The organism is Microbacterium neimengense (assembly GCF_054782995.1).
In genome coordinates this window covers 1-114055 of record NZ_BAAGRK010000001.1, presented here as the reverse complement: position 1 = coordinate 114055, position 114055 = coordinate 1, and the positions used below count along the sequence as shown (strand labels likewise).

General features: G+C 69.5%; 102 protein-coding genes (1 of these 102 cut by a window edge). 46 read left to right on the top strand and 56 right to left on the bottom strand.

Annotated features, from left to right (window positions below):
* From ACYVJS_RS00510 to ACYVJS_RS00495, 4 genes are all read right to left on the bottom strand, one after another.
* Window positions 1–128 carry the beginning of a hypothetical protein gene (locus ACYVJS_RS00510; protein WP_460736739.1) on the bottom strand. 1159 nt of this gene lie to the left of the window's left edge, so the window shows 128 of its 1287 coding nt (coding positions 1–128); its start codon is at window positions 126–128; the stop codon falls past the left edge of the window.
* A 103-nt stretch (window positions 129–231) separates the two neighbouring features.
* On the bottom strand, window positions 232–1071 hold the full coding sequence (locus ACYVJS_RS00505; protein WP_460736737.1) for a CPBP family intramembrane glutamic endopeptidase: 840 nt from the start codon (window positions 1069–1071) through the stop codon (window positions 232–234).
* Between the two features lies 1 nt (window position 1072).
* Window positions 1073–1801: a tRNA (guanosine(46)-N7)-methyltransferase TrmB gene (gene trmB, locus ACYVJS_RS00500; RefSeq protein WP_460736735.1), complete on the bottom strand. Its 729-nt coding sequence runs from the start codon at window positions 1799–1801 to the stop codon at window positions 1073–1075.
* A 21-nt stretch (window positions 1802–1822) separates the two neighbouring features.
* Window positions 1823–2659 (bottom strand): DUF3097 family protein, encoded by an 837-nt coding sequence (locus tag ACYVJS_RS00495; protein WP_460736733.1) that lies wholly within the window; start codon window positions 2657–2659, stop codon window positions 1823–1825.
* A 123-nt stretch (window positions 2660–2782) separates the two neighbouring features.
* On the opposite strand from ACYVJS_RS00495, the gene ACYVJS_RS00490 reads away from it, so the two are divergent.
* The 5 genes from ACYVJS_RS00490 to ACYVJS_RS00470 all read left to right on the top strand — a co-directional run bounded on the left by ACYVJS_RS00490 (window position 2783) and on the right by ACYVJS_RS00470 (window position 7379).
* Entirely contained in the window at window positions 2783–4777 is a 1995-nt protein-coding gene (locus ACYVJS_RS00490; protein WP_460736731.1) for a TPM domain-containing protein, read from the top strand.
* Between the two features lie 33 nt (window positions 4778–4810).
* Window positions 4811–5605: a PspA/IM30 family protein gene (locus tag ACYVJS_RS00485; RefSeq protein ID WP_460736729.1), complete on the top strand. Its 795-nt coding sequence runs from the start codon at window positions 4811–4813 to the stop codon at window positions 5603–5605.
* Window positions 5606–5657: 52 nt separating this feature from the next.
* Window positions 5658–6476 (top strand): arginase family protein, encoded by an 819-nt coding sequence (locus ACYVJS_RS00480; RefSeq protein WP_460736727.1) that lies wholly within the window; start codon window positions 5658–5660, stop codon window positions 6474–6476.
* On the top strand, window positions 6473–6919 hold the full coding sequence (locus ACYVJS_RS00475; protein WP_460736725.1) for a Fe-S oxidoreductase: 447 nt from the start codon (window positions 6473–6475) through the stop codon (window positions 6917–6919). The genes ACYVJS_RS00480 and ACYVJS_RS00475 overlap by 4 nt, the downstream gene beginning before the upstream one ends.
* A 268-nt stretch (window positions 6920–7187) precedes the next feature.
* A complete protein-coding gene (locus ACYVJS_RS00470; RefSeq protein ID WP_460736723.1) occupies window positions 7188–7379 on the top strand; it encodes a hypothetical protein in 192 nt (63 codons plus the stop codon).
* Between the two features lie 117 nt (window positions 7380–7496).
* Here the strand turns inward: ACYVJS_RS00470 and ACYVJS_RS00465 are convergent, their stop codons facing one another.
* The 3 genes from ACYVJS_RS00465 to ACYVJS_RS00455 are packed head-to-tail and all read right to left on the bottom strand — an operon-like array spanning window position 7497 to window position 9208.
* Window positions 7497–7961, bottom strand: a complete 465-nt coding sequence (locus tag ACYVJS_RS00465; RefSeq protein WP_460736721.1) for an SIP domain-containing protein — start codon at window positions 7959–7961, stop codon at window positions 7497–7499.
* Between the two features lie 54 nt (window positions 7962–8015).
* On the bottom strand, window positions 8016–8735 hold the full coding sequence (locus ACYVJS_RS00460; RefSeq protein ID WP_460736719.1) for a tyrosine-protein phosphatase: 720 nt from the start codon (window positions 8733–8735) through the stop codon (window positions 8016–8018).
* Window positions 8732–9208 (bottom strand): carboxymuconolactone decarboxylase family protein, encoded by a 477-nt coding sequence (locus ACYVJS_RS00455; RefSeq protein WP_460736717.1) that lies wholly within the window; start codon window positions 9206–9208, stop codon window positions 8732–8734. The genes ACYVJS_RS00460 and ACYVJS_RS00455 overlap by 4 nt, the downstream gene beginning before the upstream one ends.
* Window positions 9209–9304: 96 nt before the next feature.
* On the opposite strand from ACYVJS_RS00455, the gene ACYVJS_RS00450 reads away from it, so the two are divergent.
* From ACYVJS_RS00450 to ACYVJS_RS00425, 6 genes are all read left to right on the top strand, one after another.
* Window positions 9305–10231, top strand: coding sequence for an alpha/beta fold hydrolase (locus tag ACYVJS_RS00450; protein WP_460736715.1), 927 nt, complete (start codon window positions 9305–9307; stop codon window positions 10229–10231).
* Window positions 10232–10345: 114 nt separating this feature from the next.
* On the top strand, window positions 10346–11848 hold the full coding sequence (locus ACYVJS_RS00445) for an ABC transporter substrate-binding protein (RefSeq protein ID WP_460736713.1): 1503 nt from the start codon (window positions 10346–10348) through the stop codon (window positions 11846–11848).
* Complete coding sequence (locus tag ACYVJS_RS00440) at window positions 11845–12798, top strand: ABC transporter permease (protein ID WP_460736711.1); 954 nt, start codon at window positions 11845–11847, stop codon at window positions 12796–12798. Before ACYVJS_RS00445 ends, ACYVJS_RS00440 begins: the two co-directional genes overlap by 4 nt.
* Window positions 12795–13688: an ABC transporter permease gene (locus tag ACYVJS_RS00435; RefSeq protein ID WP_460736709.1), complete on the top strand. Its 894-nt coding sequence runs from the start codon at window positions 12795–12797 to the stop codon at window positions 13686–13688. Before ACYVJS_RS00440 ends, ACYVJS_RS00435 begins: the two co-directional genes overlap by 4 nt.
* Window positions 13685–14479, top strand: a complete 795-nt coding sequence (locus ACYVJS_RS00430) for an ABC transporter ATP-binding protein (RefSeq protein WP_460736707.1) — start codon at window positions 13685–13687, stop codon at window positions 14477–14479. The genes ACYVJS_RS00435 and ACYVJS_RS00430 overlap by 4 nt, the downstream gene beginning before the upstream one ends.
* Window positions 14476–15267: an ABC transporter ATP-binding protein gene (locus tag ACYVJS_RS00425; protein ID WP_460736705.1), complete on the top strand. Its 792-nt coding sequence runs from the start codon at window positions 14476–14478 to the stop codon at window positions 15265–15267. Before ACYVJS_RS00430 ends, ACYVJS_RS00425 begins: the two co-directional genes overlap by 4 nt.
* Before the next feature lie 5 nt (window positions 15268–15272).
* Here ACYVJS_RS00425 and ACYVJS_RS00420 read toward each other — a convergent pair whose 3' ends face one another.
* The 3 genes from ACYVJS_RS00420 to ACYVJS_RS00410 are packed head-to-tail and all read right to left on the bottom strand — an operon-like array spanning window position 15273 to window position 17088.
* Complete coding sequence (locus ACYVJS_RS00420; RefSeq protein ID WP_460736703.1) at window positions 15273–15881, bottom strand: GNAT family N-acetyltransferase; 609 nt, start codon at window positions 15879–15881, stop codon at window positions 15273–15275.
* A 10-nt stretch (window positions 15882–15891) separates the two neighbouring features.
* Window positions 15892–16584 carry a uracil-DNA glycosylase gene (locus tag ACYVJS_RS00415; protein ID WP_460736701.1) on the bottom strand — a complete coding sequence of 231 codons (693 nt, stop codon included), beginning with the start codon at window positions 16582–16584 and terminating at the stop codon, window positions 15892–15894.
* A gap of 3 nt (window positions 16585–16587) precedes the next feature.
* On the bottom strand, window positions 16588–17088 hold the full coding sequence (locus tag ACYVJS_RS00410; protein ID WP_460737083.1) for a phosphoribosyltransferase: 501 nt from the start codon (window positions 17086–17088) through the stop codon (window positions 16588–16590).
* A gap of 60 nt (window positions 17089–17148) precedes the next feature.
* On the opposite strand from ACYVJS_RS00410, the gene ACYVJS_RS00405 reads away from it, so the two are divergent.
* On the top strand, window positions 17149–18636 hold the full coding sequence (locus tag ACYVJS_RS00405) for an MFS transporter (RefSeq protein WP_460736699.1): 1488 nt from the start codon (window positions 17149–17151) through the stop codon (window positions 18634–18636).
* A gap of 9 nt (window positions 18637–18645) precedes the next feature.
* Here ACYVJS_RS00405 and ACYVJS_RS00400 read toward each other — a convergent pair whose 3' ends face one another.
* Both ACYVJS_RS00400 and ACYVJS_RS00395 read right to left on the bottom strand, forming a co-directional pair.
* Window positions 18646–19515: a hypothetical protein gene (locus ACYVJS_RS00400; RefSeq protein ID WP_460736697.1), complete on the bottom strand. Its 870-nt coding sequence runs from the start codon at window positions 19513–19515 to the stop codon at window positions 18646–18648.
* Between the two features lie 4 nt (window positions 19516–19519).
* Window positions 19520–20299 carry an SDR family oxidoreductase gene (locus tag ACYVJS_RS00395; protein ID WP_460736695.1) on the bottom strand — a complete coding sequence of 260 codons (780 nt, stop codon included), beginning with the start codon at window positions 20297–20299 and terminating at the stop codon, window positions 19520–19522.
* A gap of 158 nt (window positions 20300–20457) precedes the next feature.
* On the opposite strand from ACYVJS_RS00395, the gene ACYVJS_RS00390 reads away from it, so the two are divergent.
* Both ACYVJS_RS00390 and metX read left to right on the top strand, forming a co-directional pair.
* The gene (locus ACYVJS_RS00390) at window positions 20458–21780 is read left to right on the top strand and encodes a bifunctional o-acetylhomoserine/o-acetylserine sulfhydrylase (protein ID WP_460736693.1); all 1323 of its coding nucleotides are present in this window, start codon (window positions 20458–20460) and stop codon (window positions 21778–21780) included.
* A gap of 113 nt (window positions 21781–21893) precedes the next feature.
* Window positions 21894–23099 carry a homoserine O-acetyltransferase MetX gene (gene metX, locus ACYVJS_RS00385; protein WP_460736691.1) on the top strand — a complete coding sequence of 402 codons (1206 nt, stop codon included), beginning with the start codon at window positions 21894–21896 and terminating at the stop codon, window positions 23097–23099.
* A gap of 9 nt (window positions 23100–23108) precedes the next feature.
* Here metX and ACYVJS_RS00380 read toward each other — a convergent pair whose 3' ends face one another.
* From ACYVJS_RS00380 to ACYVJS_RS00365, 4 genes are all read right to left on the bottom strand, one after another.
* Window positions 23109–24320 carry an MFS transporter gene (locus tag ACYVJS_RS00380; RefSeq protein ID WP_460737081.1) on the bottom strand — a complete coding sequence of 404 codons (1212 nt, stop codon included), beginning with the start codon at window positions 24318–24320 and terminating at the stop codon, window positions 23109–23111.
* A gap of 89 nt (window positions 24321–24409) precedes the next feature.
* Complete coding sequence (locus ACYVJS_RS00375; protein WP_460736689.1) at window positions 24410–24739, bottom strand: thiamine-binding protein; 330 nt, start codon at window positions 24737–24739, stop codon at window positions 24410–24412.
* 13 nt (window positions 24740–24752) lie between these two features.
* The gene (locus ACYVJS_RS00370) at window positions 24753–26021 is read right to left on the bottom strand and encodes a hypothetical protein (RefSeq protein ID WP_460736688.1); all 1269 of its coding nucleotides are present in this window, start codon (window positions 26019–26021) and stop codon (window positions 24753–24755) included.
* A 38-nt stretch (window positions 26022–26059) separates the two neighbouring features.
* On the bottom strand, window positions 26060–26899 hold the full coding sequence (locus ACYVJS_RS00365; RefSeq protein WP_460736686.1) for an NAD(P)H-hydrate dehydratase: 840 nt from the start codon (window positions 26897–26899) through the stop codon (window positions 26060–26062).
* Window positions 26900–26927: 28 nt separating this feature from the next.
* Here ACYVJS_RS00365 and ACYVJS_RS00360 point away from each other — a divergent pair, with 28 nt between their 5' ends.
* Window positions 26928–27992, top strand: a complete 1065-nt coding sequence (locus tag ACYVJS_RS00360; RefSeq protein WP_460736684.1) for an NADH:flavin oxidoreductase/NADH oxidase — start codon at window positions 26928–26930, stop codon at window positions 27990–27992.
* Window positions 27993–27999: 7 nt separating this feature from the next.
* Here ACYVJS_RS00360 and ACYVJS_RS00355 read toward each other — a convergent pair whose 3' ends face one another.
* The 3 genes from ACYVJS_RS00355 to guaB1 all read right to left on the bottom strand — a co-directional run bounded on the left by ACYVJS_RS00355 (window position 28000) and on the right by guaB1 (window position 32008).
* Entirely contained in the window at window positions 28000–29052 is a 1053-nt protein-coding gene (locus ACYVJS_RS00355) for a hemolysin family protein (protein WP_460736682.1), read from the bottom strand.
* Entirely contained in the window at window positions 29049–30380 is a 1332-nt protein-coding gene (locus ACYVJS_RS00350; RefSeq protein ID WP_460736680.1) for a hemolysin family protein, read from the bottom strand. Before ACYVJS_RS00350 ends, ACYVJS_RS00355 begins: the two co-directional genes overlap by 4 nt.
* Before the next feature lie 170 nt (window positions 30381–30550).
* The gene (guaB1, locus tag ACYVJS_RS00345) at window positions 30551–32008 is read right to left on the bottom strand and encodes a GMP reductase (RefSeq protein WP_460736678.1); all 1458 of its coding nucleotides are present in this window, start codon (window positions 32006–32008) and stop codon (window positions 30551–30553) included.
* 157 nt (window positions 32009–32165) lie between these two features.
* On the opposite strand from guaB1, the gene ACYVJS_RS00340 reads away from it, so the two are divergent.
* Entirely contained in the window at window positions 32166–35849 is a 3684-nt protein-coding gene (locus tag ACYVJS_RS00340; RefSeq protein WP_460736676.1) for a multifunctional oxoglutarate decarboxylase/oxoglutarate dehydrogenase thiamine pyrophosphate-binding subunit/dihydrolipoyllysine-residue succinyltransferase subunit, read from the top strand.
* Between the two features lie 60 nt (window positions 35850–35909).
* Here the strand turns inward: ACYVJS_RS00340 and ACYVJS_RS00335 are convergent, their stop codons facing one another.
* The 4 genes from ACYVJS_RS00335 to ACYVJS_RS00320 all read right to left on the bottom strand — a co-directional run bounded on the left by ACYVJS_RS00335 (window position 35910) and on the right by ACYVJS_RS00320 (window position 40612).
* Window positions 35910–37211: an alpha/beta hydrolase gene (locus ACYVJS_RS00335; protein ID WP_460736674.1), complete on the bottom strand. Its 1302-nt coding sequence runs from the start codon at window positions 37209–37211 to the stop codon at window positions 35910–35912.
* Window positions 37208–39697 carry a bifunctional lysylphosphatidylglycerol flippase/synthetase MprF gene (locus ACYVJS_RS00330; protein WP_460736672.1) on the bottom strand — a complete coding sequence of 830 codons (2490 nt, stop codon included), beginning with the start codon at window positions 39695–39697 and terminating at the stop codon, window positions 37208–37210. The genes ACYVJS_RS00335 and ACYVJS_RS00330 overlap by 4 nt, the downstream gene beginning before the upstream one ends.
* Before the next feature lie 76 nt (window positions 39698–39773).
* A complete protein-coding gene (locus ACYVJS_RS00325; protein ID WP_460736670.1) occupies window positions 39774–40019 on the bottom strand; it encodes a zf-HC2 domain-containing protein in 246 nt (81 codons plus the stop codon).
* Entirely contained in the window at window positions 40016–40612 is a 597-nt protein-coding gene (locus ACYVJS_RS00320; protein WP_460736668.1) for a sigma-70 family RNA polymerase sigma factor, read from the bottom strand. The genes ACYVJS_RS00325 and ACYVJS_RS00320 overlap by 4 nt, the downstream gene beginning before the upstream one ends.
* Before the next feature lie 110 nt (window positions 40613–40722).
* Here ACYVJS_RS00320 and aroA point away from each other — a divergent pair, with 110 nt between their 5' ends.
* Genes aroA through bcp form a run of 3 tightly spaced genes read left to right on the top strand, consistent with a single transcriptional unit; the run spans window position 40723 to window position 43579 of the window.
* Window positions 40723–42051: a 3-phosphoshikimate 1-carboxyvinyltransferase gene (aroA, locus tag ACYVJS_RS00315; RefSeq protein WP_460736666.1), complete on the top strand. Its 1329-nt coding sequence runs from the start codon at window positions 40723–40725 to the stop codon at window positions 42049–42051.
* On the top strand, window positions 42048–43091 hold the full coding sequence (gene rsgA / locus ACYVJS_RS00310; protein ID WP_460736664.1) for a ribosome small subunit-dependent GTPase A: 1044 nt from the start codon (window positions 42048–42050) through the stop codon (window positions 43089–43091). Before aroA ends, rsgA begins: the two co-directional genes overlap by 4 nt.
* 17 nt (window positions 43092–43108) lie before the next feature.
* Window positions 43109–43579: a thioredoxin-dependent thiol peroxidase gene (bcp, locus tag ACYVJS_RS00305; protein ID WP_460736662.1), complete on the top strand. Its 471-nt coding sequence runs from the start codon at window positions 43109–43111 to the stop codon at window positions 43577–43579.
* Window positions 43580–43582: 3 nt separating this feature from the next.
* Here bcp and ACYVJS_RS00300 read toward each other — a convergent pair whose 3' ends face one another.
* A complete protein-coding gene (locus ACYVJS_RS00300; RefSeq protein ID WP_460736660.1) occupies window positions 43583–43972 on the bottom strand; it encodes a histidine kinase in 390 nt (129 codons plus the stop codon).
* A 245-nt stretch (window positions 43973–44217) separates the two neighbouring features.
* On the opposite strand from ACYVJS_RS00300, the gene ACYVJS_RS00295 reads away from it, so the two are divergent.
* On the top strand, window positions 44218–44466 hold the full coding sequence (locus tag ACYVJS_RS00295; protein WP_121060093.1) for a WhiB family transcriptional regulator: 249 nt from the start codon (window positions 44218–44220) through the stop codon (window positions 44464–44466).
* A gap of 81 nt (window positions 44467–44547) precedes the next feature.
* Here the strand turns inward: ACYVJS_RS00295 and ACYVJS_RS00290 are convergent, their stop codons facing one another.
* The 3 genes from ACYVJS_RS00290 to ACYVJS_RS00280 are packed head-to-tail and all read right to left on the bottom strand — an operon-like array spanning window position 44548 to window position 47951.
* Window positions 44548–46041, bottom strand: a complete 1494-nt coding sequence (locus ACYVJS_RS00290; RefSeq protein WP_460736657.1) for a sensor histidine kinase — start codon at window positions 46039–46041, stop codon at window positions 44548–44550.
* A gap of 9 nt (window positions 46042–46050) precedes the next feature.
* Complete coding sequence (locus ACYVJS_RS00285) at window positions 46051–47328, bottom strand: AAA family ATPase (protein ID WP_460736655.1); 1278 nt, start codon at window positions 47326–47328, stop codon at window positions 46051–46053.
* Window positions 47325–47951 (bottom strand): SAF domain-containing protein, encoded by a 627-nt coding sequence (locus ACYVJS_RS00280; protein WP_460736653.1) that lies wholly within the window; start codon window positions 47949–47951, stop codon window positions 47325–47327. Before ACYVJS_RS00280 ends, ACYVJS_RS00285 begins: the two co-directional genes overlap by 4 nt.
* A 114-nt stretch (window positions 47952–48065) precedes the next feature.
* Here ACYVJS_RS00280 and ACYVJS_RS00275 point away from each other — a divergent pair, with 114 nt between their 5' ends.
* Window positions 48066–48347, top strand: coding sequence for an excisionase family DNA-binding protein (locus tag ACYVJS_RS00275; RefSeq protein ID WP_243227039.1), 282 nt, complete (start codon window positions 48066–48068; stop codon window positions 48345–48347).
* A 5-nt stretch (window positions 48348–48352) separates the two neighbouring features.
* On the opposite strand, the gene ACYVJS_RS00270 is transcribed toward ACYVJS_RS00275, so the two are convergent.
* Entirely contained in the window at window positions 48353–48949 is a 597-nt protein-coding gene (locus ACYVJS_RS00270) for a hypothetical protein (RefSeq protein WP_460736651.1), read from the bottom strand.
* Between the two features lie 116 nt (window positions 48950–49065).
* Here ACYVJS_RS00270 and ACYVJS_RS00265 point away from each other — a divergent pair, with 116 nt between their 5' ends.
* Complete coding sequence (locus tag ACYVJS_RS00265) at window positions 49066–49500, top strand: Rv3235 family protein (RefSeq protein ID WP_460736649.1); 435 nt, start codon at window positions 49066–49068, stop codon at window positions 49498–49500.
* Between the two features lie 62 nt (window positions 49501–49562).
* On the opposite strand, the gene ACYVJS_RS00260 is transcribed toward ACYVJS_RS00265, so the two are convergent.
* The gene (locus ACYVJS_RS00260; protein WP_460736647.1) at window positions 49563–50789 is read right to left on the bottom strand and encodes a pyridoxal phosphate-dependent aminotransferase; all 1227 of its coding nucleotides are present in this window, start codon (window positions 50787–50789) and stop codon (window positions 49563–49565) included.
* 140 nt (window positions 50790–50929) lie between these two features.
* Here ACYVJS_RS00260 and ACYVJS_RS00255 point away from each other — a divergent pair, with 140 nt between their 5' ends.
* Window positions 50930–51388, top strand: a complete 459-nt coding sequence (locus tag ACYVJS_RS00255) for an Lrp/AsnC family transcriptional regulator (protein ID WP_243227036.1) — start codon at window positions 50930–50932, stop codon at window positions 51386–51388.
* A gap of 40 nt (window positions 51389–51428) precedes the next feature.
* Here ACYVJS_RS00255 and secA read toward each other — a convergent pair whose 3' ends face one another.
* The gene (gene secA, locus ACYVJS_RS00250; protein ID WP_460736644.1) at window positions 51429–54215 is read right to left on the bottom strand and encodes a preprotein translocase subunit SecA; all 2787 of its coding nucleotides are present in this window, start codon (window positions 54213–54215) and stop codon (window positions 51429–51431) included.
* A gap of 222 nt (window positions 54216–54437) precedes the next feature.
* On the opposite strand from secA, the gene ACYVJS_RS00245 reads away from it, so the two are divergent.
* Window positions 54438–55010 carry a PadR family transcriptional regulator gene (locus tag ACYVJS_RS00245; RefSeq protein ID WP_460736642.1) on the top strand — a complete coding sequence of 191 codons (573 nt, stop codon included), beginning with the start codon at window positions 54438–54440 and terminating at the stop codon, window positions 55008–55010.
* Between the two features lie 56 nt (window positions 55011–55066).
* Window positions 55067–56383, top strand: a complete 1317-nt coding sequence (locus ACYVJS_RS00240; RefSeq protein ID WP_460736640.1) for a hypothetical protein — start codon at window positions 55067–55069, stop codon at window positions 56381–56383.
* A gap of 62 nt (window positions 56384–56445) precedes the next feature.
* On the opposite strand, the gene hpf is transcribed toward ACYVJS_RS00240, so the two are convergent.
* The 5 genes from hpf to mtrA all read right to left on the bottom strand — a co-directional run bounded on the left by hpf (window position 56446) and on the right by mtrA (window position 61947).
* Complete coding sequence (gene hpf / locus ACYVJS_RS00235) at window positions 56446–57105, bottom strand: ribosome hibernation-promoting factor, HPF/YfiA family (protein WP_460736638.1); 660 nt, start codon at window positions 57103–57105, stop codon at window positions 56446–56448.
* A gap of 65 nt (window positions 57106–57170) precedes the next feature.
* Window positions 57171–57827: a ComF family protein gene (locus ACYVJS_RS00230; RefSeq protein ID WP_460736636.1), complete on the bottom strand. Its 657-nt coding sequence runs from the start codon at window positions 57825–57827 to the stop codon at window positions 57171–57173.
* A gap of 93 nt (window positions 57828–57920) precedes the next feature.
* Window positions 57921–59585, bottom strand: a complete 1665-nt coding sequence (locus ACYVJS_RS00225) for an LpqB family beta-propeller domain-containing protein (RefSeq protein WP_460736634.1) — start codon at window positions 59583–59585, stop codon at window positions 57921–57923.
* Entirely contained in the window at window positions 59582–61264 is a 1683-nt protein-coding gene (gene mtrB / locus ACYVJS_RS00220) for an MtrAB system histidine kinase MtrB (RefSeq protein WP_460736632.1), read from the bottom strand. Before mtrB ends, ACYVJS_RS00225 begins: the two co-directional genes overlap by 4 nt.
* 2 nt (window positions 61265–61266) lie before the next feature.
* Window positions 61267–61947 carry an MtrAB system response regulator MtrA gene (gene mtrA, locus ACYVJS_RS00215; RefSeq protein WP_344226126.1) on the bottom strand — a complete coding sequence of 227 codons (681 nt, stop codon included), beginning with the start codon at window positions 61945–61947 and terminating at the stop codon, window positions 61267–61269.
* 149 nt (window positions 61948–62096) lie between these two features.
* On the opposite strand from mtrA, the gene ACYVJS_RS00210 reads away from it, so the two are divergent.
* The 5 genes from ACYVJS_RS00210 to ACYVJS_RS00190 are packed head-to-tail and all read left to right on the top strand — an operon-like array spanning window position 62097 to window position 67410.
* Entirely contained in the window at window positions 62097–63377 is a 1281-nt protein-coding gene (locus ACYVJS_RS00210) for a glycerophosphoryl diester phosphodiesterase membrane domain-containing protein (RefSeq protein WP_460736629.1), read from the top strand.
* Complete coding sequence (locus ACYVJS_RS00205) at window positions 63374–64009, top strand: DUF4129 domain-containing protein (protein ID WP_460736628.1); 636 nt, start codon at window positions 63374–63376, stop codon at window positions 64007–64009. The genes ACYVJS_RS00210 and ACYVJS_RS00205 overlap by 4 nt, the downstream gene beginning before the upstream one ends.
* Complete coding sequence (locus tag ACYVJS_RS00200; protein WP_460736627.1) at window positions 64006–65148, top strand: DUF4350 domain-containing protein; 1143 nt, start codon at window positions 64006–64008, stop codon at window positions 65146–65148. Before ACYVJS_RS00205 ends, ACYVJS_RS00200 begins: the two co-directional genes overlap by 4 nt.
* Entirely contained in the window at window positions 65145–66104 is a 960-nt protein-coding gene (locus ACYVJS_RS00195) for an AAA family ATPase (RefSeq protein WP_460736625.1), read from the top strand. Before ACYVJS_RS00200 ends, ACYVJS_RS00195 begins: the two co-directional genes overlap by 4 nt.
* A gap of 1 nt (window position 66105) precedes the next feature.
* On the top strand, window positions 66106–67410 hold the full coding sequence (locus ACYVJS_RS00190) for a DUF58 domain-containing protein (protein WP_460736623.1): 1305 nt from the start codon (window positions 66106–66108) through the stop codon (window positions 67408–67410).
* Between the two features lie 235 nt (window positions 67411–67645).
* On the opposite strand, the gene katG is transcribed toward ACYVJS_RS00190, so the two are convergent.
* The 3 genes from katG to ACYVJS_RS00175 form a co-directional block, all read right to left on the bottom strand.
* Window positions 67646–69889 carry a catalase/peroxidase HPI gene (katG, locus tag ACYVJS_RS00185; protein ID WP_460736621.1) on the bottom strand — a complete coding sequence of 748 codons (2244 nt, stop codon included), beginning with the start codon at window positions 69887–69889 and terminating at the stop codon, window positions 67646–67648.
* Between the two features lie 21 nt (window positions 69890–69910).
* Window positions 69911–70342: a Fur family transcriptional regulator gene (locus ACYVJS_RS00180; protein WP_460736619.1), complete on the bottom strand. Its 432-nt coding sequence runs from the start codon at window positions 70340–70342 to the stop codon at window positions 69911–69913.
* A gap of 83 nt (window positions 70343–70425) precedes the next feature.
* Complete coding sequence (locus ACYVJS_RS00175; RefSeq protein ID WP_460736617.1) at window positions 70426–71421, bottom strand: stage II sporulation protein M; 996 nt, start codon at window positions 71419–71421, stop codon at window positions 70426–70428.
* Window positions 71422–71437: 16 nt separating this feature from the next.
* On the opposite strand from ACYVJS_RS00175, the gene ACYVJS_RS00170 reads away from it, so the two are divergent.
* Window positions 71438–72262: an RDD family protein gene (locus ACYVJS_RS00170; RefSeq protein ID WP_460736615.1), complete on the top strand. Its 825-nt coding sequence runs from the start codon at window positions 71438–71440 to the stop codon at window positions 72260–72262.
* Here ACYVJS_RS00170 and ACYVJS_RS00165 read toward each other — a convergent pair.
* The gene (locus ACYVJS_RS00165) at window positions 72259–72468 is read right to left on the bottom strand and encodes a DUF3499 family protein (RefSeq protein WP_137416377.1); all 210 of its coding nucleotides are present in this window, start codon (window positions 72466–72468) and stop codon (window positions 72259–72261) included. The genes ACYVJS_RS00170 and ACYVJS_RS00165 overlap by 4 nt on opposite strands.
* A 58-nt stretch (window positions 72469–72526) precedes the next feature.
* Here ACYVJS_RS00165 and ACYVJS_RS00160 point away from each other — a divergent pair, with 58 nt between their 5' ends.
* Entirely contained in the window at window positions 72527–72964 is a 438-nt protein-coding gene (locus ACYVJS_RS00160; RefSeq protein ID WP_243227019.1) for a metallopeptidase family protein, read from the top strand.
* Window positions 72965–72970: 6 nt separating this feature from the next.
* Here the strand turns inward: ACYVJS_RS00160 and ACYVJS_RS00155 are convergent, their stop codons facing one another.
* The 4 genes from ACYVJS_RS00155 to manA all read right to left on the bottom strand — a co-directional run bounded on the left by ACYVJS_RS00155 (window position 72971) and on the right by manA (window position 78981).
* The gene (locus ACYVJS_RS00155; RefSeq protein ID WP_460736613.1) at window positions 72971–74380 is read right to left on the bottom strand and encodes a DUF5719 family protein; all 1410 of its coding nucleotides are present in this window, start codon (window positions 74378–74380) and stop codon (window positions 72971–72973) included.
* Complete coding sequence (locus ACYVJS_RS00150; RefSeq protein WP_460736611.1) at window positions 74377–77247, bottom strand: glycosyltransferase family 2 protein; 2871 nt, start codon at window positions 77245–77247, stop codon at window positions 74377–74379. The genes ACYVJS_RS00155 and ACYVJS_RS00150 overlap by 4 nt, the downstream gene beginning before the upstream one ends.
* 74 nt (window positions 77248–77321) lie before the next feature.
* Window positions 77322–77648, bottom strand: coding sequence for a WhiB family transcriptional regulator (locus tag ACYVJS_RS00145; RefSeq protein WP_460736609.1), 327 nt, complete (start codon window positions 77646–77648; stop codon window positions 77322–77324).
* Window positions 77649–77817: 169 nt separating this feature from the next.
* On the bottom strand, window positions 77818–78981 hold the full coding sequence (gene manA / locus ACYVJS_RS00140; protein ID WP_460736607.1) for a mannose-6-phosphate isomerase, class I: 1164 nt from the start codon (window positions 78979–78981) through the stop codon (window positions 77818–77820).
* 41 nt (window positions 78982–79022) lie between these two features.
* On the opposite strand from manA, the gene ACYVJS_RS00135 reads away from it, so the two are divergent.
* Genes ACYVJS_RS00135 through ACYVJS_RS00125 form a run of 3 tightly spaced genes read left to right on the top strand, consistent with a single transcriptional unit; the run spans window position 79023 to window position 82783 of the window.
* Entirely contained in the window at window positions 79023–80432 is a 1410-nt protein-coding gene (locus ACYVJS_RS00135) for an O-antigen ligase family protein (protein ID WP_460736605.1), read from the top strand.
* Window positions 80429–81736, top strand: coding sequence for an O-antigen ligase family protein (locus ACYVJS_RS00130; protein WP_460736603.1), 1308 nt, complete (start codon window positions 80429–80431; stop codon window positions 81734–81736). The genes ACYVJS_RS00135 and ACYVJS_RS00130 overlap by 4 nt, the downstream gene beginning before the upstream one ends.
* Before the next feature lie 45 nt (window positions 81737–81781).
* Window positions 81782–82783: a glycosyltransferase family 2 protein gene (locus ACYVJS_RS00125; RefSeq protein ID WP_460736601.1), complete on the top strand. Its 1002-nt coding sequence runs from the start codon at window positions 81782–81784 to the stop codon at window positions 82781–82783.
* 3 nt (window positions 82784–82786) lie between these two features.
* Here the strand turns inward: ACYVJS_RS00125 and ACYVJS_RS00120 are convergent, their stop codons facing one another.
* Window positions 82787–83302, bottom strand: a complete 516-nt coding sequence (locus ACYVJS_RS00120) for a hypothetical protein (protein ID WP_460736599.1) — start codon at window positions 83300–83302, stop codon at window positions 82787–82789.
* 101 nt (window positions 83303–83403) lie between these two features.
* Here ACYVJS_RS00120 and ACYVJS_RS00115 point away from each other — a divergent pair, with 101 nt between their 5' ends.
* From ACYVJS_RS00115 to ACYVJS_RS00100, 4 genes are all read left to right on the top strand, one after another.
* Window positions 83404–84603 (top strand): nucleotide sugar dehydrogenase, encoded by a 1200-nt coding sequence (locus ACYVJS_RS00115; protein ID WP_460736597.1) that lies wholly within the window; start codon window positions 83404–83406, stop codon window positions 84601–84603.
* Complete coding sequence (locus ACYVJS_RS00110) at window positions 84600–85352, top strand: glycosyltransferase (RefSeq protein ID WP_460736595.1); 753 nt, start codon at window positions 84600–84602, stop codon at window positions 85350–85352. The genes ACYVJS_RS00115 and ACYVJS_RS00110 overlap by 4 nt, the downstream gene beginning before the upstream one ends.
* Window positions 85353–85356: 4 nt before the next feature.
* Window positions 85357–86385, top strand: coding sequence for an NAD-dependent epimerase/dehydratase family protein (locus ACYVJS_RS00105; protein ID WP_460736593.1), 1029 nt, complete (start codon window positions 85357–85359; stop codon window positions 86383–86385).
* Between the two features lie 71 nt (window positions 86386–86456).
* Window positions 86457–86981 carry a GtrA family protein gene (locus ACYVJS_RS00100; RefSeq protein WP_460736591.1) on the top strand — a complete coding sequence of 175 codons (525 nt, stop codon included), beginning with the start codon at window positions 86457–86459 and terminating at the stop codon, window positions 86979–86981.
* Window positions 86982–87009: 28 nt separating this feature from the next.
* Here the strand turns inward: ACYVJS_RS00100 and ACYVJS_RS00095 are convergent, their stop codons facing one another.
* The 3 genes from ACYVJS_RS00095 to ACYVJS_RS00085 form a co-directional block, all read right to left on the bottom strand.
* Entirely contained in the window at window positions 87010–88653 is a 1644-nt protein-coding gene (locus ACYVJS_RS00095; RefSeq protein WP_460736590.1) for a hypothetical protein, read from the bottom strand.
* Window positions 88650–91004 (bottom strand): hypothetical protein, encoded by a 2355-nt coding sequence (locus tag ACYVJS_RS00090; RefSeq protein WP_460736588.1) that lies wholly within the window; start codon window positions 91002–91004, stop codon window positions 88650–88652. Before ACYVJS_RS00090 ends, ACYVJS_RS00095 begins: the two co-directional genes overlap by 4 nt.
* A gap of 115 nt (window positions 91005–91119) precedes the next feature.
* Window positions 91120–92916, bottom strand: a complete 1797-nt coding sequence (locus ACYVJS_RS00085) for a glycosyltransferase family 2 protein (protein ID WP_460736586.1) — start codon at window positions 92914–92916, stop codon at window positions 91120–91122.
* Between the two features lie 149 nt (window positions 92917–93065).
* Here ACYVJS_RS00085 and ACYVJS_RS00080 point away from each other — a divergent pair, with 149 nt between their 5' ends.
* From ACYVJS_RS00080 to ACYVJS_RS00060, 5 genes are all read left to right on the top strand, one after another.
* Complete coding sequence (locus ACYVJS_RS00080) at window positions 93066–95204, top strand: glycosyltransferase (RefSeq protein ID WP_460736584.1); 2139 nt, start codon at window positions 93066–93068, stop codon at window positions 95202–95204.
* A gap of 132 nt (window positions 95205–95336) precedes the next feature.
* Entirely contained in the window at window positions 95337–96353 is a 1017-nt protein-coding gene (locus ACYVJS_RS00075; protein ID WP_460736582.1) for a GDP-mannose 4,6-dehydratase, read from the top strand.
* On the top strand, window positions 96350–97255 hold the full coding sequence (locus ACYVJS_RS00070) for an NAD-dependent epimerase/dehydratase family protein (protein ID WP_460736580.1): 906 nt from the start codon (window positions 96350–96352) through the stop codon (window positions 97253–97255). The genes ACYVJS_RS00075 and ACYVJS_RS00070 overlap by 4 nt, the downstream gene beginning before the upstream one ends.
* Window positions 97256–97306: 51 nt before the next feature.
* A complete protein-coding gene (locus ACYVJS_RS00065) occupies window positions 97307–98224 on the top strand; it encodes an ABC transporter permease (RefSeq protein ID WP_460736579.1) in 918 nt (305 codons plus the stop codon).
* 42 nt (window positions 98225–98266) lie between these two features.
* Window positions 98267–99502, top strand: coding sequence for an ABC transporter ATP-binding protein (locus ACYVJS_RS00060; RefSeq protein WP_460736577.1), 1236 nt, complete (start codon window positions 98267–98269; stop codon window positions 99500–99502).
* On the opposite strand, the gene ACYVJS_RS00055 is transcribed toward ACYVJS_RS00060, so the two are convergent.
* Genes ACYVJS_RS00055 through ACYVJS_RS00030 form a run of 6 tightly spaced genes read right to left on the bottom strand, consistent with a single transcriptional unit; the run spans window position 99487 to window position 106978 of the window.
* On the bottom strand, window positions 99487–100230 hold the full coding sequence (locus ACYVJS_RS00055; protein ID WP_460736575.1) for an ABC transporter ATP-binding protein: 744 nt from the start codon (window positions 100228–100230) through the stop codon (window positions 99487–99489). The two genes, ACYVJS_RS00060 and ACYVJS_RS00055, sit on opposite strands and share 16 nt — an antisense overlap.
* Window positions 100230–101018 carry an ABC transporter permease gene (locus tag ACYVJS_RS00050; RefSeq protein ID WP_460736573.1) on the bottom strand — a complete coding sequence of 263 codons (789 nt, stop codon included), beginning with the start codon at window positions 101016–101018 and terminating at the stop codon, window positions 100230–100232. The genes ACYVJS_RS00055 and ACYVJS_RS00050 overlap by 1 nt, the downstream gene beginning before the upstream one ends.
* A gap of 38 nt (window positions 101019–101056) precedes the next feature.
* Entirely contained in the window at window positions 101057–103075 is a 2019-nt protein-coding gene (locus ACYVJS_RS00045) for a DUF6541 family protein (RefSeq protein ID WP_460736571.1), read from the bottom strand.
* Between the two features lies 1 nt (window position 103076).
* Window positions 103077–104213 (bottom strand): UDP-galactopyranose mutase, encoded by a 1137-nt coding sequence (gene glf / locus ACYVJS_RS00040; RefSeq protein WP_460736568.1) that lies wholly within the window; start codon window positions 104211–104213, stop codon window positions 103077–103079.
* 42 nt (window positions 104214–104255) lie between these two features.
* The gene (locus ACYVJS_RS00035) at window positions 104256–106055 is read right to left on the bottom strand and encodes a glycosyltransferase (RefSeq protein ID WP_460736566.1); all 1800 of its coding nucleotides are present in this window, start codon (window positions 106053–106055) and stop codon (window positions 104256–104258) included.
* Window positions 106052–106978, bottom strand: a complete 927-nt coding sequence (locus tag ACYVJS_RS00030; RefSeq protein WP_460736564.1) for a glycosyltransferase family 2 protein — start codon at window positions 106976–106978, stop codon at window positions 106052–106054. The genes ACYVJS_RS00035 and ACYVJS_RS00030 overlap by 4 nt, the downstream gene beginning before the upstream one ends.
* 54 nt (window positions 106979–107032) lie before the next feature.
* Between ACYVJS_RS00030 and ACYVJS_RS00025 the strand changes: the two genes are divergently transcribed.
* Window positions 107033–109153, top strand: coding sequence for a glycosyltransferase family protein (locus ACYVJS_RS00025; protein ID WP_460736562.1), 2121 nt, complete (start codon window positions 107033–107035; stop codon window positions 109151–109153).
* On the opposite strand, the gene ACYVJS_RS00020 is transcribed toward ACYVJS_RS00025, so the two are convergent.
* The 3 genes from ACYVJS_RS00020 to rfbA are packed head-to-tail and all read right to left on the bottom strand — an operon-like array spanning window position 109150 to window position 113731.
* A complete protein-coding gene (locus ACYVJS_RS00020) occupies window positions 109150–111045 on the bottom strand; it encodes a rhamnan synthesis F family protein (RefSeq protein ID WP_460736560.1) in 1896 nt (631 codons plus the stop codon). The genes ACYVJS_RS00025 and ACYVJS_RS00020 overlap by 4 nt on opposite strands.
* Window positions 111042–112862: a rhamnan synthesis F family protein gene (locus ACYVJS_RS00015; RefSeq protein WP_460736558.1), complete on the bottom strand. Its 1821-nt coding sequence runs from the start codon at window positions 112860–112862 to the stop codon at window positions 111042–111044. The genes ACYVJS_RS00020 and ACYVJS_RS00015 overlap by 4 nt, the downstream gene beginning before the upstream one ends.
* Window positions 112859–113731 (bottom strand): glucose-1-phosphate thymidylyltransferase RfbA, encoded by an 873-nt coding sequence (gene rfbA, locus ACYVJS_RS00010; protein ID WP_460736556.1) that lies wholly within the window; start codon window positions 113729–113731, stop codon window positions 112859–112861. The genes ACYVJS_RS00015 and rfbA overlap by 4 nt, the downstream gene beginning before the upstream one ends.
* 82 nt (window positions 113732–113813) lie before the next feature.
* Here rfbA and ACYVJS_RS00005 point away from each other — a divergent pair.
* Window positions 113814–114055 (top strand): NAD-dependent epimerase/dehydratase family protein (locus tag ACYVJS_RS00005; protein ID WP_460736554.1); only part of this gene is annotated, 242 nt, incomplete at its 3' end.

The window sequence follows — 114055 nt, the reverse complement described above, 5'->3', positions numbered from 1 at the left end:
CCGCGCACGCCGGGGTCGGGTCGGGATACATCGTCGACCCAGCCGTGCACGGCCTTCACTGCGCGGCGCCATCGTGGCGTGCGCGTGCCCTCCGAATCGGCATGCAGTTGCGAACCGGTCACCGTCACGACTTTCCTCTCCCCGCGTGGCGCGAGCGATCCTAGGCGAAGCGGCTATGCCAGCCCCCACAGGATGCTCCCATCTTCGAGCGCGGAGCAAAAGCCCGCGGCCTCAGATGAGGAACACGCCGTCGAGCAGACCCGGATTGTGCGCGTGGACGAGCACCCCGAACACCACCGCGTCGAACAGCAGGTGCACCGTGACGACGTAGGCGAGCGAACGTGTGCGCAAGAAGATGTACCCCTGCAGCAGCGCGAACGGGATCGTGAGGACGGGCCCCCAGGCGCGGTAGCCGAGCTCCCACAGGAACGAGACGAACACGATCGCCTGCACGAGGTTGGCGGTCAGATCCGGCAGATGGCGACGCAGGAGCGCGAAGACGGTGCAGATGAAGAAGAGCTCGTCCCAGATGCCGACCGCCCCGACGCCGACGAACAGGCGGGCGATGAGATCGGGCGTGTCGACGACCGGCCAGTTCTGGTAGACCCCGGAGCTGATGAAGTAGTAGGGCAGGATGAGCCAGCCGAGCACAAGCACCGCCACCAGCCACACCCACTGGAACCGGCTCCATCGCCCGCCCCCGCGCCACGGGAATCGGATCGCGCGGTCGCGGTAGACGAACCGCGACACGAGATAGGGCACCACGACGGCTCCGCCCAGCGCGAGGGTGAATCGCACCATCGCGGCGTTGTCGAGCTCGGCGGCGAGCGGGATGGCGCTGACGATCAGCATCCCGACGGAGATGAGCGACAGATCGCGCAGCAGCGAGACCGCGCGCGGGTGACGGCGATCCGCCCACCACGCCGTGACGAGGCCCGCCGCGAGCAGGGCCCACCCCAGCCAGGGAGTGAGCAACACGAAGAACGCCGGTGCGGCGAGCGCCACCAGCAGCGAGGCCGCGAGCGGCCCTGCCCGCAGCGGAGTCCGGCCGACCGTCTGCGCGGCGGGCACCTCAGCCGGCCGATCGTCGGTAGGCGAGGTCGCGGATCGCGCGCCCCACTCGCGCGCCCTTGCGCTCGAAGGCCGTGATGACGCGACCCTCGAAGCGCGGCGACCAGTCCCCCTCGAACGCACGGTCGAACACCGTCGCCTCGTCGAGCACCGAGCGCATCTGCAGCGCGTAGTCCTCCCAGTCGGTGGCCAGGCGCAGCATCCCGCCGGGGCGGAGCGCACGCGCGAGCGTCGGCACAACGTCCGGCTTCACCAGTCGCCGCTTCGTGTGCTTCTTCTTGTGCCACGGGTCGGGGAAGAAGATCCAGACCTCATCGACCGACCTCGCCGGCAGCAGGTGTTCCAGCACCTCGGGAGCGTTCGCCTCGACGAGGCGCAGGTTGCGAACGCCGGCGCGGTCGGCGTCGAGCATGGTGCGAGCGAGCCCTGCGCGGAAAACCTCCACCGCGAGGAAGTCGGTGTCGGGTCGAGTGGTCGCCGCATGCACGATGGCGTGACCCTGCCCCGAACCGATCTCGACGATCAGCGGGGCCTCCCTGCCCCACACCGCGGCCACCTCGATCTGCGCGTCGGCCGCGACCGAGGTGGCGGCGTTGTTCCGCGGAACCGGGAGCAGCAGGTGAGGGCCGAGCTCGGACCAGGCGCGCTCCTGGGCCTCCGACATCCTCCCGCTGCGGCGCACGAACGAGACGGGGCGATCGCGGAAGACGCCGGATGCGGGATCGGTCATCCCCCCAGGATACGAAGCGCCTCAGGCGGTCACGAAGTCGATGAGTTCCTCGACGCGCCCCAGGAGCGCAGGTTCGAGGTCTCGATAGCTGTGAACGCTCGCGAGGATGCGTTGCCACGCACGGGCGAGATCGGCCTTGTCACGCGCCGGCCAGCCGAGACCCCGGCAGACGCCCGTCTTCCAGTCGATCCCCCTCGGCACCTCCGGCCACGCCGTGATCCCGACCGCGCGCGGTGTGACGCACTGCCACACGTCGATGAACGGGTGACCGACGATCCGCACGTGGGCGCCATGCCGACTGCGCGCGACATCCGCCGCGATCCTCGCCTCTTTCGACCCCGGCACGAGATGGTCGACGAGCACGCCGTAGCGGCGCTCCGCCGTGGGCGGTTCCGCCTCGAGGAGGTCCGAGAGCAGGTCGACACCCTCGAGGTACTCGACGACCACTCCCTCGACGCGCAGGTCGTCTCCCCACACCTTCTCGACGAGCTCGGCGTCGTGCTTGCCCTCGACGAGGATGCGGCTCGGGCGCGCGATGCGTGCCCGCTGGTCGGCGACCGCGAACGACCCCGAGGCGGTGCGCGCGCGCCCGGCGGCGGCCCGGGCGACGGGGGGCGCGACGAGACGGACGGCCTCGCCGTCGATCAGGAAGCCGGGCCCCAGCGAGAACATGCGTCGCCTGCCCGTGCGATCCTCCAGCTGGACGAGTCCGCCTTCGACCGACGTCACCGCGCCGCAGAATCCGTCCTCGGCGACCTCCACCACCGTGTCGCGCTCGGCGGGGACCTCGGCGAGGGTCTTCGCGTTCCGCTCGCGCCAGCCGGCCGCGAGCACATCCGTGGGGTACCGATCATCCATAACGCCGAGCAGCGTAACCAGCCAGAGCATGCACATCCGGCAGCGACCCGCATCCATGGCGTACACAGACTCGCCCTCAATAGACTCGACGAGGGCGGAGTCCGCCCCCGAGGGAGGCCATCGATGCGACCGCGCTGGGCATATGCACTGGTGGCCGCGCTGGCCGCCGTCTTCCTGGTCGCGGCCCCGGCTGCCGCAACGCCGCCGGTGGAGCTCGGCGCGTCGTATGTGAGCGACGAGGCGGGGGTCCTCGGCGACGCCGAGCGCACCCAGGTCGAGGACCGCCTCGAGCGACTCGCCGAGACCGACAACCTGAACCTGTGGGTCGTCTACGTCGACCGTTTCAGCAGCCCGTCTGATGCCAAGGACTGGGCGACCCAGACGGCCGAGCAGGGCGGCCTCGGACCCAACCAGTACCTGCTGGCCATCGCCGTCGACGCGCGTCAGTACTGGATCTCCAGCGACACCTCGGGGCCGCTCAGCGAGAACCAGATCACGACCGTGGATCAGGACTGGGTGTATCCGGCTCTCCGAGACGGTGACTGGGCGGGTGCCGCGATCGCCGCCGCCGACGGCATGTCCGCCGCCCGCAGCGATACCGGCGGCGGAGGCGGCGACTCCGGCGGCGGCATCCCGCCCGGCTCGGAGTCCTCCGGTTCGGGTTCCGGCTCCGGCGGTGCGGGCATCGTCATCATCGTCGTGTCCGTTCTGGCGCTGGCGGCCGTGGGCGCGTACTTCGTCATCCGCGGGGCTCGGCGGCGCGCCGCATCCCGTCCCGCGGAAAGCACCGAGGATCTCGGCAAGCGCGCGGCCGCGGCTCTCGTCGCCACCGACGACGCCCTGCGAGAGGCGGAACAGGAGCACGGGTTCGCCGCCGCACAGTTCGGCGAAGAGGCCACGAGAAGTCTGCGCGACGCTCTGACGACGGCGCGCGCAGAACTGGAGCAGGCCTTCACCGTGCGCCAGAAGCTCGACGACGAGATCCCCGACTCCGACGAGCAGGTGCGCGCCTGGCACGAGCAGACGCTGCAGCTCGTTTCCGCCGCCGACGCACGGGTGCAGGCGCAGCTGGACGCCTTCGCCGACCTCCGACGCATCGAACAGGATCTGGCGGCCACCCGGGAACGGCTCCGCTCGTCGCGGAACGAGGCGACTCGCGCCCTTCAGAACGCCGAGGCGCGTTTCGCCCAGCTCACGGCCACGTACCCTGCCGCGGCATTGAGCACGATCGCCGACAATACGGCGCAGGCGGCGGACAGGCTCGCGCTCGCCGATGGCCAACTCTCTGCCGCGGATGCCGCGGCCGCCGCCGGAGACACGGGCAAAGCCGCCGTAGCCTTGCGTGCCGCCGAGCAGGCCATCGCGCAGGCGCGACAGCTGGCGGATGCGGTCGGCGCGCACGGTGATCGCATCGCCGCCGCCGCAGCGGAGATCCCCGCGCTGCGCGCCGAGCTCGCACGGGACATCGCCGCAGCGGAGCCCCTGCCCGACCCCGACGGGCGGCTCGCCGCTGCCTCCGCGGTCGCCCGCGCACAACTGGACGCAGCAGACGAAGACCCGGTGGCGGCCCTCGCGGCACTGCAGCGGGTCGACGACGAACTCGACGCGCTCCTGCGCTCCGCACGCGACGCGGCGGCCCGCGCCGAGCACGCACGCCAGGTGCTGCCGCCGACCCTCGCGCACGCGCACGCGCAGATCGGCGCCGCCGAGGACTTCATCTCGTCCCGACGCGGTGCGATCGGCGCCACCGCCCGCACCCGCCTCGCCGACGCCCGCGCATCGTTCGCCCTGGCCGAGCAGCAGGCTCAGTCAGCGCCCGAGCAGGCACTGGATGCGGCTTCGCGCGCCGCTCGCCTCGCTGCCGACGCCATCTCCGCCGCACAGTCGGACGTCTCCGCCTTCTCCGGAGGATCCGGCGGCGGGGGCGATCTCGGCGCGATGCTCGGCGGCATCCTGATCGGCTCCGCACTGGGAGGCGGCCGCCGACGCGGCGGAGGTTTCGGGGGCGGCTTCGGCGGCGGTTTCGGCGGAAGCTTCGGCGGCGGGGGCTCCCGCGGCGGCTTCGGCGGGAGCTTCGGCGGCGGGGGCTCCCGCGGCGGCAGCGGCGGCAGATTCTGACGGACTTCACGAACCACGACGAAAGGAAACACGATGGCCAAGCAGTCCATCTTCGGACGCATCTCCACCCTCGTCCGGGCGAACATCAACGCGATGATCGACCAGGCCGAGGACCCGCAGAAGATGCTCGACCAGCTCGTCCGCGACTACACGAACAACATCGCCGACGCGGAAGCCGCGATCGCCGAGACGATCGGCAATCTGCGTCTTCTCGAGCGCGACCACCAGGAGGACGTGCAGGCGGCGGCCGAGTGGGGCAGCAAGGCGCTCGCGGCCAGCCGTCGCGCCGACGAGATGCGCCGCGCCGGCAATACGACCGATGCCGACAAGTTCGACAACCTCGCCAAGATCGCCCTGCAGCGCCAGATCTCCGAAGAGAACGAGGCAAAGGCATCCGCGCCGCAGATCGCTGCGCAGACCGAGGTCGTCGACAAGCTCAAGGACGGCCTCAACGGCATGAAGCAGAAGCTCGAGCAGCTTCGCTCCAAGCGCAGCGAGCTGCTCGCCCGCGCGAAGGTCGCCGAGGCCCAGAACAAGGTGCACGACGCCATCAAGAGCGTCAACGTCCTCGACCCCACGAGCGAACTCGGCCGCTTCGAAGACAAGATCCGTCGCCAGGAGGCACTGGCTGCCGGCAAGGCGGAGCTCGCCGCTTCCAGCCTCGACGCCCAGTTCGAGAGCCTCGAGGACGTCGGTGAGCTGACCGAGGTCGAGGCGCGCCTGGCCGCGCTGAAGGCGGGCGGGTCCGCGCAGGGCGCGCTCGGCGCCGGCGCCGCGAGCGACGAACTGGGCCAGCAGCAGCAGCTGCCCCAGCAGCACCAGCAGTGACAAGACCGAGGGGCCGCGCCGAGCGCGGCCCCTCCCCCATCCGGGAGTCGAGATGACACGGTTCCTCATCACGCCCGTGTGGCAAGGTTCGCCCTCCGCGCGCGCGATGCAGCTCGTGGACGGCGCGGAGGCCATCGCGGGCGATCTGCCGCGCGCCGCATGCACGAACGTGCCGGTCCCGCTCGGTGCGGGAGAGGCGCTCGACACGGGCGTGCACCGCTACAGTGCGCTGCGCCAGGTGCAGCACGATCTGCGTGAGGCGCTCGCCGCGTCCGACGAGCGCGCGCTCACGGTCGGCGGCGACTGCGCCGTCGGCGTCGCCGCCGTCGAGCGTTCGGCCCGCGCCGGGCGGATCGCGGTCGTCTGGGTCGATGCGCATCCGGATCTGCACACGCCGGAGTCCTCTGCCTCTCACGCGTTCGGCGGGATGGCGCTGCGCGCCGTTCTCGGCGACGGTGCGCCCGATCTCGCGCTGCCCCCGGGCACCGTCACGCCCGCCGACGTGGTCCTCGTCGCCGCGCGTGCCGTGGACGACGCCGAGCAGGAGTACATCGACGCGCACGGCATCACTGTGATCGATGCGGCCGCGCTTTCCGATCCCGCCGTGCTCGCGCGGACCGTCCAACAGCTCGGCGTCGACGCGGTGCACGTGCACGTCGATGTCGACGCGCTCGACCCCGCAGAGATGCCCGGCGTGAAGGACTCCGAGCCCTTCGGCGCCTCGCTGGCCGAACTGGTCACGGCTCTGAAGGCGCTGCGCGACGCGGCGCCGCTGGCCGGCGCCTCGCTCGCCGGGTTCGCCCCCGCATCCCCCGCCGCAGCGAGCGATGACATGGGCACGCTGCTGCGACTGGTCGGAGCCCTCGCGTGAGTGCCGCGAGACCGCCCGCCGGCTGGCGGCAGCGGGCCGACCGCGCGGTCGCACGCTCACGCGCCCTGGAGTGCTGGATCCCGTCCTTCCTCCTTGACTCGCCCGTCAGCGCGCTGGGTTATGCCTATGGATGTGCGGTGGGGTGGATCTGGGGAACTCTGTGGAGCCGCGGACGCGTCGAGCGGCACGGCCGTCTGTTCGTGTTCCGAGGGATGCCGTCGTGGGCGTTCCCGCGCGGTGGGGTGTGCGTGGGCCATTGCTTCCTCACCGGCGACGGCCGCATCGACGACCGGCTGATCGCGCACGAGTCCGTGCACGAGCGGCAGTGGCGCCGGTTCGGGATCCTGATGCCGATCCTCTACAGCATCGCCGGGCGCGACCCGCTGCGGAACCGCTTCGAGATCGAAGCCGGTCTCGCCGACGGCAACTACATCCCGCGCTGACCGGCGTTTCGACTCCTCCGCTCGCTCAACGACCCGAGACACGCACCGGTCGTTGAGCGACGAGCGCAGCGAGGAGACGAAACGTCCGCGACGGGCTGTGGATGACCGTTGCGGCCTGTGGGAACAGCATCCGGGCACGACCGTAGGCCTAGCGCTTGCGCATGGCCCACGTATACATGCTCGAGTGCGCCGACGGCTCGCTATAGGTCGGCAGCACGGTAGACCTCGAACGCCGGCTCGCGCAGCATCAGAACGGTACGGGCGCCGCATGCACACGCCGGAGGCTACCCGTGCGCCTCTTCTGGAGTGCGGAGTTCGCACACATCGCGATGAGGCGTTCGGCTGGGAGAAGCGCCGCCAGGGCTGGAGTCATGCGAAGCGCCGCGCCTTCGCCGAAGGCGGGCTGGATGCCGTCGTCGGCTGGAGTGCCCGCTCGCGGCGCAAGGCTGCAGATTCATGAGCGACGAACGTTCCGGTCACCGCGTCTCGACTCGCTCCGCTCACTCAACGACCAGAAGCGACACCGCGTTTCATCTCGCTCCGCTCGCTCAACGAGCGGGCGCGGGAACGGGCGCGGTCAGGCGGTGGCGAGCCCGAAGCGGGCAGGCGTATGGATGCGGGCCGCATCGATCCCGCGGCGCTCCACCAGGTGGTCGAAGATGTCGGCGGTGCCGAGGTATCCGCCGAGCAGAGTCACGCCCGTGCCGCATCCGTCGTCGTCGCACAGCATCTCGTCGGCCCAGGCCACGACCGCCCGGCTGAGCGCCTCACCCGGCGCGCAGGAGCGTCCGGTACCCGGAGCGCCGGAACGGCTGTCGCGGGTCAACCACGTGATCGTCATGCGGGCCGGGACGCGGATCTCGGCGATGTGCGCCGCATCCGGAACCTCGACGAAGACCCGACCGGTCGAACACATCGGCAGCGTCGCGAGCAGCATCTCGAGGTCGTCGAGGGACGACTCGTCAGCGGTCACCAGATGCTGCGCGCGGGCGTGCTTGGACGCACGGCACGCGTTCGCGTTGTGGACGTCGTTCTCGGGCATGATGAGGCGAGTATACGCCCGTCAAGGAAGGTATGCCTCACCTTGGGTGGATCGCTACGCGACGAGGATGCGGCGCAGCTCGATGAGCTCGGCGTCGCCGACGCCCGCGGCGGAGAGGTAGTCGCCGGTCGATCCGTACTGTGCACGCAGCCGGCCCAGCAGAGCCCGCATCACAGGAGCCGGTGACGCCGTGGCGAGCTCCACGGCGTGGCGCGCCTCGGGGTGGGCCGCGCGCAGCCACGCCACCACCTGACGGTTGCGCGCAGCGGGCAAGGATGCGGCGGTGCGCGCGTAGTCGGAAACTACGGCGTCCTCGTCGACACCCGCCGCCGCGAGGATCAGCGCGATCGAGACGCCGGTGCGGTCCTTGCCCACCGTGCAGTGCACGAGGACGGGCTGCTCCTCGACCACTGCCCGAGCGACGGTCGCGAGGGCGGGAGCGGCGTCGTCGATGAGCCGGTCGTACATCTCGATGAGACTCACGTCCTCGACGAAGAAGGATGCCACGGATCCGAGGAACAACGGCACACGCACGGTCTCCGGCGCATCCGCTCCGAGGAAGGTGGGATCGCTGCGCACCTCATCGTCGTCGCGCAGGTCGACGATGCGCCGCAGGCCGAGCCCCGCGATGCGACGGCGGGTGCTTTCGTCGAGACGGGCGAGGTTGCCGGAGCGGAACAGCACGCCGCTGCGGGTCGCCCTCCCGCCCGCAGGCAGCCCGCCGATGTCGCGGAAGTTGACGGCTCCGGCGATGAGACCGCCGGGCTCGCTCATGGTGTCGGCGCGGTGCGCGGCGGCACCGGATACCGCCCGGCGATGGCGAGACGGTTGAACGCGTTGATGGAGACGACGATCCAGCTCACGGCGACGTACTCGGCCTCGGAGAGAACGAACCCCACCCGGTCGTAGACCTCGTCGGAGACCCCCTCCTCATGGATGAAGGTGAGAGACTCCGTGAGCTCCAGCGCCGCACGCTCGCGGTCGGTGAAGACGCCCGACTCTCGCCACGTCGGCAGCTGCGCGACGGTGTCGACGTCGAGACCCGCCTTCATGCCCCGGTCGAGGTGCACCCGCACGCAGTAGGCGCAGCCGTTGAGCTGCGAAGCGTGCAGCTGCACGAGCTCCTTCAGTCGCGGCTCGATGCCGGCCTCCGCTGCGAGCGCGCCCACCTGCTTGGCCATCGCGTCGATCGCCTGATAGACCTCCGGTGCCGCCTTCGACAGGTGCACGCGCCGCTGATCACCCATGCGGCCCACCCTACCCACGCCGGAAGGCCTGCGGCACGGTTCCGGAATGAGACGCGTGCGCGCCCGCTACCAGAGCGCGCACCGTAGCATGCGGGGGTGACCGACGACGCTTTCGACGAGTTCTCCTTCCTGCCCGCCCAGGCCGAGAGCCTCGGACTCACGGGGCCGCTGCCCACGGTCGAGCGGCGAGAACTGACCCTGCCGGACGGCAGGACCCTCTCCGCCCTCCGCTACGGCGACGAGCCCCCGGTCGTGACGTTCCTCCACGGTGCGGGCCTGAATGCGCACACCTGGGACACCACGATCCTCGCGCTGGGGCTGCCCGCGCTCTCCATCGACCTCGCCGGGCACGGCGACTCCTCCTGGCGTGATGACGCGCAGTACGTCGCGCGCACGCTCGCCCAGGATGTGGTGCCCGCTCTCGAGGCCTGGGCCGAGGGCCAGCAGGTGCTGGTGGGGCATTCCCTCGGCGCGCTCACCGCGACCGCGGTGGCAGCGGCGCGCGGCGACCTGGTGCGCAGCCTCGTGCTCATCGACCTCACCCCCGGGGTGGATCCCGCCGCAGGCCCTGCGCAGATGCGCGCGTTCTTCGCGGGCCCCACCGACTGGGCCGACCGGGAGGAGCTCGTCGACCGGGCGCTGTCGTTCGGCCTGGGAGGCTCGCGTGACGCGGCCACCCGGGGCGTGTATCTGAACTCGCGTGTGCGCCCGGACGGGAGAGTGGAGTGGAAGCACCACTTCGCCCGCCTCGCGGCGGCGGCCGCATCCGATACCGGAGCTTCCGCGCCGGACGCCATGCGGGAGCTTCTCGCCGCGAGCGGATGGGACGACCTCGCGGCCGTGCGCCGGCCGATCACGCTCGTGCGCGGCGACGCGGGATACGTCACCGAAGCGGATGCGGACGAGTTCCGCGTGCGCCGCCCGGACGCCGACGTGATCGTCGTGCCCGCACACCACAACGTTCACGAGCAGATCCCGGATCAGCTCGCGGCCCTGCTGCGTCGGATCGTCGAGGCCGGATGACGCAGTCGAATTGTGACGTGACGCAGCCTCCCCCAGTCCCGGCGGCGATCTAGGCTGGTACACCGCACCGCCCCGCCCTCCCTCCATTCCCCGCGTCCGCGGAAAGGACCACCCATGCATCGCCGAACGCCCCTCGCCCTCACAGCGCTCGTGGCCGCCGCCGTTCTCTCCCTCTCCGCCTGCACGGCCTCGACGGCGCCGACGCCGACGGGCTCCCCGGACGCGGACTCCTCCGTCGTCGTGCGGCTCGCGCTCGAACCCACGAACCTCGACATCCGTCAGACCTCGGGCTCCGCGCTGGATCAGATCCTCATCGACAACCTGTACCAGGGTCTCGTCGCACGCACCCCCGAGCAGGAGATCGTGCCGGCGCTGGCCAGCGATTGGACCGTCTCGGACGACCGCCTGACCTACACCTTCACACTGCGGGAGGGCGTCACCTTCCATGACGGTCAGCCGCTGACCCCCGAGGATGTCGTCTTCTCGCTGACGCAGCACCGCGACAACGCGGGATGGGTCGACGCCTCCACCCTCGCGAACGTCACGGGAGTGACGGCCGACGGCCAGAAGATCACGCTGACCCTCTCTCAGCCCGACTCGCAGCTGCTGTGGAACCTCAGCGGCCGCGCCGGCATCATCCTGAAGGAGGGCGACAGCGTCGATTATCAGACGGCGGCCAACGGCACCGGCCCCTTCACGCTCGAGCGCTGGACGCGCGGCGACAACATCACGTTCGCCCGCAACGCCGCTTACTGGGGCACACCCGCCAAGGCGGCGGAGGTCGTCTTCGACTACATCCCGGACAATCAAGCAGCCCTCAACGCCGCCCTCGCCGGCGAGGTCGACGTGGTGACGGGCTTCGATGCGAACCTGAAGACGCAGATCGAGGCGAACGGCGACTTCTCGCTCGTCATCGGCGATTCCACCGACAAGGGCACGCTCGCCTTCAACCAGACCTCCGGCCCGCTCGCGGACAAACGCGTGCGACAGGCCATCCGCCAGGCGATCGATCACGACGCCTTCGTCGAGGCGCTCGGCGCGGGCAAGACGATGTACGGCCCGATCCCGTCCCTCGACCCCGGCTACGAAGACCTCTCGGAGGTCGCCCCGTACGATCCCGACGCCGCCAAGAAGCTCCTCGCTGACGCCGGCGCCTCGGACACGACCCTGACGCTCACCATCCCCTCCTTCTACCCGGCGACGATCTCGCAGCTGCTCGTCTCGGATCTGAACGCCGTCGGCATCACCCTGAAGGTCGACTCGGTGGACTTCCCGACCTGGCTGAACGACGTCTACAAGAACCACGACTACGAGTTGAGCTTCGTGCTCCATACCGAGGCGCGCGATTTCATCAACTGGACGAACCCGCAGTACTACTTCACCTACGACAACCCGCAGGTCACCGAGCTCTACGCGCAAGCGCGCGCAGCCACGACCGATGAAGCGGCGGCGAAGCTTCTCGCTCAGGCGGCACGCATCGTCTCCGACGATGCAGGCGCGGACTGGCTGTACAACGGAGCCAGCGTGGTCGCCGTCGGCACGAACGTGTCGGGCTTCCCCTCGGTCAACGTCAACGAGCGGCTCAACGTGACCGAGCTCGGCAAGAGCGACGGGTGATCCGATACGCGCTGATGCGACTGGCCCTGCTCGCTGCGGGGCTGGTCGTGGCCAGCGTGATCATCTTCTTCACCCTGCGCATCCTGCCGGGCGATGTCGCGCAGCTGATCGGCGGCACGAACTCCACGCCGGCGCAGATCGCCGCCATCCGTGACCGGCTGCATCTGGACGCGCCTCTTGCCATGCAGTACCTCGACTGGATCGGCGGGGTGCTGCGCGGTGATCTCGGTACCTCGCTGCTGACCGGAACGCCGGTGTCCGCGGAGCTCGCCGAGAAGGCGCAGGTCACCCTTCCGCTCGGCGCACTCTCGCTGATCATCGCGCTGCTGTTCGCCGGACCCCTCGGCGTCGTCTCCGCGCTCCGGCGCTCACGGCTGGGCGGCGCCGTGATCGGCGTGGGCGCGCAGACGCTCGCGGCGGTTCCCGTCGTCTGGGCCGGCATGATGCTCGTGGTCGTGTTCGCCGTCTGGTGGGGCGTGCTTCCGGCGCAGGGCTTCCCCCGTGACGGGTGGAGCGATCCGGGGGCGGCGCTTCGTTCGCTCGTGCTGCCCGCGTTGACGATCGGCATCGTGGAGGGCGCGATGCTTCTGAGATTCGTGCGCAGCGCCACACTGCAGGCCATGGGACAGGATTACGTGCGAACCGCCGCCTCGCAGGGCCTCACCCGCACGCGAGCACTCGTCCGGCACGGGCTGCCCAACGTCGGCCTGTCCGTGGTGACGGTACTGGGACTGCAGGTCGCGGGCATCATCGTGGGCGCCGTGGTGATCGAGCAGCTGTTCTCGCTGCCCGGAGTCGGACGGATGCTGGTGCGCGACGTGTCTGCGCGCGACCTGCCGATGGTGCAGGGCGAGTTGCTCGCTCTCACGGCTTTCGTGCTGGTCGTCGGCTTCATCGTCGATCTCGTGCACCGCGTGATCGATCCGCGTCAGAGGGAGTCTGCGGCATGAGTGCACCTCGTCGCTCGTGGTGGCGTCGGCTGCTGTCCGAGCCGGCCGGTGTCACCGGCGTGGTCATCGTCCTCGCCCTGCTGGCGGTCGCCACCCTGGCGACGTTGTGGACCCCGTACGATCCGCAGGCCGCGGATGTGGCCGGCCGCTGGGCGGGGCCGGGCCCAGCGCATCTGCTCGGTACCGACGCGACCGGCCGCGACATCCTGAGCATCCTCATGGCGGGCTCGCGCACGACGGTCGTGGTGGCCGCCGGCGCTGGTGTCATCGCGACGATCGTGGGGCTCTCCCTCGCCACTCTCGGCGCGCTCACCCACCGTTGGGTGCGGGAGTCCGTCGCAGTTCTCGTCGATATGCTCGTCGCCTTCCCGGTGCTCCTGATCGCCATGATGATCTCGGCGGTGTGGGGCGGTTCTCTCGCCGTCGTGATCTGGTCGGTGGGGATCGGCTTCGGCGTGAACATCGCCAGGGTGAGCCGGCCCGAGCTGCGTCGGGTCCTGCACAGCGACTTCGTCGTGGCGGCACGCGCATCGGGCCTCTCCGGATGGCAGAACCTCACCCGGCACCTGCTGCCCAACGTGGCTCCCGTGTTCATCGTGCAGCTGTCCTGGTCGATGGCCGTCGCGGTGCTCGCCGAGGCGGGGCTCAGCTATCTCGGCTTCGGAGCGCCCGTGACGGATCCGTCGTGGGGGGTGCTGCTTTCGCAGCTCCAGCAGTACCTCACCGCCTATCCGCTCTCGGTCCTCTGGCCCGGTCTCGCCATCACCGCCACCGTGCTCGGGTTCAACCTGCTCGGCGACGGACTCCGCGACGCCACCGACCCGACGCTGCGCACCCGCAGCGGGTCGGCCCGCCGTGCGCGCACCCATCTGCCGGAGGTCGTCGCATGAGCCTGGAGGTGACCGACCTCGTCATCGAGATCGACGGCGTCCGCGTGGTCGACGGGCTCAGCTTCCAGGTAGCAGACGGCGAGCGGCTCGGGATCATCGGCGAGTCCGGGTCGGGTAAGTCGCTCACCGCGCTCGCGGTCCTGGGGCTGCTTCCCGAGGGAGCGACGGCGAGCGGCAGCATCCTCCTGAACGGCCACGAGGTGATCGGCGCGCCCGAGCGGGAGCTCGCCCGCATCCGCGGTGACGAGGTGGGCATCGTGTTCCAGGAGCCGCAGAGCGCCCTGAACCCGATCCGTACGGTCGGGCGCCAGATCGCCGAGGCCCCCCGCATCCACCGGGGCCTCGGCCGCGCGGCACGGCGCGACGTCGCCGTCGCCGGCGCCCGGCGCGTGGGACTTCCCGAGCCCGCGCGCATCGTGGACCGCTACCCGCACCAGCTCTCGGGCGGTCAGCGTCAGCGGGTCGCCATCGCGATGGCTCTCGCCCTGGATCCGGGGCTGCTCATCGCGGACGAGCCGACGACCGCCCTCGACGTGACGATCCAGGCGGAGATCCTCGGTCTGCTGCGCGCGCTCGTGACGGATGCGGGGATGTCGCTCGTGTTCATCACGCACGACCTCGCCGTGCTGGCGCAGATCGCGACGCACGCCGTCGTGATGGACGGCGGCCGCATCGTCGAACAGGGGCCGGTGGCGATGCTGCTCACCGCGCCTCGTTCGGAGACGACCCGGGCACTGCTGCGCGACGCGCGGGCGACCCTGTGGCGGCCAGACGAGAAGGAGGAGCGATGACGGCCCTGCTCTCCGGCCGCGGTCTCTCGCGCACCTACCGGGCACCTCGCACCGCGCCTCTCGCGCCGCGAGGGACCACGCACGCGCTCGACGGGGTCGACATCGATGTGCACGAGGGCGAGTCGCTGGGCATCATCGGCGAGTCGGGCTCGGGCAAGTCGACGCTCATCCGCCTCCTCCTCGCTCTCGACACCCCCACCTCCGGCACGGTGAGCTTCGAGGGCCGGAACGTCGACCCGACCGCATCCGCGCGCCGGCTGCACTGGCTCCGGCGGCAGACCGGCATCGTCTTCCAGGACCCGTACGCCTCGCTGGACCCACGGATGCGGGTGGGCCGCATCGTGGGAGAGCCGCTGTGGGCCCTCGGAATCGCAGGCGACCGCGAGAAGCGCGTCGCCGAGGTGTTGGAGGACGTCGATCTCCCGGCGGATGCCGCCGCGCGCTACCCGCACGAGTTCTCGGGCGGACAGCGCCAGCGGATCGCTCTCGCCCGCGCCCTCGTTCACCGCCCGCGCCTGCTCGTCGGCGACGAACCGCTGTCCGCACTCGACGTGACGGTGCGCGCGCAGATCATCCGTCTGATCGACCGTCTGCGCAGCCGCGATGGCCTGAGTCTGCTGATGGTCTCCCACGACATCGGTGTGGTGCAGGCGCTCTGCGACCGCGTCATCGTGCTGAAGGACGGCCGCATGATCGAGGAGGGCCCGACCTCGCGCGTCCTGCAGCATCCGAGCGCCGAGTACACGCAGCGACTGCTGGCCTCTGTCCCGACGCTCCCCGAGGCCTGAGGGCGTCAGCGCGAGAACAGACCGCGCTTCTTCTTGGGCTTGAGCGACTTCTGCAGGTAGACCGTGCCGAGCCAGCGCCCGAACTTGAACCCGACGCGCCCCATGCGCCCCACCTCGGTGAACCCGAGCTTCTCGTGGAGACGAATGGAGCCCTCGGCACCCTTGTCGCTGATGACGGCGACCAGCTCGCGGATGCCCTTGTTCTCGCAGGCCTCGATCAGCGCCGCCAGCAGGGCCGTACCCAGCCCCTTTCCCGAGGCCGCCTGACCGAGGTAGATCGAGTCCTCGACCGTGTAGCGGTAGGCGGACTTACCCGCCCAGGGCTGCACGAGCGCGTATCCCAGGATCTGCCCCGACGGGCTCTCGGCCACGAGGAACGGCAGCTCGAGCTTGCGCAGGTGATCGAACTTCTCCCGCCACTTCGCCAGCGACCACTTCTTCTCGTCGAAGGTCACGACGGAGTTGGTGACGTAGTAGTTGTAGATCTCGCGGATGTCGGGGATGTCGGCCGTCGTCGCCTCACGGATGCGGAACTCGAAGCCGCGCTCGGGAGGAGCCTCGCGACGCAGGTGTCGCGGAAGACGCCGACGGCGCTGGTATTCCTCTTCGAGCATGGCGCCCAGCCTACGCGGGAAGGCGCCAATCGATCCCCGTGGCGCCCTGCTCGATCAACAGCTCGTTGACGCGGGAGAACGGCCGGGATCCGAAGAATCCCCTGCTCGCCGACAGCGGCGACGGATGCGGCGACTGGATGCTCGGCACCCCGCCGAGAATCGGCGTGAGGCCCGCAGCATCCCGCCCCCAGAGCACCGCGACCAGGGGCCCTCCGCGCTCGGCGAGGACGCGGATCGCGTGCTCGGTGACCTTCTCCCATCCCCATCCGCGGTGGGATGCGGGAGCGCCCGGCGCGACGGTCAGCACCCGGTTCAGCAGCATGACGCCCTGCGCGCTCCACGCGGACAGGTCACCGTGGGCCGCCGGCGGGACGCCCAGATCGTCGTTCAGCTCTCGGTAGATGTTGGCGAGGCTGCGCGGGATCGGCCGCACATGCGCGTCGACGGCGAACGAGAGACCGATCGGGTGGCCGGGGGTCGGGTAGGGGTCCTGCCCCACGATGAGCACTTTGACCTCGGCGAGCGGGCGCTGGAACGCACGCAGGACTCGATCTCCCGCAGGCAGGTAGGAGCGTCCGGCAGCCGTCTCCTCGCGCAGCCGCTCCCCCAGCGCGGCGATGTCGCCGGCCACCGGGGCAAGGGCTTCTGCCCAGTCCGCATCCATGAGACCGGCCGCGGCGAGCTCGGGCAGCGTCTTGGCCATCGGTCAGGCGGAGCCGGGAAGGCCCTGGTCCTCTTCGACGACCGAACCCTGCCACGACCAGGGGAAGTCGATCCACAGATCGGTGTTCTTCCAGCTGAAGTCCGGCTGGATGATCGTCGTCGGCTTCGTGTAGATCACGGCCGAGCGCACGTCCGCACCGCGCTCCACGAGCAGGCGCACGGCGAGATCGAGTGTGCGGCCGCTGTCGGCGACGTCGTCGACCAGGAGCACACGACGCCCGTTCAGATACGTCATGTCGAGCTCCGGGGGAAGCAGCTCCGGGGCGTCAAGCACCGTGCCGATGCCCGTGTAGAACTCGACGTTGATCGCGCCGCAGTTCTTCACGCCGAGCCCGTACGCGATCGCTCCGGCCGGGAGCAGACCGCCGCGGGCGATCGCGACGACGACCTCGGGCGCGAAGTCGGCCGCGATCACGTCGCGGGCGATGTCGCGGCTCGCTTCGCCGAACAGGTCCCAGGTCAGAGTTTCGCGTTCGGGCGCCACGGCGCTCTCCTCGTTCGTCACCGTCCCAGCCTAGAGCGCGGCGCGGTGTAGCGTTTCGCCATGACCGGCACCCGCGCGCCCGGTCGATCGGCGCTCGGCATCACGGCGGGCCTGATCGGCTGGTTCATCCTCGTCGAAATCGTCAGCGGCATCCTGCAGGGCTACTACGTGCCCCTGTTCAGCGACATCGTGGTGCACCTGGGCGTCCACGACGCCGACGTCAACTGGTTCGAGGCGGCTCAGCTGCTGCTGTCGGCCCTCGTCGTCCCGGTGATGGCCAAGCTCGGCGACATGTACGGACACAAGCGCATCCTGCTGATCGCCACGATCCTCACGGCCGGGGCCACGTGGTGGATCGCGTTCGCGGGCACCTTCTGGAGCTTCCTCATCGCCTGGGCGCTGCAGGGCTTCTACGTCGTGTGGCTACCGCTCGAGATCGCGCTGATCTTCGAGCGCGGCCGGCGGCAGGGCCGCGGGGTCTCCGCCACCCGCCGAGCTGCAGGTCTTCTCGTGGTAGGGCTCCAGGCGGGCGCCATCATGGGCGCATTGGCAGCCGGGCGTCTCTTCGCCGCCACGGCCGAGAATCTATCTGTGACCCTCATGCTGCCGGCGGTCGCGGTGACGCTGATCGGCGTCGTCATCTGGCTGGGCGTCCCCGAATCCGAGCCCGTCCGCGGACGCCGACTGGATGCGGGCGGCTTCGTGATCCTCGCACTCGCGCTGCTGCTCGTCACCGGCGCCCTGACCTTCCTCCGCATCAACGGCCCCGGGTTCGTCTGGACCTGGCTGCTCCTGGCGGCAGGACTCGCCGCCTTCGTGTGGTTCGTGCGATTCGAACTGCGCCAGGACGACCCCGCCGTCGACATCCGGGTCCTGCGCCGCCCGGAGATGTGGCCGGTTCAGGCCACCGCAGCGCTCGTGGGCATCAGCCTTCTCGGCGCGCAAGGTCCGCTGTCGACCTACGCGGGCACCGACTCCGCGCTCGGCTACGGACTGGGACTCGATGCCACCGGGCGCTCCAACGTGATCGGCGTGTATCTCGTCTCCCTCATCGTCGGCGCCGTGATCTTCTCGATCACCTCCCGCCGGGCGAGCCCCCGCGTCGTGCTCATCGGAGCGGCTCTGCTCGTGGGCGTCGGCTACCTGCTGTTCCTGCCCCTGCATCGGGAGCTCTGGCAGGTGCTCATGAACCTGTCGATCGCGGGCCTCGGCTCGGGCGCGCTCGTGGCCGCACTGCCCGCCGCCGCCGCGGCCGCGGCGCCGCGGGGACAGACCGGCATCGCCTCCGCGCTGACCAACACGACCAAGACGATCGGCGGCACCTTCGCCTCGGCCGTGTTCGGCGTCGTGCTCGCCGTCGGCGCGGGCGCCGTCGCGAGCTCGACCGCCGCGTCTCTGGGCGGCTACATCACCGTGTGGATCGTGTGCGCCGCCGGCGGTTTCGCCGCCGCCGCGGTGCTTCTCGTCGTCCCCAAGGTGGCCTTCGCCGACACCGACACCGAGGCCACGGCCCACGCCGCCGCATCCGGGGGCACGACAGCGCGCTGAGGCCGAGGATCAACCCGCGTCACCGCGACGTTGCGCCTGTTCGATCCCGTCGATGACGAGGGTCGTGGTGCGCAGGATCTCCGACCACTCGGCGGGGTCCGTCGTCACGACGTCGCGCGAGCGGGTCAGCAGCAACGCGTCGTCGATGACCTCGACGTCCCACCCCTTCACCTCTGCCCGGAGGGCCGGGCTGAACAGAAGACTGTCCTCCTCGAGAGGCCCGCGATGTGCGGGCCCGGGTTCGGTGACCAGCACGCGTGCGTCGCCGTGCGCCGGCGGAAGCACGATGCGCGGCAGCGGACGGCCGAGACCGATGCGGATCCAGCCGCCGAACCGGGTGTGGCGGTAGGCGCTCGTGCCCCAGTCCTGCACGAAGTCCGACCACTCGATGAGGCGTCCCTCCGGCGTCGCCCACCGCAGCGCGCGCGTCTGCAGCAGTCGACCCCGATAGCTCCTGGTCGGCAACTCAGCGGGGAAAGGGCCAGGGTGATAGGTGACGCCGTTGTCGGCCGCGAAGCGGGCGAGCGCCCAGTGCTGACGAGGCCACATCCGGCGTCGTCCGGTGCGAACGGCGGCGCGGCTCAGCACCATCAGTGCGAGGCCGAACAGCAGCGCGGCCACCACCGCACCGATGACCTCGCCTGGCGTCGTTCCCTGTCTGCGGGTCAGCAGCGACACCGTTCCGAGAACGGCGGTCAGCGCAGCGAGACCGCTCAGGACTGCTCCGGAAGAGAGGACGACGACGCGGGCGCGGGAGCGCGGAGCACGCACGCGGGGATGCTCCGCGACGAGCGCACGCCAGAAGGCGCGGAGCTCGCGCCGGCCCGGCCTCGCGGTCAGCGCGTCGACGACGAGAACCTGCGCGCCCGCCGCGCCCACGCGCTCAGCCCTCGCGCACGCGCAGCGGCTCGCGGGCGACGAGGTGCTGCGCGGACTGCGCGACCGGTCGCACCGTCACGAGGTCGAGGTTCACGTGGCCGGGCGCGTTGAGCGCGTACGCGATGACGTCAGCCACGTCGTCCGGAGTCAGCGGGTTCTCGACGCCGCGATAGACGGCCTCTGCCGCATCCTGATCGCCGCCGAGGCGGTTCAAGGAGAACTCCTCGGTGTAGACCATCCCCGGGGCCACCTCGCTCACGCGGATCGGCTCGCCGTTGAGCTCGAGCCGCAGCGCCTTGACGAGCATGCTCTCGGCTGCCTTCGCGGCGTTGTACCCGCCGCCGCCCTGGTACGCGACCTGCGCGGCCGTCGAGGTCACGAAGAGCGTGTCGGCGTGGCCGTCGGATGCGGCCGCTCGCCGCAGCTGCGGAAGCAGCAGTGCCACGAGCCGCTGGGTCGACAGCACGTTCGCCTCATACATCCATCGCCAGTCATCGGGATTGCCGTCGGCGACGTCGTCCACACCCCGCGCGCCGCCCGCAACCTGCACGAGAGCGTGCACGGGGCCCGATGCGGCGAGCCAGTCGGCGAGCGCCTGAACATCGGCCTCGACGGTCAGATCGGCCGCGTACGCCACGGCACCGGTGTCGGCCTCGAGGGCGGCGAGCCGCTCGGCGCGACGCGCGACAGCGACCACCTCCCATCCGTCGGCGCACAGGCGCCGTGCGGTCGCCTCGCCGATCCCCGTGCTCGCACCCGTCACCACTGCTCGTCTGTTCGCCATGCACTCACGCTAGGCCCTCGCGGTGAACCGGGTGTTACACAGTCACCCCGCGCCGTTGTTACCCCGCGTTTCTCGGACGTTGTCGCCCGCGCCGCGCCCCTCTAGCCTCGTGATGTTCGCGACAGCCGCCGCGGCACCCGCAGACTTAGGAGTACGTGATGTCCGCACCCGAGAACTGGCTCTTCGAGACCAAGCAGATCCACTCCGGCGCCGCACCGGATCCCACCACCAAGGCGCGCGCGACCCCGATCTACCAGACCACGTCGTACGTGTTCGACAATGCCGACCACGCGGCGAACCTCTTCTCCCTCGCCGAGCCCGGCAACGTCTACACCCGCATCATCAACCCCACGCAGAGCGTGGTCGAGGAGCGCGTCGCCGCGCTCGAGGGAGGCACGGCAGCGCTGCTGGTCGCCTCGGGTCAGGCGGCCGAGACGTTCGCGGTGCTGAACATCGCCGGAGCCGGTGACCACATCGTCTCCTCCAGCTCGATCTACGGCGGCACGTACAACCTCTTCAAGTACACGCTCGCCAAGCTCGGCATCACCACGACCTTCGTCGAGAACCAGGACGACCCCGAGGAATGGCGTCGCGCGGTCCGCCCCAACACCAAGCTCTTCTTCGCCGAGACCGTCGGCAACCCCAAGATCAACGTCCTCGACATCCGCACGGTCTCCGACGTCGCGCACGAGGCCGGCGTGCCGCTGATCGTCGACAACACGATCGCCACCCCGTACCTCATCCGCCCCTTCGAGTTCGGCGCCGACATCGTCGTGCACTCCGCGACGAAGTTCCTCGGCGGACACGGAACGACGATCGGTGGCGTCATCGTCGACGGCGGCCGCTTCCCGTGGTCGCAGCACGTCGACCGCTTCCCGGAGCTCACCGAGCCCGACCCCTCGTACCACGGCCTCAGCTACACGGGTGCGCTCGGTGACGGCGTCGCCTACGTCACGAAAGCCCGCGTGCAGCTGCTGCGCGACCTCGGCGCCGCGATCGCTCCGATCAGCGCGTGGCTGCTGCTGCAGGGCATCGAGACCCTGTCGCTGCGCGTCGAGCGCCACGTGCAGAACGCGCAGGAGATCGCGGAGTGGCTCGAGAACCAGGACGACGTCGCCTCGGTGAACTACTCGGGTCTTCCGACCTCGCCCTGGTACGCCGCGGCCAACCAGTACGCCCCGAAGGGCGTCGGTGCGGTGCTCTCGTTCGAGCTCAAGGGCGGCGTGGGCGCCGGACGCGCCTTCGTCGACAACCTCACCCTGTTCAGCCACCTCGCCAACATCGGCGACGTGCGCTCGCTCGTGATCCACCCCGCTTCCACGACGCACTCGCAGCTCACGCCTGAGCAGCAGCTCACGGCCGGTGTCACGCCGGGCCTGGTCCGCCTGTCGGTCGGCCTCGAGAACGTCGCCGACCTCAAGGCCGACCTCGAGAGCGCGCTCGCCGCCGCCCGCCGCGCTTCGGAGGCCGCGCGCGCCTGAACCGCCTGACACGAACGCCCCGGATGCCGCATCCGGGGCGTTCGTTCGTTCCGGCGCGGCGGCTGTGACGTAACACGGACGCGGAGGCGCGAGGACCCCGGGACAATGGAGGAATGGACTGGCAGACCTCCGAGGACACGGTGCCGAGCGCTCCGGTCACGGAGGCGGACGCCCGGCTCGCCCGCGGCCGACCGCCGGCCAGCGGGGCGTGGCGCGACGGGGACCCCGCCGGAGATCGCCGGTTCGCGGCCTTCCGCGGCTTCCGCACCGAGAACGGGGCCGTGCTCCCGGTCGCACGCCTGGCGTACGAGACGTGGGGCGAGCTCTCTCCCACGGGAGGGAACGCGATCCTCATCCTGCACGCGCTGACCGGTGACAGCCACGTGCGCGGCGAGGCCGGCAGAGCCCACCCCACCGACGGATGGTGGGACGAGATCGTCGGCCCGGGTGCGGCGATCGACACGGACCGCTGGTTCGTCGTCGCCCCCAACATGCTCGGCGGCTGCCAGGGCTCGACCGGGCCCGCCACGATCGCGCCCGACGGCACCGAATGGGGTGCGCGCTTCCCGTACCTGACGATCCGCGATCAGATCGCGGCCCAGGCGCTGCTTGCGGACGAGCTCGGCATCGGCAGCTGGCGTGCCGTCATCGGCGGCTCCATGGGCGGCATGCACGCGCTCGAGTGGGGGGCGAGCTACCCCGAGCGCGTCGAACGCCTGGCGGTGCTCGCCGCTCCCCCATTGACCACGGCCGACCAGATCGCCCTGAACTCGGTGCAGCTCGAGGCCATTCGCATAGACCCGGGCTACGCCGGCGGCGACTACTACGACGCACCCGCCGGCGAGGGCCCCCACCGGGGTCTCGCGCTCGCGCGGCGCATGGCCCTGCTGAACTATCGGAGCCCCACCGAACTGAACCTGCGCTTCCAGCGCTCCTGGCAGTCCGAGGTGAGCCCGCTGGGGCGCGGCGGCCGGTTCGCGGTGGAGTCCTACCTCGACTTCCACGGCAACAAGTTCACGCGCCGCTTCGACGCGAACAGCTACCTCACCCTCGTCGAGGCGATGAACTCGCACGACGTCGGACGCGACCGCGGCGGCGTCGAAGACGCCCTGGGACGCATCACCGCCACCACCCTCGTGCTCGGCATCGACAGCGACCGCCTCTTCCCCGTCGAGGGGCAGCACCGCATCGCGCACGGCATCCGCAACACGCTCGACGGCGACCGCGCGGCCGTCATCACGAGCGACTACGGCCACGACGGCTTCCTCATCGAGACGGATGCGGTGGCCCACCACCTGGGCCGACTGCTCGACGCGTAGGATCCGCCGTCACTCTGCGGACATCGAGGAGTGCGCGTAGACGATCGGAACACCCCGTCGACGTTCGACCCCGTACGCGGTGAACGCGATCGCGAGTCCCGCCGCAGCGAGAGCGGCCCCCACCCAGGGCGGGGCCACGAAGCCCCAGCCCGCGGCGATCACCGCACCGCCGAGGGCGGCACCGAGGCTGTTGCCGATGTTGAGCGCCGAGTGGTTCAGCGCGGCGGCGATCGACTGGTTGTCGCCCGCCACATCCATGAGCCGCGTCTGAATCGCGGGGCTGAGCGCCGACGCGACCGCACCCACGACGAACACCATGATCGCGAGCGCCCAGATCCAGGCGGCGGTCAGGGCGAGAACGGCCAGCGACACCGCCAGCACCGCGAGGCCGAGCAGCAGCGTCCGGCGCAGATTGACGTCGGAGAGGTGCCCGCCCAAGAGGTTGCCGACCGTCATCCCGAGTCCCATGCCGACGAGCACGAGCGGCACGACCGCCTGCGGGGCATCGGCGACCTCAGTCACGAGCGGCGCCACGTAGCTATACACCGCGAAGAAGCCGCCGAAGCCGATCGAGCCGATGCCGAGCGTGAACCACACCTGCGGGATGCGGAAGACGCCCAGCTCCGCGCGGAGCGTGCGCCCCGGCCGTCCCGGCGCGCGCGGCACGAAGAGGGCGATGCAGATCGTGGCGAGCGCGAAGATCGCGGCGACCACGCCGAACGCGACGCGCCATCCGAACTGCTGTCCGAGGTAGGTCCCCGCGGGCACCCCGACGACATTCGCGACCGTGAGCCCCGTCAGCACGAAGGCGACACCCTGTGCGCGCCGGCCGGGACCGAGCACGTCGGCCGCGACGAGCGCCCCGATCCCGAAGTACGCGCCGTGCGGGAGCCCTGCCAGGAAGCGTGAGACCGCGACGAGCTCGAAGTTCGGCGCGATGACGGTGAGGGCGTTGAACACGGTGAGCGCCAGCGCGAGAACCACCATGACACGATGCCGCGGGAACCGAGCGACGAGTCCCGCGATCGTCGGCGCACCGACGACGACGCCGAGCGCGTAGAGGCTGATCAGCCAGCCGGCCTGGGCGATGGCCGCATCCGGGTCCGCCGCCGACTGGCTCGGCAGAAGCGCACCCGCGATGTCGGGCAGCAGGCCCATGACTGTGAACTCGGTCATGCCGATGCCGAAGCTGCCGATGGCGAGAGAGAGGAGCGCCCACATCGCCGCCCCCTTCGTCTGTGTCGAAGAGGTCACCGGGCCATGCTAGTCACGCGAACCGAGGCCGCCGAATCGTTTCGCTGGCCGGACCGTCAGATCGCAGGGGCGTCGCCCGCAGCCGCGTCCTCGATCGCCCGTTCGAGGCGCGCGATCTTGCCGTCCAGCTCACCCGTGTAGCCGGGCCGGATGTCGGCCTTCAGCACGAGCGAGACACGCGAGCCGAAGGGCAGCACGGCGTCGGTGGCCGCCTTCACGACGGCGAACACCTCGTCCCACTCCCCCTCGATCTCGGTGAACATCGAGCCGGTTCGGTGGGGCAGCCCGGAATCGCGCACGACCTTCACGGCTGCGGCGACGGCGTCGTGCACGGAGCCGTCCGCGCGGCCGGTGCCGCTGGGAGCGACGGAGAAAGCGACGAGCATGCCGGTCCTTTCGTCAGCCGGCGAGGACGCCGGGCTTGCGGGCGAAGCTCGAGCGCGTGCGCACCCGAGCGAGCTTGACCACCGCCCAGGCGGCGATCACGACGAGCAGGATGTTGCGGATCGTGATGACCACGACCGGGAACGGCAAGAGCTCGAGCAGATCGAAGTACACCAAGGGGTAGATGATCTGCGTGGCGACACCGATCACGAGCGCCAACAGCGCCGGAGCCCACCACCGACGGCGATCCAGCACCAGCGCGATCACGAGCGGGACGCTCAGCCACACCATGTACTGCGGCGAGCCGACCTTGTTGAGCGAGATGAAGGCCGCCACGAGCGCCAGCGACAGCGCCGGGAAGACGGCGGCGAAGTGCGCGCCCCGCCACACCTTCCAGGCACCCAGGGCGGCGATGGCGAGGACTCCGATCCCCAGCAGCGGCGTCATGACCGCGATGACCGGGTTCACCCCGGGCCCGGAGACGTAGAACGTCAGCAGGTCCGGGTCGTAGTGCACCGCCGATGTGCCTCCGAGCAGTCCGTCCCAGAGGTAGTAGGTACTCACCGGGGCTTCGACCTGCAGTCCGCGCGTGGTCTGCTCACCCACGAAACCGAACGCATAGGAGGCGCCGCCCAGAAGCGCCACCGCCCCCAGGGTGATGGCGCTGACGACGGCTGCGCCCCCGAGGACGGCGATCCGGCGACGCACGGCGATGAGCGCGGCAGCCATGATGGCGGCGGGCCACACCTTGATCCACGTCGCCACGGCGAGCAGGATTGACCCGAGCCATGGCCGGCCGATGAGCCACAGTCCCCCCATGATCGCCAACGGCACCGTCACCGCGTCCAAGCGGTAGAGCGCGACCGGGCCCATCAGCGCGATGAACGCGAGCCAGAACCAGGCCGCCGTGACACGTCCGCGGGAGCGCCCGCGACCCACGAGGACGGCGAACGCCGCGGCATCGACGAGGCCCACCATGATCGCCCACGCCGGCGTGTACGACACCGCCCAGGCGAACAGCCACGTGGCGAGCATCGGCAGCATCGCGAGCTGCGGATAGACCCAGGCGTCGGTGAGCCCGACGAAGCCGTAGTAGGCGCTGACCTCCTGGCCCGTCGCCGTGTCGGTCTGCGGCCACCATCCGCTGTTGAGGTACGCCCCCGACCACGGCTCGTACACCCGATAGACGTCGCCCATGGGTTCGTTGGGCATGACCCATCCGAGAACGGACACCCCGATATGGACGACGAGGAAAGCAATCCACAACAGAGCCCGTCTCGACACGCGCCTCATCCTACGGGGCACGCTGTGAAGCTTCCTGATCAGCGGTGGGAGGCGAGCGTCTCCGCCACTGCCCGCGGCAGGTGGTCTGCGACATCCAACGCAGTGATCGGACCGCCCCGACCTCCCCACCGCGCGGCGGCCAGCGCGCCTGCGCGCCCGTGCAACCAGGCAGCTGCCGCGGCCGCATCCGCGAGGCGTTCCGGGGTGGCATCGCCCGCGGCGACCGCGCCCGCGACGACCGCACCGAGCGCGCCGGCGAGCACGTCCCCCGTACCGGCGGCGGCGAGCCACGCCACGCCGGACCGGATGCGGCGAAGACCGCCGTCGGGATCCGCGACGAGCGTCACGGCGCCCTTCAGCAGCACGATGGCCCCGGTCTCGTGAGCGGTCTGGCGGGCCTCGGCCTCTCTGTCGCCCATCGGCGCGAGCCCGAGGGCCTCACGAAGCCGGGCGAACTCCCGCGCGTGAGGGGTGAGGATCATCGCGGCCGTGGCATCGGGCACCAGATCGAGCGCCCCCGCGTCGACGACGACGGGCTCGCGGCCGGCAAGCACCGCGCGTAGGGCCTCGGTCTCGGCGGGGTCGCGGGACGCGGCATCCGTGCCCGAACCGATCACCCAGGCCTGGACACGGCCGGACGCGGTGACCGTTTCGGGCCTGCGCGCGAGCACCATGTCGGCGGCTCGAGAGGGGCCGATGTAGCGCACCATCCCGCATCCGGTGTGCCACGCGGCGCTCACTCCGAGCACCGCCGCGCCCGGGTAGTCCGCAGAGCCGGTGCGCAGCCCCACCACGCCACGGGAATACTTGTCATCGTCCGCTGTTGGCATGCGAAGGATGCGCGCGGTGAGCACCGCATCCTGTTCGATCGCCGTCATGGCGCCACCCTATCCGCGAAGGAGTACCGTGACCGCGCTGTTCAGCCCCTACACGATTAGAGGCGTCGAGTTCCGCAACCGCCTGTGGGTGGCACCCATGTGCCAGTACAGCGCGCAGGACGGATTCCCCGGCGAGTGGCACCATGTGCACCTGGCCCAGTTCGCGTCCGGCGGCGCGGGGCTGGTCATCAGCGAGGCGACGGCGGTGTCGCCCGAGGGCCGCATCTCACCCGAGGACACGGGGATCTACTCCGACGAGCAGCGAGACGCGTGGACACCCATCGTCGCGGCAATCCACGCCCGAGGCGCGGCCGCCGGCATCCAGCTCGCCCACGCCGGACGCAAGGCATCGACGTACTCACCCTTCTCCGGGCACCGCGGCACCGTGCCGGCCGAGGCCGGCGGGTGGGCGGCCGTCGCCCCTTCGGCGATCGCATTCGAGGGCTATGCCACCCCGCGCGAGCTCACGCTCGACGAGATCGATGCGCTCGTCGCTTCGTTCTCGTCCGCCGCACGCCGCGCCGTGGAGGCGGGCTTCGACGTCCTCGAGGTCCACGCTGCGCACGGCTATCTGCTGCACGAGTTCCTCTCGCCGCTGTCCAACCACCGCACCGACGAGTTCGGCGGTCCGCTCGTCAACCGGGCACGCCTCCTGTTGCGTGTCGTCGCCGCGGTGCGCGAGGCCGCGGGTGAGCTTCCGGTGTTCGTCCGTTTCTCCGGCACCGACTGGGCCGAGGGCGGCTGGGACATCGAGGAGACCGCGCAGGTCGCCGTCTGGGCGGCGGAGGCCGGAGCCGACTTCTTCGACATCTCCTCCGGCGGACTCGTCGCCCACCAGGAGATCACCGTCGGCCCCGGCTACCAGGTGCCGCTGGCCAGGCGTGTGCGCGACGAGGGCCTCGCCGTCAGCGCCGTCGGGCTCATCGAGACCGGCGCGCAGGCGGAGCAGGTGCTGCAGGACGGCGACGCGGACGCGATCATGGCGGCCCGGGAATGGCTCCGCGATCCGCATTTCGCACTCCGCGCCGCCGACGAGCTCGGCGTCGTCGGCCCCTGGCCGCCGCAGTACGAGCGCGCCGCGCGCCACCGCTGAGACCTGCTCAGCGGCCGCGTCGCGTCGCGTCCTGCACCTCGCCGATCAGCTCCTCGATGACGTCTTCCAGGAAGAGGACGGCGGTCGTGTTGCCCTGAGCGTCGCGCACCTGGGCCAGGTGACGGCCCGCCCGGCGCATGGCCGCCAACGCATCCTCGAGGTCGGTCGTCTCCTGCACCTGCACCATGTGGTGGATGCGCTTCGCCGGGATCGGACGATCGACCGAGGGGTCGACGCCGCCCTCGGCCACCCGCAGCACATCCTTCAGGTGCACGTAGCCGACCGGCATCCCCGCGTCGTCGACGATCACGTAGCGCGAGAAGCCGTGTCGGGCGACCGCACGCTCGATCTCGTCCGGGGTTGTCAGCTGCGGCAGCGTCACCAGATCCGCGAGCGGGACGGCGACGTCGCCCGCATCCTTGTCGGTGAACTCGACGACCGCCGACACCGTTCCGGCCGCATCCTCCAGGACGCCCTCGATGCGCGACTGGTTGACGATCGTGGCCACTTCTTCGAGCGTGAAGGTCGAGGCGGCCTCATCCTTCGGCTCCACACGGAACAGGCGCACCACGTGGTTCGCGATCCAGTTCAGCGTCACGATGACGGGGTGGAACACCCGCGACACCCACACGAGCGGCGGCGCCAGCATCAGCACCGCCCGGTCCGGCACGGAGAAGGCCAGGTTCTTCGGCACCATCTCACCGAAGACCACGTGCAGGTACGACACCAGCACGAGCGCCACGACGAAGGCGATGACGTCGACCGCCGCCTCGCCCCAGCCGGTCAGCTCGAGCGGTACGGCCAGCAGGTGGTGGATCGCCGGCTCGGAGACGTTCAGGATCAGCAGTGAGCAGATCGTGATGCCGAGCTGACACGTCGCGAGCATGAGCGTCGCGTGCTCCATCGCCCACAGCGCCGTCTTCGCGGAGCGCGAGCCCCTCTCCGCCAGCGGCTCGATCTGCGAGCGCCGCGCGGAGATCACGGCGAACTCCGCGCCGACGAAGAACGCGTTGAACACCAGCAGCACGACCAGCCAGAGGATTCCCGCCCAGTCGCTCATCGGGTCCGCTCCTGCTCGTCGATGTCCGCATCCTCCGGGACGGGTCTGGGGGTGAAACGCACACGGTCGACGCGGCGACCGTCCATGCGCACGACGGCGAGCGTGCCGTCTTCGATCTCGACCTCGTCGCCGACGGAGGGGATGCGGCCGAGCTCGGCCATGAGGAAGCCGCCGAGCGTGTCGTAGACCTCGCCCTCGGGAACTCGGATGCCGGTGCGATCGAGCACCTCGTCCGGACGCAGCGCCGCAGAAACGGTGAGCGAGTCCACCCCGCGCACGATCTCGGCGCGGCGGCGGTCGTGCTCGTCGAGCACCTCTCCGACGATCTCCTCGACGAGGTCCTCGAGGGTGACGACGCCCGCCGTCCCGCCGTACTCGTCGAGCACGACGGCCATCTGGTAGCCACGGGCGCGAAGCTCCGCGACGAGCTGATCGAGGTGCACGGTCTCGGGCACGCGCAGCGGCTCGGTGGCGAGGGCCGCGGCGGGCACGTCGGTGCGCCGCTCGCGCGGAACACCGACGGCGGCCTTGAGGTGCACGATGCCGACGATGTCGTCCATGGACTCACCGAAGACGGGGAAGCGGCTGTGCCCGGTCTTGCGAGCGAGCTGGATGACGTCGTTCGCCGAGTCGGATGCGGCGACCGCGTGCACACGGGGACGCGGCGTCATCACGTCGTCGGCGGTCAGTCGCGCGAAGGTGAGGCTGCGATCCAGCAGCGACGCCGTGTCCTCCTCCAGCACGCCGGCGCTCGCTGAGCGCCGGACGAGGCTGGACAGTTCCTCGGCGGTGCGCGCTCCCGAGAGCTCTTCCTTCGGCTCGATGCCGATGGAGCGCAGGATGCCGTTCGCGCTGCCGTTGAGCACGGAGACCGCGGGCCGGAACACGGTCGTGAACGCGACCTGGAACGGCATGACGAGCTTGGCCGTCTGCCGCGGGATCGCGAGCGCGAAGTTCTTGGGGACGAGCTCGCCGAGGATCATCGAGAAGACCGTGGCGATGGCGATGCCGATCGTCGCCGCCAGCCCCACCACGATGGCCTCCGGAACTCCCCAGCCGGCCAGCACGGGGCGCAGGAGGTTGGAGATCGCCGGCTCCATCGTGTAACCGGTCAGCAGCGTCGTCAGCGTGATTCCCAGCTGCGCGCTCGACAGATGGGTCGAGGTGATGCGCAGCGCGCTGATGGTCATCGCGAGCCGCGACTCCCCCGCATCCCTGCGCGCTTCGAGGTCTGCGCGGTCCAGGTTCACCAGGGCGAACTCGCTGGCGACGAACAGACCGGTCCCGATCGTGAGCAAGAGCCCCACGCCCAGCATGACGTAATCCATCACACGTCACCTCCCTCGAGGGAGGCTGGTCGGTGGGGCCATCGTCTGCAACTGGGAGGGTCGTCCATCGTGCCGGACAGTCTACGGGAGCCCCGCCCCCGCCGTCCCGTTCCTGTGCACTGCGTCGGCGACGCCCGCCCGGCGCCACGGACCGCCGGGCCGAGACGGGGTCACCAGCTGACGGGAAGGGCCTTGCCCTCTTCGTAGCCGGCGGCCGACTGCAGCCCCACGAGCGCGCGCTCGTGGAACTCGGGCACCGTCGCCGCCCCCGCGTAGGTGAAGGAGGACCGCACGCCCGACGTGATCATGTCGAGCAGATCCTCGAGTCCCGGCCGCAGCGGGTCGAGATAGATCTTCGATGACGAGATCCCCTCGGCGAACAGCTCCTTGCGGGCGAGCTCGTACGCATCCAGCCCGCCGAACCGCGCATGCACCGCCTTCGTCGAGGCCATGCCCCACGACTCTTTGTAGGCCCGTCCCTGCGCGTCCGTGAACAACTCCCCCGGCGCCTCGATCGTCCCGGCGAACCAGGAACCGACCATGACGGATGCGGCACCCGCCGCCAGCGCGAGCGCAACATCGCGCGGGTAGCGGACGCCGCCGTCCGCCCACACGTGCGCGCCGAGCTCGCGCGCCGCCGACGCGGTCTCCAGCACGGCCGAGAACTGCGGACGTCCCACGGCGGTCATCATGCGCGTCGTGCACATCGCGCCAGGACCGACCCCGACCTTGAGGATGGACGCACCCGCGGCGACGAGATCGTGGACGCCGTCCGCGGTGACGATGTTGCCCGCCACGAGAGGAAGACCCAGGCCCAGATCCGCGACCGCGCGCAGGGCGCGGAGCATGCCCTCCTGGTGTCCGTGGGCGGTGTCGAGGACGAGCACATCGACACCGGCGGCCGCCAGGGCGCGTGCCTTGGCGGCGACGTCGCCGTTGATGCCGACGGCCGCGGCGACGATCAGGCGCCCGTCCGCGTCCACCGCCGGACTGTAGAGCGTCGAGCGCAGAGCGCTGCGCCGAGAGAGCGTTCCGACGAGGTGGCCGCGCTCCACCACGCACACCGTCTCCGCATCCGCCGCGACCAGCAGGTCGAACGCCTGCCGCGGGTCGGAGACGTCGTCCGCGTCGATCGCGACGGGTCGCGCGCGCACGAGGTCGCCCAGCGTCGCATCCGGCAGCGCGGTCGCGAGGCGCGTGGCGGGCACGACGCCCACGACGTCGGCGAGGTCGAGGGATGCCGCCGAGGGATCGGCCACGACGATGCCGTACCCCTCCGTCGCGGGCAGGAGCTTGGCGGCGTCCGCCGCGGTCGCCGTCGGAGGCAGCACGATCGGGGTGTCCCAGCGCACCGGCTGACGCTTGACCCACCGGATGGCGGCATCGAGCTCCTGCAGCGGCATGTCCTGCGGGAGCACACCCAGCCCGCCGCGCCGAGCGAGTGTCGCCGCGAGCCGCGCGCCGGTGACGGAGTTCATGTTGGCCGAGACGAGGGGGATGCGCATCGCGGTGCCGTCACGCGGCGAGAGATCCACGTCCAGGCGGCTCGTCACATCCGAGCGCCGAGGCACCAGGAAGACGTCGGAGTAGGTGAGGTCGGTCTCGGGTTGCGCGCCGTAGAACTCCATGTCTGCAGAGCGTACGCCGCCCACACTCCGACGAGGCTGTCAACCGCGACGCGCCGGGAGCGAAGCCTCGGATACTCGACTAGGCTTGGCTGTCGTGCGTGTGGGCCCACGACGGCCCCGCATTGCGGATGAATCTCACGAAAGCGGGCGATCGAGAGTGTCGAGCCAGGTGACGGGCGTCGGAGTATCGAACGAAGGAGAGTTCGGAGCCAATGAATGGCTCGTCGAGGAACTCTACGAACAGTTCCTTGTCGACCGTAACTCGGTCGACAAGTCCTGGTGGCCGGTCCTGGAGGCCTACCACTCGCAGGCCGGATCGGGCGGCGCCGCCAAGGCCGCACCAGCGGCGCCCGCTGCATCCGAGCCTCACCCCGTGACCGCACCGATCCCCGTGATCGGCTCGCAGCCGGTCGCGCGCACGACCGGAAAGCCGGCCAAGCCGCAGCCGATCCCGGCGCAGGCTCCCAAGGCGCAGCCCTCAGACCCTGCGGGCGAGGTGCAGGAGGACGTCGTCACCGCCCTCAAGGGGATGACGAAGACCCTCGCCGCCAACATGGACGAGTCGCTGACGGTGCCCACCGCGACGAGCGTGCGCACGGTGCCTGCGAAGCTGATGATCGACAACCGCATCGTCATCAACAACCACATGGCGCGCACCCGCGGCGGCAAGGTGAGCTTCACGCACCTCATCGGCTGGGCGCTCATCCAGGCCCTGAAGGAATTCCCGAGCCAGAACGTCTTCTACGCCGAGGTCGACGGCAAGCCCTCGGTGGTCGCGCCTGCCCACATCAACCTGGGCATCGCGATCGACCTCCCCAAGCCCGACGGCACGCGCGCGCTCATGGTGCCGAGCATCAAGCGCGCCGAGTCCCTCACGTTCAACGAGTTCCTCGCCTCGTACGAAGACCTCGTCAAGCGCGCTCGCACGAACAAGCTGACGGCGGCGGACTTCCAGGGCACCACCCTGTCGCTGACCAACCCGGGCGGTATCGGCACCGTGCATTCCGTGCCCCGCCTCATGAAGGGTCAGGGCTGCATCATCGGCGCGGGCGCCCTCGAGTACCCCGCCGAGTTCCAGGGTTCGAGCGAGAAGACGCTCGTCGAGCTCGGCATCGGCAAGACCATCACCCTGACGAGCACGTACGACCACCGCGTGATCCAGGGCGCGGGCTCGGGCGAGTTCCTGAAGAAGGTGCACGAGCTGCTGATCGGGCAGCGCGACTTCTACGAGGGGATCTTCGCAGCGCTGCGGATCCCTTACGCCCCCATCCACTGGGGCAGCGACATCAACGTCGACCTGGCGGAGCGCGTCGACAAGGGCGCGCGTGTCCAGGAGCTCATCAACTCGTATCGGGTGCGCGGCCACCTGATGGCCGACATCGATCCGCTCGAGTACGTGCAGCGCACGCACCCCGACCTCGAGATCGAGAGCCACGGACTCACCTTCTGGGACCTCGACCGCGAGTTCGTGGTCGGCGGCTTCGGCGGCAAGCGCCAGATGAAGCTCCGCGACATCCTCGGCGTGCTGCGGGACTCCTACTGCCGCACTCTCGGCATCGAGTACATGCACATCCAGGACCCGGTGCAGCGCAAGTGGTTCCAGGACAACGTCGAGGTGAAGTACCAGAAGCCCGGCCACGACGAGCAGCTGCGCATCCTCTCCAAGCTCAACCAGGCCGAGGCCTTCGAGACGTTCCTGCAGACCAAGTACGTGGGCCAGAAGCGGTTCAGCCTCGAGGGCAGCGAGTCGGTCATCCCGCTGCTCGATGAGATCCTGCAGGGCGCGGCCTCTGCGCGCCTCGACGGCGCGGCCATCGGCATGGCGCACCGCGGCCGCCTGAACGTGCTGACCAACGTCGCCGGCAAGACCTACGGCCAGGTCTTCCGCGAGTTCGAGGGCACGAGCCTCCCCGGCAACAAGCGCGGCTCGGGCGACGTGAAATACCACCTGGGCACCGAGGGCACGTTCCAGTCGGATGCGGGCACGGAGCTTCCCGTGATCCTCGCCGCCAACCCCTCCCACCTCGAGACCGTCGACGGTGTACTCGAGGGCATCGTGCGCGCCAAGCAGGACCGCAAGCCCATCGGCACCTTCGCCTGGCTGCCCATCCTCGTCCATGGCGACGCAGCCTTCGCCGGCCAGGGCGTCGTCGTCGAGACCCTGCAGATGTCACAGCTGCGCGGGTACCGCACCGGCGGCACCGTGCACGTCGTCATCAACAACCAGCTTGGATTCACGACGCTGCCGGTCGATGGACGCACCTCGGTCTACGCGACGGATGTGGCCAAGACCATCCAGGCTCCCATCCTCCATGTGAACGGCGACGACCCGGAGGCCGTCGTGCGCGCGGCCGAGCTCGCCTTCCGGTACCGCCAGGAGTTCCACCGCGACATCGTCATCGATCTCGTCAGCTACCGCCGCCGCGGTCACAACGAGGGCGACGACCCGTCGATGACGCAGCCGCTCATGACGAACCTCGTCGAGGCGAAGCGTTCGGTCCGCCGGCTCTACACGGAGTCGCTCGTCGGTCGCGGCGACATCACCGAGGAGGAGTACGAGCAGGCCAAGCGCGACTTCCAGGACCGCCTCGAGGTGGCCTTCGCGGAGACGCACGAGGCCGAGACCGGCACCCATCCGGTGGTGACCGAGGGCGTCGAGGTCGAGCGGGCCGTGGGCGAACCCGAGACCACCGGCGTGTCGACCGATGTCGTGCAGCTGATCGGCGATGCCTTCGTGAACAAGCCCGGCGGCTTCACGGTGCACGCCAAGCTGCAGCAGCTGCTTGACAAGCGTCACACCATGAGCCGCTCCGGCGGTATCGACTGGGCGTTCGGCGAGCTGCTCGCGTTCGGCTCCCTGCTCGTCGAGGGAACGCCGGTGCGCCTGGCGGGCCAGGACTCCCGCCGCGGCACGTTCGTGCAGCGCCACGCCGTCTTCCACGACCGCAACAACGGTCAGGAGTGGCTGCCACTGACGAATCTCAGCGAGGGCCAGGGACGTTTCTTCGTCTACGACTCGCTGCTCAGCGAGTACGCGGCCGTCGCCTTCGAGTACGGCTACTCGGTGGAGCGCCCGGACGCGCTGGTGCTGTGGGAGGCGCAGTTCGGCGACTTCGCCAACGGCGCCCAGACCGTGATCGACACCTACCTCTCGTCGGCAGACCAGAAGTGGGGCCAGCAGTCGAGCGTCGTGCTGCTGCTCCCGCACGGCTACGAGGGCGCCGGCCCCGACCACTCCTCCGCACGCATCGAGCGCTTCCTGCAGATGTGCGCCCAGGAGAACATGACCGTCGCGCGCCCCTCGACGCCGGCGTCCTACTTCCACCTGCTGCGCCGACAGGCCTACGCTCAGCCGCGCCGCCCGCTCGTCGTGTTCACCCCGAAGGCCATGCTGCGTCTGCGCGACGCCGTCAGCCCCGTCGAGGCGTTCACGCAGGGCAAGTTCGAGCCCGTACTGGACGACGAGCGCGGCATCGAGAGGAACGCCGTCACCCGGGTGCTCCTGCACGCCGGCAAGATCCACTGGGATCTGCGCTCGGAGCTCGACAAGAACCCCGACGACCGTGTCGCCCTGGTCCGTGTCGAGCAGTACTACCCTGCCCCGATCGACGAGCTGAACGCCGTCATCGACAGCTACCCGAACGCGGAGCTCGTGTGGGTCCAGGAGGAGCCCGAGAACCAGGGCGCGTGGCCCTTCATCGCACTCGAGGTCGTCAAGCACCTGCACGACCGTACGATCCGTGTCGTCTCGCGGGCCGCATCCGCCTCACCCGCTGCCGGCTCCGCGAAGATGCACCAGATCGAGCAGGCGGAACTCCTGCGCCGCGCGCTCACGTTCTGAGTCGGATCACGTGAAGGCGGGCCCCGGTGTTCCGGGGCCCGCCTTCGCGTGTGCAGAGCCTCACCCCGTGGCGGGCGCCGCGAGACCGAGACGGGGCGCCAGTGCGCCGATCGCGTAGTCGAGTCCCTTCTGAAGCACGGGCCCTGTGTGTCCCTCCCCCGGAATGGTCTCGGTGAGCACCGCGAACCCGGCCGCGTGCGCACGCGCGGCATTCGCCACCTGTCCCGGGCCGAACTGCCCGTCCTGCTCCCCGTGAGTGAAGACGGCCGCGTGTCCGTCGTACTGGCCGGGGTGTGCGGCGAGCAGAGCAGCCGGGCTGGCGGCGTCGAACGCTGCCCGATTCCCGCCGAAGACGTCCTTGACGGTCTGATCGACGTGTTCCGAGCCGGGGTACTCGTTGCCCGAGATGTCCATGATGTTGCCCCATGTCTGCGGGAACTCGGCGCCATACGTGAGGGCGCATGCTCCCCCATTCGAGTAACCGCCGATGACCCAGTAGGCGGGGTCGTCCACGATGTTCAGGTGCGCCCGCGCATAGGCGGGGACATCGACGTTGAGATACGTGGAGACCTTCCCGTACTTCGTAGAATCCGCGCACGCGGGGTCGACGTTCACCGACCCCAGTTGATCGGCCACGATCGCGATCGGGGCGAGACCGTTGTGCGCGGCCGCGAAGGCGTCCAGGCTCTTGGCCAACGCCGTCGGGTCCGGAGTGCCGGGCTGGCCCATCATGAACACCAACAGCGGAAGACGCGGCGGATTCGGCACGAGGGCCGCAGGCGGCAGGTACAACGCCGCATCTCGCGCCTGGAAGCCGGTGGCAGGGATCCTCTGGTCGCCCGACAGCGCACTCACCCGGCCCGTCGACGGCATACCGGCGGGCGGTGTCCACGTCTGGTAGAGGGTGGCGGCGTCACCCGAATCGGCAGAGGTCCCGGGCAGCGGTGCGCTATCCAACGCCTGTATGCCGAGAATCGCTGCGAGGTTGCCGGTGAGCCCGTACGCGGCGTTCACGCTCAGCCCCATTCCGATCGCACCGGCGATGATCAGCAACCCGGCCACCACCCGACGCCACCACGGCCGGAGGAACAGTCCCGCCGCGCCCGTGGCCGCGGTCGCGACGCCCACCGCGATCCATACGGCGGCATGCACCGGAAGGGGACCCTGGAAGACGTCCCACGCCTCCAGGAGGTGGGCACCGGCGTAGCCGATGACGGCGCCCACCGCCGCGGTGATCAGCAGACGACGGATGCGGCGCGGCGGCACGACGAGCACGACGAGTGCGCACAGGGCGACGAACGACCAGACGACCCATCGCAGCGGACTGTTGATGAGTTCGAGTGTCAGCAGCCACTGGATCATCTGTCTCCTCCTCGAGCACTGCGCAGCAGCGCCAGCACATCACGAACAGTAGCGTCGGGCAGGTAGGCCCGACCGATCGCGGTGCCGATCCGCGGAAGATCGACCGGGTCGCCGTACGCCAGCCAGATCGTGCGATACCGAGGATGGAACTTCCGCTTGAACCGGAAGAGAGAGTCGAAGCCGTACGCGGGCTCGAGGGTCTGAGCCAACCAGCCGAGCACCCCCGAGAGGATCGTCGTGTCGCCGGGCGCGTCGACGTCGGGTTTGACCGCCATAGGAGCGCCCGAAAGACTGAGCTCCCCCACTCCGTCGGCCGTGGCCTGCTGGGCCGCGCGCGCGATCGCGAACTCCATCAGCCCGTTGGGTCCGTCGGCGCGACGCCGCATGAAATCGAGTGTCCACCCGCTCGGCACGCCGTCACGCCAGGAGGGCATCCAGCTCGTCACGACCTGGATGCGGTCGGCGTCGTCGACCGCGAGCAGCAACGCCACTTCCGGGTCAGTGATCTCCTCCAAGGTACCCAGAGTGAACCCCATCTCAGGCAACGCCTTGTCAGCGACCCACTGCTCGTCGATCTCGCGGATCTGCGAACGCTCGGCAGCGCTGAGGTCGGCCCACCGCGTCCAGACCGCCGTCATGCCCTCTCGTTCCGCGCGGGTGACGGGCTGGCGCACCTTCTGCCACTGCTTGCCCTCGAGGGTCACCTCGAAGGCGACCAGCACGGTCTCCTCCCCCACGGAGACGTACTTCCATCCCATGTCGTCGAAGACAGGAAGTGCATCGTCGTGGATGCTGTAGAACGCCGCCGTCCACCCCGACTCTGCGCAGAAGTCGACGAAGCCCCTGATGGCCCGCTCCTGCTCTCCGTGCGGTGCGAGCGGGTCGCCGACCGCCAGGGCGACGTCGCCCACGAGCCGATAGGCGACGGCGCAGGCGCGGTCGGCGCTGTACCAGTACCTCGTGCCGCGCCAGGTCCCGAGGAACGAGAGGGTCCCGCCGCCGCGGCGCAGCAGATCGCGGTACAGGCGCGCGTCCGCATCCTCAGGAGGACGCACGCTCCGATACAGGCGCACGAGAGCGAGCACGACGATCGCCCAGAACACGACGCCCACCCACTGATAGATCCACAGCGCCGCGCCGTGACGCGGGAAGGGCGGCTGTCCGATGCCCTGCAGGAAAGCGGGCGGCACGAACCTGCGCCAGGACTCCACCACGATGTCCGTGAGCGTCGGAGCCACATCGAACGACTGGCGGAGCAGGGTCTCGCTCGCCACGAAGACGGCGCCGCAGGCGAGGAAGGCGATCAGCACCGTCGCCGCGAACGTCCGGGCGGCGTGGCGGGTCGCACGCACCGGGAACCGGTGACGCACCACGATCAGGGTCGAGGCGCTCGCGACGGGCACACCGATGGAGGCGACCGCCCACAGCACGTATTCGAGCCCGGAGCCATCGGCCCAGGGCTCGATGGCCAGCTCGCCGCTGACCAGGGCGTAGAGCGCGAGGACGGCGAGCACGCCCTGGACGCCGACGGCCAGGACCAGGCCCGCCCGGCGTCCGCGTCGAAGGCCGAGCGCTGCGACGATCAGCAGCGCGAGCGGAACGAGGGCGAGGAGCACGGGCCCGACGCCGCGCGTGAGAACGAGCGCGAACTCGTGGTCGCACACCGGGCGGTAACTCACCTCGCACCGATCGACGAGGTGCTCGTCGAAGGCGAGGAATGACGAGGCCACCAGGGAGAACGGGCCTCGCCCGCCGCCTGCGATCACTGCAGCGAGCGGCCCGAGGCCGGTGATCGCGACGAGCACCGCCATGAGCGCGCGCACCTCGCGCGACGAGGATCGATGCCAGTCCAGCCGCGGCCTCCGCCGCGCCATGAGGGAGCCGGCGGCGAGGCCGAGCAGTGCAGCGATCAACCGGTACCAGGAGTCGGCGTCACCCGCGTAGAGCGCGAACATGACGACGGTGGCGAGGGCGACGAGCCTGATGCGCCGCCGCCAGAGCGCGGACGAGAGTGCAGATGCCGCCAGCACGGCGGCGAAGATCCCCATGGACGGGTCCAGCACCGGATCGTTCGACTCGAGCGGACGCAAGTCGTCGAGACCCCACAGGGCGGCGTGGGCGAGCGATCCGAGGAGGATCGACACGACCCCGCCGGACACGAAGACGATCGCGGATCGCAGGTGACCCAGCAGCGACTCCGCGTACGCGAATGCCGTGAGCACGAGCAGAAGGCTGAGGAAGACCTCGACCGTCGAATCGGGGACCACGAGCGCGGTGAGGACGGACCACCACCTGCCGTCGGCGAGCGCGGCCGCACCGCTGCCCCACGTCGTCGCATCCGCACCCCAGAGCGAGCCGGTGGCGATCGACGCGGCCAGGACCAGGACGGCGAGCCCCAGGGCGACCGGATGACGCACCGCGTACCGACGCACCTGCGCCGCCGTGATCACGTGGCGCCGGGCGCGCGACGAGTCCGCCTGTGACACGCGACCTCCCACGGACTCAGAGTGCCGCCGTCACCCTATCGATCGGGGATGGTCCGCGGGAGCAGAACTCTGTGCGTCAGTGATGAGTCGCCTGTGCGGCGCGGAGTCGCTCGATCACCTGGTCGCGAAGCTGGTCGGGCGCCGTCTCCTTGCACGCCCGCGCGACGACCTCTGTGAGCGTGGTCGCCACGAGCGCCTCGTCGCGGCACTCCGCGCAGGTCTCGAGGTGCTCGCGGATGTCGCTGTGCTCCACGTGGCACATCTCGTTGCGGAGGTACTCCTCGAGATCGCGCCGGGCCTTCTCGCAACCGCAGTCGGTCATTTCTTGCTCCTGGGTGCAGACGGGGCGATGCCCCGTTCCTTCGCGTAGTCGGCGAGCAGGTCACGAAGCATGCGCCGGCCGCGGTGCAGGCGGCTCATGACCGTGCCGATAGGGGTCTTCATGATGTCGGCGATCTCCTGATAGGCGAAGCCCTCGACGTCGGCGAGGTACACCGCCAGCCGGAAGTCCTCGGGGATCGACTGCAGCGCCTCTTTCACGATCGACGCCGGCATGTGGTCGATCGCCTCCGCCTCGGCGGAGCGGGTGCTGGTGGCGGTGGTCGACTCCGCGCCGCCGAGCTGCCAGTCCTCGAGATCGTCGATGGCGCCCTGATAGGGCTCGCGCTGCTTCTTGCGATACACGTTGATGTACGTGTTGGTCAGGATGCGGTACAGCCAGGCTTTGAGGTTCGTGCCCTGGGTGAACGTCGTCCACGAGGAGAACGCCTTGACGAAGGTCTCCTGCACGAGATCGGCCGCATCGGAGGGATTGCGCGTCATGCGCATCGCCGCCGCATACAGCTGGTCCATGAACGGCAACGCCTGCTCCTCGAATTGAGAGCGGGTGTCCACGGCAGAGCTGGTGTCATCCATCGTGGGCAATCCTACGCGTTGCCCACGAGCGACTTTCGGGCGCTCGAGCACGGCATTCATGCGCGTCCTTCCTTCACCGTCGATCGGAACGGTTCAGTAGGGTGGAACCGATGAGCGACGAGCGCTATTCCCCCGATCTCGCCGGCTGGGCCGCACCGACCGCGCCCGCGACTGTGCGCGCGGTCGTCCACGTGCCCGGCTCAAAGTCGCTGACCAACCGCGAACTCGTGCTTGCGGCGCTGGCCGACGGCCCCGGCATCCTGCGTGCGCCGTTGCACTCCGACGACTCGGCGCGGATGCTGGATGCACTGGCCGCCCTCGGTGTGGGTATCGAGCGGATCGAGGGATCGGGCCCCTTCGGCGACGACCTGAGGATCACGCCCGCGACCACCGCGCCCGCCGATGTCGTCGTGGACTGCGGCCAGGCCGGCACCGTCATGCGCTTCGTGACGCCGTTGGCCGGGTTCGCGCGGGGCGACGTGACCGTCACGGCCCACGAGAGCGCGCTGCACCGCCCGATGGGCGAGATGATCCGAACGCTTCGCGAGGTCGGCGTCGACATCGACGACGCCGGCACGTGGTCGCTGCCCTTTCTCGTGCGCGGGCGCGGTCATGTGCGCGGCGGCGAGGTGACGATCGACGCGAGCGCGTCGAGCCAGTTCGTCTCCGGCCTTCTGCTGTCGGCGGCGCGGTTCGACGTGGGCCTGCACCTGCGCCACGAGGGCGCCCGTCTGCCCTCGATCCCGCACATCGACATGACCGTGGAGTCCCTCGCGCACCGAGGCGTACATGTGGAGCGCCCAGCGCCGGGCGAGTGGATCGTTCCGCCCGGACCGATCCGCGCGAAAGACATCGCCATCGAGCCGGACCTCTCCAATGCGGCCCCGTTCCTCGCGGCGGCGCTGATCACGGGCGGCGAGGTGACCGTGGACGGATGGCCCGCCCACTCCACGCAGCCGGGCGCTCAGCTGCCCGAGCTGCTGGCTGCGTTCGGTGCGCGAAGCAGCCGCCGTCACGGAAGTCTGACGGTCACCGGCGGCGACGCCATCACGGGCGTCGATCTCGATCTCTCGGCCGTCGGGGAGCTCGCGCCGACCCTCGTCGGCGTCGCGCTCCTCGCGGATACGCCCTCCACGTTCGCCGGCATCGGTCACCTGCGCGGCCACGAGACCGACCGCCTCGCAGCGCTCGTGCACAATGTCCGCGCTCTGGGCGGAGACGCCGACGAGCTGGACGACGGCATCCGCGTCACACCTCGCCCCCTCACCGGCGGACTGTGGCGCGCGTTCCACGATCACCGCATGGCCACCACCGGCGCAGTGGTCGGGCTGGCCGTGCCCGGAGTCGTCGTCGACGACATCGCCACGACGGCCAAGACCATGCCGGAGTTCCCCGAGTTGTGGCACCGCATGCTCGCGGGCACGGAGTCTGCCGGGTGAGCTGGCTGCCCCCGGACGACGACGAGGAGGACCTCGCCTACGACGAGTCCGCCTTCCGCGCACGCCCGAACCCCAAGGCCAACAGACCCCGCACGAAGCGCCGACCTGCCCACGCCGACGCACGCATCGCGCGCGTCCTCGGCGTCGACCGCGGACGCTATCAGGTGCTCGTGGACGAGGACGAGCCCACGGAACGCGAGATCGTGGCCACTCGTGCGCGGGAGCTGCGACGCACTCCGATCGTCACCGGCGACCGTGCGCGCGTGGTCGGTGATGTGAGCGGCACGGAAGGCACACTCTCACGGATCGTCGGCATCGAGGATCGCATCACGCTCCTCCGGCGCAGCGCCGACGACACCGACCAGGTGGAGCGCGTCGTGGTCGCCAACGCCGACCAGATGCTCGTCGTCGTGGCCGCGGCTGACCCCGAGCCGCGTGCGCGCTTGGTCGACCGCTACCTGATCGCCGCGCTCGATGCCGGGATTCGACCGCTTCTCGTGGTGACCAAGACCGATCTCGCCGACCCCGCGCCCTTCCTGTCGCACTTCGACGGCATCGATATCGAGGTCTTCACGAGCGCCCGTGGTGAGATGCCGGTCGAACGCATCGGCGCGGCCCTGGTCGGTCACTCCACCGTCTTCGTCGGTCACTCCGGGGTCGGCAAGTCCACACTCGTGAACGCGCTCGTGCCGGGAGCGAGGCGTGCGACAGGTCATGTGAACGAAGTCACCGGGCGCGGGCGCCACACCTCGAGTTCGACCGTGTCGCTGCGCTACCGGGGCGACGGCGGGTCGGGCTGGGTGATCGACACGCCAGGCGTGCGCTCCTTCGGCCTCGGTCACGTGGACCCTGCCAACATCCTGCGCGCCTTCACCGACCTGGCCACCGTCGCGGAGGACTGTCCCCGCGGCTGTACCCACCTGCCCGACGCGCCGGACTGCGCGATCATCGCCGCGGTCGCCGAGGGCAAGCTCGGCCCGAGCGGCGCGGCACGCCTGGACTCGCTACAGCGACTGCTGACCACGTTCGGCGGCCGCTGAACGCCTACGCTGGAATCATGACTCAGCTGCAGCCCGGCGATATCGCCCCCGACTTCACGCTCCACGACCAGGACGGCAACGCCGTCTCGCTTCAGGAGTTCCGTGGCCGCCCCGTCATCCTCTACTTCTACCCCGCGGCGATGACGCCGGGATGCACGACCCAGGCGTGCGACTTCCGCGACAGCCTCTCCTCGCTCACCGCTGCCGGGTACACCGTGCTCGGCGTCTCACGGGACTCGTCCGAGAAGCTCCGGACGTTCCGCGAGCGCGACGGCCTCTCCTTCCCGCTGCTGTCCGACCCCGATCACGCAGTGCACGATGCCTACGGCGCGTGGGGCGAGAAGACGAACTACGGCAAGACCGTCGAGGGTGTGCTCCGTTCGACATTCGTGATCGACGCGGAGGGCCGCATCGATCACGCTCTCTACAACGTCAAGGCCACCGGCCATGTCGCTCGGCTTCGCAAGCTCCTCGGCATCGACGCCTGAGGTTCAGTCTTCGCGCCGGGCGTTCTGAGCCGCCCGGCGCGCCGCCGAGATCAGCAACACGAGCACGATCAAGGCGGGAACGCCGAGCTGGAGCCCGTTGAGCGGATGCCCGTACGTCCCGGTCACCGCGCCGATCGCTACGGCGAGCACTAGCAGCTGGACCACGATGCCCCCCGAGCGACCGGCCGATCTACCCCGTGCCGCGGCGACGCCGAACCAGGCGACGAGCGCGGCGCCGAGAAGCGTCAGCACGATCAGGGCGATCGCCGTCGCCTCGGATGCGGTGTCGCCTTGCGCCAGTGCGATGAGCTGCCAGACCGCGAGCCCCGCGAGTGCGACGCCTTCCAGGACGACGAGGCCACCCGCAACCAGGCTCAGCAGATCGTTGCGCATGACACCTCGGGAGTTGTGGGAATGGACAGTATTCGGACGCATGCAGTTGGTGACGGGACACAAAACAACCGGTGAACCCTTGATTCACCCAGGTCACTGTGGAACCATTGACGACGTCGTGTGCTCCCACAGCGGCGTGGGGCGAGCTCAAGCTCGCACATCACACAGGGTACCGGACCCCGATTCGGGCTCTTTCACAACCCACCCGTTCTCACCATTTTCCGACGCCTGAGGAGCAACATCACATGGATTGGCGCGACAAATCAGCCTGCCTGACCGTAGACCCGGAGCTGTTCTTCCCGGTCGGCAACACCGGTCCGGCGGTCGACCAGATCGAGAAGGCCAAGTCCGTGTGCGCCCGCTGCACCGTCACGGAGATCTGCCTGCAGTACGCCCTCGAGACCGGCCAGGACTCGGGCGTCTGGGGCGGCCTCTCGGAGGATGAGCGCCGCGCCCTCAAGCGCCGCGCAGCGCGCGCCCGTCGCGCATCCTGAGCGTTCCGACACGCGCTCTCGCGTCTTGGCATCCGCCGTTCCTGCGCCGACAGGCGCCAGGGGTCGGCGGATGCGTCGTTCTCAGATCTCGCCGCGGTCGATGTAGCGCAGCGGGATGTCGATCGTGACCTCGGTACCGCGGCCCATGATCGTGTGCCAGTCGATCGTGCCACCCAGTTCGCCCTGGATCAGAGTGCGCACGATCTGCGTGCCCAGCCCCCGGCCGACCTGACCTTCGGGCAGACCCACCCCCGTGTCACGGACACGGACCTCCAGGTTGTCCTCGGAGCGCTCGGCGGCGATCTCGACCTCGCCCTCCTGCCCTGCGAGTCCGTGCTCGACGGCGTTCGTAACGAGCTCGGTGAGAGCGAGCGCCAGCGGGGTCGCGTACTCGCTGGGAAGCGTGCCGAAGGAACCGGTCTTGCGGGTCCGAGCCCGCGTCGTGGGAGCGGCCGCCACTTCGGCGACGAGCTTGAGCACCCGCGAGAAGACCTCGTCGAAGTCGACGTTCTGAGCGAGTCCCTCCGAGAGCGTGTCGTGCACGACCGCGATCGCCGAGACGCGCCGCGTGGCGTGCGTCAGTGCGTCACGGGCCTCATCCGAGTGCGTGCGGCGAGCCTGGATCCGCAGGAGTGAGGCGACCGTCTGCAGGTTGTTCTTGACGCGGTGATGGATCTCGCGGATCGTCGCGTCCTTGGTGATCAGCTCCTGATCCCTATGGCGGAGCTCCGTCACATCGCGGCACAGCACGATCGCACCGATCCGGTTGCCGTGGTCGCGCAGCGGAATGGCCCGCAACGCCACGGTGACGCCTCGAGCCTCGATGTCGACACGCCACGGCGCGCGGCCGGTGGCGACGACGGGCAGCGACTCGTCGAACTGCCTCTTCTCGGGGAGGATCTGCGTGATGACCTCCACGAGCGGCTCGCCCTCGAGCTCGTCCTCGAATCCCATCCGGTAGAACGCGGACAGCGCGTTGGGGCTCGCGAACGTGGTGAGTCCGTCCACGTCGATCCGGATGAGGCCGTCCGACGCACGGGGCGCGCCACGCCGCGGCGACGCAGGTGCGGCGACGTCGGGGAACTCCCCCGTCGCCACCATTCCGAACAGGTCGTCGGCGCAGTCGTTGAAGGTGATCTGCTGGCGGGAGGGCGTGCGGGCCTCTCCGAGGTTCGTGTGGCGCGTCAGGACGCCGAGGATGCGGGCCGGAGAGTCCGCCCCGGCGCGAGCGCGGACCACGGGGACGGCGCGCACGCGCGTGGGAGTCTCCTCGAACCAGTCCGGCGACGCGGAGTCGACGATCCGGCCGGCGGTGAAGGCCTCACGCACCTGGGCACGCCACTGCGGCCGGACACGGTCGCCCACGATGTCGCGGTAGAAGAGCGTCGCCGCGCCGGAGGGACGTGTGTGCGCGACGGCGATGAAGGAGTCGTCCTCGGTGGGCACCCACAGCACGATGTCCGCGAAGGCGAGATCCGCGAGGAGCTGCCCGTCCCCGGCCAGCCGGTGCAGCCACTCCACATCGGCGGGATCGGAGAAGCCGTGCGCGTAGACGAGATCGCTGAGGGTCGACACCCCTCCACCCTATGCGGAGGCGACCAATCGCTCGTGCGGACTCCGACTCCCGCGGCGCTCGCGTCGGGTTGCGGCGACCGGAACCGGCGGAAGCAGTGCCTCCCCCACGATGCGCCGGATGGCCGAGACCATCGCGGACCTCCCGGCCACCTCGGCGGCGGGCCGGGCGGCGAGCATGGCCGCATCCGACGCTCTGCGGTCCTCCGGGACGAACCACATGTCGCGGATGTCCGCATACCGCTCCAGCGTTCGGCGAAGCTGCCCGCGCGCGTCGATGCCGACGCCGCCGCGACGGAGCCGGTTCACGACGACGGTCAGCGGCGTCGTCCCGATGACCGCCCGCAACTCCCCCACCGACCGCAGGAAGCGGGCGACGGAGACAGGATCGGCGGCCAGGACCGCCACGACGTGATCCGCGGTCTCCAGCGCGGCCAGTGTCGCGGCGTTGCGGCGAGGGCCCGCGATCACATCGCTCACGATCTCCTCGTCCCGCTCCAGGGATGCGGCGACGTCGACCACGGTGTGCGCGGCCCAGCCGGCGCAGGCGGCGAGCGCGGCACGCACGCGCTTCTCACTGAGCTCGGGCCACCTCGACGGGCGATTGATGCCCGTGAGCACGTCGACGTCGGCGCCTCCGAGGGGCACGGAGATGCGCTGGAGCTCCACGTCGTCCAGCGCGTCCAGCTCGGCCTGGCGGCATGCGACCGCGAACCCGGGCCCTTCGTCGGGAAGACCGAGAGCCATGGCCAGGGAGGGGGCGTGGGCGTCCGCGTCGACGAGCGCCACATGACGGCCGCCGCGGGCGAGTTCCGCGGCGAGCCCCACGGCGATGGTGGACCGCCCGGGAGCGCCGTGCGGGCCCCAGACGGCGACCAAGCGAGGACCGTCGATGGCCGGGCGGGCGACGGCTGACGTCGACGCGGTGGCGAGGGCGGCCGCCGCATCCCGCGCGGAGCCGGTTGCGGGAACGGGTGAGGCGAGCCCGAAGGCCGCGGCCAGACGGGCGGCGGCCGCATCGTCGCCGAGCGGCAGGACGCGCACACCGTGCGCGTCCGCGAGGGCGACGGTGTGAGCTGTGAGCTGATCGGCGCGCGCGGCCAGCACCAGTGTGTCGGCGGCAGCGAGCAGCTCAGACAATCCCGCGTCCGGTCCCTGTCCGGCCGCGACGGTCGCCGCGAACCTGTCCGGGGGATAGATCGCTACCTCGGCAGCACCGTCCAGCAGCAGCTGCTCCCGCAGTGCGAGGGCGGCAGGCTGCGGGAGGACGAGCACCACGCGCGAGATCACGACACCCCCTGCGCGGGCACCACCGACAGCGTCGCCTCACCCGCCAGCGCCGCGAGCACATCCGCCACGGACTCACGGGGAACGACGAGTTCGACGGAGGGCGTGTTCGTCGCCATCACGGAGTCGCTGCTCGCCAGCGCCGCGACCGCCGCGTCCGCCACCAGGATGCGGGGAGCCTGCCGCACCCCATTCTCGTCGAGCGGGGCGGCCCACACCTCCACCGGCGTCCCGACCTGGACCGACGCGGGGATCGCCGTGCTGCTGGGGACGACGATCGTGGTGGTGCGGACCTCGGACGCGGCACCCACGGCGGCCGCGGGGATGAGCTCGCCGGCAGGGATCGTGCGGGTCGCCACGGCGTCGGGGGGCAGGGTGTCCCCCGACGCGTACGCACCTTCGAGCGAACCCAGGGCGACGTCGACGACGCGCAGTTCCGAGGGCGAGATGCTCTCGCCGGGTACGATCGTGCGGGTCGCCGCGTAGACGGGGATCGTCTGCCGCGACGATGCGACGACGAACCAGACGCCCGCGATCGAGACGAGCACGAGCACGACGCCGATCACGAAGCGCGCGTCCGCCCAGAGCGCGCGGGGACGCTGGCGGGGCGTGACCTGAGCTGTCATGGCGTACATGCTGACCGAGGCCGGGCGGGGCCGTCGGATCTTATCCACAGCGCGCTTATCCACATGGCGCGCCACCGCGCCGAGGTGTCGGAATGGCACCGCATAATTGAGGGCATGCCCGACACGACCCCGCCCGAGGGCCGCCTCCTCGCCCCGGCATCCGTTGCCGAGGCACTGGCAGTGTCGGTCGACGAGGTCATCGCGTTGGTGATGGAAGGAAGGCTGCGCGGCGTCCGCGTGGGCGAGAGCCGCCAGTGGCGCATCGAGGAGGCCAGCGTGTCGGACTACCTCGACGACGAGGCCGAGGACGCCCGCCGGATGGCGCTGTGGCGCCAGTCCAATGCGGCCAGTTTCCCGGAGCTCTGGGGTCACGGCCGCGTCCGCAACCCCGACTGAGCTCGTCAGAGCACGTCGGCGCCCTCCCAGCGCACCCAGGACAGCGCGGTGAACGGGATCAGACGGTAGCCGCGGACCGTCGCTGAGCGACGCGGCTCATCGATGTCGTGCAGCGCGAGGTCCAGGTGATCCGCCCCCGCCCGGTCGATGGTCCCCGCCACAGCGCGCGTTCCCACCTGCATCGTGACGGGAACGCGTCGACGCGCGAGATCGCGCAGGACGAAGCCGATTCCCATGCGTTCCGAGACACCGACCCGCGGCGACGGATGCGGCCGCGCCGTGCGCAGGAGATCACCCTCTCCCACACCCACGGCCGCCACGGCCGCCACCGGGACGAGGATGCTGCGTCGCTGCACCTCGAGTCCCATCCAATCGGCGCCGACCGCGATGAGCACCCCGGCCAGAGCATCCGCGGCGACCAGATCGACGGCGAGGTCGGGGCGTTGCGTCTCATCCGTGCGGGCGAGGACGAGGAGTCTCTCACGCAGCGTGACGCGCGACAATCGCAGCCGCTCGGCTTCCGTGTCCAGAACTGCGCGCTCCGCTTCCCACTCGGCATCGAACTGCCCCTGCAGGTCTTCGAAGAAGCGTTCCCAGCGCACGCCGCGAGATTAGACCGATACCCCCGCAATCATGAGAAGTTTTCCACAAACCGTTTCCGACCTGGCCGAACTGCTCTACTGATCCCGCTCAGGATCCCCGTTCATGTGAGGCCCAGATGGTTCAGATCGCCACCGGCGCGACGCGCCCCGAACGCAGCTTCATGCGCTTGTCCGCAGACTTCTTCGCGCCGCAGCCGACGTCATCGTCCGAGCTGCCCGACCCCGTGCCGCTGGTGCGCAACCTCACCAACGGTGTGCTCGAGGCTCTCGCGGGGGTTCGCGACATCGACCAGCTCGCACGATGGATGACCGAGGACACCTACCGCGCGCTTCTGACGCGCGTCAACCTTGCCACCCGCGCCCGGAGCGCGCGAGGCGTCGCCGCTGCCCGTCCCGTGCACTCGATCATGAGCGTGCACCACTCGGAACCGGCCGATGGCGTGGTCGAGGCGGTCGTGGTCGTCGCAGGTCCCGCACGTACCCGCGCAGTCGCCATCCGCCTGGAGGGCATGGATCGGCGCTGGCGGGCCACCTCGCTCGCTCTCCTGTGAGAATGCTCTCATCGCCTGCGGGTCGCTGAGCGTCGGCCCCGGATGCCCCGCCGGCGCCCGCACTACTGGCGGTAGGACGCCAGGAAGTTGCCGAGACGCTCGATGGCCTCCGAGATCACCCGGGCCTCCGGGAGGGTTACGATCCGCAGGTGATCCGGGGTCGGCCAGTTGAAGCCCGTCCCGGGCACGAGCAGGATGTGCTCGGCCACGAGGAGATCGTGCACGAGCTTCGCGTCGTCGCGGATCTCATGCACCTCCGGGTCCAGCCGCGGGAACGCGTACAGCGCGCCGGCGGGCTTGACGCAGGACACGCCCGGAATCTCCTCCAGACCCTCCCAGGCCGCATCCCGCTGCTCGTGCAGGCGCCCGGTCGGGGCGATCAACGCGTCGATCGACTGAACGCCCGACAGCGCCGCCTGAACAGCGTGCTGCGCGGGAACGTTCGGGCACAACCGCGTGGACGCGAGCAGGTTGATCCCCTCGAGGAAGCCCCGGGCGTGCTGGCGAGGCCCGGTGATCACCATCCACCCGCTGCGGTACCCCGCGACACGGTAGGTCTTGGACAGGCCGTTGAAGGTGAGGCAGAGCAGGTCGGGCGCGAGCGTCGCCAGCGGGATGTGGCGAGCACCGTCGAAGAGGATGCGGTCGTAGATCTCGTCGGCCAGCAGCAGGAGCGAGTGCTCACGCGCGAGCTCCACGATCTGGGTCAGCACCTCTCGCGTGTAGACGGCACCGGTGGGGTTGTTGGGGTTGATGACGACGATCGCCTTGGTGCGATCGGTGATCTTGGACCGGATGTCCTCGATGTCGGGCTGCCAGCCGTTCTGCTCGTCGCAGACGTAGTGCACCGGCGTGCCGCCGCCGAGGCTCGTCATCGCCGTCCACAACGGGTAGTCCGGCGCGGGGATGAGAACCTCGTCGCCCTCGTCCAGAAGCGCCTGCATCGTCATCGTGATCAGCTCGGAGACGCCGTTGCCGAGATACACGTCGTCGGGGGTGAAAGGGGGGAAACCCGGCTCCTGCTCGTACCGGTACACCACGGCGCGGCGCGCGGACATGATGCCCTTGCTCTCGCTGTACCCGTGCGCGGAAGGGATCGCGTCGATCATGTCTCGCACGATCTGGAACGGCGCATCGAACCCGAAGACCGCCGGGTTGCCCGTGTTGAGCTTCAGGATCGTGTGCCCCTCGGCCTCAAGCCGGTCGGCCTCCACCAGGGCCTCGCCGCGGATCTCGTAGAGGACATCCTTCAGCTTGCGGGACTGGTCGAGGGGGCGCAGCGAACTCATCCGATCAGGATAGTCCGGGCGGGGCCGGGCCAATCCGCATCCGCTGGCACGACTGGCGGTTCCCGCACGTCATTCGACGGTTCTCACACAATCGCCGCCGATACGGTGAAGGGGTAACACCCCTTACCCGAAGGACTCCCATGGCCGCGCGCGATCATCTCGACGACACCTCCAAACGCATCATCGAACAGCTTCAGGAGAACGGGCGCCGCTCCTATGCCGAGATCGGCAAAGCCGTGGGGCTCAGCGAGGCCGCCGTGCGACAGCGGGTGCAGCGGCTGACGGATTCGGGGATCATGCAGGTCGTCGCCGTCACCGACCCGATGCGGCTCGGCTTCCACCGCCAGGCGCTCGTGGGCCTGCGCGTCAGCGGCGACAGCCGTGCCGTCGCTGCCGAACTCGAGCAGATCTCCGCGGTCGACTACCTCGTGCTCACCGCGGGAAGCTTCGACATCCTGATCGAGGTGGTCTGCGCATCCGATCAGGACCTCGCCGATCTGCTCAACGCCCGCATCCGGACGATCCCCGGCGTCATCTCCTCCGAGACGTTCGTCTACCTCGAGGTGCGCAAGCAGTCGTTCGACTGGGGCACGCCCTGAACGAGCGAGCGCCCCGCATCCTGCGGGGCGCTCGCCGATCTCACTTCTTCTTCGCTCTGCGCTGCGCGCGGTTCTGAGCCTCGGGCTGGGGAGCCTCGGTACGCTGACCGAACGCGCCGCGCGGAGCCTCCGCGGGGGGCGGCGTTGCAGCGGCCGGAGCGGCGGCTTGACGCGCGCGACCCGTGGCCGCCTTCTGCACCTGGCCGCGGTCGTTGCGCACCTCGACGTCGCCGTCCTCGGTGGGGGCGCTGTACTCGAGCCGCTGGCCTTCGACCGAGGGAGCGACCAGTCCCTTGGCCTCGACCTCGGTGTGCTCACCGTCCGGGCGACGCACCTCGACCTCGAGGTTGAAGAGGAACCCGACGGACTCCTCCTTGATCTGACCCATCATCGCCTGGAACATCTCGTAGCCCTCGCGCTGATACTCGATCAGCGGATCGCGCTGAGCCATCGCCCGCAGTCCGATGCCGTCCTTCAGGTAGTCCATCTCGTACAGGTGATCGCGCCACCGGCGGTCGAGCACCTGCAGCACCACGCGGCGCTCGAGCTCGCGCATCGCCTGCTCGCCGAGCTGCTCCTCGCGCGCGGCGTACGCGATGGACGCGTCGCTGCGCAGCTCCCGCTTGAGACCGGCGGGGGTGACGCGGCCCTTCTCGCCCGCTTCGGCGACGACCTCGTCGATCGTCACGCCCACGGGGTAGACCGTCTTGAGCTCGGTCCACAGCGCGTCGAAGTCCCAGCTCTCGGTGTGCCCGCTGCCGGTGTGATCGTCGACGATCGCGTCGATCGCGTCCTCGATGAACTTCGTGACACGCTCCTGGATGTCGTCGCCGTGCAGGATCTGGCGGCGGTCCGTGTAGATCGCCTCACGCTGACGGTTGAGGACGTCGTCGTACTTCAGGACGTTCTTGCGCATCTCGGCGTTGCGCGCCTCGACCTGGGCCTGCGCGCTCTTGATCGCGCGCGAGACCATCCCGGACTCGATCGCGACGTCGTCGGGGAAGTTGGTGCGCGCGAGGATCGCCTCGGCGGCGCCCGACTGGAACAGCCGCATCAGATCGTCGGTCAACGACAGGTAGAAGCGGCTCTCGCCGGGGTCGCCCTGACGACCGGACCGACCGCGAAGCTGGTTGTCGATGCGACGCGACTCGTGGCGCTCGGTACCGAGAACGTACAGACCGCCGGCCTCGACGACCTTCGTGGCCTCTGCCGCGACCGTGTCGCGCACCTGCCGGTAGACCTCGTCCCACGCGGCCTCGTACTCCTCGGGGGTCTCGACCGGGTCCAGGCCCTTGCTCTTCATCTCCTGCACCGCGAGGAACTCCGCGTTGCCGCCGAGCATGACGTCGGTGCCTCGACCGGCCATGTTGGTGGCGACCGTGACGGCGCCCAGGCGTCCGGCACGGGCGACGATCTCCGCCTCACGGGCGTGGTTCTTGGCGTTGAGGACCTCGTGCTTGACGCCCTTCTTGGCGAGCAGACGCGAGAGGTACTCGCTCTTCTCGACGCTCACCGTGCCCACGAGCACGGGCTGGCCCTTCTCGTGGCGAGCAGCGATGTCCTCGACGACCTGGGCGAACTTGGCCTGCTCGTTCTTGTAGACGAGGTCGGGCTGGTCCTTGCGGATCATCGGCTTGTTCGTCGGGATGGGGACCACACCGAGCTTGTAGGTCGACATGAACTCGGCCGCCTCGGTCTCGGCGGTACCGGTCATGCCGGAGAGCTTGTCGTACAGGCGGAAGTAGTTCTGCAGCGTCACCGTGGCGAGTGTCTGGTTCTCGGCCTTGACCGGGACGCCTTCCTTGGCCTCGATCGCCTGGTGGATGCCCTCGTTGTAGCGGCGTCCGACGAGGATGCGGCCGGTGTGCTCGTCGACGATCATGACCTCGTCGTTCATGACGACGTAGTCGGTGTCGCGTTTGAAGAGCGCGAGCGCCTTGATCGAGTTGTTCAGGAAGGAGATGAGGGGCGTGTTGGCCGATTCGTACAGGTTGTCGATGCCGAGGTAGTCCTCGACCTTCTCGATGCCGGGCTCGAGGACACCGATCGTGCGCTTCTTCTCGTCCACCTCGTAGTCGACGCCGGCCTCGAGCGTGCGCGCGATCTTCGCGAACTCCGCGAACCAGCGATTCGCCTCCCCCGATGAGGGTCCGGAGATGATGAGCGGCGTACGAGCCTCGTCGATGAGGATCGAGTCGACCTCGTCGACGATGGCGAAGAAGTGGCCGCGCTGGACGAGGTCCTCCTTGCGCCATGCCATGTTGTCGCGCAGGTAGTCGAAGCCGAACTCGTTGTTCGTGCCGTAGGTGATGTCTGCGTTGTACTGCTCGCGGCGGACTTCGGGCGTCTGGCCGGAGACGATCGTGCCGGTGGTCATTCCGAGCGCCCGATACACACGACCCATGAGCTCGGCCTGGTAGCTGGCGAGGAAGTCGTTGACCGTGATGACGTGGACGCCCTCGCCCGCGATGGCGTTGAGGTACGCCGCGAAGGTGGCCGTCAGAGTCTTTCCTTCACCGGTCTTCATCTCGGCGATGTTGCCGAGGTGGAGCGCCGCGCCACCCATGATCTGGACGTCGTACGGGCGCTGGCCGAGGGTGCGCTTTGCGGCCTCGCGGATCGCGGCGAAGGCTTCGGGCATGAGCTCGTCGAGCGTCTCCCCTGCCTGATACCGCGCGCGCAGTTCCGCCGTCTCGCCGCGGAGCTCCTCGTCGGTGAGCTGCGTGTACTCCTCCTCGAGCGCACCGACGGCTTTCACGACCTGCTGCAGGCGGCGGATGACGCGGCCTTCGCCGGCGCGGAGGAGTTTCTCGAGAGGGTTGGCCACGTGGCATCTCCATCTGTCGGGTGGGCGTGCTTCTGCCCAGTCGCACCCGGAGTCCGGGCACACCGCCCCCATGTTATCCGTCTGTGACCTCCGGAAGCACGACGAACGACGGGTTCAAAGCCATTGCCCACCCAGCTACCGCCGCGCGGCGCGCCGTGAGGATGCCCCCCGGCGTTTCCCGGTATGCATATATGCGTCCCCCACCCCGTCGGAAGGAGCCCCATGTCGGTCAGGCAGTCGCTGCTCGCGATCCTCGCGCAGGGCGCGTGCTACGGCTACCAGCTGCGCGCCGAACTCGAGCGGCGCAGCGGATCGGACTGGAGCGTGAACGTCGGGCAGATCTACAACACGCTCGACCGACTCGAGCGCGATGGCCTGGTGGTCAAGGACGCCGTCGACCCGCAGGGCCACGTCTACTACGCCGCGACCGAGGCGGGCGTGGCGTCCGCCTCGGGATGGTTGCTGCGCCCGCTTCCGACGGCGAGCGGTTCACGAGACGAGATCGCGACCAAGATCGCCCTCGCAGCGACGCTCCCGGGCGTGGATGCGGACGCCGCAGCCCGCGCGGAGCGGGATGCGGCCGCCGATCGGCTCGCCCATGCGCGGGCGGCCGCGACAGAGGAGCACGACCTGGCGCGCTCGATCGCCCACGAGGCGCGCGTGGCTCGAGCGGAAGCCGAGTTGCGGTGGCTGGAGCGTGTCCTCGAGCGGCTGGAAGCGATCCCCGAAGCCTCCCGCGTGCAGCCGATCTCACAGTCCCGGCCGCGCCGAGGGCGCCCCGCGCGGATCGCGTGAGCGTTCCATCCGCTCACGCTGAGAACAGCCACATCCACCACGCCTAGGATCGAGCCATGGCCGGTTTCTGGGGTAAGCGCAAGCGCGAGCAGCAGGCCGAGATCGACGCGCAGGACGCGGATCTCGCCCGACGCGCGCAGCAGAGTCTCGTCGCCGCGGACGAGCGCATCCGCGCGACGACGGAAGAGCTCGCCTTCGCGGAGGCGGAGCTCGGCGAACGCTCGACGAAGGAGCTGCGCGAGGCGTTGCAGGCCGTGCGCACGCACCTCGGCGAGGCATTCCAGCTGCACCAGCTCAACCACGACGAGATCCCCGACACCCCGGAGGAGCTGCGTACCCGCAACGCGCGGATCGTGCAGTTGTGCGAGTGGGCCGAGGACCTCCTCGACGACCGCACCTCCGCGCTGGCCGGCGCGGTCGCCCGCATCCGACAGGCGCCGCAGGTGCTCGCCGGCGTCCGCGCGGACGCCGAGAGGCTGCGCGAACGGGTGCCCGGCGCGCGCGAGGTGGTGGAGCGCCTGCGCCAGCGATACTCTCCCGCCGCTCTCAGCCAGATCGAGAACGCTCCCGCCGAAGCGGAGCAGGTGCTGACCTTCGCCGCTCACAGCGCGGAGGTGTCGGTACGCCGTCGGGAGGCGAATCGCGCCGAGGAGGCCAACATGGCCCTCGAGGCCGCGACGGAGGCCGTGCGGCGGGCCGAATCGCTCCTGGACGGTGTGGAGGACTTCGAGATCGAGGCGCTGCGCGCCGAGTCCACCCTCGCCGAGGTCATCGCGGACTCGCGCGACGACCTCGTCCGTGCCCGATCCCTGCCGGCGAACCCCGAGATCCAGCAGGCGATGGCCGACCTGGAGAGGGCGCTGACCGCGCTCCCGCCGGCAGGCAGCCCCGCCGACCCGTTCACGCAGCTCTCCCAGCTGCGCACCGCCAACACGGCGCTGGACGAGGCGGTCGCCAAAGCACGCCGCCGTGCCGAGCACCCGCTGCCCAGCCCCGCGCAGGTCAGCCACGCCGTGGACGACGCCGACCGTCAGATCGCGGTCGCGCGCAGCCTGATCAACGGTCACAGCGGGTGGATCGGCGCCGACGCGCGCACGCGTCTCGCCGAGGCGGAGCGCACGCGGCTCGAGATCGCCAATCTTCCGGACGAAGAGGATTCCCGCGAGAGCGCCCTGCAGCTCGCGCGCCGCAGCGGGCAGCTCGCCAGCGAAGCACTGCAGCTGGCCCAGCGCGACATCGACTCGTCCCGCCCGCGCCACGACGATTGGGGCGGCTACGGCCGCGGCGGTCGCGGCGGCGGCATGGGCGACGCCATGGGCGGCATCCTCGGAGGCTTGGTCATCGGGGGCCTCCTGGGAGACATGTTCGACTGACCCCTCACCGACCGACGGAAGGGGCCGCCTCTGTGCAGAGGCGGCCCCTTCTCTCTTCGTCGTCAGGAGGCGACGCGCGCGGGCTGCGCGAGGGTGTCGAGCGCGATGACGCCGTAGTCCCATCCCTTGCGGCGGTAGACGACGCTCGGCTGGTCACTGCGCGCGTCGATGAAGAGGAAGAAGTCGTGTCCGACCAGCTCCATGCGGTCGACGGCATCCTCCACGCTCATCCACTCGGCGTCGAACTGCTTGGTGCGGATGACGACCGGCGTGTAGTCCTGCTCGTCCTCAGCCCCGGTCAGCACGGGCACCTCGCCCGTGGCGACGGCCTTGAGCACGTCGACGGATGCGGGCTGCACGTCGATTCCGGCGATCTCGCCGGTGCCCTTCTCATAGTGGGCTCCGCGTGGATGGTTACGGGCGTCGACGCGCTTGTCCTTCGCGCGACGCACCTGCTCGCACAGCTTGTCGACGGCGAGGTCGAGAGCGGTGAACTTGTCGCCGTCGACCGCCTCGGCGCGGATGACCGGCCCCTTGCCGGTCAGGGTCAACTCGACGGTGGAGTCCTCGTGAGCACCGTTACGGTACGCCCGATGGGTGACCTTCACCTCGAGCCCAGCGGCCCGGGGCGCGATGTTCTCTATGCGGCTGGACTTCTCGTCCACGACAGAGCGGAAACGGTCCGAGATGCCGACGCCCACGCCGACGATGTTGGTTTCCATCCTTGACCTCCTTGTTCCGGTCCACCCGGTCAAGGGCGGACCTTCGTCGCCTTGTCACCCCCACGCTAGCCCGGGTTCATGTCCGTGTCACGGACGAATCCCCAGCGGCGTGTATGCGCGACGCATGCGACACCCATGACGTCCGCGCCCGCCTGCCGCAGCGCCCGCGCCGCCTCGCCGACGCTCGCTCCCGTCGTGACGACGTCGTCGACGATGACGACCCGTCTGCCGTCCAACCGCCGGCGTGCGCGAAGGCTTCCGGCGACGTTCTGCGCGCGCTCAGCGCGGCCGAGCTCGCGCTGGTCTCGTGTACTCCGGATGCGGCGGAGCACCGCCAGAGTCGGCAGGCCGCTGCGCCCGAGGATCGCCTCCACCACCCGGTGTCCGCGCCGCCGGAAGGCCGCAGCGGAGGTGGGCATCGGCACGAACTGCGCGCCGGCGTCCGGGAAGCCGGCGCGCGCCGCCGCAGCCAACGCTGCGGCGAACGGTCGCACGAGCGAGGTGCGCCCCTCCTCCTTGAGCGCACGCAGTGCGCGGGCCGGGCGGTCGGCGAAGTCGAAGGCCGCGTGGACGACGAGACCGGACGCCAGCACGTGCCGAAGCGGTCGCGGCGCGGCCAGGAGCGCGGCGCACGTCTCGCAGAGGGCGCTGTCCGGCATGCCGCATCCGGCGCAGTCGACGGGCAGGATGAGTGCGAGGGCGTCGGAGAGTGCGGCGATCACCCGACCACCCTGGTCCGCGCAGGACACGGCGCGGTGGCGCCATCGGGGGCACCGCGCGCGACGCGCCGGCGCCGGCGTCGTGGGGAGGACGAATCAGTCGGCGTCGCCCTGCTGCGTGGCGAGCACCTGGACGCCCGTCGCGGTCTGCACCCAGTTCGACTGGCGACGCACGTAGAGGGTGCCGTCGGCCGCGAGGATCCGCACCGCCGCCGGCGAGTTCGCGCCGGAGACGGCCACCGCATCCACCGGCGCGTCGACGACGGTCGCGGCTCCCCCCACGACCTGCTGCACGAACACGGGCGCCGCCGCATCGCCCGACACGACACCGATCGTCGTCGTGTCGAGCCACGCCAACCCGCGGGTGGGTCCATCGAGCGTCGTCAGCGAGACCGCAGGACCCAGGGCGCTGGGAATACCGGCCGAATCCCGCTCGACGCCGGCGACGACCAGCATCGATCGGCCGCCGGCGGTGAGCACGGCCGCCATCCGACTGCCGTCGCGGGAGATCTGCATCGCGTCGATGCGGCTCGCCCCCCACGCCGACGGCACTTCGAGCACGGTGCCGTCCGACCCGGTCGCACGCACGCGGGACGGATCGGCGGCGGGAACGGTCCAGACCATGCCGAACGGGTCGATCGTGGGGGCGAGGACGCCTGCGCGTTCGTCGACGACACGACTGACGCCGTCATCGGTGATCTCCGCCGCCGATCCGTCCGGGAGCAGGACGGCGGCGGCGCTGCGGCCCACCCCGAGCTGCACGGCAGTCGGCTCGGCGTCGATGAGCGCGGACGACAGTCCGGGCAGCAGCGTGAGCTCCCCGGACAGGAGGTATCCGAACCCGTCCGCGTCGCGCACCAGCGCCCGCGAGTCGACGAGCGTCGATCGTGTCGGGATCCTCGACGCGTTCACCCGTGCGCCGTCGACCTGCATCTCGACCGCGGTGACCTGGGCAGTGACCAGACTCGCGGAGAGCTGGGTCTGCATCCGGTCGAGAGTGACCTGATCCAACCCGAGCGCCTGCTCGCTCAGCTGCGCCTGTGCGACGCCGTTGGACAGCGGCACGGAAGGCACGAGCGTGACGTTGTCGGGGAAGGCGGAGACGACGGATGCGGCCAGCCAGGGCGAGGGCTCGCCGTTCACGACCGCCGCCGCGATCCGTGTCAGCGCGTTCGTGGTGGGGAACCAGCGCACGTCGGGAACCAGGTACCGCCAGGTCGGGTCGAAGTACATGACGTCGTACGAGCGGAACACGTTGCGGAACAGGTCCTCGTCGAGCACGATCCCGTCCGGCGCGTGCGTGATGCGCCACTCGCCGTCGGCCTCCTGCGCGAGCGAGAACGGCAGTGGGACGCTGGCTCCCTCGTCCGACAGCGTGTAGGTGCCGGCCTCGTCGATCGTCGCCTGCGGGGTGACATCGAGCACGATCTCGTCGTCGATCTCGGTGTAGCTGCGATCGGCGAGCACGTCGACGATGACCCCCGCCTCCGGCTTCCACTGATCGCGGTAGCCCTGCGACAGGAACTGCCGGGCCACCTGCCAGTTGTCCTGCGGTCCGGATGCGGCGCGCACGAACCCGTCCACGATCTGCCGGGCCGTCGCGCCGGGTTGCGGACCGTCCGGACGGTAGATCACGTCGGGCGCGGCGGAGTCCGATCCCAGCTGCGGCCCCGGCTGCACCGTCCCGGTCGTCGGCAGGCCGGCGCACGCCGTCAGCACGAGTGCGAGAGCTGCCAGCAGAGCGATGAGGATCCGTCTCATGTGGACTCCTTGCCTCGCAGCGCGCTGTCGACATCGATCGGCTGCGTGAGCCCGAGGTCGTCGAGGCCGTCGCCCTCCGGAGCCAGCGACAGGGGCGAGGAGGCCGGCTCCGCGCCGGCGCGGCGCGGCAGCGTCAGCACGAAGTTGGTGCCGAGCCCGGGCGACGACCAGACGCCCAGCGTTCCGCCGTGCAGGCGCGTGTCTCCCAGGGCGATGGCCAGGCCCAGTCCGGTGCCGCCGATCGTCCGCTTGCGCGACGGGTCAGCCCGCCAGAAGCGATCGAAGACACGCTCCTGGTCTTCGGGCCGCATGCCCATCCCGAAGTCGCGCACACCCACCGCGACCGCATCCTGATCCGAATCCACGGTGATCACGATGGGCCGCCCCTCGCCATGCTCGATCGCGTTGCCCAGGAGGTTTCGCACGATCCTGCGCACCCGGCGCGGGTCCATCTCGACGGGCGAGTAGCCGCCCGGCGCCACGAGACGCACGTCGCTGCCGTGCTGTTCGGCGAGCTGGTGCATCTGAGCGACGACGTCCTCGGCGAGATGCGCGAGGCTGGTCGGCTCGAGTTCGAGCTGCACCGATCCGGCGTCGTAGCGGCTGATCTCCAGCAGATCGGTGAGCAGGGTCTCGAACCGCTGCACCTGCGCGTGCAGCAACTCGGCGGCGCGGGTGCTCATCGGATCGAAGCCCTCCCGATGGTCGTTGAGCACGTCGGCGGCGAGACGGATGGTGGTCAACGGCGTGCGCAGCTCATGGGAGACGTCCGAGACGAAGCGCTGCTGGACGAGCGAGAGCTCCGCCAGCTCCTTGATCTGCGCCTGGATGCTGTCGGCCATCGCGTTGAACGAACGGCCGAGGGTGGCGATCTCGTCCTCCCCGTGCACGTCCAGCCGCACGTCGAGTCGACCCGCCGCGAGCTCCGCCGACGTGTGCGCCGCCTCGCCGATCGGCACGGTGACCGAGCGCAGGACGAACCACGAGATCCCGGCGATGATCGCGATGAGGGCCAGACCCACGACCCACAGGGTGCCCTGGACGAAGCCGAGGGTCTGATCGGCCGCAGCCAGGTCGTAGGCGATGTAGAGCTCGTACGCGCCGACACCCGCGACATTCAGCTGCTGTCCGACCGCGATCCCGGGCACCACGCGCCCCGACGCGTCGGTGAGGGCGATCGACTGCCACCACTGCACGTCGGCGTCCGAGCGCACCTTGTCGCGCAGCGCATCCGTGATCTGGCCGTCCCAGTTGCCGCCTCCGAGGACGAAGTCCTGCGGCGCGGTCGCCGAGGGTGTCTGATCGACGCGGAACATCGCGACCAGGTCCGAGTCGGACTGGCGTCCGAGGCTGGCCATGACGCTGTCGACGACGTTGCGCACCTGGGCGCTGTCGCCCTGCAGGGCGGAATCGAGCGTCGCCTGCGCGGCCGTCGTGGCGCGGCGGGCATCACCCAGCACCTGATCGCGGCGCGACTGGAACAGGTCGTTCTGAATCGCCAGCGCCATCCACACGCACGCGACGAGGATGGCCAGCGTCGACAGCGCGATGGTGAGCACGAGGGTGCGGAAGCGCAGCGATCGCTGCCACGAGCCCAGTACCCGCGACGGCCACGTGCGCCAGGCGCGCAGTTCGCGCCGCAGCCGCACGGCCGGCCGGGGGGCGGTCGCGGCGGGCATCCTCAGCTCGCGGCGCCGGCGCGGTATCCGACGCCGCGCACCGTCGTGACGATCTTGGGGTTGTCGGGGTCGAGCTCGACCTTCGCGCGCAACCGCTGGACGTGCACGTTCACGAGTCGCGTGTCCGCCTTGTAGTGATAGCCCCAGACCTGCTCCAGGAGCATCTCGCGCGAGAAGACCTGCTGCGGCTTCGAGGCGAGCGCGACGAGCAGCTCGAACTCCAGCGGCGTCAGCGGGATGGGAGTCGATCCCCTGCGCACCTCGTGGGCGGCCACATCGACGGTCAGGTCGCCGATGCGCAGGCTCTCGCCCGCATCCGTCGCAGCCGGACGAAGTCGGGTGCGGATGCGTGCGACCAGCTCTTTCGGGTTGAACGGTTTGACGATGTAGTCGTCGGCGCCCGATTCCAGTCCCGCGACGACGTCGGCGGTGTCGGTGCGCGCGGTCAGCATGATGATCGGAACGCCGGACTCGGCGCGCAGCCGCGTGCAGATCTCGATGCCGTCCATCCCGGGCAGCATCAGATCCAGCAGCACCAGATCGGGCCGCTCGACGCGGAAGGCGTCGACCGCCTGAGCGCCGTCGGCGCAGAACACCGTCTCGAAGCCCTCGGTGTCCAGCACGATCCCGATCATCTCGGCCAGGGCCGTGTCGTCGTCGACCACGAGAATGCGTGATGTCATGAAACGCGTTCTTCCTTTGCGTCCGCTCGGCGGCCGGGTTCCACCGATGCCCCCGTGCGCCCCTTCAGAGTAGTCCACACCGGAGCCGGGGCTCACGAGCGCCCACTCAGGTGTGTCACGATGAAGGCGATGACGACCGCGAGGAGATCATGACGACCGCGCAACCCGGATGGATGCCCGCTCCGCGCGCCGGAATCGTCCCGCTGCATCCGCTGACGTTCGGAACGGTGCTGGGACGCTCCTTCGTCGCCCTGCGGCAGAACCCCCGCGTGCTGCTGGGGTTCGCTCTGGGCATGCAGATGGCGACGTATCTGGTGCTGCTGGTCGCGGTCGGCGGCATCGCCTTCGCCAGCTTCTCCCGGTTGGCAACCGTGCCGGTGTCGAGCCCCGACTACCCCGACCTGTTCGCGGGCGCGACGGCCATCACCGTGATCTCCAGCCTCGTGCTCGGCATCGCGAGCTCCGCACTGACGGTCATCGTCCAGGGCGTCGTCGTGGCCGAGGTCGCCCACGGCGTCGTCGCCGAGAAGCTGACGGTCGGCGCCCTGTGGCGGCGGATCCGTCCCGCCTTCTGGCGGCTTTTCGGATACACGCTCCTTGCTTCGGGCGCCGTGCTCGTCGCGGTCGCGATCGCGGCGGCCGCGGCGTTCGCGCTCGGCGTGCTGGCGCTGGCCGCCGGTATCGTCGTCGCGATCCTGTTCGTGCTGGCCGCCATCCCCCTCGCCTTCTGGCTGACGACGCGACTGTTCCTGGTCACGCCGGTCCTGGTGCTCGAGGGGGCGGGCGTGTTCGCGGCCATCGCCCGATCGTGGCGCCTCACACGCGGCAGGTTCTGGCGCACCCTCGCGACGTGGTTCGTCATCCAGACCGGCTTCGGGATCATCACCCAGATCGTCGTGGTGCCGCTGAACTTCTTCAGCGGCATGTTCGTCGGCGTCCTCTCCCCCACGGGAGACCCGGACGTCGCCGCCGTCATCGGCACGGTCGGGGTCGGTCTCGTGGTGCAGATGGTGTCACTGCTGGTGCAGTCGATCGCGCTCGTCGTGAACGCGACGGCTGCCTGTCTCGTGTACGTCGACGCCCGGATGCGCACCGAGGGCCTCGATCTCGACCTGCAGTCGTACGTCGACCAGCGTCAGATGGGCGCGGGCGTCGCCGATCCCTATCGTTGGCACATCGGCCGGACGGTAGCACCGCAGCCCGCCGCTTGGCCGCCCCAGCCCGCCCCGTGGCCGGGCGGATATCCTGCTCCGCCGGGACACGGCTACAGCCCGCCGCCCGAGTACACGCCGCCCGGCGCCGACGCACCCGCACCGACGGCCGCATCGGCGCAGACCGCAGCGGATCGGCCTGCGGGCGACCAGCCGCCGGCTGACACGCCGGTGGCAACCGAGTGGGCTCCGCCGCAGGCGGGCCCGGAACAGCGGTGATCCCCGCCGCGGCCGCGCCGTTGATCCCCGACGGCGACGATGCCAGACGTCTTGCCGAGCGGGAGCTCGCTGATCCGAGCTATCGTGCGGCCGAGCCGACCCCTTTCGACCGCATCGCACGAGCCATCGGCGACGGCATCGTCAAGCTGTTCACGGGCGACGTGGATGCGGCGTGGGCGCCCCTGGTCGCCGTCGGCGCGCTGCTGCTGGTCGTGCTCCTGGTGGTGCTCGCCGTCGTCATCTGGGGACGACCGCGCTCCAGAGGTCTCGTCCGCACGGCCCGCGGCGAGCTCTTCGGCGACGCCGTGACGGCCGGATCCGCCGAGCTACGGCGCACCGCGGCGACGCTCGCCGAGGGCGGCGACTGGGTGGCGGCGACCGTGGCCGCCGTGCGCGCGCTGGCCCGCGGGCTCGAGGAGCAACAGCGCGTCACCGTGCCGCCCGGTGCGACGGTCACCTCCTTCGCGCGCTCGGCTGGAACGGTCTTCCCCGAGGAGGCCGCCGCGCTCATCGACGCCGCGCACGACTTCGATGATGTGCGCTACCTGCGGCGGCCGGGAAGCCGCGACGCCTACGAGCGTGTCCGCGCCCTCGACGATCGGCTCTCCCGCGCCTCGGCGGCGCATCGATGAGCGTTCGCCCCCGCCTCGCACGCGCCCGCACGTGGGTCCTCATCGGCGCCGTCATCGTGGTCGTCGGCATCATCGGCGCGGTCATCTCCGCGAACATGCGCTTCAGCGCATACGACAGGTTCGATCCGGAGGATCCCGGTCCCGACGGGATGCGCGCGCTCGCCCGCATCCTGTCCGACCAGGGCATCGACGTGGTCGTAGCGCGCGATGTCGCCGCGGCGGAGGCCGCCCTCGGCGAGGGAGAGAGCACCCTCGTCCTGCCGGACTCTCCCCTGCTGTCGGACACGCAGCTCACCTCGTTGGCCGCCGCGGCGGACTCGGTGGTCGTGTCGGATGTCCGCGCGCGATCGATCCGGCTCCTCTTCGACGGCAGGATTCAGGGATACGGCACCGCTGGTGCGGTCGCGCCCGACTGCGAGCTGCCGGTAGCGCTTCGCGCGGGAGACGTCAGTGTCGGTGCGACCTTCGTCGCCCCCGATGCGGTCGGCTGCTACCCGGTCGACGACGCGTTCGGCCTGCTCTGGCAGCAACGAGGCGACGCGACGCTCGCCGCCGTGGACGGATCGGTCCTCTTCACGAACCAGCACCTCGCCTCCGACGGCAATGCGGCCCTGGCGCTCGGCCTGCTGGGCGCGCACGATCGCCTGGTCTGGCTCGTGCCCGCCCTCTCCGCCGGTTCCGGTGCGCCCGGCTCGACGCTGGGAGAGCTGACCCCGCCGTGGGTCACACCGGCGATCGTCCTGCTCGGCGCGACGACTCTGGCCGCCGCGATCTGGCGCGGCCGGAGATTCGGCCCACTCGTGCACGAGCGGCTCCCGGTGACGGTGCGCGCCGCCGAGACCACGCGCGGCCTCGGCCGGCTCTACGCCCGCGGCGGTGCGCGCGATCATGCCGCGGCGCTTCTGCGAGAGCGCGCCCGCGAGCGCGCGGCCACGGCGCTGTCCGTGCCGCACCGCGCCGACACCACGGCGATCGCCGATGCCGTCGCCGCAGCCACCGGCATCCCACCCGCGCGCAGTCGCGCCCTGCTCGGCGACGAGCCCGTCTCCGACGACCGGTCGCTCGCCCGCCTCGCCGCAGACCTTCGCGCCCTCGAGGCGCGGCTGACCCCGTCCCGTCCGCGAAAGGAACCGCAATGACCGAGAACTCCGATGACGCCCTGCGGATGGCGATGCACGGCGTGCGCACCCAGATCGGCAAGGCCGTGGTGGGGCAGGACGGCGCCGTGACAGGGCTTCTGGTCGCGCTCCTGGCCCGCGGCCACGTGCTGTTGGAGGGTGTGCCCGGCGTCGCGAAGACGCTGCTCGTGCGCGCGTTCAGCCGCGCGCTCGGACTCGACACGCACCGGGTGCAGTTCACCCCCGACCTGATGCCGGGCGATGTCACCGGATCGCTCATCTACGACGCCCGCTCCGGCGAGTTCGAGTTCCGCGAGGGTCCGGTGTTCACGCAGGTGCTGCTCGCGGACGAGATCAACCGCACGCCGCCCAAGACACAGTCGGCGCTGCTGGAGGCCATGGAGGAGCGCCAGGTCTCCGCCGACGGCGTGACCCGTCCGCTGCCGGCGCCGTTCCTCGTGGCGGCGACCCAGAACCCGGTCGAGCACGAGGGGACCTACGATCTGCCGGAGGCGCAGCTGGACCGGTTCCTGCTGAAGCTGCGCGTCGACGTGCCCGAGCGGGATGCCGAGGTGCAGGTGCTGCGCCGCCACGCGGACGGGTTCGACCCCCGAACGCTCGACGCCGTGGTGCCGGCCACAGATGCGGCGGGCATCGCCGCGGCGCAGCGGGCGGCCGCATCCGTCGAAGCCTCCGACGACCTGCTCGGATACATCGTCGACCTCGCGCGGGCGACCCGGGATGCTCCCTCGGTGCAGCTGGGCGCGAGCCCCCGTGCCGCAACGGCGCTGTTGGCCACCGCGAAGGCGTGGGCCTGGCTGGGCGGCTATCCGGCCATCACGCCGGATCACGTGCAGACGATGCTCACCCCGACCTGGCGCCACCGGCTGCGACTGAACCCCGAAGCCGAGTTCGAGGGCGTCACGGTGGACGGCGTGCTCACCTCGGTCCTCGCCCAGACGAGGGTTCCGATCTGACGTGTTCGTCACCGGTCGTCTTCCGATCGTCGTCGCCGGCGGTCTCATCCCGTTGGTCCTGCTGTCCGCCGCGGGAGTGCCGGCATGGGCGGTGTTCGGCGCGTGGCTCGGCCTCGTGGTCGCGGCGGTCGCGGTCGACACCGCGCTCGCGCCGAGCCCCGGCGACCTGCGCGTCGCGCGGTCTCTGCCCGCGCGCGCCCGGCGCGGCGAGGTCGCGGTGAGCGAGGTGCGCCTGACGAACGCAGGTAGGCGCGCCGTACGGGGATGGGTGAGGGACGCCTGGCAGCCGACCGCCGGCGCTCCCGCCGCCCGCGCGCGCATCGATGTCCCGGCAGGGCACACCGCGACCCTCCGCGCGTCGCTCGTACCGCGGCGGCGCGGTGAGTTGGCCAGCGACTTCGTCGTCGTGCGCTCACTCGGCCCCCTCGGTCTGTCCGGCCGTCAGCAGCGCATCGACGCGCGCGGGACGCTGCGTGTACTGCCGCCGTTCTCGTCGCGTCGTCATCTGCCGTCCCGCCTGGCCCGCCTGCGGGAGCTCGACGGCGAGACGAGCGTCCAGGTGCGCGGCCGCGGCACGGAGTTCGACAGCCTGCGCGAGTACGTCCGCGGCGATGATGTCCGCTCGATCGACTGGCGCGCCACGGCGCGCTCCGGCACGACGATGCTGCGCACGTGGCGGCCGGAGCGCGACCGACACATCGTCGTGGTCGTCGATACCGGTCGCACGGCGGCGACTCGCGTCGACGACGGGGTGAGACTCGACGCCGCGATGGAGGCGACGCTGCTGCTCGGTGCACTGGCCGGCCGCGCCGGGGACCACGTGCACCTCGTGATGATGGATCGCGTCGTGCGGGCGCGCGTGAGCGGTATCGACGGCACCGGACTCGTCCCCGCGCTCGTGGACGCCATGGCGCCGGTGGAAGCCCAGCTGATCGACACGGACTGGAGCGAGGTCGCCTCGTCGGTGCGCAGACTGACGGTTCGCCCGGCGCTGGTGGTGCTGCTCACAGCGCAGGACGACCCGGCCGCAGCGCGCGGCTTCCTCGCCGCGCTTCCCACGCTGACTGCCCGCTCACGAGTTCTCGTGGCATCCGCATCCACCGTCGAGGACGACGACGAGACCGCGACGACGGATGCGGATGCGGCCTACGCCTGGGCGGCGATCGAGCACGTGCGTCAGGGCGCCGAGCGTGTCGCGGCGGCGATCGGACGCACGGGCGCTGTCGCCGTGACGGCGGATGCGGCATCTCTCCCGCCCCGCGTCGCCGACCACTACCTCGCGCTCAAGCTGCGCGGCCTGCTCTGAGCCTCGGACGCGCAGGTCACCCCGGGTCACTGCCCGCCGGGTCCCCGCCCCTCGCTCCCCTGTCACAGATCGACGCGCGCGAGTCGTTCTCTGACAGGCGAACAGTCTCTGCCTGCCTTCGCCTGTCACAGATCGACGCGGCACGCGCGATCTGTGACAGGCGAATGGCCGCGCGCCGCCCCGGAAACGAGGAACGCCCCTCCGCGGTGTGCGGAGGGGCGTTCTGCGTTGCAGGTCAGGCCAGGTCGAAGCGGTCGAGCTCGGTGACCTTCGTCCACGCCGCGACGAAGTCCGTCACGAACTTCTCGGTCGCGTCGTCCGAGGCGTACACCTCGGCGAGCGCGCGCAGCTCGGAATTCGAGGCGAACACGAGGTCGGCGCGCGTGCCGATGCCGACCAGCTCTCCGGTGGCGTCCTTCGTGCCCTGGAACGCGTGGGATCCGGGATCGAGCGGCTTCCACGTGTTGCCGAGCTCGAGCAGGTTCACGAAGAAGTCGTTCGTGAGCACACCCACTCGGTCGGTCAGCACGCCGTAGCGCGATCCGTCCCAGTTCGCACCGAGCACACGCAGGCCGCCCACGAGCACCGTCATCTCCGGTGCGCTCAGGGTCAACAGGTTGGCCTTGTCGACCAGCAGGTACTCGGCGGGAAGCGACGGGCGCCCCTTGAGGTAGTTGCGGAAGCCGTCGGCGGCGGGCTCGAGGAACGCGAACGAGTGCTCCTCGGTCTGCTCCGCCGTCGCGTCGGTGCGCCCCGGGCGGAACGGCACCTCCACGATCACTCCCGCGTCGGCCGCTGCACGCTCGACACCGGCGTTGCCGGCGAGCACGATCAGGTCCGCGAGCGAGACCCGGCGACCCGCCACCTCGAACTCGGCCTTGACCTCTTCGAGGACCGCGAGCACCTTCTGCAGCTGAGCGGGGTTGTTCACCTCCCAGTCCTTCTGCGGCGCCAGGCGGATGCGGGCGCCGTTGACGCCACCGCGCTTGTCGCTGCCACGGAAGGTGGATGCCGCCGCCCACGTCGTCGAGACGAGCTCCGACACGCTCAGCCCGGACTCGAGGATGCGGGACTTCAGCGCGACCGCATCCGCTGCATCGATCAGGTCGTGATCGACGGGAGGCACCGGGTCCTGCCAGATGAGATCCTCCTCCGGCACCTCGGAACCGAGGTAGCGGACCTTCGGCCCCATGTCGCGGTGGGTCAGTTTGAACCATGCGCGGGCGAAGGCGTCCTGGAACTCATCGGGGTTCTCGAGGAAGCGCTTGGTGATCTTTCCGTACTCCGGGTCCACGCGCAGAGCGATGTCGCTCGTGAGCATGCGCGGCTCGCGGCGGCCGTCCGAGTGCGCCAGCGGTACCATGTCGCTTCCCGCGCCGTTGGCGGGACGCCACTGCCAGGCGCCCGCAGGGCTCTTGAACAGCTCCCACTCGTAGGCGTAGAGGATGTGCAGGAACTCGTTGTCCCAGCGCGTCGGGTGATACGTCCACGTGACCTCGAGCCCGCTCGTGATGGTGTCGTCGCCCTTGCCGGTACCGTGCGCGTTCTTCCAGCCGAGTCCCTGGTCCTCGATACCCGCGGCCTCGGGATCCTCCGCCACGTTCTCGTCGGATGCGGCGCCGTGCGTCTTGCCGAAGGTGTGACCGCCGGCGATGAGCGCGACCGTCTCCTCGTCGTTCATCGCCATGCGGGCGAAGGTCTCACGGATGTCGCGCGCCGACCGCAGCGGGTCGGGCTCGCCGTTCGGGCCCTCGGGGTTGACGTAGATGAGTCCCATCTGGACGGCCGCGAGCGGCTTCTCCAGCTCACGGTCGCCCGAGTAGCGCTCGTCGCCCAGCCACGTGGTCTCGGGGCCCCAGTACACGTCGTCATCGGCTTCCCAGACGTCGGCGCGTCCCCCGGCGAAACCGAAGGTCTTGAATCCCATCGACTCCAGCGCCACATTGCCGGCGAGGATCATGAGATCCGCCCAGGAGATCGACTGGCCGTACTTCTTCTTGACCGGCCACAGGAGGCGGCGCGCCTTGTCGAGGTTCACGTTGTCGGGCCAGCTGTTCAGGGGCGCGAAACGCTGCTGACCCTGCCCGCCGCCACCGCGCCCGTCGGTCACGCGGTAGGTGCCCGCACTGTGCCAGGCCATGCGGATCATCAGCGGCCCGTAGTGGCCGAAGTCGGCCGGCCACCAGTCCTGCGACGTCGTCATGACCTCCCGGAGATCCTGCTTGACGGCGGCGAGGTCGAGCGCTTCGAAAGCGGCCTTGTAGTCGAAGTCCTCACCGAGAGGATTGCCCACGACCGGGTTCTTCGCCAGCAGACGCAGGTTCAGCTTCTTCGGCCACCACACGCGGTTCGCGGAGCCTGCGGTGGGATGCGGCAGCGCACCGTCGGGCTCGGCGTCGACCGGCGAGGGCCCGACGGGCAACCGCGTCTCGTCGGCACCGTCGTGGGGTACAGGGCAACCCGTCGTGATGTCGGACATCTGTTTCCTTTCGTGGGGGGGTCATTCGCTCTGGGCGGCACATGCCGGACACATGCCCCAGAAGGTCACCTCGGCAGCCTCGACCGAGAAACCATGCGTCTGCTGAGGGTGCATGCACGGCGCCGCTCCCGCGACGCAGTCCACGTCCTCGACGCGGCCGCAGCCACGGCAGACGAGGTGGTGGTGGTTGTCCGCAACGCGCAGCTCGAACAGCCCTGGATGACCCGCGGGTTCGATACGCCGGGCCAGCCCCGCGTCGACGAAGTCGCCGAGGGCGTTGTAGACCGACTGCATGCTCGTTGCGGGCAGCCGCTCGCGCACGCGCGCGAAGACCTCGTCCGCCCGGGCGTGCGGCAGCGCGTGCAGCGCGTCGTAGACCCCGCGCCGGGTATCGGTGACGCGAAGGCCCGCGTGACGCAGGGCGATCTCTGTCTCGACGGATGCGGGGGCCACTCCCGCATCCTGTCATTGTTTTGATCTATTCAAAAATACGACACGCCCACGACCGGGTGAACGATCGCTGAACCCGTCCGGGCTCAGCCCGCGACGAGTTCCGTCTGGCCGATGTCGTCCTCGTCCAGATCACCCGTGTGACCGCGACGTGCCGCCCGACGCCCCACCACGAGCGTGTAGAAGAGGAAGACGCCGAGCGCCGCAGCGCCCAGCACGATCTTCACCGGCCACGGCCACGGCTGCGGCGTGACATAGGCCTCGACGACCCCCGACAGGGCGAGGGCGAAGACCAGGCCGACCGCGACGGTCGCGAGCGAACGACCCGCTGCGGCGAGCGACTCGCGTCGCGACCGCCGGCCGGGCGCGACCCAGGCCCAGAAGACGTGGAGTCCCGCGGCCGCCGCGACGAACACGCTCGTCAGCTCGAGCAGACCGTGGGGCAGGATGTACGCGAAGAACACGTCGAGCCGGTCGAAGGAACCCATGACCGCGGCCGCCGTCCCGAGGCCGATCGCATTCTGGATGACGACGGAGACCGGCCAGATGCCGGTGATGCCGAACAGCACGCACTGGGCCGCGATCCAGGCGTTGTTCGTCCACACGGTGCCGGCGAACACGGCCGCGGGGTTGTCCGAGTAGTAGGCGACGAACTCGTCGTTCGCGTACGACGAGAGCTGCGCTTCGGGGCCGAGAGTCGCGACGAGGGCGGGATCCGATGAGATCCACAGCGCCACTGATGCCGCCGCCAGCACGAACGCCCCCGCGACGGCCAGGGTCGTCCAGCGCACGCGGTACAGCGCCGCGGGAAGCTGGTCGAGGAAGAACTGCGGGATACGACGCAAGAGGTTGCCGTCGCCCGCGGTGAGCCGCAGACGTGCACGGGCGAGAACGAGCGAGAGATGATCGGCCTGAGGACTGCGCCCCGCGGCCGTCTTCAGCTCGGCCAGATCGGCGGAGGCCGCTCGGTAGCGCATCACGAGTTCGTCGGCTTCGGCCCCGCTCAGACGCCGGCGGCCGGCCAGCTCGTCGAGGCGCTCCCACTCGGACCTGTGGGCGGCCGTCAGCGCGTCGAGGTCCATGTGTTTCACTGTAGCCATGCCCTCCGCCGTGACGCTGGTCGAGATCGGTCAGGACGAGATCCTCACCGGCGAAGCCGTCGCGCTCGACGTCCAACCCGCGGGGTTCTTCCTCCGACTGGCGGGAGCCGCGATCGACATGATCGTGACCGTGGCCGCCGCCCTCCTCGTGATGCTGGCGCTCGGGCTCACCGGGGTCCTGTCCGCAGCTTCGGGACTCGGTACGATCCTCTCGATCCTGCTGGCGGTCCTCCTGCTGGTGGTCGCCCCGACGACGATCGAGACCGCCACGCGCGGACGAAGCCTCGGCAAGCTCATCGTCGGCGCCCGCATCGTCCGCGCCGACGGCGGACCGGCGGGATTCCGGCAGGCGCTGATCCGCTCTCTCGTCGGAGTCCTGGAGATCTGGTTCACCCTCGGGGCCGTGGCGGCGCTGACCGGGATGTTCACGCCGCGCGCACAGCGGCTGGGCGACCTGATGGCGGGCACGTTCAGTCAGCGCACGCGCACCGGGCGTCTCGCCTCGTTCGAACCGCAGGTGCCCGGCCCCCTCGCCGAGTGGGCCCGCATCGCCGACGTGGCGCCGCTGCCCGCGCCGGTCGCGCGGCGCCTCGCCAGGTTCGTCCGGCAGGCAGAACAGCTGCAGCCGGGGGCACGCCGGATGCTGGCCGCGCAATTGGCGACGGAGGCGGCAGCATCCGTCTCCCCGGTTCCGACCGCGGATCCGGAGCTGTTCGTCCGGGCTGTCGCGGCGCTGCGCTTCGAGCGCGAGCTGTCAGCCATCCGGACGCGCGATGCACGGGCCGCAGCGCTCCTGCCCGCGCCCAGGGGGCCCCGGGGCTAGGAGGCGCGCAGCGTCTCGTGTCGCACGACCAGCCATCCCTTGGGCACCGACAGTCGCTCGGTGTGCACCTGGCACAGATCGTGGGCGTGCGGATCCCCGGCACGTCCGAGCGGACCCACCGCTGCCATCTGGTCGGCATAGTCGTAGGTGAGCGTCGCCACCGCTTCACGCGCGCACGCGACCTTGGAGCACTGACGTTCCTGCACGGTGCGACCCTAACGCGCCCCGGGGACACCGCTCGTGCGCCGCGCCTAGGATGGTCAGATGATCCGCCGCCGGTCGCGCCCCGCACCCGCAGCCCCGCGTCCCGAACGTCACGGCCGTCACGGCCGGCAGGGCCGGAGCGCCGTGGTGCGTCCACCGCTGCCGCCCCTGGAGACGCGCGTCGACCGGTTCGACCTCGCCGTCGGTTCGGTCGCGGAGTTCCTCCGGGGAGCGTGGCCGGAGCTGCGCGAGGTGCGCTTCGAGATGGCCGACATGCCTCCGGCGGCGGATGCCGATGGCATCCCGCGCTGGAGCGTGCTCCCCGACGAGAAGCGCATCGTGCTCTACCGGCTGCCCATCGAACGTCTCGCGCACCTGCACCGCAACGACGACGCCCATCGGCGCATGATGATCGAGAGCTGCGTCTTCCGCGCGGCTGCCGAGTTCCTCGGGCGCGACCCGTGGGACCTGGGCCCCGATCGCTTCCGCTTTCTCTGAGCGGGCTCAGGGGCGGACGATGATCTCCGCCGCAGCCGCATCCGCGGGCCACACCGGGAACGCGCTGATCGCACCGTTTGCGAGGTAGCTCACCGACGCCCGGACCGGACTCGAGGTCTCGAGGCGGTACACGGCCCCCGGCTGGACCGGCACGGATGCGGTGTCGCCGGCCGCGACGCTGACCCGCTCGGTCTGGGTGGCACCGCTCAGCGGCGTCAGCACGACGTCGGCGGAACCGACCGTCGATCCCGCCACGACCAGCAGCGGCGACGGCCCGTCCGGCACGGCGACGACGCTCGGGTCGACGATGGCCTCGGCCGCCGTGTACCAGGCGAAGTCCGCGCCGTTGCTGAAGCTCGTCGTCTGCCAGACGGCACTGACGACCGCCGAAGTGGCCTCGACGCGCACGGTGTACGTACCGGCCGGCAGCCCGGCGAGGTCGAGCTCGGTGGGAAGGTCCGCGGCGAGGGGAACATCCTGCGTCAAGGCGGTGCGGCCCGTGTCGTCCTGAACGGTCACGGTGGCGGTCGCCTCGGCGCCCGGAGCGAGCAGGCGCAGGAGGGTCGTCGCGCCAGCGGAAGCCGCGTCCACCGCGCTCTGCGGAACACGCACTCCGGGGATCACCTGCTGAGTCGCGGAACCCACGATCGCGCCGCTCTGTTCGATGCCGCCGGTCAGCAGGGTCCGAGAGAGGCTGGACTGCAAAGCCGCAGCGACCGGCGCACCCGAGGCGGTGACACGCACGACAGGCGCACCCTCACCGACCGCGAGCGCGGCCAGCGGCACGAGCCGTTGCGTGTGGGCGTCGACGCGGAGCCCGCTTCCCGACGGCGGGGTGGAGGCGCCGGTCGCGCTGTACAGCGTGAGGTCGACGGTGGCGGCGACATCCGAAGGATTCGAGAGCAGGATGACATCCGACGAACCCGTGGTGGTCGCGCCCGCGACGAGCCACGACTCGATGAGCGGGGGCTGACACGCGGAGGCGGCGAAGCCGCGAAGATCGTCGGCGGCTGCCGAACCGCTCGAGGATGCGGCAGCATCCGATCGTGTCGCGTCCACAGGTGGGGCGACGAACACGAGGTGCCCGTCGGCGCCGACGACGTCAGGGTCGCTCGGCTCCGTGGTCTGCTCGAGCGTCGCGCCGTCCGATCCCGACACGGTGGCCGTCGGCGCTGCGCTGGCGATCTGGCCGGCCTGTGTGGCGTCACGTCCGAGGGCCAGCAAGGGCCCGGCGCAGGCGAGCACCGTGTCCGCCGGCGTGGGCGTCACGCCCACCGCGAGCGGCTCGTGTGTGTGGGTGGGCCAGTTCGCGGCCACACCGACGCCCACCGCGCCGACCATGCCGACGGCGAGGGCCGCACCGACGACGAGCCGCGTACTGGTGGCGGCCCAGCGCCACACCCGCTGCCTGCTCATACCTGCTCCTCCCGCGAACGCGGTCCGACCGTGCGCGGAGTACGGCGAGCCTCACGGCGCGATGCTGCGGTGGGGAACGAGAGCAGCAGGGCGATCGCGACGATCACGAGCTGCACCGCCGCAACGGCCCACCCCTGGCGAACCAGCTCCGCGCTCGGCGCGGGCCGCTCGGCCACATCCGTCGTCACGCGCCAGAGCGTGCCCTTGGGCGTCGCGCCGACGACGTCGAGATCGTCGCGCTGATCGAGGGCCGTCTGGGCCGAGAGCCGCAACGCGCGTGCGGCGTCGCTCTCGTCGGACGTCTCGGGAGCTACGACGATGAAACGGATTCCGGCGGCCGCGACGCGTGCGACGACGTCCTCCGAGGTCGAGGTCACGAGATCCGCGGTGAGCTCGGCCACTTCCTGGTCGGATGCCGAGGCCACCGAGCGGGTCGCGTCCAGGGTGGAGCCGCCCGACAGTGTTTCGCTGCCGCCCCACACGACCTGCGCGGCGACGGAGCCGTCGGCCAGGGGCGAGAGCACGATCGTGCCGACATTCGAATCGTCGCGCCCCTGCGCTGCCACGTAGGCGGGCAGCGTGGAGGGCGAGCCGCTCTGCAGCTCGCTCTGTCCCCGGCCCATCGCGGTGACCGAGGGAACGGCGAGGACCGCGAGGGTGCCGATGACGGCGACGGCGCCGAAGACGCGCAGGCCGCCGGCGCGCGCCGGAACACCCGAGTCGAGCGTCACCGTGGCGGCCGCGACGATCCCCAGCCACGCGAGACTCAGCGCCGCACCCGGCCACAGTGCTACCGAAGTGCCCCGGGTGTCGACCGACACGGCGAAGCCCACGGCCGCGAACGCCGTGGCGATGCCCAGGAGCGCGATCACGAGCAGAACACCGGCTACCATCCACCGCGGGGTCAGCAGGGACAGCAGGGCGAGCACCGCGAGCGGGGCCACGAGCACGACCACCGCGGTCGCGAACGGCCCGATGGTCGTCGATCCGAGCAGACCCGCCCAGCCGGCGAAGTCCGTGCTCGGGAAGCCCGCGGCCAGCGCGAAGCGCCCCGCCGCGTCGGCTCCCGCTTGCGGTCCCGCCCAGACCGGTCCGGGGTCCGCGACCAGGCCCCACACCGTCCCGCCGTGCAGCTGAGCCCAGATGAGAGGGGCGAACAGCGCCAGCGCGGGCACGCCCGTCCAGACGATCTGTCCTGCCCCGCGACCGCCGCGTGCGACCACGACGAGCATCATCGCCAGCATCCAGACGAGGATCAGTGCGGGAGCCAGCGACGGCGCGCACGCGAGCACGCCCGCCAGGAGCAACGACGCCGCCCCGGCAGCCGCCCATGACCGGTGGGCCACCGCGCCGGCGTAGAAGAGCCACGGCAGCAGCAGGTGCACGATGACGCCCGTGGGGCGGCCGTCGACGAGAGCGGACCAGAAGGTGGGCGCGAGCGCCCAGGCGACGGCGGCGGTGTTGCGCAGCAGCGAGCGGGACGTGAGGCGTGTGGCCGCGAACCAGCCTCCCAATACTGCGAGCGGCAGTGCAGCGAGCCACAGCAAGATGAGGATGCGCGACGGATCCGCCGGCCAGAGCGAGCCGAGCAGCGCCACGACGGCAGCGAACGGATCTGCGGGTCCTGCAACTCCCAGCCCGGTCGCTCGGGAGCCGAATGCGGCGTCCGCCCAGAGCTGTCCGAGTGTCGCCCGCAGCGGCTGGAGTGCGCCGCCGCCGAGAGCAGGCCATGCCAACAGCGCGGGGAATGCGGCCGCCGACACGACCAGGCCGGCCAGCACGAGCCAGGCGCCGCCACCCGTGAAGAAGTGCAGCTCGCCGCGCACCGGTCGGTTCATCGCATCGGCATCGGCATCAGCGTCGAAGCGCTGCCGGAGCGTCGATCTGGTGATGCGCAGCAGGGACAGCTGCGACCACGCGACGCTGCGCGAGCGGCGGATGACACCGCGGGATGCGGCGATCGCCCCCCACCTGAAGAACGCCACGATCGAGGCGCCCCACTCGGGCAGCACGCGCGAAGGCTGCTTCGCCACCAGCAGCGCCGCCGCACGCCAGAGCGCCAGCGGGATGAGAGAGAGCAGGTGCAGCGGCACCGCCGCGGCGGGTGCATACGCCAGGCGGCGGTGGATCTGGGCCAGCCGGCGGGCGTAGGCGCGACGGCGACGGGCACGCCGTGTCGGGGCCGCGGGCAAGCCCGCGACGCCGTCGCCGGCGACGGCCACCCGCGCGGTGGGGACGAGAGTCACCCGGTGACCCGCCAACCGGGCGCGCACGCCGAGATCGAGACCCTCGTCTGCCCCGCCGAGCGCGGGGTCGACGCCGCGGAGGGTACGCCACAGGTCGGCGCGCACGAGAAGCCCGCGCACATCGGCGCCGAGAACGTCTTCGTCTCCGTCGTGCTGACCCTGATCGAGTTCGTCCTGAACCATCTCGACGGCGCGGCCGAGCGTCGTCATCGTCACACCCAGCGACGCGATACGGGCAGGCTCTTCCCACTCCACCAGCTTGGGGGCGACGACGGCGACCGAGGGCGCACGCTCGAGCCCGGCGAGCAGGCGCTGCAGGGCCTCCGGTTCGGGTGCGGTGTCCTGAGCGAGAAGCCACACGAATTCGCCGCTGATCCGCACCGACGCCAGACGCACCGCGTCGGCGAACGACGTCGAGGCGCCGGCGGTGATCACGCCTTCGGCGCCGGATGCCGTCACCAGCTGTGTCAACGCGGAGTCCCCGCCGCACAGCACGATGGTGAGCGCGTCGACCCTGCGGGTCTGTGCGGAGAGGGCGGACAGCGTGCGCTCGAGATGCGCCGCGGCGGCCGTACGCCCTTCAGGGCGCACAACGAGGAGAGCGTGGACACGGGCCGACATGACTGAGTCAGCCTAAGCACGAGTTCGCGACACGCGAGGTGCACGCGCCGCAATCGGTGATCTCGATGGGCCGTTCAGCTCACACGACGCTTGAGTTTGCGACGCTCACGCTCGCTGAGTCCGCCCCAGATCCCGAACCGCTCATCATTGCGCAGCGCGTACTCCAGGCACTCATCGCGAACATCGCACGTGGTGCAGATGCGCTTCGCATCGCGGGTGGAGCCGCCCTTCTCGGGGAAGAACGCTTCAGGGTCGGTCTGCGCACACAGTGCGTCCGTCTGCCACGACAGCGGATTGTCGTCATCGACCGGGGCTTCGCGACGGACGCCGGGGACCCCGAGGAAAACCGGATCGACGTGCCAATTGTCGGGAACGCCTGAGCGGTACGGTGCGCTCGTCATGTGCTCTCCCCACGATCTCGAAATCACGCCCCGCGGTGGGCGGGTGCCTAAATTACACAGGTGTGATTCGAGGAAAGCAAGTCGCGGATCGTAAACCCTCAACCCACGCTTTAATCTTCGCGACGCGCCGTCGGCGTGTCGATGGAGCGGATTCGTTACGAGACGGCGATCAGCGTCCCGGCATCGCGAGGAACAGCTCCCCGGTACCGCTGATCTCGAGGTGCTGCTCGTCGGGCGTGGCGAATGCCGCGTCCCCCGGCGCAAGCTGCACCCTCGCGTCAGCGGCCGACACGATCGGCGCGCCGACGGTCGCCACGGCGATGGCGGGTCCGCGTAGGCGGACACGACGCACGTCCCCCTCCTCCACGGTCACCCGCAGCAGCTCGAAGTCGGCGATCCCGGGCGCGAAGACATCGACACCCGGCTCCCCCACGATCGCCGGCAGCCTCGGCGCCTCGCCCGGTGTCGTGTCGAGGATGCGCAGCAGCTCGTCGACGTCGATGTGCTTGGGCGTCAGACCGCCGCGCAGCACGTTGTCGCTGGCGGCCATGATCTCGACCCCGAGTCCGGAGAGGTATGCGTGCAGCACACCGGCCGGTACGAAGATCGCCTCGCCGCGCGCCAGCACCACGTGGTTCATGAGCAGCGCCACCACGACGCCCGGATCCGACGGGTAGGCGTCGGCGATGCGGGCCAGCGCGCCGAAATGATCGGTGGGTGTCGCCTGGGCCGCCTGTCGTACGGCGGCGATGACCCCGTCCACGACGCTCTGCGCCTGACCGGAGAGCAGCCACGCGAGAGCGTCGCGCAGCGCGGAGGCTTCGTCGGCCCCTTCGAGCGCACGGTCGAGAGCCGTCACGCCCTCGTTCTGAACGAGGGTCGCGAGAATCTCCCGGGTCGCCCCCAAGGGACGCAGGCCCGCCAGCGCTTCGAAACGGTCGCTGACAGCCACGATCACCTCGGGCTTGTGGTTGTCGTCCTTGTAGGTGCGGTGCGCCGCATCCCGCGGGATGCCCGCGGATTCCTCGCGCGCGAAGCCTTCCACCGCCTGCTCACGTGAGGGGTGCACCTGGATCGACAGGGGCGAGCCCGCGGCGAGCAGTTTGAGCAGGTAGGGCAGTCGCGCCGCCGGCTCCGTCCCCGCGTCCTGCGCGTCGAACCAGGCATCCAGTGTCATTCCGAGGGAGGGGAGCTGGGCGGGCGAGCCGGGATGGTCACCGAACCAGACCTCGGCTTCGGGCACGCCGGAGGGCTCGCGGCCCTGCAGGTCTGCGATGAGATGGGAGGAGCCCCAGGAGTAGTCACGGGGGACGTTCGTCAGCTCGGCCAGCACACCTCCAGCCTAGAAGGGTCGCGGGATAATCTGGGGGCATCATGGCCGTCCGAACCCAACACCCTGCGGGTCCCGCCCCCGCGCCGCCGGTGCGCGAGCGCACGGGACACCTGCTGCTGCGCGCGTGGTGCGTCTTCGTCGTCTTCCAGGCGGTCGCGGGCACCGCATGGACGCTGGCCTTCGGGGTCGCCGTGTCGACCGTGATCGTGGTCGCCACCGCGGTCGTCTCCCTCGTGGTGTGGCTCATGCTCCGACCGCCGGTCGACGTGCGGCGCCTGCCCTGGTTCGTCCTCGCGTACGGCGTCTGGGCGGCGGCCTCGCTCATCTGGTCCGCGTGGCCGGGGACGACAGGCACCACGCTCGCGCTGTGGCTGATCACGACGGGCCAGGGCCTGTTCGTTGCGGCGATGCTCACCTGGCGCGAGATCGTCGCGGCCGTCTCGGCGGCGCTGAAGTGGTCGCTGGGGCTGTCTCTGGCCTTCGAGCTCGTCGTGTCGCTGCTCGTGCGCCGCCCCCTCCTTCCCGGCGGGGTGCTGCCGGAGCGGGGCGTGAAGTACGACCCGATCGTCTACTGGTCCCGCAACAACCTGTTCGATCTCGACGGCCGCATCCAGGGCATCCAGGGAAACGCCAACCTTCTCGCCGTGGTCGCGCTGCTCGGGCTGATCGTCTTCTCCATCCGGTGGGCGGCGCATGCCGAGCGACGCTCCTCCGCGATCGTCTGGATCTCGATCGCGGCGCTGTTGTTCGTCCACGCAGGGTCCGCGACCGCCTATCTCTCGGCGGCCGCGGTCGTCGTCGTGCTCGTGACGGTGCTGCTCATGCGCACCGTCACCAGACCGGGCGGGCGCACGGTGTACTACGTCGCGTATGCCGGCGTGGCGCTCGTCGGCGCCGCGATCCTCTTCTTCGCTCGCGACACGCTCTTCACCGCCCTCGGCAGGTCGGCCGATCTGACGGGACGCGAAGGCATCTGGGAGCAGGTGCTGGCCAGGGCCGGCGAGCATCCGGTGATCGGATGGGGCTTCGCCTCGCCCTGGTTGCCCTGGGACAGCCACTTCGACGGCTGGATCGTCGACCACGGCGAGACGGTCATGCAGGCGCACAACATGTGGATCGACGTCTTGCTGCAACTCGGCGTGATCGGTGTGCTCCTGATGGCGGGCGTCTACGCGACCTTCATCTGGCGCGCGTGGTTCTTCGCGATCGACCGTCCACGATGGGACCTGCGCGACGACCGGCCGTACTCGCCGTTGACGCTGCTGCCCACGCTCGTCGCCACCGTTCTGCTCGTGCAGGGACTCGCCGAATCCGGCCCACTGGTGGTGTGGGGCTGGATGCTCATCGTGCTGCTCGGGCTCAAGGTGCGCCAGTCGCCGCTGCTGGGCGTCGGCCCCGCGGAGACGTCGTGGCGTATCGAGCGCGGCGACCCCGTGACGGATCAGGGATGATCGCCGCTGCGTCCTCCGGCGTGGGCGAACTCCTGCGCTCGGCCCGGATGGCACGCGCCTTCACCCTTGTCGTCTTCGGCACGACCTTCGGCGCCTTCGCCATCGAACGACTCATGGGCAGGGTGACCTACGTGACGATGGTCGCGGGGCTCTGCGCCCTCGCCGTCGCCATGCTCATCGCGCGCCGCGGGGAGCTGTCGCCGTTGCGGCTGGCGTCCGCGACCCTGGCCCTCTTCCTCGGGTGGACGCTGGTGAGCGTCTTCTGGTCGACCGACCAGCCGAAGTCCCTCATCGGCTGGGTGGCGCTGGCGGCGCTCTCCCTGCTGGGCGTCACGATCGCCCACGTGCGCGATACCCTCCAGACCGCGCGGGCGTTGGGGGACGTCATGCGGTGGCTGCTCGCCATCTCCCTGGGCGTGGAGATCCTCTTCGGCATCCTCATCGACATGCCCTTCCCCCTGCTGGGCGTGCAGGGCCTCATCGCCGAGCTCGGGCCCGTGCAGGGGATCTTCGGCACCCGCAACGCGCTCGGCTTCGTCGCCGTGCTCGCTCTGATCACGTTCCTCGTCGAATGGCGAACCTCGTCCGTGCGCCCGGGCCTCGCCGTGTTCTCGGTGCTCCTCGCGGGCGGACTGGCCGTGCTCAGCGACTCCCCCACGGTGATCGTGATCGCGCTCATCGTGGGACTCGCAACCCTCACGCTCATGGTCGTCCGCCACACCCGAGTGGAGTCGCGGCCCATGCTGCAGGCGACGCTCGCCGGGATCGTCCTGGTCGCCTTGACAGTGGCCTACGCCGCCCGCGGACCCATCATCGCCATGCTCGGCGCCGGCAGCGACTTCTCGACCCGCGCGGATCTGTGGAACACGATCCTCGATTACGTCCGCTATCACCCGGTACAGGGATGGGGCTGGTACGGCACCTGGTCCACGACCGAGTTCCCGTTCCTCTCCATCAACGTCAGCCTCGGCGAGCGCCACCAGTCCGCACTCAACGCCTACTTCGACATCCTCCTGCAGGTGGGATGGTTCGGTCTGCTGCTGTTCGCCGGGTTCTGCGCCGTCGCGCTCGTGCGGTCGTGGCTCGAGGCCAGCAACCGGCGCGCCGTGGTGTACACCTGGACCCCCCTCATCCTCACCGCGCTGCTGATCGATTCCGTGTTCGAGAGCTTCACCCTGTTCGGATACGGATGGCTCCTTCTCGTCGTCTGCGCCAGCCGCGCCGGGCAGTCGCGATCGTGGCGGGACCGCCTCGAAGGCGGCGACCCGGTCCCGACGGTCCTGCCGGAGGAGCCCGGTCGCTGATGCGTCCAGTCGGTTCCGATACGCGCGGGGTAGTATCGGGTCGCTATGGCCGCCGCATCCGAGAGTCCCGACGTGCCCTCCCACACCCCGTTTGATCCCGCATCCGCCACGATCGTGGTCGTGACCTACAACCGTTCCGCTCTGCTGACGCGATTGCTGACCAGCGTGGCGGCGATGGATCCCGCCCCCGGCCACCTCGTCGTGATCGACAACGCCTCGACCGACGACACCGCCGAGGTCATCGAGCGGTTCCGCCCGCGCCTGAACACGCAGGTCGTGTATCGCCGTCTCGAGACCAACACCGGCGGCTCCGGCGGGTTCAGCGAGGGGATGCGCACCGCCTACGAGCTCGGCTCCGCGTGGATCTGGCTCATGGACGACGATGTCGAAGTACTCCCCGACGGCCTGGCACGCATGGGGAAGTGGGCTCCGCGGTTCAAGAGCATCCAGGGTCGCCGCTACGACTACGACGGCAGCGAGTTCTACTGGCAGTACCGCGTGGCCGACCGCATGGGCATCCCCATCCCGTTCGCCCCCGCCGGCTTCGACGACTCCGGCTACAAGCCGATGAACTCCGGCTGTTTCGAGGGCATGTTCATCCATCGGGACGTCGTGACGCAGATCGGTCTGCCCGACCCGCGCTTCTTCATCTACTGGGACGATCAGCTGTACGGGTGGCTCGCCTCGCGTGTCACGCCATCGGTGATCGTCGATGAGTTCGTCCTGCGACGGACTCGCGAGATCAAGCAGTGGGACATGGGCATCCGCCACATGAACGCCTCGAGCGATGCGTACCGGTACTACATCATGCGCAACCGCGCGTACATCAAGCGCTACTACCGCGAGCTCGGCGTGTACAACCCGGTCCTGTTCGCTGCGGGCACCGCCTTGACCTTCGCCAAGGAAATCATCCGACTCCTCGTCGTGGAGAAGAAGGTCACCGGCACGCGCCATCTCTTCCGGGGACTCCGCGACGGACGCAAGATCGCTCGGGACCGCTCGTGGCGACCGATGCCGGCCCTGACGTCTTCGGAACCCGCGCGATAACGTTCACTTCTGATAAAGCTGGAACTGGCTCTCCGCCGACGGCGAGCTCTCGTCCACCGGGATGAGGTAACTGACGGTCATCCCGCTGGGCCCGCTCGCGGAACGGCTCGCATACACGTCGTCGACGACGACACCGCCGTCGGCCCATCCCTGCGACACGAAGGTCTCGATCCAGGCGTCGCCGGCAGCCCGCGCGGACCCCGATGAGAACAGCGAGCACGTGGCCGGTGCACCGGCGGCGACGAGCGGACCGTTCTGCGCCGTGAACTCCTCGGGCGTTTCGGAACGAGTCACCTGCACATCGGGGACGGCGAGGGTCCAGCATCCCGGGATGGCGTCGGCCGACGCCGTCGGTGTGGCGGTCGGCTGACCCGTGGTCGACGTCGCGGAGGGAACGGGGGTGGATGCAGAGCCGGACGGCGTCGTCGAACTGGCGGGACCAGGCTCGGGCGCGCAGGCCGTCAGTGCGGCGGCGAGCACGACGGCAGCCGTCAAAGCGATGCGGAGTCGATGGGCCATGGGCTCAGCCTACGAGCCGACGACCGACATCGGCGCGCATGAAGCGCCGGGGAGCGTGGGGTATTCTTGAGAAGTTGTCCGGCACCGGTGGGAGAGTGTAAATGTCGTTCGAGAATGATGTGGTCGTCGTCGGGGGCGGAGGTCACGTCGGTCTTCCGCTGGCTATCGCGCTGGCCAGCCGCGGCAAGCGCACCGTGGTCTACGACGTCGCCGAGAGCGCGGTCGCGCGGATTCGCAAGGCCCAGATGCCGTTCATCGAGCCGGGCGCGGACGAGGTCCTTCAGAAGGTCGTCGCCGAGGGCATGCTGACCGCCTCGACCGACCCCGCCGTCGTAGCGACCGCAGAGAATGTCGTGGTCGTCATCGGCACTCCGGTCGACGAGCACCTGAACCCCGACCCCAATGCGATCCCCCGCGCGCTCGCGACCTGCGCGCCGTACTTCCGCGACGGGCAGCTGCTCGCGCTGCGCAGCACGATCTACCCCGGCGTGACCGCCCTCGTTCGAGACATGGTCGCCGGAATGGGTCTCGACATGGATGTGGCGTTCTGCCCCGAACGCATCGCCGAGCACAAGGCGATGACAGAGCTGTTCGAGCTGCCCCAGATCGTCTCCGGCTATACGCCCGAGGCCGTGGCTCGCGCGGGCGCTCTCTTCCGGTCATTGACGGACTCGATCGTGGAGCTCACACCCGAAGAGGCGGAGCTCGCGAAGCTCTTCACGAACACCTGGCGCTACATCAAGTTCGCCGCGGTGAACCAGTTCTACATGATGGCCAACTCCAAGGGCGTCGACTTCGAGCGGGTCCGCGCCGGCTTGACCCAGGACTACCCACGCGCGCAGGACATGCCCGGTGCTGGATTCGCCGCGGGACCGTGCCTCTTCAAGGACACCATGCAGCTCGCCGCATTCAGCGACAACACCTTCCAGCTGGGTCACTCCGCCATGCTTGTCAATGAGGGACTTCCCCTCTACATCGCGAGCCGCCTCGACGAGAAGCACGATCTGTCGACCAAGACCGTCGGCATCCTCGGCATGGCGTTCAAGGCGGGATCCGACGACATCCGATCGAGCCTTTCCTACAAGCTCCAGCGCGTACTTCGTTTCAAGGCGCGCGAGGTGATCGCGACCGACCCCTACGTCCCTGAAAGCGTGGACTCGTCGCTCCTGCCGCTGGAAGAAGTGCTCGAGCGCAGCGACATTCTCATCGTCGCGACCCCGCACAGCGAGTACCGCGAGCTCACGACCACCAAGCCGGTCGCAGACGTCTGGAACCTGCTGGGCAACGGGGTGCTCATTTGACCGCCGACGTCCGCGTCTCAATCGTCGTCCCCGCGTACAACGAGGGCGATGAGATCATCCCGTTCCTCAACCGCGTGACCGGCACGGTCACCGTGCCCTTCGAGATCCTCGTCGTCGTCGATACCGACTCCGATACCACGATCCCGGCGGTGGAGTCCGTGACCGCCATGGACGATCGCGTCCGAGTCATCGTCAACACCTACGGCCGCGGTCCGGCCCACGCCATCCGGTATGGATTCGACGCGGCACACGCCGAGACCGTCGTGGTCACGATGGCGGATGGCAGCGACGACCCGCGACAGATCGACGAGCTGACCGAGCTCGTCGAGCGCGGCGTCGTGGTCGCGGCGGGAAGTCGCTACATGGCAGGCGGTCAGCAGATCGGCGGTCCCCGGCTCAAGCGAACCCTTTCCCGCGTCGCGGGACAGTCGCTGCATCTGCTGGCCGGCATCGGCACACGCGACGCGACGAACTCGTTCAAGGCGTACAACGCGGAGTTCGTCCGCACAGCTACGATCCAGTCCCGGGACGGGTTCGAGATCGGACTCGAGCTGACCGCGAAGGCGCGCCGCGCACGTCTTCCTGTTGCCGAGCTGCCCACCATCTGGCTCGACCGCACAGTGGGAGAGTCGAACTTCAAGCTGCGCAAGTGGATCCCCAAGTACTTGCGCTGGTACTTCTTTGCATTCGGCCGCCCCTTGTCGGTTGAGAACCTCGCACACGCCGCTCGCGGCACGAAGGGAAAGTAAGCTCATGGAAAAAGTCCTCGTCACCGGCTCGGCCGGATTCATCGGCGGATACGTCGTCGAAGAACTCCTCCGCCAGGGCTTCAAGGTCGTCGGAGTCGATAACTACTCGAAGTACGGTCCCGTCAAGAAGTCGTACGACGACAACCCGAACTACGAGCTGGTCATCGCGGACGTCCTCGACACCGAGCGCATGACCGAGCTGCTGATGGACTGCGACCACTTCATCGCCGGCGCGGCTCTCATCGGCGGTATCTCCTACTTCCACACGTACCAGTACGACCTCATCGCCGCCAACGAGCGCATCATCGCGTCTTCCTGCGACGCGGCCATCGCCGTGAAGAAGGCCGGCGGGCGACTGAAGAAGGTCACGTACATGTCGTCGTCGATGGTCTTCGAGTCCACCGACCGGTGGCCCTCGAAGGAAGGCGACGAGCTCATCGTTCCGCCGCCGCTGTCCTCGTACGGGTTCCAGAAGCTCGCCGTCGAGTACTTCGCGCGAGCCGCGAAGGGCCAGTACGACCTCGATTACACGATCCTGCGTCCCTTCAACTGCGTCGGCATCGGCGAGTCGCGGGCACTCGGCGACGTCGAGATCCACTCGGGCAACGTTCAGCTGGCGATGAGCCACGTCGTGCCCGACCTCGTCCAGAAGGTGCTCAAGGGTCAGGACCCGCTCCACATTCTTGGTGAAGGAAACCAGGTGCGTCACTACACGTACGGAGGCGACCTCGCCCGGGGCATCGTGCTGACACTGAACCACCCGGCCGCTCTGAACAACGACTTCAACATCTCCACTCCGGTCGGCCACACGGTCACCGAGCTGGCCGAGATCATCTGGACCAAGATCAAGGGCCCCGACGTGCCCCTGCGCCTCGAGCACGACGAAGCCTTCGAGTACGACGTGCAGAAGCGCGTGCCCGATGTAAGCAAGGCCAAGGAGGTCCTCGGCTTCGAGGCCACCACAACTCTCGAGGACATGCTCGACGAGGTCATCCCGTGGATCGAGAACGCGATCTCCGAAGGCACCATCTGAGTCAGTGCGACGGCGCCGGGCAATCTGCCCGGCGCCTTCCGCTTTCTCCGACACCCACGAGAGAAGTCGACATGCGTTGGCCCGATACTTCCCATCTCCGGGACTTCCTCATCCGCAACATCCGCAGAGGCGGCATCTTCCTCGCCATCGGTGGACTCGGTTTCATCGTCGATGCCGTCGTCTACAACCTGCTGGTCTTCGGTGGTGGCGACGGCATCCTGCACCCGCAGCCGCTGCTGGCCAAAGTGATCGCCGTGGTCGCCGGCCTGATCGTGACGTACGGGGGCAACAAGCTCCTGACGTATCGCGATCGCAAAGTCTCCGTGAGCGTGGGGCAAGTCGCGCGTTACGCCGTAGTGAACGTGCTGGCGATCCTCATCCAGCTCGCGTGCCTCGCGTTCTCCCGCTACGTGCTCGGGTTCGATTCGGCGCTCGCGGACAACATCTCAGGCACCTTCATCGGACAGGCCGTCGCCACCGGCCTGCGCTATGTTCTCTACACCCTGTGGGTGTTCCCGCACTCGCCCGACGTAGACCCCGTCACCTACATCGAAGAGCACCACGAGCCCTCGCCCCCCGCGCACCAGGCCGACTGACGCGCTCCACCCGCCCGTGCTCGACGGTTCAGCGCCGCGTCTCAGCGAGTCCGTCCGCCGAGACACACGTGACGCCGTTCGCATCGAGCCGGATCCGCACGTCGGGGCTGAACGTGTCCAGGCGGTAGGTCCCCGCGGAGGCGAAGGGGATCCGCGTTCCGAACCCCTGCGCATCACCCTCATTCGCGATGACTCCGACGACGCCCGCGGCCGACACCGACACCGTGTCGGCCGCGGGGTCGATGTCGATCCACCCTTCCGCGCCAGCGCGGCAGTTCGCCGTCGAGACGGCAGAGTCCACGGCGACCGGCGTGAGCAGAAGGTTCGTCTTCGCTGAGAGGAGGTCTTCGGCGGTGAACGGCACCGGGGTGAACTGCCCGCGCGCGACGAACGACCGGATGTCGGTCATCGTCAACGTGGGCGCAACCATTGCGGCGGGAGTGCGCGAAGCGATGTCGCTCGATCCGTCGTCGATCGTGAGGGCGGCGGACATCGTCCGCTCGACCGTGCGCTCCATGCTCGCGTCGTTGCGGCCCATGACGACCGTTCCGGCGGCGTTGTAGGCGATCAGCGCCAGCAGAACTGTCACCACGAGCGCGCCGGCGGCGCGGCTGCGGCCGATGAGTGCCGTGAGCAGCCGTCCGATGAGAGGAACAGCCAGCGCCGCGTAGACGTACACGTAGCGTCCCGCCGAGGCGTTCTCGACGCCGAGGCCGACTCGAGTGAAGGCCGTGAGTGCGGCGAAGACAAGACCGGCGAACACGAGCGCGTACGCACCGCTGCCGGCGCGGAGGCCGTGCCGACGAAGATCGAGGAGCACGCCGATGCACAGCGCGATCAGGATGGCCGAGGCCAGCGCGGGGAGAGGGATCGCCTTGCCGAGGCTGTCGACCAGACCGTGCGCCGCGAATTCGGGGACCCTCAGGAGCACGTCCGACAGTGAGCGTGCTCCGAACCCGTCCTTGCCCGTCGTGCCGCGGGCGAAGAGCAGATACCAGGTCCCGTAGCACACGGCCAGAACGCTCGCGGGCACGATCGCCGCACGCCATCCGTGCCGGTAGACGACCAGGAGCAACACAGCTAGCACCATCGGCAGGCCCGTGCTCGCGAACCCGACGCCGATGAGCAGGAGCAGGGTGATACCGACGACGTCACGGGACCGGAGCGGATCGCGAAGAGCGAGCAGGACCGCCGCGATACCCGTTCCCAACGGAGTGATGAACCCGACCTGGAACGCCCACAGGGTGTTCTCCGTGCCCGGGGCGAGAACGCCCAACACCACCGGAACGACGAGGGCGAGCACGGGGGCGACGCCCATGCGCATCATGAGACGCCACAGCATGTGCACCACGAACAGGTGGGCCGCGAAGGTGAGGAGAAGGTACGGCCAGTAGGAGTGCAGGCCCGCCACGGACTTGACGAGCGTCGTCAGCAACTGCGGGAAGAAACTGAGATGGCCGTTGTGCGGCACGAAAAGGTCCCACTCCGCGCGCTCGGCAAGGAAGTCCCACTCATCGAAGAAGAACCACTGTCCCCGCCCCGCAACAACCAGCACGCCGAGGATGGCGAAGAGACTGACGGCATGGGCGATGAACCAGCCGAGCGGAAGGCGCCCGCGCAGGACGAGGCCTGCACGTGATGACGAGGAGACCTGGTCTGTCCGGAGCGTCATCGGCGCACGACCGTCGCACAACCCAGAGAGGGGTTGTCCCCCGAGGGCGTGTTGATCGCGTACGCGCACACTTGATGCGTGCCCGCGGAGACGGGCACGACAGCGCCGAAAGCGTGCGCCGCGCCGAAGCCCGGATAGGCGGCGGCGAGGTCATCCCGCGAGCCGTCCGCCAAGACGGACGAGGCGAAGGCACCGTCGACGTAGATGTGCACCCAGATCGGCGCCTTCGTGTCCGGGTCGACCGCGTGCCCGTACACGCCGAGCCCGGTTCCCACCGTCTGCACGTTCTCGAGGGCGCCGCGCGGCTCGCCGCTGACCGTCGTCGAGAAGCAACCGAGCTGCGTGTTCGTCTCGCCGACGCCGATATTCAACGCATACGCGCACACCTGATGCGTTCCGGGCGATGCGGGGAACGTCACGCCGTAGCCGTGGTTGTCACCGTAATCAGCCGGAATCGCGCTCACATCGGGACGCGGGACGTTCGCGCCCGTCCCGGCGGCGAACGCGCCGTCCATGTATACGTGCACGGTCACGGGGTCAATCGTGTCCAGGTCATACGCCCATCCCCACACACCGATGGAGGCGAAGCCCGGCTGGCCGTTCTCCACCGCCCCGACGGGGTTACCCCCCACGACGACGTTCTGACAGGACAGCGTGGTGTTCCCCGTGCCCGACCGGGTGTTCAGGGCGTACACGCACACTTGATGAGAGCCATTCGTCGCGGGAACTGTGAAGGTGTAGCCGTGGTTCGGACCGTACGTGCCGAAGATGCCGAGCTCCGCGGACGGCGCGTTCGCGAGAACACCGGTCGAGAACTTCCCGTCGACGTAGACGTGCAACCAGATTGGGTCCGTGGTGTCGGGGTCGACGGCCCACCCGGACATGGAGAGCTTCTGCAGGCCCGTCGTCGTGTTCGTCACGGCACCGACCGGGTTGCCGCCGGAGGTGGCGTTCCAACATCCGAGTTCCGTGTTCGAATCCCCGGTGCCCACGTTCAACGCATAGACGCAGAGCCGATGAGTCCCCGCGGATGCGGGCACGGTGAAGCCGAAGCCGTGGCGGTTTCCGAAGCCGGGATAGGCAGCGGCGACGTCGTCCCGGGGCACATCGGCCAGGTACCCACCGGCGAAGGCGCCGTCCATGTAGACGTGCAGCCACACCGGGTCGCTCGTGTCGCGGTCGAGCGCGTAACCCCACACGCCCAGCCCGCCGGGCTGCGGTTGGATGTTCTCCACCGCTCCGACAGGGTTCCCGCCGCCGGCGCGCACCGTGGAACACGTCAGCTGCGTGTTGAAGCCACTTCCCACGTTGATGGCGTAGACGCAAACCCGCCTGTCGCCGGGCGCCGCGGGCACTGTCAATGCGAACCCGTGATTGTCACCGAGCCCGAAGCGCGAAGCGACGCCCGGCCACGGCTGGTTCGCCGCGGCACCTTGCACCATGACGCCGTCGACGTAGACGTGGACCATGACCGGATCAGGTGTGTCGGTGTCGACCACCCAACCCCAGATTCCTATGCCGCCAGGTGCAGGCTGCATGTTCTCCACACTGCCGATCGGCGAGGAGTCGGTGGGAGATCCGAACCAGTCGTAGTACATCCGCCAGAAGTTGCGGTTGCCGTAGGCGGAGCAGCCGTCACCGGAGCCGTAGAGGTTGGCCAATGCGGCAGCGTTCGGCTGATACGGCGTGTAGATGTACAGGTTCGCGGTGGCCTGGTTTCGGATGTTGAGCGTCGTGCCGCCGCAACCGGTGTTCGGGTTGTACTGCACGTACGACGGGCCGATCTTGTACCGCCACGAGTTCGGTGTCTTGGCATACTGACGGAACTGCCAGCCGGCGGAGTAGATCTGGGTGAAGAAGCCCGAGTAGGCCGCATCGCACCCCTGCGGGGTGTCGGGGCAGTTCGCGCCGGTCGCGTACTGATAGCCGCGCGCGGAGGGGTTCGTCACCAGTGACTGTTCCTTCTGCACGAGCACGAGGAAGACCTTGGGTGAGATTCCGCACGCCTGGGCCACCTTGCTGATGATGCGCGCAGCAGACTCGCTGGCCGCGCCCGCATAGGCACCGCACTGGTTCGCCCCCGCCGCCGCACGGGTCTGCGTGTTCTGCGTGTAGTTCGCCAGACACGGAACGCCATCACGCGGACTGCACGCCGTGCGGGTCAGGAACTGCTGGATGTCCGCCTCGCTCATGGAGTTGGCGTCATAGAAGTTGGCGTCCGAGATCAAGTACTCGGGATCGAAAGCACCGCTGGGGGCGGCGACGGCACTCGGCGCCGGCGGCAGCGCTACCAGAGCGCCGCACACCACCAGGAGTGCGGCGGCAAGCGCAACGAGTCGACGGGCCCGCATGAATCTCTCCTTCGTCACGGCCCGCGGGTCGTACGAACTGCGGACTACTTCACAAGAGCATATTCGCGAGCGCTCCATGTCGCCGGTACCGCAGCGCGAAACGAGCCGTGTCTGCTCATCCCTCCCGAACCGGGAAGAGCTCCTCTCTCCAGACGAGGTAGTCCGCGGTGAGTGCTTCGAACTCCGCCGCCGACCCTCCGGTGAGCGTCACACCCACCGGGGCGTCGCTGCCGGCGGGCCCGACGAGGACATTGAAGGCTCCCGCGCGGGGAAAGGTGGCCGCTTGTGCGGAGAAGCCGACGACGACATCCGCCAGCGCGTCGCTCCAGTGCACTCCGGATGCAACCCGCACCGTCTCCTGCCCGAGCTGCGCGAGCGCTGCTGCGGCGGCGTCGAGCGCGGCGGGCGGGGCAGAATCCGTGAGCAGGAGCCAACGCAGGCACGGGATCTCGTGTCCGTCGGGCCGTCGCACGCGCCGCGCCGGGCGCACCACGTGCGGGTCGACGACGAGGATCGGAACGTCCTCGGAGAACCACAGCGGTCGCATCCCGTCCAACCGCATCCCGATCTCGGCATAGTGATGCGCGTCGGAGGCGGGCATGCGCCCCGCCCACCGAGCGAAGAACCTCACGCGGTTCATCGAGTCGTGCGTGCTCCGGCCCGGCGAACTACCTTCGGGGTGCACGGCTACCGCTTCTGTGACGACCAGGTAGCGGTCTGTATCGTCCCGCCGAAGCCGCAGGCAGAGATCGACGTCCTCGTACCCGTTCTCGAACTCTTCATCGAATCCGCGAGCCGCAACGACATCCGCCGCCCTGAGCGCCATCACGGCCGCTGTCACGGCCGCGAAGGAGACGTCTCGCATCTTCACCGCATCCTCGCGCGGGTGCCCCGCCAGGAAGTGCCAGGGCAGCACCCCTTCGCCGAGGAAGACCGTACCCGCGGCCTGGACGCGGTTGCTGCCCGGGTACATCAGCAGCGGCTGCGTGCCGCGCACGGTCTGGTCCGCGCGAAGCGGTGCCACGAGGGGAGCCGCCCAGCCGGGGTCGAGGACAGCGTCGTTGTTGAGCAACAGGATGAACTCACCGGTGGATTCCGCGATGGCGCGGTTCATGCCGCCCGCGAAGTTGGTGTTCTCGCTGCATCGGATGATGCGCACTCTCGGCTCCGCCATGAACAGGGCGAGGAGGTGACGCAGCACGGCCAATCGGGACCCGTTGTCGACGACGACGACTTCGAGATCGTGGTCCGGCGCTCCGTTCAGGGCCGCCCTGACGGCCTGCACGGTCATCCGCCAGTCCTGGTAGGTGGGCACGAGGATCGAGATCCGGTCGCGCACTCGGACGGAGACGGACTCCGCGACCGCGCTCCAGTCCACGCCCGACGCCTTGCCCACGTTGGGAGCCGTGCGAATGCTCTCCTCGACGGCCGCGGTCAGTTCGGCGGCGACCTGCGCGGGCGTTCGACCGTCGGGCAGGGCGACCGAGCGCGTGCCATCGAGAACTCCGAGCAGATAATCTCGCGTCACCCCGATCGGACCGTCAGGGTCAGCTACCAGCGGCGCGGTGGAGGAGTGCAGCTGACCGCCCTCGATGAGCCAACGCTCACGCCCCAGCGGGTCGTCTCGATCCGTGTTGACGTTTTCGTCCCACCATTCCGGCTCGATGAAGGGATGCATGGCGAGCCCCGCCCGCCGCCCCTCGTCCACGTAGTGCCGGCGCGCCTCCTCCAGGGACGCGGGACGCTTCTCGGGGGTCAGCTGGGCGCGGTAGTACGCGAGGTCGAACAGACCGAACCGGACGAACTCCTCAGACGGATCCCGGCGGGTCGCCTGAAAGCCGGGCAGAACGTGGGCCGCAGCCACTCGCCCGCGTCTGATCGCCGCCTCCCGCGCGCGCTTGATGAGTGACAATCCGCACCACCTCGTGTGACGAACGCGAGCAACCGCCGCTCGGGCCCGCCGCGCTCCAGCGTAGCGGTCGGCTCAGAATCCGCCGAAGGGGGCCGAGATACAATCCCCGAGGCACTGCAGGTGCGCTCCCCTCTGCACAAAGGCAACTCATGACGCATGCACATCCGACGACGATCGTCGTCCCCCTCTACGGCGACCCGACCACCGCGTTGCGCTGCATCCGCAGCGTCCTGACGCACGTCGACCTCAGCTTTCACCGCCTGCTGATCGTCAACGACTGCGGGCCCGAGGTGGAGACGATGGAGCGCGAGGTGCAGGAGGCCATCGGCGACGCGACGGGTGTGACCTACGTGCGCAACCCCCGCAACCTCGGCTTCGTGGGGACATGCAATCGTGCGGCACAGGAGCTCGACACCACCGACAACGATATTCTCCTGCTCAACAGCGACGCGGAGTTGATGGCCGGCACGCTGGACGAGATGTCGAGCGTGCTGCACGCCTCGGAGAAGCACGGCATCGTCGCGCCGCGCAGCAACCACGCCACGATCAACACCATTCCCCTGCGCACCGCATCCGGGGCAGAGGCCACCGCCGAGCGCTCGCGAGCCGTGTTCGACGCCGTGAAGGACGAGCTCCCGCGCTTCACCGTCGCCCCGGTCGCACACGGGTTCTGCTTCCTCGCCCGGCGGTCGCTCATCCGCAACTACGGACTGTTCGACACGGCGTTCGCCCCGGGGTACGGCGAGGAGAACGACTTCTGCCTGCGCGTCAACGACTACGGATTCTCGTCCGTCATCGCCAACCACGCCTACGCGCACCACGAAGGGGAGATGAGCTTCTCCTCCCTGGACAAGCAGCGGATCCAGGACGAGCACGAGCGGATGCTGATCGAGCGGTATCCGTACTACCCCACGGCGGTCGGGCACTACCTGACGGACGGCGTCGACCCCATCGACTGGTTCGCCGACCTCCTCGTGCCGCAGGACCGACCGCGCAAGGTGCTCATCGACCTGCATCACATGTCGTTGATCTACAACGGCAGCGTGCAGTATGCGTTGAGCTTCGTCCTGCACCTGAAGAGCCTGCGCGAGGCGGGCGAGTTGGCCGACATCGAGTTCGTCATCGCGACCTCTTCCGAGGCGATCGAGTTCTTCCGCCTGGAGCAGTACGGATTCCGCGTGATCGCGAACCAGGACTTCGACGAGATCTTCGATCTCGGCCTCTCGCTCGCTCCGCTCAACGCCGCGTCCCAGATCCAACGCCTGGACCGCTTCTGCGTGCGCTGGGTGGCGTCTCTTCTCGACATCATCGCCATCCGCTCGCTTCCGCTTCTCGAGTCCGATTACAGCCGGCGACAGGTCGTGCTCGACTCGCTCAACCATGCCGACCGCATCGTGGCCATCAGCCAGGCGACCGTCGACGACGCAGCGCGCTACTACGCCCTCGGAGACGACTACCGCTCGCGCACGAGCGTTCTCCATCTCGGCGTGGAGCATCTCGCGGTCAGCGTGCCCGACGCCGTCTTCGACGCCGATGAGCGCTTCACACCGCGTCAGCGCAACGCGGTGCGCGCCGGCGGATACGTCCTGCTGATCGGAAACCAGTTCCGGCACAAGCAGATCCGCGAGACGGTCGCCGCACTCCACCACTTCGAGCTGCCCGTCGTCGCCTTCGGAAGCACCGCCGAGGACGACGGCTCGAGCATCGTCCCGCTTCCCAGCGGATATCTCACCGACGCCGATGTCAGCGCCCTGTACGGGGGCGCATCCGTCATCGTCTACCCGTCCGCCTACGAAGGGTTCGGGCTGCCCATCGTCGAGGCCGCCGTGCACGGTAAGCCCGTGGTCCTGTTCGACTCGGAGGTCGCCCACGAGGTCGTCGACAGCCTCGAGCTCACCGGATCCAGCGCGTTCTTCGAGACATTCGAGGAGTTGCCCGCGACGATCCGTCGCGCGATCTCGTTGCCGGCTCCGGTGGCGGACCGAGTGCGCACTCACAGGGAGTACAACGAGGGGCTCCTGGAAATCGTCCGCCGTACGCTGGAGGAGCCCGCCTCCTTCGATCGGCTGCGCCGTCGCGCGGCATACTTCCGTGCCACGCGCTCGTACCAGATCGCCGAGTCGGCGCGTGCCGAGTTCCTGCAGTGGAAATTGTCGCGCCGTTCGTACCGCATCGCGGAAGCCGCCGTTCGCCGCGTCGAGTTCCTCCGCCCGCTCGCGCGTGCACTGCGCGAGCACAGCGATCGGCTGCGTAAGCGCCGACGCCGCGATGGGGACAACCCTCGCTAGACGCCGCAGCCGGCGTTTCGCGCCTCACCCGGGGCCCGGTAGACTGACCGTTCGGATCGGCGAGCAATCGCTCCGTTCGTTCGACATATCGAATCCGACGCGAATCATCGTCGGACAACGAAAGGGAATTCCTTGACCGAGGCCCGCCGCGTAGCACTCATCACAGGTATCACCGGCCAGGACGGTCGCCATCTCGCGGATCTGCTCCACGAGAAGGGATACGAGGTCGCCGGTCTCATCCGAGGGCAGAACAACCCCCGTCGAGCGACCATCGAAGATCACCATCCCTTCGTGCGACTCATCGACGGCGATCTCACCGACCCTTCCTCGCTCGTTCGCGCGGTCGAGACCGTCAACCCCGACGAGGTGTACAACCTCGGCGCCATCAGCCATGTCGGATATTCCTTCGGCAACCCGTCGCTCACCGCCGATGTCACCGGCAAGGGGGTCCTGAACCTTCTCGAGGCGGTACGGGTGACCGGGCGCGCGGAGACCTCTCGGGTGTATCAGGCCTCCACGTCGGAGATGTTCGGCGGACTCGACTACAACCGTCCCGGCGCCGGCTACAACGAGGACTCGTTGTTCCACCCGCGCAGCCCGTACGGTGTGGCGAAGCTCTACGCGCACTGGATCTCTCGGAACTACCGCGAGAGCTACGGCATGTTCGTCTCCTGCGGCATCCTCTTCAACCACGAAGGCGAATACCGCGGACCGGAGTTCGTCACCCGTAAGATCACGCGAGCCGTGGCGCGCATCGACGCGGGCCTGCAGGAGAAGCTCGTGCTCGGCGACCTCTGGCCCAAGCGCGACTGGGGTTACGCGGGAGACTACGTGCGGGGGATGTGGCAGATGCTGCAGCACGACGAGCCCGACGACTTCGTTCTGGCGTCCGGACAGACCCACAGTATCGAGCAGTTCCTGGATCTCGCGTTCGCCGAAGTGGGCGTCTCCGACTGGACGCCCTACGTCGAGAAGAGCGAGTCTCTGGTGCGTCCTGCCGAAGTGGACATCCTCCTGGGCGACGCCACGAAGGCCGAGAGCGTACTGGGCTGGCGTCGAGAGGTCGACTTCGCGGGTCTCGTTCGCCGCATGGTCGCGCACGACCGCGCGCTGGCCCGAGTCGAGGCCGCCACCCCCGCTTACAAGTGAGAGTCCTGGTCACGGGGGCTGACGGGTTCGTCGGCCGGCACGTCGTCGAGAGCGCTCTTTCCGCCGGACACGAGGTAACCACGCTCTCCCGCGCGACACGGACGCCCCACCGCGGCGTCCGTGCAAGCTGGTCAGCAGATCTCACCCACGAGTGGCCGCTCGACGAGGTGCCGGACGCCGTCATCCATCTGGCCAGCCTGGCCGCAGTCGGGCGCTCCTTCGGCGACCCCCAGACCTACATTTCCGCAAACACAGCGATGCTCACCACCCTCGCGGAGAATCTGCTCGCCGCCGGTGCGACGAACACGCGCATCGTCGTCGCCAGCACCGGGGGGCTCTATGCTCCCGGAGCCGGCCCCTGCAACGAGGAGCGCGAGCTGCGCATGAGCTCGCCGTACGCGGTGAGCAAAGCCGCTGTGGAGTTGCAGGCACAGTACTATCGCGAACGCGGACTCGGAATCGTGGTCGCACGTCCCTTCAACCACATCGGACCGGGACAGGCACCGGGCTTCCTCGTCCCGGACCTCGCGGGCGCCGTGCACGATCTCGGCCCCCGCGAGCCGCTGCGGGTCGGCAACCTGCAGACCCGTCGCGACTACACCGACGTTCGAGACGTCGCGCGCGCGTACGTGGAACTGCTGTCGCTGTCGCGGCCGCGGCCGCTCTACAACATCGCCTCGGGTGTCTCCGCGTCCGGCGCCGAGATCCTCTCCCACATCTGCGACGCACTCGGAGTGCCGGCGCCGGAGACGCTGGTGGATGAGAGCCGCCTGCGTCCGAGCGATCCGCACGAGATCGTCGGCGACGCCTCCCGCATCCGCGACGACCTCGGGTGGGCGCCGCGCATCCCGATCGGACAGTCCATCGCCGATTTCGTCCACTCCCGCTTCCGCCTGGCGTGATGCACGCCGCACCGTGGCTCTCAGCCACCGGCAGTTAGGATTGTGCACGCCATGACAGCGCCCTACGACTCGGCTGCGCGCCGACAAGAACGTTTCGCACGTTTGAGCGAACTCCCGATGCAGCCCGTCGGCTCCCTCGCGGTCGGCGGCGTCTTCAAGCCGATCGCACACATCTTCCGGCAGCGTGAGATGTTGGATCTGCTCATCCGACGTGATCTCAAGTCCCGTTTCAAAGACTCGAGCCTCGGCTTCGTCTGGACGCTCATCCGTCCGTTGACGCAGCTCGCGATTTACTACGTCGTGATGGGCAAGTTCCTCGGCGCCGCACGGGGAATCGACGATTTCGCCATCTACGTCTTCGCCGGCCTGACGGTGTACGGACTGTTCAGCGAGATCGTGCTGGGCGGCGTCTCCTCCGTAGTCTCGAACGCCGGACTGGTGAAGAAGATCTACGTGCCGCGTGAGGTCTTCCCTCTGGCGGCGGTCGGCGCCGCCAGTTTCACTTTCGCCATTCAAATCATCGTGCTCCTGGGAGCCACCGCCATCGCCGGCTCGTTCCCGATCCATCCGGAGATCTTCTACGCGATCCCGTCGATCCTGCTCGTCCTGGTCTACGGAACGGCCTTCGCGCTGCTGCTGTCCGCCGTCAATGTCTACCTGCGCGACACCCAGTACCTCACCGAGGTGATCATGATGTTCCTCATGTGGGCATCCCCCATCGTCTACACCTGGACGATGGCGCGCGACATCATCGGCTCGGGCGTGCTGTTCGATGTCTACACCTCCAATCCGATCACGCTGGCGGTACTGGGATTCCAGCAGGCCTTCTGGGCCGGCGGGGACGCCTCCCACTTCCCCTCGGACCTGCTCGCACGGATGGGCATCGCCTTCGTGATCGGTGTCGTCCTGGTCGTTGTCTTCCATCGCGTCTTCCGCCGGCTACAGGGCAACTTCGCCCAAGAGCTGTGACGACCCGCCCGCCTCTTTCATCTCGAACGACAGAGAGTTCTCATGCAACGCGCCGGTGAACCACCCGCACAGCGACCCGTCGTGGTCGAGGTCTCCGACGTCTCGAAGCGGTTCGTCGTTCGGAAGGACAACTCGCTGAAAGAGAGACTGGTCACGCTCGGGCGTGCCGGTCGACGTCATCGTGAGGAGTTCTGGGCGCTGCGCCACGTCTCCACGAAGATCCGCGCAGGCGAAACCATCGGCCTGATCGGCCACAACGGATCCGGCAAGAGCACCCTACTGAAGCTGATCGGCGGCATCCTCGAACCCACGGAGGGGATGATCACTGGCCGGGGCAAGACAGCCGCGCTCCTCGAGTTGGGCGCGGGCTTCCATCCCGATCTCACGGGGCGCGAGAACGTGTACCTGAACGCCTCCGTTCTCGGGCTCAGCCGCGAGGAGACGGATCGTCGCTTCGATGAGATCGTCGCCTTCTCCGGAATCGCCGAGTTCATCGACACACAGGTGAAGTTCTACTCCTCGGGCATGTACGTCCGGCTCGCGTTCGCCGTCGCTGTGCACACCGACCCGGACATCCTCATCGTCGATGAGGTCCTCGCCGTGGGCGACGAAGCCTTCCAGCGAAAGTGCATGGACAAGATCCGCACGTTCCAGGAAGAGGGGCGCACGATCATCCTCGTCACCCACTCGATGCCCCAGGTGGCGGAGTTGTGCTCGCGAGTACTCCTGCTGCACCACGGTGAAGTGATCGACGAGGGCGAGCCCAACGACGTGATCCCTCAGTTCCGGGACCTCCTGGAGCAGCAGCGGCAAGACGACATCGACACCGTCGAGCGCGAAGCAGACGACCCCTCCCACGCGAAGATCCTCGGCATCACCGTCAACGGGCAGTCACTGACCGAGATCCAGTCCGGCGAGCCGCTCACCCTCGAGGTAGAGCTCTACCACCCCACCGGCATCGATGAGTGGCTGTGCGCGATCCAGATCGACAACGAACAGGGACTCGTCGTGTTCGGTACCGGCACGGATCACGCGGTGACCCCCGCCGGTCCGCTCCGGGGCACGGTTCGGGCGAAGGTCGAGCTTCCCGCACTCCCCCTCGGGAGCGGGAAGTACTTCATCAGCGCTGCCCTGCGAGACGGCGCGCACCGCCAGCTCGCGGCGGTGTCTCAGGCAGCGTCGTTCAACGTACGCTCCGACGGGACCACGTTCGGCACGCTGTTCGTGCGACCCACCATCACCGTCGACGACGTCGCGTCGGGTCAGCCGGAGGGATGATCGGACGCGTACCGATCGAGGACATCCTCGAGAGGCCCGTCGAGAACGAGCTCGCCTCTGTCGAGATAAAGCCCCCGCGTGCAGAAGCGGCGCAGATCGCGCTCATTGTGGCTGACGAAGAAGAGCGTCCGCCCTTCCGCGAGAAGCTCATCGATGCGGCGATAGCACTTCTCTCGGAATGCCTTGTCGCCCACTGCCAAGACCTCGTCCACGAGCAGGATCGGCTCAGGCAGCTGCGAGACGACAGCGAAGGCGAGGCGCACCTTCATCCCGCTGGACAGGTGTTTGTAGGGCGTCTCCACGGAATCCGTCAGTTCGGCGAACTCGATGATGTCGTCGAATCGACGCGCGATCTCGGCGCGGGTCATTCCGTGCAATCCCGCCGTCAACCGCACGTTCTCGCGCACCGTCAGATCACCCACGAAGCCACCGGTGATCTCGATGAGCGGTGCGACACCGCCGTAGACGGACACCGAGCCCTCATCCGGGAGCATGACGCCCGCGACCAGTTTGAGCAAGGTGGACTTGCCCTGGCCGTTGCGCCCGACGACGCCGATGGCCTCCCCCGGCATCACGTCGAAGCTCACGTCGCGAAGTGCCCAGAACTCCGAGGGACGCGAACGCCTGCGCGCGCCACCGAACAGGTCCTTGATCGAACGGCCGGTTCGCCGGCCACGCCGGAACTTCACGCCTAATCCCGAGACCCGGATCGCACGTTGCTCTGCCATCACAGCTCCTTGAGAACATCGGGCTCGAGCTGCCGGAAGACGAACACTCCGATAGCGAGCAGAAGCACGCTGACCACGGCGGCGGAGGCCACCGTCAGGCCGTTCCACTGATCGGGGAAGAACCCCATCCGGTACAGCGTGAAGATGCCCGACAACGGGTTGAGTGCGGCGACGTCGCGGAATGAGCCGGGAAGATCGGCGACACCGTAGATCACCGGAGACGCGTAGAAGAGAGCCCGCAGCGCCAGGCGCGTCGTGCGCTCGAGGTCGCCCCACAGAGCGCACAGCGGAGCGACGATGAGTCCGATGCCCAGGAGCAGGCACGCCTGGATGATCGCCGCAACGGGGAACCAGAGCAGGCCGATGCCCACCGGCGCTCCCGCCGCCCAGGCGAAGAGGACGATCACCGGCAGCGAGCACAAGAACTCCACGCCCTTGCTGAGGACGATGCGGCCGACCCAGATGGACCGCGGAATCGCCGTCGAACGAACCAGCCGCGCATCCTTCTTGAAGGCCTTCGTGAAGTCGGAGACGGCCGCGTTGAACCACACCCACGGCAGGAGCGCCGTGATGAGGAAGACGATGTACGGCTCTTCGCCGACCCCCTTGCCGAACACCTGGGTGAAGACGAACCAGTAGATCCCGCTCATGACGAGCGGGTCGAGGACGGACCACAGATACCCGAGCACGCTGGTCGAGTACCGCACGCGGAGATCCCGGGCCGAGAGCAGCCAGAGAGAATGGAAGTAGCGTCGCGGCGTCCCCGGGGAACCGACGACTGCCTTCACGCTTCCGACTCTATCGTGCGCCCGGCCACGACCCGCGATCACTCGAGCGGACCGCACTGGTCGATGCGATAGAGCTCCGTGTCGCCGTCAGAGAGCACGAGAGTGAGCAGTCCCGCCTCGACCGCCTGGTGGGGACCGGGGAAGTGATTGCCGGAGGGGTCGCCGCCGCCGAACTCGTGCGGCGAATACGTGACGTAGCGCACGTGCAGACGGTCGAGGGCAGCACAGACCTCCGGATTCGTCCCGATCTCGGCGAGATGCCACGCCAGCGTGAGTCGATCCGCGTCCCACTGGCCGTTGACGTGCGGGAAGACCGGCTCACGCTGCCCGTACACGCCCGTCAGCGCGGATCCGTCCCAGGGATCGCCAAGAACGCGCTGCGCGGGCGGGACGATCGCGCCCAGGTCGGCGAAGAAGTTGATCTGCGCGCGCGAGACCACCTCGCCGCGGGCATCGATCGCGGGCATCCGGAACACGTCTCCGACGGCACTCGTCGTCCCGCCAAAGGCGAGTCCCAGCGCCGATGCGGCCGCGACCACCCAGGCGAGGACGACCGCCGGCCACGACCGGGGGCGCTCCGAGGCCGGGCGAGCTCGGCGGCGCCGCGTCAGGAAGAGCACACCCGCGGTGGCGAGCGTCACTCCGAGCAGAGGCAGGATCGAGCTCAGTCGATACTTGTCCTTGTACCAGAGCGCCGTCGCGAGCTTCGTGACGACGTCGTCCGATCCCGCGGCGAGGACGTACAGGAGTGCGACCAGCAGGTACGCGCCGACCACCCACCTCGTCCGGCGTGTCCGTCCGAGCGCCACCATGCCCACGATCATCACGACGGCGAGCAGCAGCGCCGGGAAGACGACGGTGCCCGCCCCGCTGGGCCACGATTGGGCGAGGACCTGCCAGACCCCATGCCCCACCGACTGCACGGCTCGCGCCTGCGGCCCCCCGAGCCGGTCATCGAGGGGTCGCGTGAACAGCCCGAGCCTGACGACGACGTACCACACTGCCACGACGACGCCGAGGAGAACCACGACAGCCGCCGCCAGAGCGAGGCGGACGACCCGCGCCCGCCTCGCTCCGCCGCCGCGCCACCCGCGCCGCGCCCACCCCAGCGCGGCGGCGACACCGGGAATCAGCAGAATGAGCGCCCAGCTCGCCAGTACCCGGGGCTGACCGAAGGCCACGGCTCCCGCCGTCACCCCTACGGCGGTGAACGCCCACCATCCTTCGCTTCTCACAGCACGCGGCCGCATGAGTCGGCGCGCCGCGACGATCGGCGCCGCGATCGCCGCCGGCAGCGCCGCCGTCGCGAGGAATGTCGGGTAGAGAGTGCCCCACACCAGCAGCGAGTACGGCATCGCCGTGAACACCGCTCCGAGAGGAAGGGCGACGAGTGCGACGGTCGCACCGTCCGCACGGGGAAGGATCACCTGCGCGAGCCACACGACACCCGGCAGCCACAGCGCCGTGGCCACGGCCAGCCACACCGCGTTGACGGCAACGGCCACCGAAGATCCGGAGAGCTGCACGACCGAAGCAACGAGCGCATGCCAGCCTGCAGGGTAGAAACCGAACGCGGAGTCCGTCTCGATGAGCGTGCGCAAGGTGAGGGACGACGCGTCGCCGTGCTCGAGGATCGACCAGATCGCGGAGAGGTGGAACACGTTGTCGTACGTCTGGCTGATCAGGTCAGGGCTCGACACCGCCGCGAAGGACACCACTCCCATCAACGCCGCCGCAGCCGCCCACGTCGCGACGACGGCACCGTTGATGCGCAACGCTTCTCGCTGCGCACGCGGGGCTCGCGTGCGCAGAAGGAAGACGAGCAGCGCCACGGGAACCGCCAGCGCGAAGGGCTGCCAGGCACCGTACGGCACCCCGACCGCAGCGAAGACGATCCCCGCGACCCCGAGCAGAAACACCGACGTCGGCCCGGCGAGAGCCACGCGCATCACCCGCGGCAGCCGCAGAGGTGCGAGGACCATGGCGCCCGGCCCGAGCAGCACCAACAGGGCAGCCGCGGCCGCGGGCACGATCGCCCACCAGGTCGACATCGTCATCTCAGGCGAGCTTGTTGTGCCACATCGAGAGCGCAGACCCGATCGCCATATGCATGTCGAGGTACTGGTAGGTCCCCAGGCGCCCACCGAAATGAACACCGCTCTCGCCGCGCTGGAGTTCGCGGTAGGCGAGGAGCCCCTCGCGATCCGTCGGGGTGTTCACGGGGTAGTACGGCTCGTCGCCCGTGTCCGCGAATCGGGAGTATTCCCGGACGATGACCGTGCGATCCTCGGGGTAGCGCTCCGCTCGCTCCGGGTGGAAGTGCTTGAACTCATGGATACGCGTGAACGGCGTATCCGCATCCGCGTAGTTCATGACGCTCGTGCCCTGGAAGTCGCCGATGTCGAGGACCTCCTGCTCGAAATCCAGCGTGCGCCAGGAGAGAGCCCCGGCTTCGTAGTCGAAGTAACGGTCGACCGGCCCGGTGTAGACGACCGGGACCTGCCCCACGACGGCCGCGCGATGGAGGGGCTGGGTCTCGTCGAAGAAGTCGGTGTTCACCGAGATCTCGATGTTGGGATGGTCGGCCATGCGCTCCAACCAGGCCGTATACCCCTCGACGGGAAGACCTTCCCACGTGTCGTTGAAGTAGCGGTTGTCGTATGTGTAGCGCACGGGCAGCCGGGAGATCACCTCGGCGGGCAGTTCGCGGGGATCCGTCTGCCACTGCTTGGCGGTGTAGTCGCGGATGAACGCTTCATACAGTGGACGACCGATCAATCCGATCGCCCGTTCCTCCAGGTTTCGCGCACTCTTCGGGTCGAATTCCTCGGCCAGTTCGAGCACGCGCGCTCGGGCCTCGCTCGGTCCGAGCGCCGTGTGGAAGAACTGGTTGATTGTGCCGAGATTGATGGGAAGCGGATACACCGTCCCGCGGTGGGTCGTGTAGACCCGATGGACGTAGTCCGTGAACGACGTGAACCTGTTCGCGTACTCCCACACCGTGGCGTTGGACGTGTGGAAGAGGTGGGCGCCGTAGCGGTGGACCTCGATGCCGGTGACCGGCTCCGCCTCCGTGTAGGCGTTTCCGCCGATGTGAGCACGGCGTTCGATGATCCGCACTTTCCGACCCGCGGATGCGGCGCGTTCCGCGACGGTCAGACCGAAGAAGCCCGAACCCACAACGAGAAGATCCATGCGTGATGCCATGCCTTTCCGGCGTCTCGCGCCCGTGCCAGTCTACGGAGACTCGGGAGGGCGACGTGCAAACCTCCGGTCCCAGGTGGTCGTCGCCGACAGCGACGGCGCAGCAGCCGCGTACTGACGGGCCAGCGAGCGCCACCTCAGCCGCATCCGCACCCGCGAGAAAAGAGCATCGCATGCCAAGCGCGCCGCGGTCGCGCGATCGCGGCGCATCACGAACACACCCGTTCCGGCCGCGGACTCCACCACCGCGCCATCGAGGAGACCGAGCGCCCACCATTTGCCCTGGGCCCGCGACAGCCGCATCGGCGACGACTCCCTGCGCGCCCGGCGCGTCTGGTGAACGAGGACACGGAGCAGGCGTCGCACCAACGCGACATGCCCCTTCGGCGGCTCCACTCGGGTCTCGACCGCGGCGGGGGCGTCGCGGACAAGGGCCTGGCCCGCTTCGGCGAGAACCGCTGCGGGCCGCTGCGGGCCCGCGATCAGCGTGTGCTCCAGATGTTGCGGGCCACCGAGGATGTCGCGCAGGGCCAGCACCCGAAGCGCGGCCGATCCGTACTGTGCGCACAGGATGTGGTTGAGATCCTGGGCGAAAGATGCCGCGAGCACGTGCGGGCCGCCATGCAGGAGGGCCGTGACGATGCGGTTGCGCAGCTGGAAGTACGCCTGCCAGTCGAGCCCGTCATCCTTCGCGGTCCACGGCATGTGCCACAGCGCCGCCCCCGGGAGGGTGACGGTGTCTACTCCGCGCGCCGCGGCTCGCAGACCGAACTCGGCGTCGTCCCATTTGATGAAGAAGGGCAAGGACGCCCCGACGGCGCGCACGACGTCCATGGGGATCAGACACATCCACCAGCCGTTGAAATCGACCGCGATGCGTCGGCTGAGCGCCGGCGTGTTCTCGACGGTGTGGACGGCCAGATCCACGTCGGACAGCGAGGGCACCACCGGCATCCACCACATGTCGCGACGATCGATGCGTTCCCCGAAGGAGTGCAATCTCGTCGGCTCGGTCAGGCTCAGCATCTGCGCACCGACGATCAACGGCTCCGCGGCGAAGCGCGCGAAGGCGAGCATCCGAAAGATCGACTCCGGTTCGAGGTCGACGTCGTCGTCGAGCAGGAGCACGTGCGAGCTGCCCGAGCCGGACGCCGCCGACATCGCACGACTGAATCCGCCGGAACCGCCGAGATTGGGCTGACGCACGACGCTCAGCCTCTCCCCCAGCGTCACCGCGGCGTCGTCGAACCCCGGCGCGTCGACCAGGGCCCGAGTGCCCTGGTCGGCGACCACGACCTGCGTCACCGTGTCCAGGACGTCGGGAGAGCTCCCCAATCGCGCCAGGAGCCTGACGCAGTCCTGTTCCCGGTTGTAGGTGGTGATTCCGATCGTCAGCGACGGCTGCACCGCGGGCCTCGCGCGCACTTCCCAGCGGACGTCGGAGACGACAGCGTCGCAGCCGGCCGCGGCGACATCGAACCACAGCCACGCGACGTCTTGCGCGAGCGCGGTCTCCCACTCGTGCCTTCCGGCGTCGAGCGTTCTCGTTCCGAGCATCTGAACCTCTCCCGCGGTGTTCGTGCGGCGCAAGTCCACGCGGACGGAGGCGTTCGCGTGGAAGACGAGTCGGACCTGCCTCACGTCGGAGCGCGCACGCCAGTGCTCGGCCGGGAATGCGCCGAAGTACGTCGCCGACGTAGCCCGAGTGCCCGCGGACACAGCGAACGCGGTACGTGTCGACGATGCCGCGCCGGAGACGTAGAGGCTCTGCCGCGCCGGGTCATCGTGGCTTGCGCCGGCGATGCGGTGGACCGGGTGCCAGAGCTCGCTCATCGACCGCGCCGGGTCCGCCGACGCTCGCGAAGGAGGCGGGTGAGACGTTGGCCGATCGAGAGGCGCTCGTCGAGCTGACGCGCGACCTCGTCTTGGACGTAGCGCGCGAGGTACAGCGCCAGCCCGGGGCCTTCCGCGGCGACGTACGCCCGAAGGGCTTCGTCGCGAACGACGCGGTCGTAGTACTCGTGCTCGCCCGCGAGCGCATACATGCTGTTGCCGATTTCTCCTGTGACGCCCCGGCGCTGCATCCAGAATGCGAGCGGTTCGCCGTCGATGAAGCCGATGCGGTGAACGGCCGCGGCGCGCAGGTTGAACTCCCAGTCCTCCACGGCGTGGAGGTCCTCGCGGTAGTAACCGACCTCGTCGTGGAGTCGCCGCCGATAGAGATAGGAGATCGGCACGGCGCGGTTCACCTGCAACAGATCCGCGTAGGTGATGGAAGCTAGATGCGGCCAGAAGATCGCTCTGCCGGTCTCGACGAAGCGGCCCTGGCGTTCCTGCTCGTAGACGATCTCCGTTCTCACGACGACCCCGATCTCGTCGGCGTGCTCATCGAGATGGGAGATCGTGCGGGCGAGGAAGCCCGGATGCCAGAGGTCGTCGTCGTCGTGCAGCACGATGAACTCGGTGTCGAGCGCGCGGACGCCCTGGTTGGCCGCGGCGGAGCGACCGACGGGGGCGGGATTGTGGGTGACGCCGACGCGGCGTCGGAGCTCGGGAGCCAGCTCCGCGATCGCTTCGTCGACCGCGTCGCGGGAGCCGCCGTCGTTGACGATGTGCACCTGCCAGCTCGGCGACTCCTGGCCGACGATGTCGCGCAGGGCCCGCCGCAGGAACCAGGGGCGGTTCTTGGTGCGCAGCACGATCCCCGCCCTCACGGAGTTTGCGGCGTCGGCCGGCGTCAGTCTGGGCTGGGTCATAGCGCACCGACCATATCATCGGCGTTCTCGACACCGGCCGATACACTGGGAGCGATGCTCAACCGCGTGCGCTCACTGTGGCGGGCGGCGCGACGCGTGCCTCTCGTGCGACACCTGCTGACCGGAATCGATCGACTCTGGTGGGCGCGGACGATCGGTCGCGCACAGGTCGTCGACCCCGAGATCGTGGCGGCGCAGCTCCGCCGCCCCGTCAGCTCCCGGGCTGCCATCCGTCATTACGTCCGCGGCGCACACCGCGAAGGGTTCACTCTGAATCCCTTGTTCATGGAGGCCACGGTCTCCCGGCAACTCTCGGACGCCGACCGCGTGCCCGCACTCTACGCCTATCTCATCAATGACCCGACCCGCATCGTGACGAGTCCGAGCTGGGATGCGACCGAGCTCGTCCGGCGGCGGCCGGAGGCGCTCCGTGATCCGGGCGGGCCGCTCGGATTCGCCTGGCGTGATGCTCGGGCAGGCGGCAGCCTCCCCGTCCGCGGCGGCGAGATCAGCGCGCAGCGACTGTGGGCGGCGGTGGCGGCCTCGGCGATCCGCACGCCCGCGGAGCCCGGGCTTGTCACCGACCGGGCGCTGATCGTCTGCGTCGTCGGCGCTCACGAAGTATCGCCGGATCTCGCCCTCGCGGCGGCGGCCGCGGCGGCGCAGCACCTCGACGCTGACCTCGACGTCGTTCTGCTCGACGACGCGTACTCCACGCGGCTGCATGCCCGCATCCTCGCGGCCGGGGATCCGCGCATCCGCGTGCGCCGCCCGCAGGACGGGAGATGTCCGTCTCCGGCACGGCGGGAGGGTAAGGGGCTGACCGTGTACCGCGGACCGGGTGCCGAGGTCACGGAGCCGATGCTGGTCGACCTCGCCTCCTGGGCCGCCGACGGTCCCGTTGCGCCGTTGTGGGTGTCCGGCGCGGGTGTCATCCTCTCAGCGGGCGCCGTCTGGCGCGGCGGCGCCCGGTACCGACTGCTCGAGGGTCACACCGTGGAGGATGCCCGCCGCCTCGGCGATGCGATATCGGTGCCCGCGCTGGACGCACCGCTGCGCGCGTGGCCGGAGGGCACCTCGGGAGAAGGCGCCGGTCGCACCCTCACCGACCTGGTCGTCATGACGCCTGGGCCCTGCGACCCGCTGCCCCTCGACACCCGCGCGACCGCCGTCGACGCGCCGCGGACACCGGACTCCGACGTGGACGCGATCGTCGCCGCCGCCGGTCTGCGCGTGAAGGCGGGCAGCGACGTCCCGGTACTCGAGCGAGTCCCCGGCACCCCACGGCGTTGGGCGATCAAGACCGCCGCTCCGGCCGGGCTCGCCGGCGAGTCATGGGGCGAGACCCACTTCGCCCGCGCGTTGGCCGCATCGCTCGAACGACTCGGCGAGCAGGCCATCGTGGACGCTCGCGCGGCCGTGGATCGGCCCACCGCCTCGCTCGACGATGTCGTTCTGGTTCTGCGCGGTCCGCACCGGCTCGTCCCGCCCCGTGCGGGCCTGCGGATGCTCTGGATCATCAGCCACCCCGATGAGATCACCGCGGCAGAGCTGGACGACTTCGACGTCGTCTTCGCCGCATCAGAGGATTGGGCCGCACGCGCCTCGGCACGGTTCCGCCGAACGATCCGTCCGCTTCTGCAATGCACGGACGCGACCCGGTTCCGACCGACCGGTGCACCCTCGACAGGCGAGATCGTCTTCGTGGGAACGGCGCGCGGGATCGCCCGTCCGGTCGTCGTCGAACCGCTCCGCGCAGGGATCCCCGTGCGCGTCTACGGACCCGACTGGCGCGGATACATCCCCGCCAGCGCTATCGCGGCGCGGGGGATCCCGAACGACGAGCTTCCCCTGCGGTACGAGACCGCCTCCGTCGTCCTCAACGACCATTGGCCCGCGATGCGCCGCGAGGGGTTCATCTCGAATCGACTCTTCGACGTCGTCGCCGCCGGCGGCCGGGCGATCTCGGACCATGTCGTCGGCATCGACCGCATCTTCGATGGAGCCGTGCAGACCTTCCGATCGGCGGACGAGCTCATCGCGATGTTGCAGGGAGATCTGGACGCGCGCTTCCCCGACTCGGAAGCGCTTGCCCGCACGTCCGAGCACATCCGCCGTTCCCACTCCTTCGACGCGCGCGCGAGGGTGCTGGTCCTGACCGCGGACGGTTCCTAGACCCGGGGCCGCGCTCCGCGCGGAAGACGCGACCGCAGCGCCCGCAGGCCTGCGCGCAGACGCGCCCCGAGGCCGGGCCACGTCACACGCACGAGGATCCTGGCGAAATCCCGAACCCTCGCGTCGCCGAAATGGCCCAGAGCAGTGAGGGCACGATGGTGGGCGGCGGGAGTTCCCGGAACCAGCGCGGTCAGCTGGTCGAGATCGAAGTCCAGCGCCGTCAGGCTCAGCGCCAAGTAGTCGCGCGTGAGAACCGTGCGCGTGACGTAGCCGGCCTCGGCGGCGGCGTAGGAGGGCATCCGCTCGAGGACGTGCGCCAAGCCTCCGTCGCGATACTGCTGCGCACCGCCGAAGTCCGGGTAGTCCCACGACCGCGAAAGCAGCACCCGCAGCGCATCCGGACGCGCGACGTACATCGAGCCGTACGGGGCGAGGGGTGAGCTGTCGTCCAGCGGAACCCGGATGCCGAGTTCGTCCGCCAGCCGAACAGCGCCCGGCTTGTTCGCCCACCACGCCTGTCCGAGCGTGGGGTATCCGACGTGGATCATCGGGGGAAAGACGATGCCGAGCTCCGGACGCCGCTGGAACATCGCCACGAGGTTGCTCGCATACCCCCTGCTGTGAAGGAGGTTGTCGAACTGCTGCGCGGCGAAATGGCGACCGATGTTGAGGCCGTCCTGCGGTGTCCGCTTCGAGTGGAGCTTGACCACGAGGTCGTAGTCGGCGCCCACGAGCACATCACGCGCACCGACGAGGAATGCGCTCTGGTCGCGCCCGTCGTTGGAGGCGACGACGCGAACCTCCCACCGCCGAGGCGGGATGCGGCGCGCAACGATTGCGGCGCGCACAGCATCGGCCTTCGCCGCGGTCGGCGTCGTCACCACGAGGTCGTATCCGTCGGGGAGCATGTCCGCCAGATCCAGAAGGTCGTCCGTCATCTCCTCGTAGAAGATGTGGGCCACCACCGCGATCCGAAGCGGCCGTGTCGCGTCGTACGTCCCGTCGTTCTCGTCCGGCAGCACATCGAGCAGCGCCAGGTTCGTGTGGAGGAGCTTCGGCTGCACGTTGTGCGCGAGGTCGGCCCAGAGCGGCGCCGCGGGGTAGCCCGCGTCGACGAGGTCGCGCAGCACCGCGGCACCGTCGACACTGCGCTCGCTCAATGCCAGCGGCGGATGGAAGAACACCCGACGCTTGAGGATCGGGCAGCCCTCTTCGATGAGTCGACGAGGCTCCCACAGGGAGGGGTTCTCGGTCGCGAACGCATCGAGGTCGAACGCGACAGCCGAGGTGAACCCGCGATCGGTGAAGTAGGCGGTGAAGTGCGACTCATGGCTGAGGACCGCCGTTCGGTAGTCCAGCCGTGCCGGCAGCGATGACCAGTAGCGCGGCCACTCCGGGCTGCGCAGCATCTCGCCGCGCACCGCCAGCCAGTACGACTGGAGGTGGTACGCGACGGCGCCCGTGCCCGTCAGCGGATGCGGCGACGCCGCCGCGTGCGCGGTCATTCCCCAAAAATGTGTCGGGCGCGCATCCATCCGCGCGAACAGCGCGTCGAACGATCCGATCGGCCCGTACCACGTGTCGTTCGTGAGGAGGAGCTCGTCGTAGCCGAGAACGTCCGCCCCGAGGTGATCGAGCGTCTCCCGCTGGGCGCCCACGTCGATGCCCGTGTTCTCACGGACACGGATCTCGTCGCACAGCCGTTCGACGCTCCGGCGTGCACTGTCGTCGATGGCACCGTTCACGACCACGATGAGTCGGTCGGCGTGGGGTCGGAGTCCTTCGAGCGCTCGCAGGACGTAGTCCTCCACCGCGCCGCGCCTGTCGTAGAGCGTGTAGATGACCAGTCGACGTCCGGAAGGCGGGAAGGTCGGGGCAGGCGCATCCGTCATGAGGACTCCCCCCGTCCGCCGCGGCGCGTGAGCCGGGCCAACGCCCGCACGAAGGACAGCGCCGGGTGCGCACGCGCGCGCGCCATCATGCGCACCACGTCGAGCTGGCGGGTCCGCCCGCGCCATCCGATGCGCTGGAGGAACTGGATCTGTTCGAAACGCGGGCCTCGTGTCGTCTCGAGGAGCCGGTCGAGGGCGTACTCCACCGAGGTATGCGAACGTGCGGCGCGCGTCGGATCGGTCACGGTCAGCGTGATGAACCCCGCCTCGCCGACCGCCTGAGCCAGAAGCAGTCGCTGCACGACCGGATCCACGTCGAGGTCGCCGACCATCCTCGCGACGACGTCGAGGGCATCGGGGCGTGCCGCCCACAGGCCGCCGATCGGTGCGAGCGGGCCGAACTCGTCTGTCGGCACCGAGATGCCGAGGTGCGAGGCAGCGCGACGGACGTGTTGGCGGTGATGCTGCCAGTCGACGGCGGCGGGAAGTACGCCTGCCAACGCCTCAGGGGGAAGCAACAGACCCGCCTCCGGACGCCGATGCAGCAAGGCCACGATGAACCCGAGGGGATCGGACGATGACCACAGCGCACCCCACTGGTGTTCTCGGAGGAATCGCTGATCGGCGTCGCCTTCGTCCCAAAGGCTCGCATCGATGTGCGCGAAGAGGTCGTATCCGTTCCGAGCGCGGTCGATCGCCTCGCGCAGCACGGCGCCGCGCGACGCCGAGGGGGCGATCTCGGGCGCCCGGGCCGCATCGACGGCCGACCACGCCGCCGAGATCTCTTCCGGGTCCTCCTCCGGAGCAGCGACGAGCACAACCGGGGTGTCTGCGGGGAACACGGCGACCGCCCGAGCGACGTCGGCGAGCGAACGCGCGCGCACCGATTCGACATACACCACCGCGGAGCCCTCGACGCGGGGATCCGAGTCGAATCTCACCTCGAGCGAGGCGAGGGCGGAGTGGAGTGTACGCGGGGCGACATTTCGGGCCAGGTCATGGTAGACGAGCTCCACGGGGTACCCGTACTCCCCTGCCAGGCGAAGGACATCGCGTGCGATGACGGCGTACCGGATCATGAAGGTCGGATGGTGGAAGAAGAGACGGCGCTTGAGAAGCGGGCAGCCGTCGCGCAGAAGCAGATCGGCATGGAAGATCGCCGGGTTGTCGCCCGAGTACTCGGCGCTCGGGAAGGCCGTCTCTACGACGAATCCCTCGGTCTGGAACCACTCGGCGAAGACGAGCTCGTGATGGCGCACGGCGTCGTCGTAGGTGACGATCGGGGCGAGCTCTCGCCAGTAGCGAGACCATGCGTCCGAGAGGAAGACGGAGCGGCGAACCGCCAGCCAATACGACTGCAGGTGCCAGGGCACCGGCTCCCGTCCGCCCGCCGGGTCCCCCTCGGCTCGCGGATGCTCCGTCATGCCCCAGATGTGCAGAGCTCGCCTCGCCATGCGTGAGAAGACATCGGTGAAGGGTTGCACCGGTCCGTACCAGGTGTCGTTCGTCAGGATGAGCTCGTCGTAGTCGCGCAGGTCGTCTCCGAGGTGCGCCAGCGCCTCGCGTTGCGCCTCGACATCGAAGCCCCGATTGGAGCGGACGAGAACCTCGTCGACGACGGTCTCCAGTTCGGCGCACCCCCGCGACGATACGGACCCGTTGACCACCGCGAGGATGCGAGTGGCGTGCGGCCTGAGGCCGCGCAGCGCGTGCAGGATGTAGTCGCCGACCTCACCCCGCCGGTCGTAGACCACGAAGATCACCAGACGGCGGGCTCCGTCGGGCAGAGGAGCGGCTAGCAGCGGGGTGGGCGTCACCGCGTGCCCTGAGCCAGCACCTTCAGCAGATAGGACCCATAACCGCTCTTCACGAGCGGCTCCGCCCTCGAGCGGAGTTCGTCATCGCTCAAGAATCCGAGTCGCCACGCGACCTCCTCGGGGGCACCGATCGACAGACCCTGACGCTTCTGCACCGTGCGGATGAACTCGGTCGCCTCCGCAAGGGAATCGAAGGTGCCCGTGTCGAGCCACGCCGTTCCACGCGGCAGCAACTCGACGCGAAGCGCGTCCCGGCGCAGGTACTCCTTGTTCACATCCGTGATCTCGAGCTCGCCGCGCGGAGAGGGCCGGAGGTTCTTGGCGATATCCACGACGTCGTTGTCGTAGAAGTACAATCCGGGAACGGCGTAGTTGCTGCGGGGAACGGTCGGCTTCTCCTCCAACGACACGACCCGGCCCGAAGCGTCGAACTCGACCACTCCGTAGGCTGTCGGGTCGTCGACCCAGTATCCGAAGACGACGCCGCCTTCGAGCTGCTGATACTGACGCAGATGCGTGCCCATCCCCTGCCCGTAGAAGATGTTGTCGCCCAGGACGAGGGCCACCGAGTCTGAACCGATGTGCTCTTCACCGAGGATGAACGCCTGTGCCAGACCGTCGGGACTCGGCTGCACGCGGTAGGAGATCGACACGCCGAACTGCGATCCGTCGCCGAGCAGCCGCTGGAACTGCTCCGCGTCGTGAGGCGTCGTGATGACGAGGATGTCGCGGATCCCGGCGAGAATCAGAGTCGACAGCGGGTAGTAGATCATCGGCTTGTCGTAGACCGGGACCAGCTGCTTGGAGACGCCGAGCGTGATCGGGTGCAACCGCGAGCCAGTGCCCCCGGCGAGAATGATGCCGCGCATGGCCTCAAGTCTCCCCGATTCGCCTGGGTACCGCCAATCTGAGCGGCGCAGCACCGCAACCCGGAACGATAGCCTTGGAATCATGCGGAAGATTCTCGTGACCGGTGGTGCCGGGTTCATTGGTTCGAATTTCGTGCACCATGTGGTGGGGAACACGGATCACGAGGTGATCGTGCTCGACAAGCTCACCTACGCGGGTAACGAGGCGTCGTTGGCGGGGCTTCCCGAGGATCGGGTGCGGCTGGTCGTGGGCGATATCGCCGACGCGGCGCTGGTCGATGAGTTGTTCTCCCAGGTGGATGCGGTGGTGCATTACGCGGCCGA

What these genes read in the sequence shown, in the direction of transcription:
- ACYVJS_RS00260 (WP_460736647.1), bottom strand. Translation starts at nt 50,789, where the DNA reads ATGAGTTCGCTGCGCCCCCTCGACCAGTCCCGCAAGCTGAAGGATGTC.
- ACYVJS_RS00480 (WP_460736727.1), top strand. Translation starts at nt 5,658, where the DNA reads ATGACACGGTTCCTCATCACGCCCGTGTGGCAAGGTTCGCCCTCCGCG.
- katG (WP_460736621.1), bottom strand. Translation starts at nt 69,889, where the DNA reads ATGTCCGACATCACGACGGGTTGCCCTGTACCCCACGACGGTGCCGAC.
- ACYVJS_RS00325 (WP_460736670.1), bottom strand. Translation starts at nt 40,019, where the DNA reads ATGACCGACTGCGGTTGCGAGAAGGCCCGGCGCGATCTCGAGGAGTAC.
- ACYVJS_RS00160 (WP_243227019.1), top strand. Translation starts at nt 72,527, where the DNA reads ATGATCCGCCGCCGGTCGCGCCCCGCACCCGCAGCCCCGCGTCCCGAA.
- ACYVJS_RS00100 (WP_460736591.1), top strand. Translation starts at nt 86,457, where the DNA reads ATGCGTTGGCCCGATACTTCCCATCTCCGGGACTTCCTCATCCGCAAC.
- ACYVJS_RS00365 (WP_460736686.1), bottom strand. Translation starts at nt 26,899, where the DNA reads ATGACGGCGATCGAACAGGATGCGGTGCTCACCGCGCGCATCCTTCGC.
- ACYVJS_RS00155 (WP_460736613.1), bottom strand. Translation starts at nt 74,380, where the DNA reads ATGAGCAGGCAGCGGGTGTGGCGCTGGGCCGCCACCAGTACGCGGCTC.
- ACYVJS_RS00045 (WP_460736571.1), bottom strand. Translation starts at nt 103,075, where the DNA reads ATGACGATGTCGACCTGGTGGGCGATCGTGCCCGCGGCCGCGGCTGCC.
- ACYVJS_RS00025 (WP_460736562.1), top strand. Translation starts at nt 107,033, where the DNA reads ATGCTCAACCGCGTGCGCTCACTGTGGCGGGCGGCGCGACGCGTGCCT.
- ACYVJS_RS00195 (WP_460736625.1), top strand. Translation starts at nt 65,145, where the DNA reads ATGACCGAGAACTCCGATGACGCCCTGCGGATGGCGATGCACGGCGTG.
- ACYVJS_RS00170 (WP_460736615.1), top strand. Translation starts at nt 71,438, where the DNA reads ATGCCCTCCGCCGTGACGCTGGTCGAGATCGGTCAGGACGAGATCCTC.
- ACYVJS_RS00430 (WP_460736707.1), top strand. Translation starts at nt 13,685, where the DNA reads ATGAGCCTGGAGGTGACCGACCTCGTCATCGAGATCGACGGCGTCCGC.
- ACYVJS_RS00295 (WP_121060093.1), top strand. Translation starts at nt 44,218, where the DNA reads ATGGATTGGCGCGACAAATCAGCCTGCCTGACCGTAGACCCGGAGCTG.
- ACYVJS_RS00095 (WP_460736590.1), bottom strand. Translation starts at nt 88,653, where the DNA reads ATGACGCTCCGGACAGACCAGGTCTCCTCGTCATCACGTGCAGGCCTC.
- ACYVJS_RS00245 (WP_460736642.1), top strand. Translation starts at nt 54,438, where the DNA reads ATGTCGGTCAGGCAGTCGCTGCTCGCGATCCTCGCGCAGGGCGCGTGC.
- ACYVJS_RS00275 (WP_243227039.1), top strand. Translation starts at nt 48,066, where the DNA reads ATGCCCGACACGACCCCGCCCGAGGGCCGCCTCCTCGCCCCGGCATCC.
- ACYVJS_RS00455 (WP_460736717.1), bottom strand. Translation starts at nt 9,208, where the DNA reads ATGGGTGATCAGCGGCGCGTGCACCTGTCGAAGGCGGCACCGGAGGTC.
- bcp (WP_460736662.1), top strand. Translation starts at nt 43,109, where the DNA reads ATGACTCAGCTGCAGCCCGGCGATATCGCCCCCGACTTCACGCTCCAC.
- ACYVJS_RS00470 (WP_460736723.1), top strand. Translation starts at nt 7,188, where the DNA reads ATGCACACGCCGGAGGCTACCCGTGCGCCTCTTCTGGAGTGCGGAGTT.
- ACYVJS_RS00175 (WP_460736617.1), bottom strand. Translation starts at nt 71,421, where the DNA reads ATGGACCTCGACGCGCTGACGGCCGCCCACAGGTCCGAGTGGGAGCGC.
- ACYVJS_RS00465 (WP_460736721.1), bottom strand. Translation starts at nt 7,961, where the DNA reads ATGCCCGAGAACGACGTCCACAACGCGAACGCGTGCCGTGCGTCCAAG.
- ACYVJS_RS00030 (WP_460736564.1), bottom strand. Translation starts at nt 106,978, where the DNA reads ATGACCCAGCCCAGACTGACGCCGGCCGACGCCGCAAACTCCGTGAGG.
- ACYVJS_RS00375 (WP_460736689.1), bottom strand. Translation starts at nt 24,739, where the DNA reads ATGCTCGTCGCTTTCTCCGTCGCTCCCAGCGGCACCGGCCGCGCGGAC.
- ACYVJS_RS00320 (WP_460736668.1), bottom strand. Translation starts at nt 40,612, where the DNA reads ATGGATGACACCAGCTCTGCCGTGGACACCCGCTCTCAATTCGAGGAG.
- ACYVJS_RS00145 (WP_460736609.1), bottom strand. Translation starts at nt 77,648, where the DNA reads ATGACGAGCGCACCGTACCGCTCAGGCGTTCCCGACAATTGGCACGTC.
- mtrB (WP_460736632.1), bottom strand. Translation starts at nt 61,264, where the DNA reads ATGCCCGCCGCGACCGCCCCCCGGCCGGCCGTGCGGCTGCGGCGCGAA.
- ACYVJS_RS00355 (WP_460736682.1), bottom strand. Translation starts at nt 29,052, where the DNA reads ATGAGCGACTGGGCGGGAATCCTCTGGCTGGTCGTGCTGCTGGTGTTC.
- ACYVJS_RS00300 (WP_460736660.1), bottom strand. Translation starts at nt 43,972, where the DNA reads ATGCGCAACGATCTGCTGAGCCTGGTTGCGGGTGGCCTCGTCGTCCTG.
- ACYVJS_RS00115 (WP_460736597.1), top strand. Translation starts at nt 83,404, where the DNA reads ATGTCGTTCGAGAATGATGTGGTCGTCGTCGGGGGCGGAGGTCACGTC.
- ACYVJS_RS00200 (WP_460736627.1), top strand. Translation starts at nt 64,006, where the DNA reads ATGAGCGTTCGCCCCCGCCTCGCACGCGCCCGCACGTGGGTCCTCATC.
- ACYVJS_RS00395 (WP_460736695.1), bottom strand. Translation starts at nt 20,299, where the DNA reads ATGGCGAACAGACGAGCAGTGGTGACGGGTGCGAGCACGGGGATCGGC.
- guaB1 (WP_460736678.1), bottom strand. Translation starts at nt 32,008, where the DNA reads ATGGAGTTCTACGGCGCGCAACCCGAGACCGACCTCACCTACTCCGAC.
- ACYVJS_RS00150 (WP_460736611.1), bottom strand. Translation starts at nt 77,247, where the DNA reads ATGTCGGCCCGTGTCCACGCTCTCCTCGTTGTGCGCCCTGAAGGGCGT.
- ACYVJS_RS00405 (WP_460736699.1), top strand. Translation starts at nt 17,149, where the DNA reads ATGACCGGCACCCGCGCGCCCGGTCGATCGGCGCTCGGCATCACGGCG.
- ACYVJS_RS00485 (WP_460736729.1), top strand. Translation starts at nt 4,811, where the DNA reads ATGGCCAAGCAGTCCATCTTCGGACGCATCTCCACCCTCGTCCGGGCG.
- ACYVJS_RS00435 (WP_460736709.1), top strand. Translation starts at nt 12,795, where the DNA reads ATGAGTGCACCTCGTCGCTCGTGGTGGCGTCGGCTGCTGTCCGAGCCG.
- ACYVJS_RS00125 (WP_460736601.1), top strand. Translation starts at nt 81,782, where the DNA reads ATGGCCGCCGCATCCGAGAGTCCCGACGTGCCCTCCCACACCCCGTTT.
- ACYVJS_RS00090 (WP_460736588.1), bottom strand. Translation starts at nt 91,004, where the DNA reads ATGCGGGCCCGTCGACTCGTTGCGCTTGCCGCCGCACTCCTGGTGGTG.
- ACYVJS_RS00210 (WP_460736629.1), top strand. Translation starts at nt 62,097, where the DNA reads ATGACGACCGCGCAACCCGGATGGATGCCCGCTCCGCGCGCCGGAATC.
- ACYVJS_RS00105 (WP_460736593.1), top strand. Translation starts at nt 85,357, where the DNA reads ATGGAAAAAGTCCTCGTCACCGGCTCGGCCGGATTCATCGGCGGATAC.
- ACYVJS_RS00445 (WP_460736713.1), top strand. Translation starts at nt 10,346, where the DNA reads ATGCATCGCCGAACGCCCCTCGCCCTCACAGCGCTCGTGGCCGCCGCC.
- ACYVJS_RS00425 (WP_460736705.1), top strand. Translation starts at nt 14,476, where the DNA reads ATGACGGCCCTGCTCTCCGGCCGCGGTCTCTCGCGCACCTACCGGGCA.
- mtrA (WP_344226126.1), bottom strand. Translation starts at nt 61,947, where the DNA reads ATGACATCACGCATTCTCGTGGTCGACGACGACACGGCCCTGGCCGAG.
- ACYVJS_RS00035 (WP_460736566.1), bottom strand. Translation starts at nt 106,055, where the DNA reads ATGAGCGAGCTCTGGCACCCGGTCCACCGCATCGCCGGCGCAAGCCAC.
- ACYVJS_RS00065 (WP_460736579.1), top strand. Translation starts at nt 97,307, where the DNA reads ATGACAGCGCCCTACGACTCGGCTGCGCGCCGACAAGAACGTTTCGCA.
- hpf (WP_460736638.1), bottom strand. Translation starts at nt 57,105, where the DNA reads ATGGAAACCAACATCGTCGGCGTGGGCGTCGGCATCTCGGACCGTTTC.
- ACYVJS_RS00415 (WP_460736701.1), bottom strand. Translation starts at nt 16,584, where the DNA reads ATGGCCAAGACGCTGCCCGAGCTCGCCGCGGCCGGTCTCATGGATGCG.
- ACYVJS_RS00265 (WP_460736649.1), top strand. Translation starts at nt 49,066, where the DNA reads ATGGTTCAGATCGCCACCGGCGCGACGCGCCCCGAACGCAGCTTCATG.
- ACYVJS_RS00135 (WP_460736605.1), top strand. Translation starts at nt 79,023, where the DNA reads ATGGCCGTCCGAACCCAACACCCTGCGGGTCCCGCCCCCGCGCCGCCG.
- ACYVJS_RS00420 (WP_460736703.1), bottom strand. Translation starts at nt 15,881, where the DNA reads ATGCTCGAAGAGGAATACCAGCGCCGTCGGCGTCTTCCGCGACACCTG.
- metX (WP_460736691.1), top strand. Translation starts at nt 21,894, where the DNA reads ATGGACTGGCAGACCTCCGAGGACACGGTGCCGAGCGCTCCGGTCACG.
- ACYVJS_RS00130 (WP_460736603.1), top strand. Translation starts at nt 80,429, where the DNA reads ATGATCGCCGCTGCGTCCTCCGGCGTGGGCGAACTCCTGCGCTCGGCC.
- aroA (WP_460736666.1), top strand. Translation starts at nt 40,723, where the DNA reads ATGAGCGACGAGCGCTATTCCCCCGATCTCGCCGGCTGGGCCGCACCG.
- glf (WP_460736568.1), bottom strand. Translation starts at nt 104,213, where the DNA reads ATGGATCTTCTCGTTGTGGGTTCGGGCTTCTTCGGTCTGACCGTCGCG.
- ACYVJS_RS00240 (WP_460736640.1), top strand. Translation starts at nt 55,067, where the DNA reads ATGGCCGGTTTCTGGGGTAAGCGCAAGCGCGAGCAGCAGGCCGAGATC.
- ACYVJS_RS00490 (WP_460736731.1), top strand. Translation starts at nt 2,783, where the DNA reads ATGCGACCGCGCTGGGCATATGCACTGGTGGCCGCGCTGGCCGCCGTC.
- ACYVJS_RS00350 (WP_460736680.1), bottom strand. Translation starts at nt 30,380, where the DNA reads ATGGATTACGTCATGCTGGGCGTGGGGCTCTTGCTCACGATCGGGACC.
- ACYVJS_RS00055 (WP_460736575.1), bottom strand. Translation starts at nt 100,230, where the DNA reads ATGGCAGAGCAACGTGCGATCCGGGTCTCGGGATTAGGCGTGAAGTTC.
- ACYVJS_RS00380 (WP_460737081.1), bottom strand. Translation starts at nt 24,320, where the DNA reads ATGTGGGCGCTCCTCTCTCTCGCCATCGGCAGCTTCGGCATCGGCATG.
- rfbA (WP_460736556.1), bottom strand. Translation starts at nt 113,731, where the DNA reads ATGCGCGGCATCATTCTCGCCGGGGGCACTGGCTCGCGGTTGCACCCG.
- trmB (WP_460736735.1), bottom strand. Translation starts at nt 1,801, where the DNA reads ATGACCGATCCCGCATCCGGCGTCTTCCGCGATCGCCCCGTCTCGTTC.
- ACYVJS_RS00495 (WP_460736733.1), bottom strand. Translation starts at nt 2,659, where the DNA reads ATGGATGATCGGTACCCCACGGATGTGCTCGCGGCCGGCTGGCGCGAG.
- ACYVJS_RS00335 (WP_460736674.1), bottom strand. Translation starts at nt 37,211, where the DNA reads ATGATCCAGTGGCTGCTGACACTCGAACTCATCAACAGTCCGCTGCGA.
- ACYVJS_RS00280 (WP_460736653.1), bottom strand. Translation starts at nt 47,951, where the DNA reads ATGACAGCTCAGGTCACGCCCCGCCAGCGTCCCCGCGCGCTCTGGGCG.
- ACYVJS_RS00120 (WP_460736599.1), bottom strand. Translation starts at nt 83,302, where the DNA reads ATGGCCCATCGACTCCGCATCGCTTTGACGGCTGCCGTCGTGCTCGCC.
- ACYVJS_RS00255 (WP_243227036.1), top strand. Translation starts at nt 50,930, where the DNA reads ATGGCCGCGCGCGATCATCTCGACGACACCTCCAAACGCATCATCGAA.
- ACYVJS_RS00390 (WP_460736693.1), top strand. Translation starts at nt 20,458, where the DNA reads ATGTCCGCACCCGAGAACTGGCTCTTCGAGACCAAGCAGATCCACTCC.
- ACYVJS_RS00020 (WP_460736560.1), bottom strand. Translation starts at nt 111,045, where the DNA reads ATGACGGATGCGCCTGCCCCGACCTTCCCGCCTTCCGGACGTCGACTG.
- ACYVJS_RS00060 (WP_460736577.1), top strand. Translation starts at nt 98,267, where the DNA reads ATGCAACGCGCCGGTGAACCACCCGCACAGCGACCCGTCGTGGTCGAG.
- ACYVJS_RS00460 (WP_460736719.1), bottom strand. Translation starts at nt 8,735, where the DNA reads ATGAGCGAGCCCGGCGGTCTCATCGCCGGAGCCGTCAACTTCCGCGAC.
- ACYVJS_RS00225 (WP_460736634.1), bottom strand. Translation starts at nt 59,585, where the DNA reads ATGAGACGGATCCTCATCGCTCTGCTGGCAGCTCTCGCACTCGTGCTG.
- ACYVJS_RS00080 (WP_460736584.1), top strand. Translation starts at nt 93,066, where the DNA reads ATGACGCATGCACATCCGACGACGATCGTCGTCCCCCTCTACGGCGAC.